Here is a 115343-nt window from a genome sequence, read left to right as displayed (position 1 = left end):
TCCACGCTGGACGTGTCGGAAGCTGTCAGACGGGCGAATGAGGTCGGGTTCGATGCCGTGCAGATGATTCAGGATGACAAGAACCGTTGGGCACTCTATATCAAGCCGGAAAACAAGGAGGGGTACAGCGTCTATCCCGACAAGGAGGATGTGAACCGTTTTTTCTCCACGCTCAAGCAGGCGATGGACAACATCGACAAGGTACGGATGGAGCTGGCGCACAAGTATTATGCACTGGCGGAGGTCAAACCCGACCTGAAAGTGGATTTGTTCGGCAGCGATACGCCGGAGATTGACCTGAACCGTATTCAGCGTGTTGCCATCTTCAAGACCAGGCAGGATGGAATCCAGTGTGTGGCAACCATCGACGGACAAAAGCTGCAGCCCCGCAGCGTCACTCCACAGCAGTGGCAACGGATGTGGGTGGCGGAAGACCGTGACGGCTACAAGCGGCATTTGGCGGCTACGCTGTTTGCCGATGTGCTGCAAAAGGGACAATCCGTCGGGGAACAGAAAGCGGAAGAGCAGGTACGGCAACAGAATGAGGTGGTGGCGGAAAATCGGTCGGAAGAGACGAATGATGAAAATATGTCTCCGAAACGGCAGTTTTGGGACAACCTCAAGGAAAAGCATCCCGACGCCCTGTATCTGATTCGTGCAGGAGAAGTCTATCGGCTTTATAATGAGGATGCGGCAAAGGGAGCTGATATATTGGGGATTACGATGAAGAAATATCCGGAACGTGGATTTTCGGCTTTCGCAGAGTTCCCAAGGACGCAACTGGACAGCTATCTGCCCAAACTTGTCCGTGCTGGTGAGCGTGTCGCCATCAGTGAGATAGAGCTACAGGATAAACGGCAGGACGAGCAGGAAACACATAGGGGTATTCATAGATAAGGAGTGACGATTATGACCAAGAATCAGGAATATGCACTGCAATACGCAGATTATGCGATGGCACAGATGCGAAGGTATGGCATCCCGGCTTCCGTCACATTGGCGCAAGGCATACTGGAAAGCAGCAACGGACAGAGCCGTCTGGCAAGGAACGAGAACAACCATTTCGGCATCAAGGCAACTTCCTCGTGGATTGCCGAAGGCGGCAAATACGGAATCTACACCGATGATAAGCCGAATGAAAAGTTCTGCAGCTATGACAGCGTGGGTGATTCATACGAGCATCATTCCCGCTTTTTGAAGGAGAACAGCCGCTATGCCGGTTGCTTCAAACTCTCCCCGGACGATTACAAGGGCTGGGCACAAAGCATTGAGAAAGCCGGTTACGCCACAGGCGGCAAGTATGCCGAGAACCTGCAGAAAATCATTGAGCAGAACGGCTTGCAGAAGTATGACAGACAGGTGATGCAGGAGATGACGGCACAAGGCCGGCAGTTCGGGGTGGAACACAATCCGCTCCAGACTTCCGAGAGTGCGGAACATGGAACGGGGTATTCGTTCCCGGTGGAACGGGAGGAATTTCTGTTCATTACCTCTCCGTTCGGAACACGGCAAGACCCGTTGGACAGCACAAAGCAACAGATGCACAAGGGCGTGGATATCCGTTGCAAAGCCGACGCGGTACTGGCTACGGAGAGCGGCGGCAAGGTCGTGGCGGTAAACCAGAACAAGAATACACCCGGCGGCAAGTCGCTGACGGTGGAATATGCTCGGACGGACGGCAGCAAGGTACAATGTACCTATATGCACCTCAAGGAGATTTCCGTCAAGGTCGGCGATACGGTACAGGCAGGCGGACGGCTTGGCACATCGGGCAATACGGGGACACGGACGACCGGGGAACATCTGCATTTCGGTGTGAAGAATATCTATGCCGACGGGACGAAACGGGATATAGACCCTGCGGCGTATCTGGCTGAAATCGCACAGAAAGGACATATCAAATTGCAAATGCTGCACAACGGAAATGACCTGCTCGTCAAATACAAGGCGGCGGAAGATACCGTGCCTGAAAAGAACCTTTCGCCAGACGGATGGATGAAAAAACTCCTTTCGTCGGAGGATAGCGGTGTGGGAATATCGGGATGCAACGACCCGATTGTGGAGATGGCGATGACCGCTTTCGCCTCCCTGATGCTTTTAGCCACACAGATTGATAACCGGGAGGAAGAGGAACAGAAGACGGCGATATCCGCCGCGATGGATCTTCGTACCATCGACCTGAAGCCGTTGTTGCCGAATATGAAGAACTGCGACCTGACTATCGGCGAGAACGGCAAGGCCATTCTGAAAGCGGACAACGGGGAACTGCATGTCTCGCGGGAGCTGACCGCTTCCGAGCTGAACCGGTTGTCTGCCACGTTGAACAACGGTACACTCACGGAAGAGGCCAAACAGATGCGTGTAACCGGTATGCTGAATACGGTTATCCTGTCGGAAGCGGCCTCACAGAATTTTGAGCAGGGGATGACCCGGCAACAGGGACAAACGGAAAACCTGCGAAGATAAAGGCATGGCGATATGATAAAATGCGTGATGATACAGCTATGCAAGTGTCTGGCGGGAGTTTCCCTCCTTGCGTTGCACCTCCGGTTCTGCTACCTGCTGTTGGGATGGATCGGGACGCTCGTTGTCGTGGGCGTGCAATTAGCCATCGCCGGATGGATGGTCTGGGCGATGATACGCGCACCCGACTGACCGCACTCTACAACAGTTCAACATCAATCAACCCATGTATCACTTGTCCGGATGATCCATGTATCATTAAAGACAAAAAACAGATGATTAAATGTAATGTTACGGTATGCGGCGTTATCGGCCGCGATGCGTCGGTTCGCAAGAATAAAGAAGAGAAAGAATTTCTGGTGTTTCCGCTCCGGGTACAGATTCCGGCGACGGGTGGCGGGCACACTATCGAGGTGGATGTCCGCAAGGAGGGCTGTCAGGAGGAAGCCGCCGGTTATCGGAACGGCTCCCGTGTAGAAGTGAGGGGTACGATGTATCTCAAACGCCGGGGCGACAAGCTATATTTCAACCTGTTCGCCGATGAAATCTGCAATGCCGCTACGGATGATGCGGATTGCGTCAAGGGCGAGCTGGTGTTTCGTGGTAAGGTCGGCCAGAACATCGAGGAAAAAAGGGATAAGAAAGACCAGCCTTATACGGTGTTCTCGGCGTTTAGCGCAGAGAAGGTCGATGACGGCTTCGAGTACCAGTGGGTGCGCTTCTTCTGTTTCGGTAAGGAGCGCGAAGCGTGGTTGCAGCCGGGTGTAAAGGTGGATGCCAAAGGTGAAATGAACCTGTCGGCACACAACGGGAAAATCAACCTTTCCTGCAAGATGGAGGAACTGACGCAATATGTGGCGGATTCGTCTAACTATAATCAATAAGGGTTATGGCCGGTTACAGAAAGAAGAATGCCGACGGACCGAACAGCGAGGACAAGGCTCTTGACCTGTTCGCCGAAATGATGATCGAGAAAATCGAGGGCATTCAAAAGGACTGGAAAAAGCCTTGGTTTACGGAGGGTACGCTACAGTGGCCCCGCAACCTTCACGGGCGCGAGTACAACGGGATGAATGCTTTTATGCTGCTTTTGCACTGCGAGAAAGAAGGGTACAAGATTCCCCGTTTCTGCACGTTCGATTGTGTTCAGAAGCTCAATAAGCCCGGAAAGGATGGAGAGGAACTGCCGCGTGTCTCCGTGCTTCGTGGTGAAAAATCCTTTCCGGTCATGCTCACCACGTTCACTTGTATCCATAAGGAGACTAAGGAGAAAATCAAGTATGACGATTACAAGAAACTCTCCGATGACGAAAAGGAACAATACAATGTCTATCCGAAGATGCAGGTGTTCCGGGTCTTCAATGTCGCGCAAACTAACTTGCAGGAAGCGAGACCGGAGCTGTGGCAAAAACTGGAGCGAGAAAATTCGCGTCCGGCAATCGAGGAGGGCGAGCATTTCAGTTTTGCCCCAGTCGATACGATGATAAGGGATAACCTGTGGATTTGTCCGATTACGCCGAAATATCAGAATGACGCCTACTATTCCATCACGAAGAACGAAATCATCGTACCCGAAAAGGAGCAGTTCAAATCGGGAGAATCGTTCTACGGGACACTGTTCCACGAGATGACGCACTCCACCGGAGCGGAAAACGTACTTGACAGGTTCAAGCCGACTACTTTCGGTTCTCCTGAATATGCCCGTGAGGAACTGGTGGCAGAGTTAGGCAGCGCACTGGTCGCACAGCGTTACGGCATGACCAAGCATATCAAGGAGGACAGTTGCGCGTATCTTAAAGGTTGGCTTGATGAGCTGAAGGAATCGCCACAGTTCATCAAGACAACGCTTCTGGACGTGAAAAGGGCAACCTCGATGATTACCCAGAAGGTGGATAAGATAGCGCAAGAACTGGAACAAAATGTCGGCGAGAAGCAGGAAAACGGAGCGGCAGCAAAGGAGAATACATTTTATTCTTCTGTTGCGTATCTCCAATTTTCGGATGACACGAGGCAGCTTGACGAACTTCGGGAGAAAGGCGATTACGAGGGATTGCTGACGCTTGCCAAGGAGTATTACGACGGCAATGGCATCAACGAACAGCATACTTATTTATCGGCCACGAACAACAAGGGTGACAGCCTTATTGCCGAGGATGAGAATTTCGCTGTCGTGTACAACGGGAGTGTCGGGGGAACCTACGAGGTGATGTTGAAATTCACGGAGCAGGAAATCCGAGACCATATCCGGCGTTACGGTGTCGATATCGCCGGAGATACAATAAAAGGGGTTGCCAGGGAGATGGCGGCGGAACAGTTCTCCGCTTTGGCGTATCAAAAGATTCCGGCCTTCGAGATGCCGAACGGTGAAGTGCTATATGTCGAATATAACAAGGAATCCGATACGCTTGATGTCGGGCAACCCACCAATGCCGGGCTGGTCGCGCAGCATCGTTTCCCTTACGACCACAATGTCGGGCTGGATGCCAATCTGCAAGCCGTGAACGAGAAGCTGAACGAGCTGGAAGAGTATCGGGCAGAACTACAAGAGGCAGAATACGGCAGCGGTATGCGCCGGTAAGGATGGAAAGAAAAAGATGCGGAACTGGTTGGCTCCGCATCTTTTTTGCAGTTTATTTCCCCAACAAACCGTCTATCATAGACTGTAAATTTGCTATGTCGCAATACTGGTTACATCCCCCTCGGTAGTCCTTTCCATTTTGAGCTGTCCGTATCAGAAACGAATCGAGTTCAATTCTTACGCCGCTGCCCATTCGTGACAGACCGGAAGAGTGGCTGATGTAAACGAACTTGCCGTTGCGCTCAATGAAGCAGGAGGTGTCATAATGCCCTTTTGAATTGGAAGCCACCTTTGCACCAACGGCTGCGGCATATTTGGAAATCTCACGCACCAATGCTGTCTGGAAACTGCGGTACTCTTTTGAAACATAGTCTCCTGCATCTGCAAGTATAGCGTCCTGCCATTTGGTATAAAAATTCTGTGCCATATTGATATTTATTATTATTCGTTCCGCAAATAACTTTTCCATTTCTCGCCGTCAATGGTCAGTTTGCCCATTTCCCAATCGTATTCCACTTCCGGTATATTGGTATAAGGGAAATGAACGGTGTAGCCTATCTGTCCGTAAGAGCAATGCAGAGGGGTAACGCAAATCTCCCAACCGAAGTAAGATTGCGGCGTGCAGTATTTTCGCCAGTTGAAACGACCTGCGGCAATATTGCCGCAAAGTCGTTTGAGTATGTCGTTTGTTGTCATTCTGTACCTCCTTTGCTGAGTATGGTGAGTTGTTCGGGACGGTCTGGAAACCAATAAGCATCACTGTCGATATATACGCATCTATAGCCATTCCAAGGTTTTCTGAAAGCTAATACTTCTTTGGGGCCAAATACCACCCCGTAGTCGTTTGTAAACGCCACCATATCGCCTACAGCCAAATCACTGTCTGTTTCCATGACTTCGGACAACCGGCTGAAAAACTCCATGCCCTCGGCTTCACGCTCTTTCTTCCAGCGCATAAACTCCTCTTTGTGGCTTCTTGATGAGCCAATAGGTAATAACTCCGATGCCAAAACCTCTGTCTCGGAAGAGCTTGTTGAGATTAAGATGATGCTGTCACTATCCACTTTTTCGGGAGTTGAGATAATTCGACATTCTATATCATTATCGGCAGTGTGCCAAAAAAGGAGGTTGCCTTGCTTGATGAAATCGTACTTGCTCATTGTCTTTTGATTTATTGTTTTTTTTATTTCCCTTTTCTTGAAGCCTTTTGACTTCGCCCAAAGGGGTTGTTTTCATGTGCGTCACAAACGGGGGGATGCAAGAACGATGAGCAAGGAACCTGCAATGAAATTTTATGAAATACCGTCATCTCCGATTACGGAAAGTTGTCGTCAAATTTTATTTCAGGTAGCGATAGCGGTACTTGGGCAATGTTCGTCCACCGTACCTTTGCACACGAAAACAGACCTGCGGCGTATGTCGGGGCTGTGAAGGGATTATACCCTTAAAACAGGAATATACCGGCTGTGAAACCGGTGGCGGAAGCTCTGCAGAGCATATTTATAAAAGTAACCGGGGAGCCTGTGCAAAAAAGAGAGCAACCACCCACTTTTGAGGCGGGTGGTTGCCAATGTTTCGGACAAACATCAGAAGTGGTAATCAACAACTCCTCCGATGTAGAGTATCGTTCCCGGTTCAAGCCTACAAACAAACTCCATAAACGTAAAGGACTGTTCGGCAAAAGACTGCAGCCATCGCCATCCAAATAGAAATGATAGGCGACATCCAACGGATTTTCCACTGCCTGTTTGAGATAATAGGTCGAACCCCATTCCAACATATTATCTGCCGTAAGAGCATTCGCTCTTTTTTTGATATTGGCGACATACTCCTCTTTCCATTGCTCTATTCCACCATTATAGCGCATGGTGTCATCGGATATAAGCTCGAACATTCCTTTGGGCAAGGCATGATTGACCAAATTGGCAATATCCTCTTTACGGTCTTCCTCGTCTATTTCTGAACAATAGTCATAGAAGCTCCCGTCTCCTTGCTGGAGTGTGTCCTCATTCAGATAGTTTTCTTTGTCTATCGGCTCCGTTGAAATTTGAAAAATCCTGCTGTGCATAATTGTAAATTTTAGATTGTCAAATATTTTCTTTTTTTCCTTTTCTTGAAACTCTTTTGGCTTCTCGTCGGGGAATGATTTTTATGCAGGACTGACAGCGGGAAAAGGACGGATAAGGCAAGTAAACAGTGTACGGGATGAAACGGAATACCCAACCGCCCAATGTAAGAGCACAGTCAGGCTCGTCCGACTATGCCCTGCAACGAGGTGGGGAGTGAAAGTCAATCTTCGATTTGTGGAAGGCTGCCGTGAAGAATATCCGGGAACCGTTAGTGAAAGCGATACTTGACGACCAGACGCACGCTGTACCTTTGCATATAAAATCTCTCCGAAGAGAATTGCCGACGTGAGATGAAAAGAGACCATAATTGAGAAACGCTATTATTCATAAGGGGAAAAGACTATTCGTGGTTGTTATAAATGCTTGATTAACATGAAAATACAATTCGCGCCATAAAATAATCCTTTCTTGAAATAAAAATCACAGAAAAAGAAACAAGATTAAAAAATAACCATTAACTTTGCACCAGTCAAGTTTCCAATCGAAGCGTCGAACGGAATTAAAAGGGAATCCCGGTGAAAATCCGGAGCTGTACTCGCAGCTGTAAGTCCTATTAAAGTTTATCGCACTCTTTGCCACTGGTGAAAGCTGGGAAGGCGCGATAAGCGGGATGAGCCAGAAGACCTGCTTGATGAGATAGATTTAGTGACCACGGGATAATTGGCATTAGATTAAAATGAACAGAGGCTCGTCCACAGGCACCTATATTCTTTTTGATAACCGATTTCTCATTCGTTGCAAATCTGTCGCAATAAAAACGAATGTGTGTTTAAACTTTTTGTTTAACTTTTAATAATTAAGTTATGAAAAAGAATTTTAGATTCTTGGCAATGGCTGTTGTAGCAATGGCCGCCGCAGTGTTCACGGGATGTTCATCCGACGATGACTTCCTTGCTCCGTATGAGGAGAGTGCGATTCAAACCCGCGCGATAAGTTCTACCAATGCGCTTATCGATTTTGATAACGTACCTTCCAGCGTAATGGCTTCTGACCAGTATGGAAACAATCTCTATTCTGCCACGGCCAACGGCAAGCAGGTAACGACCGGCTACATCACTCAAATCGGGCAAACCGGTACGTACATTCAGTTCCCGATTAACTATTTGGAACAAGAATGGGTAAGCGGACAGCCTTGGGAATATGAATTTTGGAATGGTGGTTTTGCCATCTCTAATTTCCATAATCTGACACAGGGGGATTATCAAAACCAATGTAGCGTGTACTGGCCCAACGGCGGTCATAGCGGTAAAAATTTTGCTGTAGCTTTCGGTTATAGCGATTCATACAATGATTCACAAGCAACCTATGACAAATGTGCGAAGATTTACCTGACCGATGCAACCGGCTACAGAGTCGTTACCACAAACACTCCTGTCAAGGGTACACCGAAATATGGTAAATTCAACAGCGTATGGGTTTGTAATACGACTTATACCTACTTAGTCATGAAGGATGGCAACTCGTTTACACAAGGCTCTTTGTCGGCACAAAAAGGATGGTTTAAGGTGGTATTTGTTGCGTTGGATGCGACGGGTAAACCTACAGGTAAGGAAGTAGAATACTATTTGGCAAACTTCGATTCCAGTAAAGATGCAGAATCAGGTTTGACCAATAAAATCCGTACCGGATGGAATCAAGTGGATTTAAGCGGTTTAGGTGACAGCGTATGTACTGTAGCTATCAATTTCGAAGGAAGCGATTCAAGCGCATACGGATTGAACACTCCTGCTTACGTTGCTATAGACGATATTGATGTAACCGTAAACGAATAACATGAATTTGGGGCAAATGCTTTTTAACGGCAAGTGCAAAGTATTTGCCCCTTTTTATTATATCCCAATGGAGATTGGAATCAAATACTTTCTTCAAGGGAATTTCAGCATTAAAATTATAAATATAATGAAGAAGTATTTGCTTTTATTCTCCTTGACGATATTTCTATTTGCATGCAACAAAGACGAAGAAATATCGCAGGACGTGATATTGCCTCCTGTCATTGAGTTGGATAGCGAGGACGGAATCTACGTTGTAAAGATAGGAAAAGAGGTCGTTATTGAGCCGACCTATCAGAATGTCGATTACGCCGTTTATTCATGGAAATGCAACGGTCGTATCATTTCCGACGAGCCTCAATTGAAATACATTTTCAACGAATGCGGTTCGTATTACGTTACCCTGCGTGTGGATACGAGGGATGCCAGCACAGAGGAAGAAATTCGTGTGGATGTCAATGAATTGGCTCCGCCCGTTATTTCATTGGTAACCCCCTCTATAGGGCTTAAAGTTGTCGCAGGACGTGAGTATATCCTTACACCCGACATTCAAAATGCAGAAGGAGCTACTTATTTGTGGACTCTTAACGGAAACGAAGTCGGAACGGAAAATACTTATACATTCAAGCAAGATGAGTTGGGAACTTATGAACTGACCTTAACCGTAACAAATGAAGACGGACAATCAAAGAAGACAGTTTCTATTGAGGTTGTCGATAAACTTCCGATTGAAATCGTAGTTCCGTCATCTTTATATTTTACCGAGAATAATACCAAATACGTAGAATTAGGACGTACTTTGTTTGTCCGCCCCTTTGTATCAATAAGTGCCGAGCCTTCTTATCAATGGAGTTTGGACGGGCAACCGATTGAGGGAGCCAATTCTTTGGTTTACGGTTTCAAACCCGCTAAAACCGGAGAACACACGCTTACCTTTACTGTGAAATACGACAATCAAGATACAAAAGCAGTGCTCACCCGTAATATTTCGGTCTCCGGTGTCGATGAAGTCAGTGTCAATATTCCGGTGAAATGTTGTGAAGCGGCCGGAAAAAGACCTTTTGCTGCCGGAAATTCCATTTACAGCAATAAAGTATATGAATTTGTTCCGGCTCCGGGACAATTTGTAAACGAAACGAATACAGCAGGTTTCAATGGGGAAAGCACGCACGAAGCAGCCTGTGCTTACGCACAAAAACGTCTTGATAATGAACAATATGTTTCTCTCGGAGGTTGGGGAGGATATATTGTAGTAGGATTCGACCACAGTATCGAAAACAAAGGCGGTTATGATTTTTCCATCAAAGGAAATGCCTTTGATTCGTCAAATGAACCGGGCATTGTATGGGTAATGCAAGATGTCAATGGAGACGGCTTGCCCAACGATGAATGGTATGAACTGAAGGGTTCTGAATATGGAAAACCCGAAACCATTCAGGACTATGCCGTAACTTATTTCCGTCCCGGTCCCAACATGGACACCCAATGGCAAGACAACAAGGGAAATAAAGGGGCGATTGACCGTCTCGGCAACTATCACCCGCAAGAGTTTTATTATCCTTTGTGGATTGAAGAGGATTCCTATACGTTATACGGCACATGCCTGAAAGCACGTACCGAACAAAGCCCGTCGACAGGCATGTGGTCCAATAATCCGTTCGGGTGGGGATATGCCGATAATATTGGTGATGATATGCCCAATAAAGACAATCCTAACGCGGGAGCACTTGGAAACTATTTTAAGATTTCCGATGCGCTCAATATCGACGGCACGTCTGCAAACCTTTCCCATATCGACTTTATCAAGGTGCAGACCGGAGTCAATGTAAAAGCCGGATGGTTAGGGGAAAATTCCACGGAAGTTTTCAAGTTCTGTGATGAAAACAACAATAACGACAAATAAAATTCATTATGAACAAAATATATCATTTCATCCTATTCTGTTTCGCTACGCTCTGCCTTGCTGCATGTAGTGATGACGACCCTGAAGTAAGCGGAATAGACGGCAAGGATCACTTCATCTCCGAGTTTGCTCTAACTGTAGATGGCATTACCTATCAAGCCATGATAGTCGGGGACAAGATTACAGTTGAGATACCTTATAATACCAGTCTGAAAGGGGCTACCGTAGAGTATGCCCTTTGCGAGGGAGCCTCTATTAACCCGAATCCATCGACCATAGAGGATTGGGAGAATGAATGGAAATTCGTAGTTACCTCCAAAATGCAGGATAGCAAAGTATATTCCTATACTTATCAATATACAGACATCGAACAGAGCGGCAGCGTAGTACTTGCCACGCAAGCCGAGGTTGATAATTTTGCAAAGACAGGAATAAACAAAATCGAAGGCAGCCTGACCATCGGAACGGCAGACGGAGAAGAAATCACCAATCTGGACGGACTTGCCAACCTGAAACAAATCAGTAACTCCCTTGTCATCAATCCGTCTTACAAAGGAACGGATTTGACCGGGTTGGATAATCTGGAACAACTCGGAAGTTTCAAATTAGGTTCGACAACTTCTGCCAGTAAAAACATAATGCTCAAAACGGTTAATCTGCCCTCTTTGCTTGGAGTGACCGGTGATTTTGTCGTTAACAGTTCTGTCATTGAAAAAATATCTATACCCAAAGTCGAGTTCATTGGTGAGGATATGTATATAACTTCCGATGCTTTACTTGATTTGGATGCAAATGCCGTTGAATCTGTCGGAGCTTCCTTAATTGTCAAAGGTTCGGTAGCACAAAAAGAATCAGCGACAACCGAAGCCATTGTTTTCTCAGCGCTCAAACAGGTCGGGAATGAACTTACAATCCAATATTTTCCCAAACTGCAAGGAATTTATCTACCGGCATTGGAAAGTGTGGCCGGTACTGCCTCATTCTCCGATATGTCCTCCATCGGAAGTCTTGCAATGACCGAATTACATTCGGTTGGAGGACTAACTATAAAAAATTGCAAAGAAATTTCCATTGTTGAACTTCCCGGTCTTATTTCCTGCGGAGAGACCAGTGTGGATGCGAATAAAGTCAATAAACTCAATATAGCTTCTTTGAAAGATGTACTCGGTGATATGACTTTAACTAATCTGCTCATAGAAGAACTGGATTTGTCCCAGATAAATTTTAACGGAAATACACTTACCCTACAATGTAAGCAACTAAATAAAATCGTAGGATCGGAAACATTTAACGGTAGCCTTTTTCTACTTCCTAAAGATTGTCGATTGACAGAATTTACGTTGGAAGGAATCTCAAATATACAGGGTGACTTCCAATGCATAGATTATTTTTATGTAAAAGAATTTGTTATGCCATTTATTCGTGTGGCAGGAGATATGACTATTGCATTGAATTCGGGAAGTGTTAATACGGCGGCGGAAATCGAATTTCCTAAATTGCAGGAAATTGGAGGGACCTTAACATTAGGGACAAATAGGAATGCAAATAATATTACCTTCCCGTTATTGAAAAAAATTCTCGGTTCATGTTCAGTTACGACTTACAAACTTAAGAATGATATTGAGTTTACCAATCTGGAAAGCATTGGAACGGATGGAGCTGATGCACAAATTAAGTTTGAGATTGAGGCTACTAATATTCTATGTCCCAAATTAAAAACGATAAATGGGAAGTTTGATATTGCAACATCTTCTTTTATGTTTGATATGGAAGTAGATAAAGTATCTTATCCTAACGTAGAATCAATATCCGAAAATCTTTCAATAACATGCCCGTATTCTGATTTTGGTTCTAATGGTATTTTGTCCATTGATTTTTCAGGTCTCAAATCAGCAAAAGGGATTAGTATAAGCGGGCAAGGAGATGTTACTGATTTCAGTTCTTTCAAATACCTGTTTGAAAACAATGTTCTAACAGGAGAATCTCAATGGTCTGTCAAAGAATGTGGTTACAACCCCACTTTCCAAGAGATGAAAGACGGGAAGTACAAGCTTGCCGAATAGATAACGAAACAATAAATTTTCTGCCAATCCTCGGTATGCTTACCGTAAGGTAAGCTGCCGGGGATTAACTATAAAAATAACGGTATGACCTATCACCAATTGAAATATCTGCTATGGAGCGTAGTTGTCGGAGTGACACTATCCTTGACATCCTGCATGAAGTGGGACTACGGCGATGCCGTGGAAGATTTCAACGCCACGGGAGCCGGACTGTTCATCACCAACGAGGGCAACTTCCAGTACGGCAATGCTACCTTGTCCTATTACGACCCGGCAACCAAACAGGTGCAGAACGAAATCTTCTTCCGTGCCAACGGCATGAAACTCGGCGACGTGGCACAGTCGATGACCATCTACGACAACAAGGGCTGGGTCGTGGTGAACAACTCCCACGTGATTTTCGCCATCGACCTGAACACCTTCAAGGAGGTAGGACGCATCGAGAACCTGACCTCACCGCGCTACATTCATTTCCTAAGCGACGAAAAAGCATACGTCACCCAATTGTGGGACAACCGCATCTTCATCATCAACCCGAAGAAATACGAAATTACCGGCTATATTCAAGTGCCGGACATGACGATGGAAAGCGGCTCGACGGAGCAAATGGTGCAGTACGGCAAATACGTCTATTGCAACTGCTGGAGTTACCAGAACCGCATCATCAAAATCGACACCGAAACCGATCAAGTAGTCGATGAACTGAAGGTCGGCATACAACCGACATCGCTGGTCATGGACAAGTACAACAAAATGTGGACGGTGACCGACGGCGGTTATGAGGGCAGCCCCTACGGTTACGAAGCCCCGTCGCTCTACCGCATCGATGCCGAGACCTTCACCGTGGAGAAGCAGTTCAAGTTCAAGTTGGGCGACTGGCCCTCGGAGGTGCAGCTCAATGGCGACAGGGACAAACTCTACTGGATCAACAAGGCCATTTGGAGCATGGACGTGACAGCCAGCCATGTGCCGGTACGTCCGTTCCTCGAATACAGCGGCACGATTTATTACGGACTGACGGTAAACCCCGCCAACGGAGAAGTGTACATCGCCGATGCCATCGATTACCAGCAGCAGGGCATGATATACCGCTACTCGCCCGAAGGGAAATTGATAGATGAATTTTATGTCGGGATTATCCCCGGTGCATTTTGTTGGAAATGAAGAATAAATTGCGGCATATATACCATATTATTTTCATCACGAAAAGACAGGAGATGACGATTCCAATGACAACCAAAGGAATGATTCTCGATCAGATGGTACAAATTTTCACAAGGAAAGGCTGTCATGTCTATGCCTGCAATGCTTTTCTCAATCATGTTCATATACTTGTAGAGATACCATCTCCCACGGACTTCGCAAAGATTATCAATAAAGTAAAAAGTTCTACAGGCGTTGTCTATCGAAAATATCCGGAATATGCGGATTTTTCAGGATGGGCAGCCGGATTTGATTCGTTTAGCGTGTCATTCAATGATCTGAATCGGGTAAAACACCACATTGAGAAACAAGAGACGGTTCATCAGGAACTTTCATTCGAGGACGAATACGACCAACTGCTTGAAGAAAACGGATTCAATGCCTATCAAGATTTTATGCGGGCATCATTCTCTGCATATGCTGCGGTAAATAACCATATTAAAAACAAAAGGAAATGACATATACAAAATATTTACTTTTCTCAATATTGGTTGTCTGTCCATCCGTGCTGTCTGCGCAGGGAATCACCCGGCGTATTCACCAGATAGACGAGGTGACCGTATGGGGCAAACGGCCGATGAAGGAAATCGGCGTGCAGAAGACGAAGTTCGATTCACTCGCACTGAAAGAAAATATCGCCCTCTCGATGGCGGACATCCTGACGTTCAACTCGTCCGTGTTTGTCAAGAGCTACGGCCGCGCCACGCTCTCGACCGTCGCCTTCCGAGGCACGTCGCCCAGCCATACGCAGGTGACGTGGAACGGGATGCGCATCAACAACCCCATGCTCGGCATGACCGACTTCTCCACCATTCCGTCCTACTTCATCGACCAGGCATCGCTGCTGCACGGTACTTCATCGGTGAACGAAACGGGCGGTGGACTGGGCGGTCTGGTCAAACTCGGCACGGCTCCTGAAGTCGCTGAAGGGTTCAACGCCCAGTACGTGCAGGGCATCGGCTCGTTCAAGACCTTCGATGAGTTCGCCCGCTTCACCTACGGAAGTGAGCGGTGGCACGTCTCCACCCGTGCGGTCTATTCTTCCTCGCCTAACGATTACAAGTACACCAACCACGACAAAAAGATAAACATCTACGACGAGGATAAGAACATCGTCGGACAGTATCACCCGAAAGAGCGCAACCGCTCCGGGGCGTTCAAGGACCTGCATTTGCTTCAGGAAGTGTATTACAATACCGGGAAAGGCGACCGTTTCGGGCTGAACGCCTGGTATATCAACTCCAACCGGGAACTTCCGATGTTGACGACCGACTATGGAGATGCAACCGACTTCGAGAACCGCCAGCGAGAACAGACGTTCCGCAGCGTCTTGTCCTGGGATCACATGAAAAGCAACTGGAAACTCGGCGTGAAAGGCGGTTACATACACACATGGATGGCCTACGACTACAAGCGTGAGGTCGCACCTGACAACTGGGCGTCGATGACCCGCTCCCGCAGCAAGGTAAACACGTTTTACGGTCAGGCGGAGGGAGAGTATTCTTTGGATAAAAAATGGTTTTTCACCGCCAATGTATCGGCACACCAGCATTTGGTACGGAGCGAGGACAAGAACATCATCTTGCAGGACGGTGGCAAGGCCATCGTGGGCTATGACAAGGGGCGCGTGGAACTCTCCGGCTCCGTATCCGCCAAGTGGCAGCCGATAGACCGCTTGGGTATGTCGGTGGTACTGCGGGAAGAGATGTATGGTTCCGATTGGATTCCACTCATTCCGGCTTTCTTCATTGACGGTATCATTTCCCCGAAAGGAAATGTGATGCTGAAAGCATCCATATCGCGTAACTACCGTTTCCCAACTCTGAACGACCTATACTTTTTGCCGGGAGGTAATCCCAACCTGAAAAACGAACAAGGTTTCAGTTATGATGCCGGGGTGAGTTTCGATGTCGGCAAGAAAGGCATTTACAAGTTGAGCGGCGGTGCGAACTGGTTCGACTCCTACATCGACGACTGGATTATCTGGCTGCCCACCACCAAGGGCTTCTTCTCGCCCCGCAACGTAAAGAAGGTCCACGCCTACGGCGTCGAGGTCAAAGCGAACTTCGCCGTGCAGCCGGCGAAAGATTGGCTCATCGACTTGAACGGGTCCTATTCGTGGACACCCTCCATCAATGAAGGTGAGAAGATGTCGCCTGCTGACCAGTCAGTGGGCAAGCAGTTACCCTACGTGCCGAAGCACTCCGCATCGCTGACCGGACGGTTGTCGTGGCGGACTTGGGCGTTCCTTTACAAATGGGCGTTCTACTCGGAACGTTACACCATGTCGAGCAACGACTATACGCTGACAGGACACCTGCCCGAATATTTCATGAGCAATGTCTCGTTGGAGAAAAACCTGTTTTTCAAACCGGTGGACATCCAGTTAAAATTCGCCGTCAACAACCTCTTCAACGAGGACTACCTTTCGGTACTCTCGCGCCCCATGCCCGGCATCAACTTCGAGTTCTTCATCGGCATTACCCCGAAGTTCGGGAAAAACAAGAAAAAGTCCGAAAATACAAATATGTAACGATATGAAAGCATTAAAGAATTTAAGCCTGCTGTTGCTACTTGTATTGGCATTCACAGGCTGCCACAATAAAAGTTCAAAACTCGCCGATTTCAACCGAACGGTCTATACACCTGAATACGCTTCGGGGTTTGACATAAAAGGTGCAGACGGCAAAAAGAGCGTATTGGTTACCGTCACGAACCCTTGGCAGGGCGCCGACAGCATCACTACGAACCTGTTCATTGCCCGTGATGACGAAGAGGTTCCGGCGGATTTCACCGGTCAGATGCTCAAGGGGGATGCCGAGCGCATCGTCTGCATGTCCTCGACCCATATCGCCATGCTCGACGCAATCGGCGAAACGGGACGCGTAGTCGGCGTGTCAGGCATCGACTACATCTCCAATCCCGACATTCAGGCACGGCGGGACAGCGTTGGAGATGTGGGCTACGAAGGGAACATCAATTACGAACTGCTGCTCTCGCTTGACCCCGACCTCGTGTTGCTTTACGGCGTGAACGGGGCAAGCTCGATGGAGGGTAAGCTCAAAGAGTTGGATATCCCGTTCATGTATGTCGGCGATTACCTCGAAGAGTCTCCGCTGGGCAAAGCCGAATGGCTGGTGGCACTTTCGGAGGTTATCGGAAAACGGGCGGAGGGCGAAAAAGTATTCGCGGAAATCCCCGTCAGATACAATGTCCTGAAAAAGAAAGTAGCGGACAATATCCTCGACGCTCCGTCAGTCATGCTCAACACGCCTTACGGCGACAGCTGGTTCATGCCCTCGACCGAAAGCTATGTCGCCCGGTTAATCAAAGATGCCGGAGGCGATTACATCTACAAGAAGAACACAGGAAACGCTTCCGCGCCCATCGACCTCGAAGAGGCGTATCTGCTGGCCTCGCAAGCCGATATGTGGCTGCATGTGGGGATGGCGAACACGCTTGATGAACTGAAAGCCGCATGCCCGAAGTTCATCGACACCCGCTGTTTCCGTGGTGGACAGGTCTATAACAACAACGCCCGCACCAATGCTGCTGGCGGCAACGACTACTATGAGTCGGCGGTCGTAAATCCCGACCTCGTGCTGCGAGACCTCGTGAAGATATTCCACCCCGAACTGGTCGAGGAAGATTTCGTCTATTACAAGCAACTGAAATAGATGCGCTCCCGTTCCGCCATATTGTTTGCCATGCTGGCCGCCCTCACCCTTTTCCTGTTTCTGCTGGATTTGGCGGTGGGGGCAGTCGCCGTACCGCTCGGCGATGTATGGGCGGCTTTGACGGGCGGCGACTGCCCGCGGGCGACGGCGAAAATTATACTGAATATCCGACTGATTAAGGCGGTGGTCGCGTTGCTGGCCGGAGCAGCTCTGTCGGTCAGCGGTCTTCAGATGCAAACCCTCTTCCGCAATCCTCTTGCCGGCCCCTACGTGCTCGGCATCAGTTCGGGCGCGAGCCTCGGCGTGGCACTCGTCGTGCTTGCAGGCTTCGGTTCGTCGATAGGCATTGCCGGGGCGGCTTGGCTCGGAGCGGCGCTCGTGCTGGTCGTCATCGCCGCCGTCGGCCACCGCATCAAGGACATCATGGTGATTCTGATTCTCGGCATGATGTTCTCGTCGGGAGTCGGCGCGATTGTACAGATATTGCAATATCTCAGCAAGGAAGAATCCCTGAAAGCCTTTGTCATTTGGACGATGGGGTCGCTCGGCGACGTGACCTTCGACCAGCTTGCGGTACTCGTCCCGTCGATTATCGCCGGACTGTTGTTGGCGGTGGTGACGATCAAGCCGCTCAACTTACTGCTGTTCGGCGAGGAGTATGCCGTGACGATGGGGCTGAACATCCGACGCTCGCGCGGGCTGCTGTTCCTCTCCACGACGCTGCTTGCTGGTACGGTGACCGCCTTTTGCGGTCCGATAGGCTTCATCGGACTGGCCATGCCCCACGTCACGAGAATGCTGTTCCGCAACAGCGACCATCGGGTACTCGTACCGGGAACCGTTCTTTCGGGTGCGGCGGTGCTGCTTCTTTGCGACCTCGTTTCTAAAATGTTCACCCTGCCGATCAACGCCATCACCGCATTGCTGGGAATCCCCATCGTGGTGTGGGTGGTCTTGCGCAATAAATCCGTCACCGCATGATAAAGTTACACGATTTTTCCATAGGCTACGGCGAGCGCACCTTGCTCTGCGAGGTGGAAACCACCATAGAAAAGGGCAGGCTGACTGCCCTTATCGGGCGCAACGGCACGGGCAAATCGACACTGCTTCGAGCCATCGCCGGACTGAACCGCCGTTATACCGGCCGAATCCTGCTCGACGGGCATAACGCCGCCGATATGCGAGCAGCAGAAATGGCCAGAACGCTGGCATTCGTCACGACCGAGCGCACACGCATCGCCAATCTCAAATGCAAGGATGTCGTGGCTATCGGCCGCGCACCCTATACCAACTGGATTGGAAAGATGCAGGAGGTCGACAAGGAGATCGTCATGCGGTCGCTCGCCTCGGTGGGCATGGAGGCTTATGCGGAGCGCACGATGGACAAGATGTCGGACGGCGAGTGCCAGCGCATCATGATCGCACGGGCGTTGGCGCAGGATACGCCGATTATCCTGCTCGACGAACCCACCTCGTTTCTCGATATGCCCAACCGCTACGAATTGTGTACACTGCTGGCACGGCTGGCGCATGAAGAAAACAAGTGCATCCTTTTTTCCACGCACGAGCTGGATATCGCCCTCTCGCTTGCCGATGCGATAGCCCTTATCGACCCACCCCAGTTGTCGTATATGCCGACCGAAGAGATGCGCCGGAGCGGCTGCATCGAGCGGCTGTTCCGAAATAATTGTGTGACGTTCGATGCCACGACAGGATTCATAAAAGTGGGACAATGACTAAGGAATATATCATAGAGAATTTCACAGCAAATATCAGCGTGGACGAATATATTTCACGCTTCCGGGACGAAAAACGTTTTGTCGAATTTTGCAAACAATGCCCCAACTACGGTAATAGTTGGGGATGCCCGCCGTTCGATTTCGATACCGGAGAATTTCTGCGCCAATATGAATATGCCCACCTGATGGCCACGAAAATAATTCCGGTCGAGAAAAATATTCCGATAGACAGAACGCAGGAATTGATTAAACCGGAACGGCTCAGGATAGAAAGGGAATTGCTGGAAATGGAGCACAGATACGGAGGTCAGGCATTCGCCTATGTAGGAAAATGCCTATACTGTCCCGATTCCGAATGCGCCCGCAAATGCAACCGTCCTTGCCTGCATCCGGACAAAGTACGTCCCTCGCTTGAAGCATTCGGGTTCGATATGACACGAACACTCTCGGAACTTTTCGGGATAGAGCTGCTTTGGGGAAAGGATGGTATTCTACCGGAATATCTTGTGATTGTAAGCGGATTATTTCATAATTCGGCAGAAAATATTATCAGTCATACGAAGCGTAATCAGGATTCAGGAAACCTATAATCTTATTACCCTCATTGATAACAAAAGTCCCTGCAATCCGAATTATAGATTGAGGGACTCGATGAAAGTGAATGTAAAAACTAAAAGAACAACTCTACTTTCGTATGCCTGTTGACTTCGACCGGTACATGGTCGGCTATGCCGCCTCTGCTTACCTTGACGATGCGTTCGATCGGTATGCCACGCTTTTTCAATTCTGCAACGATATAATCCGCTCTCGATGTACTTAATGAACCATTAAGCACAGGAGTTCCAGTCGAACTGTCGGCCGCACCGGTTACTCTCAAGGATAATCCGTATTTCTTGGCCACGCGAGCCAGTTCATCAAGGTTAAGCATTTGGGAAGCATCCGTCAGGTGCGCCGTATTGAGGTTAAAAAAGAAATAGACAGGCGACCCGATGCAATTCCCGGCTTGTATGAGTTCCGTCCTTTCAGAGACGATTATGCCCGGTTTCTCGGCATCATCTCCGTTGTTGCCATATCCAATACTTGCAGAATCAAGCGGCGAGATTCCATCCCAATGCCGGTTTTTCAATCTTGCCCGTAGTGAGTTCAATCCGCTGTAATTATTTCTGGGATAACCTTGACGGCGGTCGGTCTCATCGTCATTAACCAGATGACCGTACTTGTCAAGCAATCCTTCTATTTCCAGAATTTTCTTCAATTCTGCGACCGTCCGTCGGTTGCGGTCGTACCAGTCTTTATAACGCTTGTTTTCTCCGGATAAGATATTGGCATGATCCACGAGCCACTCATTCTGACGAATGTAAGATGTCGCATCAACCGCGCGTTTCCAACCGACCTTTCCGAGATGAAACGTGAAACCGGCGGTCAGCGATACCATGTGGTCGCCGAGGCGGTTCGGGCGTCCGTAACCATCGAAGTCCTGAAAGGTGGTCGTGCCGGAGAGTTCCAACATGGCACTTACTCGTTTGGAAATCCGATATTCTCCCTGTACGCCATACGAAACAGTAAAGGGATTATTCCCGTTAGAGGCATTGTGCAACAGGCCGACACCGGCAAAGGGAGCAAGATTCCAGCGTACCTGTTCTTGCCGGGCATATCTGCAGCCAAGGACATTCCACAGCAGATCCGCATGGATATGGTGGTAGTCCTGATTGGACAATGTTCCATCTTTGAACTGCACACCGCTGTAATTGATACGTGCGCCGACGGACGGAGTGAACCATTTTCCGACTGCGAAACTGTACGAGGGTTTCAAGCGTCCGAAGAGGTCTTCGCAGCCGAGAGGTGTGCCGAGAAAGGCGGACGTACCCCCGGCAATACTGACAAACCAGTTGCCAGTCAGGGATGCCGGAAGTACCACTCCGTCAAGATAGACGGGCTGTATCGGTTGCAGTTCCTCCGAGACATTATAGTACGGTGTATGTTGTACAGTATCCACCTGTACGGGTTGTATACTTGCCTGTGCCTGCAACGTGCAAAGCACGGCCAATATAAAAAAGATTTGTTTCGTCATATTCCAATGATATTATTCGTTATACTTTTTGATTTGTCATGAGACGTATGCCACTTACCGTTTGGGTTTCTTGCCAATGGCCGGACGCATCATGCGGCTCGCCATCCTCATGCTGCGGAGTGCCCATGCACGGTTGTCCTCGTCCTCATCGCGCCCCCATTTCAGGTCGCTGCCGCCACCTCCGCCGCCACGAGTTTCGGCAAAAGTGGTGGCATCATCGACCATACCGAGAAACAGCATCGTCGCGCAGTGCATCACGTCTGTACCTTGTTCCGCTATGGACTGGACGAGCGAGCCGTCGAACAGTTGCCGTTCCGCCACGTCCATCTGTGCCGATACGTTCCTATACTCGCCGACCACATTTTCCAGCAGGACATCCTTGAGCAACGTGTCCACTTTGGAATGTATATCATGGGAGTATTTGTAGGCTTCCTCCTTGAGTTCCCCGGTACGTTCCTCAATGGCATCCATGTTCTCTTTCAGCTCGGCAAGCTGCCGGTCAGCCGTCTGTAACTTCTCCTGCTTGTCTGCCAGTTGCCTGTTGATGCCTGCCAGCTCTTTCTCCAGACTTTTAACTTGTGCGGCTAATTGTTCCGCATCGCCCTTGTTCGCTTTCAAATCCTGTTCGGCTGCCGATAGCAGAGCCTCTTTTTCGGCTTTCGACTTCTCAAGGTTATCGACCATTGTCGTAAGCCCCTTGACCCTGCGCTCTGCCAGACGGATGTCCGATTGAAGGGTTGCCAGCACCTTTTGGTGGCGGTCTATATTTTCCTCGATGGTCGTACATTCTTCCGATAGCATACGGCGGTATTCTTCGGTAGTCCTGTGCCGTGCGCCTGTTTCGGATATGCTTGTTCCTCTCGACATTCCCCACCTTGTATTGACTTCGGCGAAAAAGTCGGTATGAAGCTGTTTCATCCTTGCGCTGTATTCAAACTTGTCCTTTCCGGCGAATATTTCCTTGTACGCAAAGCGGCCGTCTTTGATTGGCAACAAAGTACAATGCACATGAGGGTTCAATTCGTCAAGGTGTACGATGAATGCGGCGATGTTCTGCTCGCCATATTTGCCACTCACGAATGAATAGACGTCTTTCGCCCAGCGTTCAATATCGCTCATTCTTTTGATACGGGTATTGTTCGCACCTTCATCAAAATCCACGTTCTGCGTGCCGAACGCGAGTTCGTGCATCCGCTTACGGGAACCGCCGAAAATGAAGTTCACCACCGTGCGGTACTTCGGTTCTGCCAGTCCTTCGTTGGGGTCTTTGATTCCACGCCTCTCCAATATGTCCGCCATCCGTTCGGGAATGTTGCGGCTCGTGTCAATGGGACGTACCTTGCCTCCGGGCGCAATCTCGAAGTTCAGGTGTTTGCGTGTGGGGTCGTAATTCCCCTTATTCATAGCGTACTTTTCCGCCCTTTCACTGCGGTCACGCAAATGTTCGTTGCTTTGGGCTGCGGTGATGCCTTTCGACACCTGCATATCAAGTACCTGTTTTTGATCTGCCATACTCTTTTCGTGTTGTTTGGACAATCCGTCCTGTCCCAGCTTGCTGCTTGCCCGGACAGCCTACCGACGGTCGGAGACCTATCGGGGTATTAGGCTCCCCCTTCCCTTTGTTTCGTGGCAGACGGGCAAGCCCGTGTGCCTCCTATAACCGGCAGGATAACCGTTAAGGGATGGAGGTGGATTGTTCGCGTTATACAATCTGTTTTCGACTCCCGGTTCAATCCACCATCGCCTGTGCCTTTGCCAGAAGCGATAAAAAAGGTTTGCGAAGCGATTTGAGGCGTTCTTGGTCTTCGTCCATGTCGAAGTCCGTCACTGATGCCTCGGTGTCGAGAATCAGCCCGGCGAGGTCTTTGGCGGACTCGATGAAAGCAGCCCATTCTTCACCGAGGTCAAACCGGAAGAAATCCACAAGCGGCGAACTGTCATCGAATCTCGACTTGTGCAGGATTTTTTGCAGGGCGGCGTGGGCGATGCAGCACAAGGCTGTTTCACGATGTTCCGTGACCAAAGTGCCGGAATGTGCGGAGGTCGTGTTGGAATGGGTGTCCAAACAGAGTCCGGTGTCACGGTCGGCAATTTCAGTCTTTGCCAGACTTACGAGTTGTCCACATATTACGCCAGTTTCGGCAGCGGTCGTTTTGCCGATTACCCAATCGGACAATACCTCACGGAGCTGTCTGGCAAAGTCCGGCTGCTCCTGTGCATTGCGGGGCTGTGCTGCCTGACCGGATTGTACGGTCATGGTAATGACCACGCTTTTGGGAAGCTGGATGCGGGTCAGCAAACCGAATGCCTCCATTGCACTCAAAAAAGAACGGACGGTAGCCCTGTGCCAATGCCACTCCGATGCGAGGTCGGAAACGGTCAGGTGGCACTGGTTGGGTTGCAGCACGTAGGCCTTCTTTCTTAAAAACGGAGAAACGAAACCTGCCAGTGATTTGTCCAACAGGTCACAGTACGCTTCGGTGCGTGTTTTGCGTTCATCCCCTTTCTCCTTGAGATATTCGAATACCTCCCTGTCTGCCAATATGGAAACAGGTATCTTTTGGTTATTTTTCATTTTCATTCGGTTTTAATGATTCATATTGTGCGGATATATCAGTGTTGCCGCTGTCCGCTTCATGCGGCAGATTTGCGTGATGATTCTCGTGATAGGATTCTGACAACATTCCGGGATGCTTTGCCCATCCGGAAAGTGTGTCCGTATCCTTGCATTCGGACATGACCCGAACGGAGGGATAGAACAGGGCTGCCAGAAGAAGATAGGCAATGGTTATCGCCAAGGTGTACAGATGCGGCACAAAGCCGATGACCAGTGCGCCCGATGCGAGTGTGACAAATGCACGGGGGCGGTCAAGCAACCTGCGTAACCAGTTGTCCGTCCGTCGGAACGAAAACATTGCGGCACAGACACCGGTAGAGAGTAGGATTCCAAACTCACCCATATGTCCACAGGCATATACATAATGGAAAAGAAGCAGGCATATCAGCCATACTTGCACATACAGTTTACGGGCGTTGCCGCTTCGTGCCATTGCCATGTAAAAGGGTGTCATGAACCGCTTGTTGTTCTTGTACAATGACATTGATACCCCGAAAGGTATCGCGCAGAAAATGAGTAGCAGGATATTCAGTAACATAAGTAATAGGGCTTTTCGGGTATGGGAGTGGGACGCACAATGAGTTCCAACTGGACAATACCGTATGTCGCCAGCCGGATAAGGGTTTCGGCATCCTTGGGCGAAAAGTACATGGCCGCTTTCTTGATGCGCTGCTTGAATGTAATGTCTTGCTTTCGGTAGATGGCCAAAGCCTTGTCCAGTTCGTGTTCGGGAATAGTCCATGTCGTACCCTCGGCGTGTATGCCGTTCGTCTTGAAGGCACGCAGTACCAATGTACGGGAAACGAGGTAGTCGGTGCGGTCGGTTCTTGAGATGATATGCTCCTTGTAGAGATTGTCATCGGCAACCTCTATCCACGTCCGGTAGGCATTGATGCAATAGACCATCTGTCGGTATAAGGTGTTTCTCATATAAAATTCATCAGCACGTCGGACTTGTCTTTCTTGTATTTCAGGAACCCGCTTTTGGAGTGTAGTTCCAAGTCGAGGCATAAGTCCCCGTACATCTGCTCCAAAGAATCATAGATGGTGACAAGGATGCTGTTTACATTGCCCTCCGTATCCGTCTTGGCGTTCATCTTGAACATCTGTCCGAAAGCGGGATTCGAGTATGCACAAGTGCTGTGACCGAATTTTTCCGTCCGCATCGGAATATGGTGGTAGAGCGTGATCAACTCCATGTCGTCCTCGAACATATCCATTACTTCGTCCAGTTCGTAAGGGGTGCGCAACGGAAACGTAAGCAGCACATAGTCGCCGTAGAACTGCGGTTCTTCCATCGTCGTCACATCGAGCAACTGCGGAAGTTGCAGGGGGACGAATGCCATGAAGTCATTATAAAAATGTCGTAACATATTCATATCTTTTTCTGTTGTTATATTTTACAGCGTGTGTATGAATGCCTCCATCAGCATTCCGGGCAGCTCGTCCAAGCGGTTGTCTCCGGGGTGCAGCATCCTGCCCAACTCCCTGAAAGCGTCGGGTGTCTGCGAGGCAAGCATATCGAGTTGCTCTCTTTCTTCGGCTGAAAGCAACGCCAGGCAGAAACCGTCCAACGACGAATAAGGCTGGAGAAGCATCCAGATGTAGGCTTGTGCCTGTGCCGGTGTCTTGACTTTTTTATTGCAGATGTCGTCGATACAGGTTCGGATATTCTGAATCAGCCTGCGGTTGGTGCGCATGGCCAGATAAATCATGGCATTGCGATAGGTGATGTCGTTCCGTTCGGCGGCAAGGAATATCTGTGCACAGCATCGTTCCGTGTCATGAGTGATGTCGGAAAGATTCTCGCCGTCGAAATCAGGCAGACGTGAAAGGAATGCCCGGTACACGGCATCCTCCTTTTCGATAAAGGTCGTCAGGTCTGCCATACAATGAATACCGTAATCAATCGTTTCAGCAAGGGTAGTTCGATAAGTGGCAAGAATGTGTTGTCGGTTTCTCTGACTGACGGGCCGGTTATCCAATGAGGCAAAGAACGGTCGGATTGTTTCAGCCGCACGATGCAACTCTTTGTCTTCAAGATGCGGTGAGATTTGTTCTTTTACCCACAGTATATCCTTATAAGTGCGTGTTTGAGACAGCACCATCCGTGAAAATTCCATGCGGATGGAATCATGTATCTGTTCACACTCTTCTCTTACAGTGGAATGAAGCCGGCCAAGCGTATCACATTCGAGATGCAGGAATACGGAATCCCTCAATGTTTGCCATTGCTTGAGGTGTCCGGCCAATTCTTTAATGGAGAGTTTTTTCTGCCTGCGTATGTCGGACAGGTATTCCCTGTATGTTCCGGCAGGGTCATTCTTGGCTTTCGCCAATCGTTTGCCATTGCCGTTGTCGCATGACGCGCATAGGAATATGGCAATCGAAACGGCAATTATTTTGGCAAAGATTATCGGCTGTTTTAAGTTCGATTTTAATGTTTTCATACTATATCATTTCGTACTATTTAGTGCAAAACTATATATTATTTTTGATACTTCGCATCCGAAAAACCGTATTTTGTGCATTTTTTAATATCGTACTTAATAGTATGATTACCAATGAAAACAAGTGAAGATAAAACACGTGGAAATGTACGATTTTCGTTTTTTAATATAGTATGATTCATATACTCGAATAAAACTTGTATATTTGCACTTGTTATCATGAATATTGTATATTGATATGGCAAAAGTCGGTTATATATTCGAGGCTAATTCCTACGATGCGTTTGATGCGGATAAGGAATGGATGCGCCAATATGGGTGTGTACAGGTGGTTGAAGAATCGGTCGGACACGAGACGCTTAGGCCGAGATGGAAACAACTGATGTCGAATCTTGAAAGAGGAGACGAATTGGTGATGTCAAAATTCAGCAATGCCGTTCGTGGTTTACGGGAACTATCGGCATTGATTGAGCTATGCCGCATCAAGGTCGTGCGTATTATCTCCATTCACGATAAAATTGACACCGACAACAAATTGTTTCCGGACACGACACCGGCGGAAGTATTGGCCATGTTCGGGGCATTACCGGAGGAAGTGGCTGTTTTGCGGAAGTCGTCGGATAAAATTATACGCCTGCAGCAGAGTATCAGTATTCCGATTTCCAAAAAAAGTATGAGTAAAACTGAACGGGACAAAAAAATCGTGGATATGTATAACAATGGGTATTCAATCCGTGATATTTGGAAAGAAAGCGGTGTCCAAAGTAAAAGCACCGTGTACAGCATTCTCAATAAATACAAGGTTCAGCTTAACCGAACACCGGGACGAGTGCCGGGCATCCGGAAATAGAACTTATAAATCAATATGGATATTGAAAATCAATAGATTGCTTGCGTAATTCATCGTTTTTTCGTATCTTTAAGTTGGATATAACTATATAAAAACAAGACCTATGGGAGATATTATAATTTTATTGCTGGTGTTCTTGGTAGTGGGCAGGCTTTTGAGGGGCGTGTTCGGAGGATTCAGCAAAAGCAGTTTTCGGGATGACAAATAACTCCGGATTGTTGTAACTGGCAGATATTTGTTAATTTTGCACCGTATTCATAAAAATCAAGAACAATATGACAAAAGCGGAAATTGTCGCTCAGATCTCACGGCAGAGCGGAATAGAGAAAACGGTGGTGATGACTGTGATAGAATCATTCATGGAAAATGTAAAAGAGTCGATGGTTGCGGGAAACGAGGTGTTCTTGCGCGGGTTCGGTAGCTTTATCATCAAACGGAGAGCTGAAAAGACGGCCCGGAACATTTCGAAGAATACGACAATTAAAATTCCCGCTCACAATATCCCTGCATTCAAACCTGCCAAAGCATTTCTGAATGCGGTAAAAGAGAACAAGTAGAGTATAAAAGTACAGATGGTGCAACAACACCGTAATGAGTAAAACAAAAGCGACCCGAAGGCCGCTTTTGTCGTGATAAGGCAAGGATTATTTCTTGCCTTTTTTCGCTGGTTTGGCCGGCTTTTCAGGAGTTTCCTCCTTCTCGACGGGCGGATAGAACTTGACGGCGACCATCACGATACGGTTGTGTTTCACACCGCTTTGGTCGCTCCATTCTTCGGGCTTGAAATACCCCTCGACGGTCAGCATCGTACCCTTGGTCAGTTGGTCGAACGACCCGGTGTTCTCGTTTTTACGCCACGCCTCAAAATTCATAAAGGCGGAAACGCGTTTGGATTCCTCGCCATTATTCTCCAATCGGCTTACTGCCAGAGGGAAACGTGCTACACTTGCGTTGGTGAACTGACGGATTTCTGCATCCTTTCCTACGAAACCGGTTACTACGAAATTGTTTTCAATCTTTTTCATAATGAATTGTTTTTAGAAGTTATTAAATCAATTTTACGCTGCCTCAAAAAGTAGGTGCAGTTAAGGGGATGCACCAAGGCCGGACGCATCAATACTCTTTATTTTTGTCCGTAGGCAAAACCGGAAGGCTCGATAAAGGAAGATTGTACGGCTGCGCCATTGGTCAAGACTTCCAAAGTCGTTCCCGTCTGCATACTATCTTTGCATCGGAAAATGATGATGACTTCGGCGGAAAACTATTCTGAAAATGAGCGGAAAACCGTAGTTGCAGGGGAAGTGAAAGTGCAATCCGTCCACCGGCACAATGGTGCGCGTTTCGGCTGTAAGTCCGCAGAATCGGCAGGTATTTTCGTGTAATTCGGTCGGACTGAATTGAGGTGGCTACAAACAGAACACTGAACTGACAACAGGTTGCGGTACCGCAGAAGGGAATATCAACGAAGTGGCGACAAAAGGCGGAACGGGATATCGGGGTACTGCCATGTTCCCGTCCGGCAGAAAGAAAAGGGGACAAAAGGGAAAAAGGAAAGAACCCTGCTTTTCGGAAAAGCGGACGGAGCTTTTCACGAATGGCTGTTTTTTACAAAAGGATATGGCGCAGCCAAAAGAGAGAGATAGATGTAAAAAAGGGAATGCGGCGTGGCAGGAATGGAAGATTATCCCGTTCCTGCCTGCCTGTATCATCAAAATTCTGCCATGATTACCCGATGCTCGAAAATCTTTTTTTGATTACTGGGACGTCTTTGGCAAACCCATAGGTGATGCTTGCCATAGCCGAAGACGAAATAATCATCAAGGCGTGTTTTTTCTTGTAGGCGTTCCATGCCGGTACGCAGTTCCGCTTCATCGGTTGAGAAAAGAATCGTGTTGATGATACGGAAGTAGAGTTCTGTTACCTCGTCACAATAAGGACAAAAGCTATGCTCAATCGTTGCTTTCATGTTTCTTTGATTTTAATTCTACTTCTACTATGTCTTCTATTCGACCATACAGGACAGAGCGCAACGCTGTTTTGTCAATGGCGTAATACTCGGCGATATGTCCGTGCTGTTTTACGAAATATCGTTTGAGAACATCGGAGAAATCAAAGAAGTAGCCCATCAATGCGATACCTCTTTTGAAATGGATGCACTCTTTCACGTTTCGGGTAATCCAGTTCTTGTCTTCACGGCTCAACTTGTCTCCGTTATCAAGTTGTTCCCGTAACTGGTAAACCCTGCTGTCTTTCAGCTTCTCTAATTCGGGTACGTCCCATTGGACGAATTTCATTGCTATCTGCTGCATCGCTCTTGTATTTAATCGTAAATAATCACTTCATCACGATACTCGACCACCTCTTTGCCACTACTAAGACGCACCACTATTTTATTGCCGAAGTCGCCGACAACTGTTCCCTCAGAGTAGCCTTTATAGGGGGTAAGCAAGGTGCAGTGCGCACCTATAATTTCGCTATTTTCTTCGTATTCGTACATAAGTCATGTCATTTTACGGTTACAACTTGATATCCCATTTCCCCTGTGAGAAGATTCTGAAGCTCACGTATTCGTCTGTAAATTCGTAGGACAGAATTTTGATATAAGTTTTGTCTTTGGCTTCCAACGAAGCTATCAGTCTGTCGATTTCTTCTTCCGGATAAACCCAACGAGAGGTAAACTCCGCATCCACGCTATCGCTGTGTCTATTGACAAAGCCGTCGAAAGTGTCATCCAAGAATGCCTCTATCTTGTCGAGGTCTGCTTTGTTTTCCGTCCTTGCGTAGAAAATGTTTGTTGCATAGTTTGCCATAATCCTAAGTTTTAAGTTTTTTATTTTCCCTCTTTTAGCATTTCAGCTACTTTCGGGCTTGATTGAAAATTATGTCGCCTCAAAAGGTGTTATGGCTCTTTATGCAGGGTTTCACGACCAAATACGACCTCTGCAAAGCGGAGCGTGGAGATTTTGTCGGGAACCGTCAGGCTGTGACCTTGAATACAAGAAAGACATGACAAGTACCTTTGCGACACAATTCTCATCAGGCAGACCGAAAGTTGGGATGCGAGGATAGAATGCCTATGGCAGAAGTTACGATAAAAGGAACTTCCGTAAAATTGGGATGCAGCGAAAAAAGAAAATATCGGTGCGATTATCTTCTCTTTTGACTGTGAATATAAAAGTAAGGGGGAGAACTTCGGTAAAGGTTTAGTTTAGTCTATTAGCTTATATATATGCTAAACTAAAGTAAACTAAATATAGGCAGATATATTGGACTGCCTGTATAGGTGTTTTGAGGGAAATGGTTACCTTTGCAAAAAACAATGTTCCTTGAAAGAAACAGAGATTTGTCCTTTTTTCTTTTGGCTGTGGTTATTCATCCATAGATGACTGCAACAATCACTCTTGGCGAGAGGATGAAAATCGTGTGAAAAGACTTGGAAAAATACTCAAAGTACGAACAAGTGAAGAGAAAGAAAGGTAGTGCAAACAAAAAAACAAGAAAATAAGATAATTCGTGTTTCTGTTCCTAATTTGTTTCTTGATAAAAACACATCACAATATAAACTATTAATTTACAAGATATTATGATGTGAAATTTTGAGATATAACTAAATTTACCAGTTTAATTCACCAATTAGTGTCTTTACCCAAAAAAAGTAATATCTTTGAGTACACAAATTAATTCGTCGCACTATAGTCAATCTTTCGAAGCACTATAGTCAATCTTTCGAAGCACTATAGTCCAACGAAAGAAGCACTATAGTCAATGTTTCGTAGCACTATAGTGCGACGAATAAAATCATGCAATCGGAGATAATATTTACTGAATAACTAAAAACAAAATAAAACATGAGTGTTTATTATGATCTTTATGCCAGTGGCAACCCACAAAAAAAGGATGAGCAGCAGCCACTTCACGCACGAGTGATTCCATCAGGAACTCTTGATGCCAAAAAATTTATAGAGTTGGTGTCTAAAAGCAATGGCTTCAGCCAAGCCATCATTGAAGGATGCCTGCAAGCCGTTACTGATGAACTACAACATTGGCTAAAGCAAGGCTGGATTGTGGAAGTCGGAGAATTAGGCCATTTCTATTTATCACTGAAATGTGGCCGACCGGTTATGGAGAAGAAAGAAATCCGTTCTCCTTCCATTCACCTGAACAAAATAAATCTCCGTATCAACAAGAAATTCCGCGAAAGCATGGAACCGTTACAGTTGGAACGTATGGAATCCCCCTATCGTAACGATGGCAGTCCCGATGAAGACAATTGCCGTACCGTCCTTATACAACACTTGGAAGAACAAGGTTGCATCACCCGAACCGATTTTATGAGACTGGCCGGGATAAATCGGGACAAGGCAATCAGACTATTAAATAAATATATAGAAGAAGGAGTGATACGAAAGTATGGTGGCGGCAAGACGGTAGTGTATTTAAAGAAATAAAGCGACTACAAAAAATATCCGAGATCAAGCCATACAACATACATATCAGCTGCGAGTATCCTTATTACTAAGAGTATCAGGCAAGGAAGCTTCTTTATTCTTGTTCTCTTCATGATTCATCGCCATCGTTTTCTGTTGCTCTATAATACACCGCACCTGTTCGAAAGACACAGGTGCAAAGTTATTATTATCCACTCCAACATCATACTGTAGCGGAAACAGCACTGACAAACATCCGGCATCCCAACCAGTATTATTCTCACTCGTATGCACATGCCCAAACAGTTGCCATACATTCTTGTATGCACCTCCATAACACAAAAACGGGTAGTGATTCAAATAAATAGCCTGTTTATGTATCTTAATATATTTCTGCATCACGACCTCTACAAAACGATAGTTGAACTCCTTCGGTAAATGTTTCATATCGTGATTGCCAAGAATCAAAAAAATCTTCCCATTTAGCCAGTCAAGTACATTCTTCCATTCAGCAGCACCTCCAAAACTAAAGTCTCCCAAATGAAATACTATATCTCTCTTACCTATCACACGATTCCAATTCGCGATCAATGTTTCATTCATCTCCTCCACATCCGCAAACGGACGTTTACAAAAACTAATGATCTCCCCGTGATTGAAATGAGTATCTGATGTAAAATATGTATGTTCTGCTGTCAGGTTATAATTTATCATTTTCATCTTTTTACATATCACTGTTTCTTGATACATTTTCACTTAATTCTTTTAATCTCGAATAGATGTAAAAATAGACTTTTTTTATCTATTGCCAGCGTTTTTCAAAAGAATCTTTTAAAAGAGGTATATAAAATACCCTATCAACATAAGGGCATTTGCTCATGTAAAGAAAACAAAACATACAAATAGTTATATTTCAGCGACTTGCCTCAATATTAATTATTTTATTCACGCACTTCTTCAAAATTGCTTGCCCAGTAATTTCAGTTACCATATCTTTGCGTCGTGATCACAAAATAAGAACTAGAACTATTAACGATTAAAACTATTAAAGATTATGGCACTGAAATATGTAGTCAAGAAAACAACCTTTGGCTTTGATAAGGAAAAAGCCGAAAAATATGTAGCAAGACCGTTCAACGTAGTTACCGTTGATTTTAAAATGCTATGCGACCAGGTAACCAAAGTCGGATTCGTTCCGCGCGGTACAGTAAAATCCGTTCTCGACGGATTGATCGATTCACTGATAACATATATGGAAATCGGAGCTTCAGTGAGCCTTGGAGAATTCGGAACTTTCCGCCCTTCTTTCGGGTGTAAAAGTCAGGATGATGCCAAAGAGGTAACTACGGAGACTTTGAAAAACCGTAAAATCATTTTCACTCCGGGAAGTATGTTCAAAGGGATGATAAAAACTGTCAGTATTCAAAAACTGGAGTTGCCGGATACTGAAACTTCTACTCCGCCCAGTGGTGGTGGAAATGAAGGAGGGGACGAAGGTGGCGGTGAAACGCCAGACCCGGCAGCATAAACATTCTCTTGTTTATTAATATTTAAAAGAATCCGACTTGAGTACTGGCAAGCCGGATTTTTTAATATACCTGAAATTTGCTTTTTCCACAGAATTTCCCGAATATTGTACTCAAATACTAATCGAAAGGGCTTCATGAAAAGAGTCGATTCCGTTATTTCCCTGATATACTCACTATCGAAATCAGAAAAGAAACACTTCTCCTTGCAGGTCATCAAAGACAAGGAGGAGAAGGATTATCTTGTGATTTACGATATTATCACAAAGAGTAAGCAGCCTAATGGAAATGCGGTGAAGAAAGAATTTTATAAGCACAGGCCCAAAGGTTCTTTTGAAGTGTCCATCCAATATTTATATGAGAAACTGGTAGATACGCTACTCACTTTAAGAAAGAAGAAAGACATCTACTATGATCTGTTGAACGATCTATGCAAGGCGCGGATGCTTTATGAACGTTCCCTGTTTGAAGAGTGTTTCGAGATTCTATCCAACACAATAGAGCAAGCGCAATTCTACGAAAACAATGAGATACTGACAATTGCCCTGAAACTGGAATTGGAATATCTGCTACGGCTGAATTTCCCCAATATGACAGAGCAAGAACTTTTTCATAAACATTTTATTCAAAATGAATCTTTAAAGAAAATTCGGAAGATAACGGAGCAATCTTCTCTGCACAATTTATTGAAATATCGTCTCTCCCATATCGGAGCGATACGAACTTCGAAACAGAAACAGGATATGAATGACCTTATGGTCAACGAACTTTATATAGCCGCCTCTTCTGACGCGGAAGGGAATTTTGAATTGACAAGAAATCATAAACTTTTTCAGGCAAACTATTTAATGGGAGCGGGAGATTACAGAGCCGCCCTGAACTCATACAAAGAGCTGAATTCTCTGTTTGAGCAGAACCAACAGTTTTGGTCGAATCCACCCATTTATTATTTGTCAGTACTCGAAGGGGTACTCGGCAGCTTACGTTCAGTGGGCAACTACAACGAAATGCCGTATTTCCTGGAGAAATTAAAAAGGCTGATAGCTGAAGATTCATCACTTGAATTTAAAGTGAATGCCACCTGCCTGCTCTTTCAATACGAGCTGTTTCCATATTTGGATAAAGGAGATTTCTTAAATTGTACAGAGCTCATGAATCGTTATCAAGAGTCGCTCTACGACAAAGAAGCCTGGCTAAGTCCTATACGCAAAAGTGAACTATTGCTTTATACAACTCTTGTACATATTGGTAATCAGAATTATAAAGCGGCCAAGAAGTATATAAGTAACGCTATCGTCGATCATAATATTAAATACCTTCCACTGATGAGAACCATTCGCCTGGTTCGCCTCATCGCCTATTACGAAACACAGGAATATGAACTGATCCGGCATGAGTCAAGATCTATCACCCGAAGTCTCTCTTCACCGAAAGAGCAGACATTCAAGACCGAACGAACTATTCTATGGTTCCTGAACAAAAGGAACCTCCCTATCCTGCGCAAAGACCGGGAAGCCTTTTGGGAAAAGCTGTCTCCGGAAATTCAGGAGCTATATAATGATAAATACGAAAACCAGCTTTTACGCATCTTCGATTTCACTGCATGGATGGAATCGAAAATCCGGAAAGAAAATCTTTCCGAGGTGCTGGGAAGACGTACAAATGCTAAAGAAATTTAAAAGCTATAGTTATTTGAGGCTTTTTCTACAATAAAAAAACGTTTTTCAAAGTCACTCTTTCTCTTTGTAATTATATAAACAGACATTATATAACCGCATCATTATTCCTTATTATTAAAGGGATTTTCATCTCATTATATCATTTTGAAATTATATAAATTAATTATTAATGTCGAAAATCATGCATTACTATTTCTTTCATTTGCATTATCCTAATTTAAAGTACTATGGAAACTATATCTATTCATAAGCCTAAAATTGTAGTAATTGGAAGTTGCAACACAGATATGGTTGTAAAAGCCAACAGACTACCAGTGCCGGGAGAAACCATATTAGGAGGAACCTTCTATATGAATCCTGGTGGTAAAGGAGCCAACCAAGCCATTGCGGCATCTCGATTAGGGGCTGAAGTAACCTTCATCTCTAAAATCGGATACGATCTATTCGGACTACAAGCATTGGAAATATATAAGTCGGAAAGGATTAACACGGAATTTATTTTCACCGATCAAAAAAGTCCGTCGGGAGTAGCTCTTATTTCAGTAGATTCTTTCGGGGAGAACAGTATTATTGTTGCGCCCGGCGCAAGTCGTTCCCTTTCAATAGAGGATATCAATAAAGCTGAAGAAAAAATCAAGGAATCTGATATTATCTTAATGCAACTTGAAGTTCCGATAGAAACGGTAGAGTATGCAGCTACTATGGCCAATAAATATGGAAAGAAGGTAATACTCAATCCTGCACCTGCTTCTACGCTAAGCAATTCTTTTTTAAATAATGTACATACTATACTTCCCAACCGCATTGAAGCAGAAATGCTATCAGGCATTAAAGTGATGGATATTGAAAGCGCTCACCGTGCAGCTAAAGCCATCGGGGAAAAAGGGATAGAGAATGTTGTCATCACTTTAGGAAAAGATGGGGCATACGTGAAAGAAAAAGACCAATATACCATGATTCCTGCCAAAGAAGTAGAGACAATCGACACGACTGGTGCCGGAGATGTATTTTGTGGGGCATTCAGTGTTTATTTGTCCGAAGGACATTCATTGGCGGAGTCTGTTACATTTGCCAATGCAGCCGCTGCTCTTGCCGTTACCCGTATCGGTGCACAAAGTGCCATTCCATACAAAAGAGAAATAGTTCTATAAAATAAAGAGAAACCTAGGTTAATCACATAAATCTGATTCACATGAAAATAGTAGTTATTGGAAGTTCAAACATCGACATGGTTGCACAAGTCAACCATCTCCCGGCTCCCGGCGAAACAGTCGGAGATGCTAACTTCATACAGTCTCTCGGTGGCAAAGGAGCGAACCAAGCCGTAGCAGCAGCCAGGCTCGGAGGTTCAGTCACATTTGTCACTTCTTTAGGGAATGACATGTATGCAGATATTCTAAAAAAACACTTTAAGAAAGAAGGTATCACTACTGATTATATCATTGATGATATTAATCACCCCACAGGAACTGCACTCATTTTTGTGGCCAACAGTGGTGAAAACTGCATTGCAGTAGCTCCCGGAGCTAACTATTCTTTATTACCCGGATCAATTGCACATTTTTCTGAAGTAATTGACGCAGCGGACATTATCGTCATGCAAGCCGAAATTCCCTATGAAACGAACAAAAAAATAGCGCTGCTAGCAGAGCAAAAAGGCAAAAAGGTATTGTTTAATCCCGCACCTGCCTGTCTGATTGATGAGGAACTGATGAAAGCCATTGATATACTAGTCGTCAATGAGCTGGAAGCTGCATTCATTTCCGGTATTGATTATAGCGGAAATAATCTCGAAGAAATTTCTCAGGCATTGATGAAGGCAGGTGCACGTAATGTTGTTATCACATTGGGAAGTCAAGGCGTGTACATGAAGAACAACCAGGAAACAGTTCAGCTTCCCGGTTATAAAGTAAATGCTATTGATACAATTGCTGCCGGTGATACATTCTGTGGAGCACTGGCTGTTATTTGCGCCCAAAGAGGGATAGATCAGGAAGCACTCGGTTTCGCGAATGCCGCAGCGGCAATCGCAGTAACACGATCAGGTGCACAGCCTTCTATTCCGACTCTCGACGAAGTGAAACGCTTCATACTTGAAAAAGAATTAGCCTTATCATTCAACTCTTAAATTTGATGAATTATGAAAACCTCTTTAAAGAAACTATTCATTCCATTATTATCGGGATTGATAGCATGCAATTTCTGCAGTTGCGATAGCGATAATGAACATACCGCTGTTCCCGTAGCTCCTATCCTGAAGGAAATCAAATTTCCATCAGAAAATGATGTAATTCCCGGACAAGTCGCACAAATCAATGGCCTCGGGTTTGCCAAAGAAGATGTGGTCTATCTAAATGACGAAACAAATAAAAAAGAAAAAGTAGAAGTAACAGAAGTTACAGACAGCTACCTCAAGTTTATAGTTCCATTGGAAGCCGGCGGCAGTTACACCGTGACAATTGAACGAGCCGGCAAACTAACAACTCTAAACGGCACTTTCAAAGTACCTTTCGTAGTACCCATCATTGATGTCGTACTTCCCTCGGGCAATATACCGGCAAAAGGGAAAGTTGAAATCCAGGGAAAGGGATTTGAGAATGGAGATATCGCTACATTATATGCCTCTTTTTATCCGAATGGTGTCGAATATAACATACCATTAACTTTAAATGATGAGGGAGTAGAATTCACTCTGCCTGAAGGATTATATGGTGTCAATTCTATCATGATAATCAGAGGTGAGCGAAAAAGTAATATCGGCACAATCACCATCGAAACGAATGTGGGAGATAAGTTAGGCGGTGGTGTCGTATTTTGGGTAGATGCCGCAAAAGCACATGGATATATCGTGAATATGAGCAATGTGGGTACGGGTACAGATAAATTCGGACCGGAAGTGAATGCTTCAGATGCAGCAGGTACCAGCCAAAGCATGGGAAGTGGATATGCAAACACTCAAAACATCGTCAAAAAGTTCAATGCACTACAAAGTGCAAACAACTGGCCTGAATGGCAGGGAGTCAAGATAGCAGCCCAACTTTGCCTGGATAACAGAGTGACCGACGGAGATTTTGCATATACGGATTGGTTTCTTCCTTCCAGAGAAGAGCTTATAGAAGTATTCAAAGTAAAAAGTATGCTGGCCGGGAAGGGAGTCAATATTCCGGCTAATAATTACTGGACCTCAAGCGAAGCCGATGGAAATACCGGTTGGGCTGCCTATTATGTGAATTTCTACGAAGAAACCAATATTATTTCTGATCCATGCTCGAAAAGCGGATGGGCAATTGGCGTTCTTCCTATCCGAGCCTATTAAATAATAACTCAATAAAATAAGCGTTATGAAAAAACACATTATATTATTTATAGCCGTTTTCTTTGCAAGCATATTGCATGCACAAGTAATCAGCATTAAAGGGACTATTACTGATACCAATAATGAAACACTACCTGGTGTATCCATAACTATAAAAGGTACGCAAACAGGAACAGTGAGTGATATGAATGGAAACTATAGCATCAAAGCACAAAAGGGCAATATTCTGGAATTCTCATTTGTCGGTATGGTGAAACAATCCGTCACAATAGGGAAGCAAAATGTTATTAATATACAAATGGCAGCAGATGCCATCAACTTGGATGAAGTGGTAGCTATCGGATATGGTATTGCCAAGAAAAGTGATTTGACAGGAGCCGTTGCTTCTATTAAATCAGAGCACCTTACTAATTCCAAAGTAGGAACAGTGACCACTGCTCTGCAAGGACTCGCTGCCGGCGTACAGGTTACAACCGGTTCCGTAAAGCCCGGTGGAGATGCTTCAGTTGTCATCCGGGGAGTCGGTTCTCTTCGCGCAGGTAGCGAACCATTATACATCGTTGACGGTATTCCTGTTCAGGGAGGTTTGCAAGACCTATCTTCCGGTGATATTGAGTCTATCGAGATTCTAAAAGATGCCTCATCAGCTTCTATCTATGGTTCAAGAGGTTCTAACGGTGTAGTACTCGTTACTACAAAGAAAGGAACAAGCGGCAAAGCTAAAATCTCTTTAAATGCATCTTTTGGTACGCAAAAGATGCTCAACAAACAAGATTTGATGGATGCCCAGCAATATTATGAGCTAATCTCCATCGCACAGCCAAACTACAAATGGACATCAGAAGAATTGCGCTTATTAAGCCGTGGAGAATCTACCGACTGGCAAGATGCAGTTACACAAAACGGTCAATACCAAAACTATAATTTTTCTATTTCAGGCGGTAAGAATGATATGCAACATTTTCTGGGTGTAGACTGGTATGACCAAAAAGGTACTATCAAGAACTCATCTTTTAATAAGCTGACTGTCCGGTATAATATGGATGCCAAACTAAACAAATGGCTACGATATGGTGTACGGTTCAATGTCATCGAATCTAAACTTATGAATATCAATGAAGAGGCTGATTCCGGCTATGGAACTATGTTCAGTGCAATTAGTTCACAACCTACTGCTCCTATCTACACAGAAGACGGAGAATATTTCGATGGATTTCTTAATACAAGAGCAAACCCGGTAGCCATCGTTGACTTGCTTGACAAAGCAACACTTAAATCCAGATTTGTCGGCTCGGCTTATATCGAGATAGAACCCATAAAGAATCTGAAACTGCGTTCTGATAATGGTGGAGAGCTTGTTTTCTTCAAAGTGAACACATACGAAGACGGACGCATGGGACAGCACTATACCGCTGGTGGACATGCTAATGTAATGTCGAATAAAAAGAGATATTGGCAAACTGAAAACACAGCAACTTATTCATTTGACATTAATAAAATCCACCAGTTCTCTGCAATGGCAGGTTTCTCCGCATCACGGACAGATTATGAAGAGGTTACTGCCGATTCCAAAAAGCTTTCATCTATTCTCAAATATTACAACTTGCAAGGAGCAGAAGAACACGGGCCCAACTCTTCGTACGCAGTGCCTTCTTCTTTAGTTTCTTTCTACGGACGATTCAATTATAATTTCAATAATCGTTATTTAGCGACTTTGACGATGCGAGGCGACGGCTCTTCCCGTTTTGCTCCAGGACACAGATGGGGATTTTTCCCGTCACTTGCCTTGGCATGGAGAGTCTCTGAAGAGAGTTTTATTAAAGAGAATGCACCTGTCATCAGCAATCTTAAACTAAGGCTTAGTGCAGGTAAGCTTGGAAATCAAAATATCGGTGACTTTGCTTATTCTTCCATTATAGCTTTAGGTGGCTCTTCCGCCAATTATGTATTGGGTAACAATCTGGTGAGTGGTTCTGTACAAACATCCATATCCAACCCTGAATTAACTTGGGAAAAGGCTAACCAGTTAGACCTGGGTATTGATTTCGGACTTTTCAACAATAGAATTGCCGGTACAATTGAAACTTACTATAAACGCACAACAGACCTTTTATGGCAAGTTCCTCTCCCATTGGAATCGGGTTTTGGAAGCTCGTTGACCAACATTGGTAAAATTGATAATAAAGGTATCGAGTTTACATTGAGCACCGTTAATATCAGTACTAAAGATTTCTTATGGACTACTTCTTTCATGATCTCTTATAACGACAATAAAATAAAAGAGCTTTATGACGGAAAACAAGATGTCAACAAATCATTGTTTGTCGGTCGTTCCATCAACCAATATTACCTGTTGAAATCTGAAGGTATCTGGCAGATAAACGAAGCCGCAGAAGCAGCCAAATATAATGCCCAACCAGGTGACCGTAAAATCAGGGATGAAAAGAAAGATTACGTTATCAATGGGGAAGACCGTGTATTCTGCGGAGTATCGACTCCCAAATACTATGGTAGTTTCACCAACACTTTCTCTTATAAAGGATTCGACCTTACAGCATTCTTCACCTTTGCCGGTGGACATAAAATAAATAATACACTGAACCGCTACCTCAACTCATTCAATGTTTGGGGCAATATGAGTGAAAACTACTATAAATACTATTGGAGACAGGACAGACCCAATAATAAATATCCGGCTCCTCGCGTAGGCAGCGCATATGCTAACGGTGACGGTACGGATGCTAACCTTCAAAAAGGAGATTACCTCCGGTTGCGCAATCTTGAATTGGGTTACAACCTTCCAAAGAATATCATCAAAAGCATCAAAGCTTCGAACCTCAGAGTTTATTTCTCTGTACAGAATTTGTTTACTGCGACCGAGTTTACCGGATTTGACGTAGAATCAAGCGATAATACGAATCCATACCCGAACGCACGCAGCTTTATCGGTGGAATTTCTCTAAACTTTTAAAACGATACGATGATGAAAAAATACATTTCTATACTAGCATTCAGTTGCCTTACACTATGCAGCTGCGAAAACTTTCTGGATTTAACTCCTCAAAGTGTTCTCACACCTGACAATGCATATACCAAACCTGATGACTGGCAACAAACATTATATGCCGCCTACGGTTCTCTTCAAGAGGTATTCGTCGGTAAATATACCATTACCCTCAGTGAATTCGGAACGGATGAAGTGATTCCATTCGACATGGGATGGGCAGCTTATTCACAATTACACTATTATACTTTCTCCGCTTCTCATGAGTTCTTAGACAATCATTACAGACTGTGTTATGAAGGGATCAAACGTTGCAACGCTGTTATTGATATGCCATCAGATGCAGTAAGTTCCGATCTTCATGCTTCCATGATTATGCAAGCACGTTTTTTAAGAGCTATCTACTATTTTGATTTAGTAAAGATGTATGGTGGAGTACCTCTATGGACTAAATCCTCCATCGACAAAAGTGAGATTATGAGACCTCGTGCATCAGTAGATGAGGTATATACTCTCATTACTCAGGATATGGAAGCTGCGCTCGGCCTGCCATCCACCTGGTCGGATGCCAAAGATAAAGGCCGTGCCACCTCTTATGCAGCGCAAGCACTGCTGGCACGTATCTATCTGCAATGGGGCAAACCTGCAGAAGCGTTGAAATACTGTCGTATGCTGGAAGGCAAATTCAAACTATACGATAACCTCAAAGATATTTTTGCTCCAGCCAACAAAAATCTGGAGTATGAGAATATTTTCGAGATTCAGTTTAAGCATTCCGGTTCCTGGGGATTGGAAGGAAGTATACAACATTCCTACTGGGGACCTCGTAACGTGGGCGGCCCTACAAACTTCGGAGGATGGGGCGGCTTCGGACCGACTCAATATTTATATGATTCTTATGACGATGCCGACAAACGTAAAAAAGCCTTCTTCATCACAGAATATGCAGGTGTAACGCAGGCTCCACCTTCCTGCGGAAAATTCTGGGACCCGGAAACAGGTAACGTAATTGAAGACGACAATCTGAATTTTATTTTCATTCGCTATGCGGATGTACTTTTAATGAAAGCAGAAGCATTAAACAACACTAACGACACCAGCAACGAAAAATATGAGGCATTGAATGCTGTTCGTTCCAGAGCCGGGCTTACTTCTATTACAGCTGCCGACAACTTAAGCAAAGAACAGTTCGCCGACGTTTTACTGGAAGAAAGACTCCATGAGTTCTGTTGTGAACATATGCGTCGTTGGGATTTAATTCGGTTCGGCAAACTTGCAGAATGCATGAAAGACCACGCCGGAGTCACTATCCAACCTTATCATGTATTGTATCCAATTCCACAAGCTGCTATTGACGCAAACGATGCAATCACTGAAAACAACGAAGGATATTAACATAAATCATTAATTATATGAAAACATTTATCTTTATCGCAGGACTCATAATCAGTGTTTTCCTGTACTCATGCAAAGAAGAAGACCATGGCATACTTCCTCCTATCGAAGGAGGAGGCACTATAGAAGTTAAAGACGGTAGGGTTACGGTAAATCCAGCGGAATGTTTATATGCTCTCCGTAACCCCATGAAAGGGCTTCGAGAATTTTTCGGTCCGGGATATGATAAAGTAAGAGACGAATATCCTTACCCTTACGGTTCTATTATCAAAGAGTATATGCAATGGAATATGCTCGAAGATAATGCGAATGATGGGATTGATAAGATAATAGCTTATAGTAACCATAGATGGAAAGGAGTGGAAGACATGAACGTCAAGGTAATCCCGCGTATTTATATTGTATGGATGGAACCTTGGCACGGCGGATATGCCAAAAACACTTATACAGATAATCCGGATGACCTCAATGGATGGCACTGGCCCAGTGACATTCCGGGAGAAACCTATGATGAAGATAATCTCAATGCCCCTATTATAGGGGGCTATTGCCATCCGACTTTTCAGGAAAGAGTAAAGAAACTTGTAGAAAAGGCAGGACAAGCATGGGACAATGATCCACGTGTAGCTTATGTAGAAATGGGAATTATCGGTGAATTCGGAGAGCATCATGATCCGGATATCACTACCGTATGGGCTCCTCACGATCAACCAAACCATGTAGAGAATCGCACTTGGTTGCCGGGAATCGAAAAAGTATTAGGGGATGCCTTTACATCTGCTTTCAAGAATAAGAAAGTAATGGTTCGCTATGCTTATGAATTCAAGGACTACGAATTCGGTATCTACTGGGACTCATGGGCGATTGATGAAGAAAAGGTACGGGGATACGAGGAAATGAAGAAACTGGGCGACCGTTGGAAGACTCAACCGATAGGAGGAGAAATAACCTGGAACTGGGGAAGTCTCTATAAATTCGACTCTTTCGAGGAAGTAGTGGCTGATGAAAAGACCCGGGATTTGGTTGTCCAACAAATTCGTGATCTACATTGTAATCATTTGGGCGGCATCACATGGGCAGATTTTAATGACCCGACTTTTGAACCCAACGCAGAATTATTGCAAAAAGCAATGGGATATCGGTTTGTTCTGTCAAACTTCAACTATCCAACAAATATCAAACAGAATGAACCGTTCAAAATCTCGTTTGATGTAGTTAATACCGGCTCTTCACCATTTTACTATGACTGGCCTGTCGAAATAGCATTACTGAATGCTCAGACTCAAGAAGTAGTATGGAGTAAAACACTGCAAACACCCAAGACTTCACAATGGATGCCGGGAGACAACTGGGACAACTCTCAGAAAGTATATACCCAGCCAGCCGCCATTAACCATATCGAAGAAGAGTTGACTCTGGATAAGAAAATAGATACAGGAGACTATATCATTTCTATTGCAGTATTAGACCCTGCCGGTATGCTGCCTTCATTAAGGTTTGCCATTCAGAATTATTTCGAAGGCGGACGTCATCCGATGGGACACATTGGAATTAACACCGAGCCTATATATTTCGAGATTCCTGTCAGCAGTTTCAGTGATATGAGACAAGACAAGACTTTAAAATACAAACTTCAATAATAGATTATTCTAATGAAATCAATCATCAGAAATATATCGCTCCTGCTGCTATTTGGAAGTATTACTGCTTGTAGTGAGAAAAACGTTACTGTTTCTTATCAAGAGTATCCAAATGCATTCAGGAATCCGATGAAAGGATTCAGAGAATTCTTTGCTCCCGGCATTGACCGGGTAAGAGAAGAATACCCCTACCCTTATGGCTCTATTACCAAAGAATACATGCAATGGAATATGATAGAAGATGATCCAAACGACGGAGTGGACAAAATCATCGCTTACAGTAACCATCGCTGGAAAGGAGTGGAAGATATTAATGTTAAAGTAATCCCCCGGGTCTTTCTTGTATGGCTGGAACCCTGGCATGGCGGAAAGCCTAAAAATCCGGATAATCCGGATGATTTAGTCGGATGGCATTGGCCGAAAGGCATAGCGCAGGAGAAAGGTCCATATAAACAAAGACCGAACTCAGTAGCGGCCTACGTAGAAGAGAAAGACAAGAATACCCCCATCACCGGGGGGTACTTTGACCCTTCATTCCCCGAGCGTGTAGAGAAGTTAGTCGAAAAGCTCGGGCAAGCATGGGACAATGACCCACGAGTAGCCTATGTAGAAATGGGTATCATCGGCGAATGGGGTGAACATCATGACCCGGACTTGTCCACTTACTGGGCACCTCATGACGAGCCTGACCATGTAGTAAACCGTACCTGGATTCCAGGCATGGAGAAAATCCTGGGTGACGCCTTCGCCAAAGCTTTTAAAAACAAGAAGGTAATGGTACGCTATGCCTATGAGTTTAAAGACTACGAATTTGGAATTTACTGGGATTCCTGGTCGCAACCGCAGGAAATCGTCAGAGGATATGAAGAAATGAAGAAACTGGGTGATCGTTGGAAAACCCAGCCAATAGGAGGCGAAATAACCTGGAATTGGGGGGACTTGGCACGCTTCAAGTCTTTTGAAGAGGTGGTAGCTGATAAAGATACCAGAGAATATGTAATGGAGCAGATTCGTAATTTACATTGTAACCATTTAGGCGGCATTACCTGGGCTGATTTCAACGATCCTGAATTCCAAAAGAACGCAGAGATATTGCAAAAGGCAATGGGGTATCGGTTTGTCATAAACGAGTTTACTTATCCGAAAGAAATAAAAGGGCAAGAAAATCTTTCAGTATCTTTCAGTGTTGTAAATACCGGTTCATCTCCATTCTATTATAATTGGCCTGTAGAGATAGCTCTGTTAGATCCGGTAAGCCATCAAAAAGTGTGGGGAAAGATATTGGAAGATGTGAATATATCCGAATGGATGCCTGGGGACGACTGGTCGGTGAATGAAAACACATACCAGACCGCACCTGAAACCTATCATGTCCAAAAGAATATTCCTATAAACGCATCAATAGCTAAAGGAAAATATATCCTGGCACTAACAGTGCTCGACCCTGCCGGAATGCAACCGTCACTCCGGTTTGCAAATGAGAATTATTTCGAAGGTGGATATCATCCGATGGGATATATCGGTATCAATGAACCTATTGATGACGCTCGATTGGATCCAAATTCATTCTTTGACATCCAAAGCGATAAATCTTTAAAATATCAAATTAAATAACCTGATAATAAATAGTAAAATGAAAATCCGAAAATATATCACATCAGTAGCATTTCTGTCCGTTTGTATCTTTGGGTCCTGTACAGGGCCTAAAGATACAAAAGCTCCTATACCTGTTATATTTGATACAGATGTGGGTAATGATATTGATGATGTGCTAGCCATGCAAATGTTATTCAATTATGAAAAAGCCGGAGAAATTGATTTACTGGGTATTACTATCAGCAAGTCAAATCCTTATTCAATTGAATACATCGACGGATACTGCCGTCTCAACGGCAAAGGCAACATACCGTTAGGTTATGCTTACAACGGAGCCAATCCCGAAGATGGCGGTTATCTTCGTCAAACATTAGACACCATCATTGAAGGCAATAAAATACTGCATCCGCAAAGAAGTATCAAAAGCAACTTGCCTGAAGGATATAAACTATTACGTAAGTTGCTCGCTTCACAACAAGATAGCTCGGTAATATTCATAGCTGTAGGACCTGAAACCAATTTGGCGCGCTTACTAAAATCTGAAGCTGACGAGTATAGTGAATTAGATGGAAAATCTTTAGTAGCCCAGAAAGTAAAAATGCTCTCTGTCATGGGAGGACTTTATGGAAATGAGTTCGATTTTCCGGAATGGAATCTGATACAAGATTTGGATGCTGCCCAAACAGTATTTAAGGAATGGCCGACCGCAGTAGTAGCCAGTGGATGGGAATTAGGAAACAAACTGCTCTATCCACATCAAAGTATATTGAACGACTTTCCGGAAAGTTATAAGCATCCGCTTTGTGTCTCCTACAAGATTTATGATAAAATGCCTTATGACAGGCAAACTTGGGATCTCACTTCTGTATTGTATGCCATTGAACCGGAGGCTAATCATTTCGGACTCTCTCCGCAAGGGACAATTACTCTCGATAGCATCGGGCACAGTCTCTTTACTCCTTCCGAAAATGGAAAGCACAGATATCTGACTATTCAAGGTGAAAAGAATATTCAAACTACACTAGGGGCTATTGTCCGTCAAGTCACTGGAAAAGATAAGTAAATATATAACCTGAAAAAAGAATAAATATGTTTATAGTCAATAGTTATACATTAGCAATCATCTTTTGTTTGATTACAATGATTTGCTGGGGTTCCTGGGGAAATACCCAAAAACTGGCAAGCAAAAGTTGGAGGTATGAACTCTATTATTGGGATTACACTATTGGAATCCTGCTTTTCGCACTTCTTCTTGTATTTACACTAGGTAGCTTTGGAAATGCCGGAAGAGGGTTTATCGAAGACATACAACAAGTCAATACTGAGAATGTTGTCAGCGCATTGATAGGAGGAATAATCTTCAATGCTTCCAATATTCTGCTTTCGGCTTCTGTATCCATAGCAGGCATGGCTGTCGCTTTTCCTTTGGGTGTAGGCCTTGCCCTGGTATTAGGAGTATTTATCAATTATTTCAGTAGTCCGAAAGGAGATCCAGTTTGGTTGTTCACGGGTGTAGTGCTGATTGTAATTGCCATTATATGCAATGGAGTGGCAGCAGGTAAAAATCAGAAATCAGGAAGTAACAGTAGTAAAAAGGGAATAATTCTGGCAGCAATTGCCGGTATATTGATGTCTTTCTTCTACCGCTTTGTAGCTGCCGCTATGGATCTGAACAATTTTGAGTCTCCAACTCCGGGAATGGCGACTCCTTATACTGCTTTCTTTATCTTCGCTATTGGTATTTTCTTAAGTAACTTTGTATTCAACACGATTGTGATGAAGCGTCCGTTTGTTGGCGTACCAGTCAGCTATAAAGAATATTTTGCAGGAAAGCCGACGACTCACCTGGTAGGTATCCTTGGCGGATGCATTTGGGGATTGGGCACTGCATTGAGCTATATTGCTGCCGGCAAGGCGGGAGCAGCCATTTCATATGCACTTGGACAAGGGGCTCCCATGATTGCCGCTCTGTGGGGAGTCTTTATATGGAAAGAATTTACTGGAAGCTCTAAAGCCACGAATAGATTATTAGGAGTAATGTTCATCCTATTTATCATCGGACTATCATTTATCGTCTTATCAGGAGGAAATTAATTATGAATATAAAATCAATCATTGCTTTATTGACCATTCTTCTTTGCTGTCTATCCCCGGCATCAGGTAAAAGCATTGAAGCAACATCACCTGATGGCAGTAACCGGATAGTTATTGAAACTGAGAATCAGGTAGCATATTCTGTCTTCCGCCATGGAACAATGATATTGGACACAAGTCCTATATCGCTAACTGTAGGAGACAAAATTTGGGGAACTGACAAGAAATGCCTGAAAATTACACGCCATAGTATTTCCGAAAATGTGGACTTCATTGTTCCCCGCAAATATAAACAGGCATCCAATGAGTACAATCAAATTGAGCTAACTTATAAAGGATACAAAATAGAATTCAGAATCTATAATGAAGGAGTAGCTTACCGCTTTATGAGCACTTCCGATCACAAAAAGCCTGTACAGAATGAAATCGCATCCTTCTGTTTTAATCAGGATTATAATAGTTATACTTTGCTGACAGACCAGTTACAAAATTGGTTTGAGCAGGATTATACAATAAGTCCTATTAGTAAACTGCCACGTGACAGCTTTTCTGTTGCGCCGGTTATGATAGAAGTAGACAAGTACAAAGTATTACTTGCCGAAGCTAATCTTTATAATTATGCAGGTATGTACCTGCAACCCACCGGACATGCTTTTCAAGGAATATTTGCATTATATCCCGATCAGGAAGTTCCTGCCGACGGAGATAATAAGATTTATGCTTCCACCCGAAAAGATTATATCATTCCATATTGTGGCAAACGTGCTTTTCCATGGCGTGTGATAGGAATCTTTGATGATGCACCTTCTATCCTGAACAGCGAACTGATTTATCTCCTATCTGAGGAGAAAGCCAAAAATGCCGATTATTCCTGGATTAAGCCCGGAAAAGTTTTATGGGACTGGTGGAATGACCGTAATATCTATAACGTAAACTTTAAGAGTGGAATCAATACCGACACTTATCTTTACCTAATAGATTATGCCGCCAAACACCATATAGAATATATATTAATCGATGAAGGATGGTCGGCCCGAAATGACTTGCTGGTTCTTAATCCTGCTGTTGACATACCTTACATCTGTAAATATGCAGCTGAAAAAAATGTAGGCGTTCAATTATGGGCTAAATGGGTAAACGTTATGAGACAAATGGACGCGGCCTTCGAACAATTCAGTAAATGGGGAGTGAAAGGTGTCAAAATAGATTTTATGGATCGTAATGATGCAAAGATGGTCAATTTCTATGAGCAGGTTGCCATCAAGGCTACTCAACACAAACTTCTAGTGGATTTTCATGGTTCGTATCCTAACGAGGGAATGCGACGTAAATACCCGAACCTGATGACTCGTGAAGGTGTAATCGGATTGGAATATAATAAATGGAGCAAACGGGCTACTGTCACGCATGATGTAATCATCCCATATCTCCGTATGTGGGCAGGGCCAATGGATTATACTCCCGGAGCTATGCTTAATGCACATCCGGAAACATTTTATGAGAATCAGCATGAGCCGATGAGCCAGGGAACCCGAACTCATCAATTGGCAATGTATGTAGTGTATGAAAGCCCTCTACAAATGGTATCGGACAGCCCGACCAAATATGATGAAAATCCGGAGAGTTTCGAGTTCATTAAACAGATTCCTACTGTTTGGGATGAAACAATTCCTCTAAAAGGAGAAGTTGGCGAATACATCGCCATCGCACGACGTTATCAAAAGACATGGTATATTGGAGTCATGAATGGAGCGAAGCCGCGAAATATAGAAGTTGACCTGTCATTTATGGGAAAAGGGAGAAAATCAATCAAAGCTCATTATGATGGAACAAATGCAGACCAACAGGCCAAAGATTCACAAGTCAAACAATATACAATAAATGACACAGAAAAACTGTCAATTCAAATGAGCCGTGGTGGCGGATATATAGGTATTGTCAATATAGAATAGAAATTCAAACTATCGTTTGATTTAAAATTGTATTCTAAACTTAAAAGCCACAGTAAACAGATTTATTGTTCCTGTGGCTTTTATCTTATATCGTTTTCATCTTATAACGTTCCGTATCTAAACCGTTATATCCAGCAGTACTTCTCCTTTCGCATTCAGTACCTTAATCTTCAATTCGTCTTTCTTCTTTTCCAGAATCATCACTGTAGCACTGTCCATCTTATAACCGCCACCAATAATGACCGGATAATTATTCCCCAGTTCACCTTTCGGATGATAAGCGTATTTATGAATATGTGCATTCAGACTAATATTGAAAGGTGCTTTCTCTAATAATTTAGTCCATAGGTCAGCGCAGAGATTCACTCCATCATTACCATAAAGTGGAATATGGTGGATAAGAACACGTTTCTTTGCTTTCTTGAATTCTTTGGCAGAAAGTTCTTTTTTCAGAAAATCCACTTGTTCATTACGCAGTTGGGTAAAATCATTCAGACCGTAATATACCCAATGAGAGTCTAGCTTATCTTCTCCACAGTCAAGCATAACGATACGGGTATCTCCCCAGTTGAAAGAACCGTAGGTTTTGTCTCCTACATAATCGTAGTGGTCACGCAAGCCGATAGAGTAAGCATTTCGTATTTCGTGATTACCACGCATAAAGAAAGTTGGTATGCGGTCGCCACGAACACCTTCGGTCAGTTCGCTGATAAAAGTGGTAGCTTGTTCATGATCGACAGGGTCGTCCACACAGTCACCGTTGAAAACAACGAAGTCATAATCCACATTCTGTATTTGCTTGCATAAGGCACGGAAAGTTTTCGTGTGCTGATGCAAATCATTGAAAACAATGGCGGTGAAGGAATCTGTATCCGCTTCGGGAAGAGTAAATTCACTGAAATCCGATTGGGCAGTGTTTCCGAATACTTTCTTATATGCCTGATAAAGCAGCATTTCCTGTGAGCATACACGGTAATAGTATTTCTGACCGGGTTGCAGATCATTGATACGGATTTTATGTAGCTTGTTATTACAAACTACTTGTCCGTCGACAATGGTACGTGCACGTTTCAGTTGGGTAGTGTCCGTACCATATTCTACCCAGCAATATGCAGGGACGGTAGTTTCCCACATCACTGTAATGCCATTGCCTACCGGATTCTGTAAATAAGGTTTCGTGCGGAATATCTTGTCTGCTCTTTCGGCAGTACGCAGTTCTACAAGTATAGGGCGGTGGTCGGAAGCCACAGGCTCATTCAGTACCCGGGCAGATATAAGAGCGAAGCCGTTCGCATTTGATTTTAATGCTGTAATATAATCTATTGTTTCTTTGGGTTCGGGAGCCGGATAAGTATGCTGTTTAGGATTAGAGAGTATTTGGAAATCCTTTTGCAGTTCTTTTATAAAGTCGGATTCAGGCTCGGCATTCATATCTCCCGCTAGGAAAAGAGGCTTTTTATAAGGAGCGGTGAATGTTTTCACAATCTCCAATGACTTCATGCGGTCTTCTTCGGTCAGTGACATATGAGTACAGCAATAGATATAATCTTCAAACTCTGCCAGGATCAAGGCGCGGGCTTCTTCTCTTCCCGGCAAGGGGCTAGTTTGCAGACGTACCGGAATTTGTTTTGCCAATAGCCCGATACCGTATTTCCCACCATCAAAATCTATGGCCGGTGCAAAGCAGGCATGCATCTGTGTACGTTCGGCAATTTCACCCAGCACATATTTCTGTCCGCTTCGGTTTGTCATGCTGTCCACTTCCTGTATGGCTACGACATCAGGAGAAGCATTGTTTATCACATTTGCTACACGCTGGAAATTACAAACATCATCCATGCCATTCGCATTCTTGATGTTATAGGTCATCAGTCTCAATGTATGTTGAGCCTGTACCGGGAGAATAAGTAAAATAGCAGGAATCAGTAAAAGAATCTTTTTCATGTTTCTCATTTTGGGGGTTAATGTTAAGCGCATCAAAGGTAAGAAAAAAACAAAAAGCTACAAAGATATGTGTTGATACCTTTGTAGCTTTTATTCTGTAGCTTTTATTCTCCGGATAGCCTTTCTAAAAATCGGGGGATAGAAATAGGCTGTATTATTCAAGGTCGATTATAATCTCTTATGGTTTGTCAAGCATATTACGACCTCATTTTGTTTTCCATTTTCCGGTAATATCCCACATTTGAGGTTCTACGCTGCCAAAATGCCAAAAACCTATTTGGGGAATTTCCAGTTCATCAGCTAACTCGAGCAACGCTTCCGTACTCCTGACATCACTAGCATAAAACAAATGCCGTTGTCCGTCAGTGCTGTCATACAAGTACATATTTACTTTCTCATAACACAGCCAGGTAGGAGAAGGTAGTACACCACTTACGCTGTCAGGCACAGATTGGTAAATCTGCCTTCCTTTTATATTCCCGGTCACCGCATAATCATTTGAATAAGCGGGTAAGGCCATTACCAATTTATTCCGGGGAATGTGTTTCATCCAAAAGGACATGGTTTCCTTTGTCCACGGGAAATTGGAAGTAGGACCGACTCCCATGCAATCATCCCTATGTTTAAGTTCCGGATTACCTACTCCCGGCGCAAAATACATATCATAGCACATCACTCTGACTAAATCACAAGTTCTTGCCAGTACTTCCGGATCATGGAACATTTTCGCATTCTCATCCTGATACAAAGCCGGATAGAATCCTACACAATGACTTAATTTCTTTCCGGCGGCATGAAGTTTCCGTGAAGCAAGTTCCAGGAATCCTGTATATGTATCCTGAACATCAGGATTCAAATGCTCAAAATCCATATCTATTCCGTCATATCCGTTTGCATGGCAATCATCTACGTAACTATCCACCAGCGCTTTTATTTTCTCCGGTGTGTTGATATTCTCTTCATTTCCACCTACGGCATGATATACCTCAATATTGTTCTGATGGCACTCATCAATAAAAGACTTCGGGGGATTGCCGAAAACACTGATGGAATTTACGAGTTCTTTTACCGGCTCTATATCCTTAAAAGAACTTCCATCCTTATAAATGAACCATGGATATATCTTTTTCTCCGCGGTGGTAAGTGTTTCTTGCTTACAGGAAACACTTATCATTAATAGCATCGCACAATATACTACTGTGCTGATTATCTTTGAACACTTCATTATCGACCAGAATTATTCGTATATATAGTTCTTATATTCAAAAGAGTCATATTTGGCAGTATATATTCCCTGAGTCTCTTTATCTCCCTGCCATCCTCCGCCATTGGCAAAGGTTACAAATGAGAAGCCAAACTGGAACGCTTCAGGAGTATACCAGGTATCGTATATTTTCACTATATCGCCATCGATAATCCATGCTGCGCTATACATGCCATCTTTAAGTCTAAGGTCAATCGTCAAGGTATGTTTACCCGGATCAATAGGTACACCATAAACTCCCAGTGATTCCGTATAACAGCGTACCAACATCTGTCCAGGAACCGGTGGTATCTGACATGCGGCGCGATCATTTTCCGTACCGGGGAAGACGAACATGGAGAATGATCTTTCTTCGGCATTAGTAGCGGCAATATTACCTCCGGCTAACCATTTCTCACCAACTCCTACATTGGGAACATCTATCACCCAAGTATACTTTCCTGCTCCTACCGCCTCTGTATAAGTAAGATTAGTACCGTTTGGCAAATTCAATATTCCGTCTGCTATGGTTCCACCAGCATTCGTCCATCCGGTAGGTATAACTCCGTCTTCATCAAAATCCCATCGCGTCGTTGTTCCTTCCGGTTCAGGCGGAAGCTGACCTTCGATAATCGGTTTCATCGAATAATCATAGGGAGCATATTCCAGATAATCGAATAAGGCATAATTCTCCCGGGTAGCCGGATGGTCTCCCATCCCAACAAGATTCTCAACACTACACAAAGCACGGAAATATGCATCCTTCTCGCCAAAGTTCAGAAGTTGCTTCTTCATACTTTTTCCGTCGACCAGCCATTCTCCGAGATATTTATCATTCTCCAGTTTCAAATCCAGTACGAGCGTATGCCAAGCATTGCACTTAATAGGGAATTTATCAGTAAAGAAAGGATTCGCCTGACTGGAAACGAGACATAGCACTTCGTCCGATTTCACGTTATACGTGCTACGATCTGCAGCTGTACCTGAACAGATTTCAAAGTCCAGTTCATGTCCGTCATCAAAATACACGAATGCTCCGATACTCGCCTGGTCATTCATTCCCATTTCAGGAACATACACCCGCCATTCATAACGCCCGGAACCAAATTGTGTGGTCGTCTGTACTTTAAAACGATCGGCATTAGGCCATGCATACTCCTCTCCTGCCCGTGTGAATATCTTCAGCGCTTTTCCATTTTCGCAGTCGGGACAATCTACGATAGTGATCGGCTCTACTCCTGCCTGTAATCCTGTTTTTTCCCATCCCGTGAGATCTGAGAAGTCGTACATAGTGCCCTTATAGCCATCCTGAATAACAGTAATCGTCCGCAATTCTGCGCCTTTCGCTGCAATGGTGAGGGTCGCACTACGTTTCGGGCCGCTATTCTTGGTTGCGGAAATATTCAGTGTACTATTGCCTGTTCCTTCCAAAGGGGAAACAGTGAGCCAACTACCGCCACCCTGATCCACTGCAACTTTCCAGTTAGCTTCCGATGTTATATCCACAGTCTGAACTTCAGTCGGAGAGACCTCGAATGTCAAGGCATCCTTGGAAGCTGCGCATGGCACAACTTCTGTCTTCTCTTTGTAGCTATCGCCACATGATATCATAGAGGCGCTATATAATATACCTATTGCTAAATACAAATATCTTAGTTTCATAATGATTATTTTTTATATCTGTTTGATTCAGTTTTTCAAATTCGGATTAATGGACGAATCCACAAAAGGACGGGGCAGATACATTTTACTGTCACTCCACGTACCCGATACAGAGACTGCTTCTTTCCTAAATACTCCGGGAGCGACTTCAATCTCCGGATTTAATTTTCTGTATTCAAAATGATCCTTGATACGATTCATACGGAACATGTCTCTCGCTCTGGTAGCGATGTTTCCCCAATAATATCCGGCTATTTCCCAACCATGTTCATTATAGGCAGCTTCCGCCAACTCGTCATACGACATAGTTGTCTTATAGACATCTTTTTCCGCTACAACAGACCCGTTGGCACGGTTGCGTACCTCATTCAATAAATTAACCGCTTCTGTAATGCTACCTGTTTTCGAACGGCCTACTGCCTCGGCATACCAGCAGTACACTTCCGAAAGACGGATTAGCTGATGTGTCTTTTCTCCATCCTGGTTCATCGAAATCTTCGGATTCGTATAGTCGAACTCTTCGCCAGTGGTAGTTTCTACTTTCTTCATGAAACAGGGGGCAATTACAACACGTGGCGCTGTCGGATCGGGGTCTTCCCACCAGTCGCGCAATTGAGTTTCATTCTTCAATACAACTTTAGGGAAATAAGACGCATCCTTACGTGAGCCTTTAGGGAAATCATACCAGAATTTAATTTCTCCGTTCGTGTCACCCCAGCCACCGCCACCATAAGCATAGTCGGCCAGGAAGTCAGCCAAAGGAGCATTGGTTATCGCGCCTATTCCACGATTGTAATAAACACCAAGCAAAACTTCCGGATTGTTCTTGTTATACTTCATTGAATATACATCCTTGTAATCAGGCAACAGTTTATAATAATAAGTACCTTTCTTTGAATCATCGATAACTTCTTTTGCTTTTGCGGCAGCCAGTTGGTAGTATTCTGTTCCCTTGTTCAACGGCCATCCTGCCATTGCCATATATACATAAGCCAATGTTGCCTTTACTGCTCCCTGGCTAACGGCGATATTCACTCCGTTTCTTGCATAAGGATCTTTCGTGTAATTGGCAGGAACCATGGTTTCCGCTTTTTTCAGGTCGGACACAATCAAATCATAGATTTCGGGAATCGTAGCCAACGGCATATTGTAATTGATCTCATCCTTCACTACCATAGGCACTTCTCCCCAAGCCATTACAAAATATAAATAAGAATAGGCACGCCAGTAATGGGCTTGTCCAATGGCGGCATCTTTTTCTTCCTGGGTCACTTCCGGAGTCCGTCCTGCATTGTCGATGATGAAATTAGCAGCTTTTACCAACCGCCAACGGGCTCCCCACAATTCAGTCATCCATGTGTTATTATCTGAAACGCTATAAGTATCCACTTCACGCAGTCCTTGTTTGTTGGCCGCGGGATGTGTGGAAATATCGTCACCCATCACAGACTCAAAGCCAGCCCAGATGTTTGCATACATATCGCTCGCAACTTTGGAATACATACCATTCAGTGCCAAGTCCAAATCACCTTTTGAATTGAAGAAATTTGTTACTGCCAACTGTCCTTTGGGATCTTCCGTCAGCAAATCCTCGCAGGATACCATCCAAAGCGCCAGCAATGCCAGCCCGGTGATCTTGAATATTCTATATATTGTTTTCATATCCATCTATAATTAAAAGATTAAAAGTTAAGTTTCATACCAAAAGTAAATGTTCTCGGAACAGGATAAGATCCCATATCCACACCATTATAACCGTAGACACCTTCACTGTACACTTCCGGATCCATACCTGTATATTTCGTTAGTGTGAACAGGTTTTGAGCACTGACCGACAATTGGATATCGGCTATTTTCGTTATCTTTTTAGGAAGGTTATATGAAAGACTTATATTTTTCAGTTTCACGAACGACGCATCCTCAAGCCAGAAATCAGAATCCGGGTAATTTCTGTTATCCGAGTTTTTATGACTTGCATACACGGCATCGGCCTTATTTGCAACTTTATCCCAACTTTTGTAATAGGCATCGGATAAAGAGATGAAACGATATACGCCTGTCATGGAAGCCATTGCATAGCGGCTTACATTCAGTCTGTCCTGTCCTAACGCAGCATTGATAAAGAAATTGAGCGTCCAGTTTTTCCAGGTAAATGTATTGTTCCATCCGAAAGTCCACTTAGGTTCCGATTGTCCCATCGTAGTCAAATCATCTGCACCCGGATTGGTTGTCAAGCTTCCATCAGACTGGCGTTTGTAGAGGTTGGCACCCTTATCATTAAAGTTTTTCCATTCATAGAGATAGAAAGAACCGATCGGATAACCCACTTTCTTAATCTCGATAGGGCCACCACCAATGCTTGTATTATTTTCTCCGACAATAAAATCGCTGCCTGCCAAGTCGACTATCTTATTTTTCAGATACGATGCATTCAGTGAAGTTTCCCAGCCAAAAACATCTTTATCGGTCAAAGGAGTTGCGGTGATCGAAAATTCAACACCCGAATTTCTCACTTCACCCTGGTTCACCCAAAAAGAACCACCGCCATTATACTGCGGAGCAGGTTTACGAAGCAACAGATCTTTAGTATCTTTCCGGAACCATTCGGCTGTAAAATTCAGGCGACCGTCTAAAACTGTGGCATCCAAACCGATGTTATACTGATATGTACTTTCCCAAGTCACATCCGGCGTAGCCAAGTTACCAGTCCAATAACCCGTATGAACGGCATCGCTGCCATAACCATCATAATTGGTAGCAGCCAACATTCCCAGTGTACTGTAAGCACCGATACTTTGATTACCAACAATACCGAAACTACCTCTTAACTTTAATTGCTGGAAGATATCCTGTTTGCTCATAAAGTTTTCTTTGGCAATATCCCAGGCAACTGCTGCTGACGGGAAGTATCCCCACTTATTCTTTTTCTGGAACTTGGATGAACCGTCCGCGCGGAAAGTACCGGTCAGCATATATTTACCTTTATAGTTGTACATAACACGTCCGAGTCCTGACACAATAGCTTCTGAAGAATAACCATTGCTTCCATCGCGTGTCTTTGCATTCTGTGCATTCCAGTAACCGACGAACTCATTCGCCAGTTCGCTTCCGGTCAGAGTCAGATTTCTTCCTTCAGCACCGCTCGCCTCAAATACGGCTGTTGCGGTAAGATGATGATCGCCAAAACTTGTGTTATAAGTCACATTGTTGGTATTCTGCCAGAAGAGATTCATCCTGCTCGAATTTTCCATGCCGCTAAGCTGTCCGGGTTTGGACAATTCCGAAGTAAAGGAGTAACCGGGGACATGGGAATAATTGGCAGCACCCTGCACGGACAATGTCAGACCTTTCATAATTTTGAAAGTCAAATCCATATTACTATTCAAGGCATACACGTATGAATCACCGTAATTCGCAACGCGGGCACCGTAAGGGTTACCGTTTACCGAATTGTAGGGGTCCATATTATAGACGCCTGTCACCGGATCTTTCATTTCCATCGTAGGAGAATAGTTCAGAAAGTTCATGATGTCAATGCCGCCATTATGGTTATGGGTACGAGAAGCATTAATCTTTGTAGAAAGCGTCAACCACTTGGTGAGTTCGTTATCCAAGTTTATCCGCAACTGTGCACGTTGATACTTAGTGGTGATAGTCATAGCCGTCATATTCAACAGATTGGCCGAAATAAGATACTTATTTTTAGCTGTTCCGCCGGAAACGCCCAATTTGTAATCCTGACTAATGCCTGTCTGCAACATCAGATTTTGCCAATCAATGCCTTTGGAACCATTCTTATAGGCTTCCATCTCATCTTCTCCAAAGGAGATGCCATTATACTCCTTCAATGCAGTGGCATATTCATAAGCATTCAGCAAGTCATATTTCTTAAGGATATTCGATACGCCGATAGCTACATCTGCATAAATCCGGACTTTACCTTCCACACCCTTTTTAGTAGTTACCAGTACTACGCCATTAGCACCACGAGAACCGTAAATTGCTGTTGCCGAAGCATCTTTCAGGACTTCGATAGACTGAATATCAGCAGGATTCACGTCCAGCCCGCCGGACATGATACCATCAATAACATATAGCGGGTCATTGCTCGTATTAATAGAGGTAGTACCACGCACACGAACCTTAACGCTACCACCCGGTAGACCGTTTGCGCTCGTCACCGCGACACCCGCCGTACGTCCTTGCAGAATATCTTCCACTCGTTTCACTGGCTGGTCTTTGAATTGTTTGGAAGAAACTGAAGCCACGGCACCGGTGATATCCGATTTCTTCACCACACCATAACCAATGACAACGACCTCACTCAATTGATTCTGGTCCTCCTGCATTGTAATCTTCAGACTGGTATTCTCACCCAGCTTGACCTCCTTAGTCACATATCCGATATAAGAGAATAATAAGGTGGAACCAACAGGGGCACTAATCGAGAACTTACCGGAAATATCCGTAACCGTACCCGTGCGTACGTCTTTCAAAGTCACGTTGACACCAATGACGGGTTCGTTGGTATCAACATCTGTAACAGTACCCGAGTACATCTTTGCAACTTGTGCGTAAGTAGATGCAGCTGCCGCAAAAAGAAAGATTAGCAAACAGCCAAGCGTTTTTTTAAGTTTATTCATATACTTTTCATTTATTAGATAAGGAATATCGATGCACAAATATAGATGGATATGCTAAAAAAGACATCAATTAGTATACAAATAAAGTCCGCTATTATTCAAAACACGTCCTCTGATGCCTTTCTGAGACATCAGAGGATGCCAACCGGACAAAAGAAGACAGATTTTTATTGTGTAGTTACATAACTTCTCCTATATTTGCTTCATCAAATAGTCATACTATGCCGAAAAGACACCTCCTAAGAATATGCTTACCAGTCATCCTGATATTCCTCTTTGCTCTCTCTGCAAGGAGCGAAGAACAACATTATTACTTCAAGCAGATTTCTTTGGAACAAGGATTGTCGCAATCAAGGGTACAATGTATCCACAGGGATCACTTGGGAGTGATGTGGATAGGTACAAAATGGGGGCTTAATAGTTATGACCAGTCTGAACTGAGAAGTTATTTCCATGACCGGAACCAGCAAAATTCCTTGCCGGACAACTTTATCCGTTTCATCACAGAAGATCACTCCGGTAATTTATATGTGTCCACCAACAAAGGAATTGCCACATACAATAAGACAGAGAATCAATTTCATCCACTATTATATAATGGAGAACCATTTCAGACCTGGTCGTATTTCCCGACAAGCGACGGATTTATATTCGGTGGGGAAGAAACGCTATATAGGTATAACCTGAATGACAAGAGTATCAACGTTATTTTTCCTCATATAGAAGGAGATTCCCGAAAATGCATTAACCGTATCTTTCAGTGGCAGCCCGACTTGTTAATCATCAGTAGCCGGAAAGATGGTCTGTGGATGTACGACCTTGTCAAGAAGAAAATGTATCGCTGCCCATTTGTCAAAGAGCGCGAAATAAACACTATTTTCGTCGATTCTCACAACCGGCTATGGATTTCCTTCTACGGTAAAGGCATCGTATGTTACTCTAAAGAAGGAAAAAGGCTGTTCGAACTGTCCACTAGAAATTCAGGTTTGAACAATGATATTATCTTTGATTTTGTTGAAAAGGACAACCAATTTTGGATAGCTACCGATGGCGGGGGAATCAATATCCTGGATCTCCCTACCATGAAGTTCTCGTACCTTAAACATATTTCAGATGACGAACAATCCCTGCCCAGCAATTCCATCTATTGTCTCTACAAAGACCAAATGGATAACATATGGGGTGGCAGTATCCGCGGGGGGTTGTTCGGTATCAAGAAAGTGTTTATCAAAACTTATAAAGACGTGCCGTTGACCAATGTCCACGGAGTCACCGAACGAACCGTAGCCAGTATTTATGAAGATAAAGACACACTGCTTTGGATAGGTACCGACGGAGGTGGGATCAACTCTTTCAACCAAAAGACGAATACCTTCCATCATTATCCTTCGACATACGGGGAGAAGGTCACCTCTATCACCAACTTCTCCGAGAATGAACTGCTATTATCATGTTTCAACAAGGGAGTCTTTACTTTCAACAAGAAGACTGCCCAAATGCGCCCTTTCCCAATCATCAATGATTCTATCTCCAAAAGAGAATTTTCTTCAGGTGACTTGGTGAATTTATACGCCACCAAAGACCATATCTACATCTTAGGAGCCAGAGTATATATCTACAACAAGCATACCCGGCAAACATCTATGCTTTATGCCCCGAAAATAGATGTTGAGCGCAAAATAGCCATGCAGGCCATTTATTCCGATGATGACGACCTGTATCTGATGGGAACCAATAATCTGTTCAGACTAAACATGAAGAACGATGAACTTTCTTCATTGGTCAGTACCAAAGAAGGCGACGATTTCACTTCCGCCTGTAGGGATGGCAAAGGAAATTTCTGGATAGGAAGTAATTTCGGGTTACTATTTTATAACAGACAAACAGGAACAGCCGAAAAGATACAAACCAGTTTGTTCAATAGTGTGTCAAGCCTTGCCTACGATAAAAAAGGCAGGATTTGGATAGGAGCCCAAAATATGTTTTTCGCTTATATCATCGACGAGAAACGTTTTGTAATTCTTGATGAATCGGACGGAATGCCTTTCAATGAATTGATATTTACCCCGATCCCGGTTTTACGTACCAAAAACCTGTATATGGGCGGTACTATGGGGCTAGTGCGTATCAATACCGATATTGTTTTTGATAATAATTCATCTCCTGTCCTCAAGCTACTTGACGCGAATCTGAATGGGAAATCGACTTTGGAACAAATCAGAGACAAACGTATCTCGATTCCCTGGAATCATTCATCATTCAATATTAAGGTAATTGCCGACGAAAAGAGTTCCTTCCGAAAGCATCTTTTCCGGTATACTATTGCAGGAAAGAATGAAATGGTAATCGACAGTTATCTCCATACACTGGAACTGGGTACATTGGCACCGGGAGAATATACCATCAGCGTATCTTGTGATACACCCAACGGTGAATGGATTCAACCGGCAGAATTATTAACCATCACCGTCTCCCCGCCCTGGTGGAAATCCACGTGGTTTATCTGCCTATGTATTTTCCTGGCGTTATGCACTGGAGGGGGGATCTTTTATATTCTAATTAAAAAGAAAGAAAACCGCCTGAAACAGAAGATGCGTGAACATGAAAAAAAGACATATGAAGAGAAGATACGTTTTTTAATCAATATCAGCCACGAATTGCGTACTCCTTTGACTCTCATTTATGCTTCCCTGAAAAGAATCCTGAACGGAGAAGTCAAACCAAACGATATACCGGAATATCTACGCGGCGCATACAAGCAAGCCGATCAGATGAAGGATATTATCAATATTGTGCTTGATGCCCGGAGAATGGAAGTGGGACAAGAAGTACTGCGTATTTCCTCTCACCCTTTGCACGAATGGATAAAGGAAGTGGCAGGTACTTTTCAGACGGCATCCAAGGCAAAAGAAATTGAGATTTCATATAGCTTTGACGAGCGTATACAGTGCGTCACATATGATGACACCAAATGCAGGGTCGTACTTTCCAACCTGATTATGAATGCATTGAAATACAGTTCCAATAATACCCATATTATCATAAAGACAGTCCGCACGGATGAAAGCATTCAGGTATTTGTGCAAGACCAGGGTATCGGACTGGACAATGTGGATATAAATAAACTTTTCACCCGTTTCTATCAGGGTAAACATAACGAAGGGGGAAGCGGTATCGGTTTATCTTACGCTAAAATGTTGATCGACCTGCACGGAGGCAGAATCGGAGCTTTTAACAATAAAGACGGCGGAGCTACCTTCTTCTATGAACTGCCGGCCAATCTGCAGGAACAGGAGGTTTCATGCCCTCAACATTCTTATCTCAACGAACTTTTAAGTTCTCCCGAAGAAGAAGAAAAGATAGAATCCGATTCCTTCAGCCTGCAAGGGTATTCATTGCTGATTGTGGAAGATAAGCAGGATTTAAGAGAGTTTCTGAAAGATGCCCTTAAAGATAAATTTAAGAAGATCTACCAGGCAGAAGACGGTTTGGAAGCACTTAGGGTTATCAAACAGCAGCAGCCGGACATTATCGTAAGCGACGTCATGATGCCGCAAATGAATGGTTATCAATTATGTAAAGAGATTAAAGAGAATCTGAATATCAGTCATATTCCTGTTATCCTACTTACTGCACGAGCCGATTCCGAGAGTCAGATGTTGGGATATAAATTAGGGGCTGACGCCTATTTATCAAAGCCTTTTGAAATGGAAATGCTTCTTAGCGTCATCCGAAACCAGATAAAGAATCGGGAATATATTAAATCCAGATACAGGGGTAATCAGTTCGTTCTATCTCCGCAAGAAGCTACCTTCAGCAATGCAGACGAACAGTTTATGATTAAACTAAATGAGATGATCGATCAGAATTTATCCCAATCCAATTTGGACGTGAAATTCCTGACTTCCCAAATGGCTATGAGCCGGACTTCCTTATACAATAAAATCAAAGAATTGACCGGCATGGGAGCAAATGATTATATCAATCGCAGAAGAATCGACAAGGCGATCGTTCTTCTGGTTCAGTCTGATATAAGTATCACAGAAATATCGGAGCAGGTAGGTTTCACTTATCAGAGATATTTCAGCACCTTATTTAAAGAAATGAAAGGGGTAACTCCTTCTCAATTCAGGACCCAACACACTGCCAATCATCAACAACAGCCAGAATAACCGGAGATTTTAGTGCAAATATGAACATTTCCTGACTTGAAATGACTAAATCCGGATGAGAAGAGGAGAGTATTCAAGTACTTTTGCAACGAAAGTAATTTAGAAAAACTAAATACACCTCAAATTCAATCATCATGAGAAACTATTATTTATCACTGGCACTAACATGTATTTGCAGTATTTGCTTTGCACAGCAACAGGCAAACGACATTCCCACAGGAAATCCACCAAACAGAGAATGGGACTTCAACACTTTGGACGGATGGGAATATGGACATCAGGATAACAATCCGGATAATCAATGCGTATTGGAAAATGGCTACTTGCGGATTTACACCCGTGCCAATTCAACAGACCGGAAAAAGGTTCGTACAACTGACCGGATTTACACAACAGGAAGATATACTTGGCGTACACACATCCCTCAAATGGGAATAGGTGACCAATGCAGTGTAGGTTCGTGGATATATCATAACGACCAGCACGAACTGGATTTTGAAGTCGGATATGGAATAGATTCAATTCGCCGGACACTGAATGCCGCTCCAAACGAAATGATCGCCTATATGACATCACAGGCATATCCATTTTCTTCTGTACCTGTAACAATCAAGACCGGATGGCACCTGTTCGAAATCGACCTGACATTGAAGAATGGCAATTATTACATCACCTGGCTGATAGATAAAGAGCCCAAACATGAGCTTCAATTGGAATTCGGGAAAGAAATAGCATTCTACATTTTTTGCAGTGTCGAGAATCTGAAATTTATCGGTGACCGCCCGGCACAACAGGAGAATTCCGGGTTATTCGACTTTGTCAGATACGAGTACCATGATTAGTTGTTCACAAAAATGTCATAGTTCTTGAGTTTAGAATTCATCCTCACTACGAGTATTTCAACTGTACTCTTAAAGTTTTGTTTCTAACTTTTGGGGTACTGTTTAAAGACTCGTAATGAGGGTGTACATTAAATCACTCCACGCACCCTATCATCGAATGCGGAAAGCGCAGCTTTCGCACCTTCGCCCATAGAGATGATAATCTGTTTATAAGGGACAGTTGAAACATCTCCGGCTGCATAGATACCCGTCACATTCGTACGACAATGTGCATCAATCACAATTTCACCCGGACGATTGGTTTCCACCACTTCACGGAATACACTGCTATTCGCAGAAAGTCCGATTTGTACAAATACACCATCCAGTTCAACGAGACGTTCTTCTTCTGTTTTACGGTCTTTGATGCGCAGAGCAGTCAATTTATCACCGTTTCCTATCACTTCCGTAGTTTGAGAGCTTACAAAAACCTCTACGTTCGACAATGATTTAAGTCGTTCCTGAAGTACATTATCAGCTTTCAGTTCATCCATAAACTCAAAGACCGTTACTTTAGAGCAGATACCTGCCAAGTCTATGGCTGCTTCGATACCGGAATTTCCACCGCCGACTACCGCTACATGTTTTCCTTTATAAAACGGCCCGTCACAGTGAGGGCAGAAAGCAACGCCGCGGCCTATATATTCCGCTTCTCCCGGAACGTTCAGTTTGCGCCAGCTTGCACCGGTCGCAATAATCAAGGCCGGAGCCAGGAACTTTTCACCAACGGAGGTAGTGACCAGCTTTTGTTTTCCCATAACTTCCACTTTCTCCACTTTACGATGTTCAAGTAAATCTACGGGATAACGCAGTAAATGAGTTTTCAGATTGTCGGCAAGTTCGTTTCCTGTTGTTTCGGGTACAGAGATTAAGTTCTCGATACCGACTGTTTCTTTCACCTGTCCGCCAACACGCTCAGCTACAATAGCCACACGCAATCCTTTACGGGCAGAATAAATAGCTGCCGATACTCCTGCGGGACCTCCACCGGCTACAACCACATCATATTCCTTTACTTCCGCTTCTGCTTTGGTTTCATCAATGCCATATTGTTCTTCCAGTTTCGCAAGTAGTTCACCGAATTCGCCACGACCTACATGAAGCAGTTTTCCATCTGCAAAGACAGAAGGTACTCCCTGTATCTTCAATGCATCCACTTCATCTTGATAAAGCGCACCGTCTACCATCTCATGGGTGATGGAAGGATTCAGCGTAGTCATAGCATTGAGAGCCTGTACTATGTCGGGGCAGTTCGTACAAGTAAGTGAAACATAAGTTACCAAATGTATCGGGCCTTTCAATGCCTTCACACGGTTACAGACAGCCTCATCGGGAAAATTCTTTCCTTTGCCGTCCAGGTTCAGGATAGCCAGTAACAGTGAAGTAAACTCATGTCCGTTGGGAATACCACGGAAAGTGATTCCTGTACGGTTGCCATTCTTCAACAAAGTAAATTTCAGCCCGCTTCCTTCATTCACTACACAAGTGATGTGGTCGGAACAATCCGCTACATCTCCCAGCAGTTCTAACAATTCAGTTCTATTCTCATAACTAGATGATACCGATATATCAAAAGTAAAATTCGCCTCCAGTCCGGCAAATATACCCTTCAGTTGTTCTTTTAATGCAGATTCTAACATACCTGTTCTCCTTTCGTTTTTTGAAAAGAAAGGCCGGCAGCGTTTCCCGTTACCGACCTTCCATAATCATCATTATCAAAGATCTATCAAATCTTACCTACCAGGTCGATGCTTGGTTTCAGAGTAGATTCACCCTTCTTCCATTTGGCCGGACAAACTTCTCCGTCATGGCTGGCTACAAACTGTGCAGCTTCTACCTTACGAAGCAATTCGCTCGCATCACGGCCAATGTTGTTATCATTCAGTTCTACCACTTTAATCTTTCCTTCCGGGTTGACAACGAATGTGCCGCGGTAAGCCATACCTTCTTCTTCGATATATACACCCAGTGCACGGCTCAAAGCACCAGTCGGGTCTGCCAACATCGGGTATTGGATCTTACGGATACTTTCAGAAGCATCATGCCAAGCTTTGTGTACGAAGTGAGAGTCAGTGCTTACCGAGTAGATTTCTACACCCATTGATTTGAACTGATCGTACTTTTCAGCCATATCCACCAATTCAGTAGGACATACGAAAGTAAAGTCGGCAGGATAGAAGAAAAGAATTGCCCATTTACCTTTCAGGTCGTTGTTGGTTACAGTCTTGAAAGCTCCGTTGTGAAAAGCCTGAACGCTGAATTCAGGAAGTTGAGAATTTAAAATTGGTTCCATAATCTTTTTGCTTTTTATTATTATTAATTGATTTGACTTATAACATCAGAAACTTCGTTTTGTTTCTTGTTTCTGGTGCAAAGATAAAGGCAGAAGTCCCGCCTTGCAAAAAATGTCCAATCGAATAATTCTATGCGGTGATAGATGAAACTAATCATGCCGGCCAAATGTCCTATTTTTAAGATTTGTATCATAACCAATTTGTTTAAATTCCCACAATAAGAAAAATGATGCATAAAACTACGCATATATATTCTGTATTTACCTGCTTTTTTGCATATAAACAAGAGGAATATGCAGAAAACGAAAGCTTTTCGAATTATTTCCCGGTATGAAACAATGTGTTTCTCACCGAGAAACAAAGTGTTTCACACCGAGGAACACTTTGTTTCAAGATAAGGAACAATCCAAAGAACAAAAAGAAGGATTTTAAACGTCCATACAGAGCGTTATTCACCCCAGTTAGTGCACGAACAAAGAACTGTTGGATTTATCAAATTAGAAGGTTATTCTAAGTTTTTCTTTCAATATGCCAATTCAGATAGTCCAAATGAGAATCATTAACAATAAATAGTCCAATATAAGAACGTTTCCTCATTCATCTTCTTCAATTCCTGCGAGTTTTTCCCTTTGAGCCTATAACGGACTGCATATTTGGGAAAGCAGAATGATTTAATATACAATTTTTCATATCCGATCTCTTTCAATACTCCACAGATAATATTCAGTTGCATGAGAAAATTATCTATCCTCTTTCTTTTTATATTCAGAATAAGCCTCTCACTCAATCTCATTTTTTTATAACTTTGCGTGCATAAACAATTAACTTGAACGTATATACAATTATGAAACATCCTCTTGCCCAATTCCTATACTGTCCCGAATGTGGTTCCTCTCATTTCGAAGTCAACAACGAGAAGTCCAAAAAATGTGCCGACTGTGGTTTTGTCTATTACTTTAATCCCTCCGCTGCAACCGTGGCACTGATCTTGAATGAAAAGAACGAACTGCTCGTTTGCCGACGTGCCAAAGAGCCTGCCAAAGGGACTCTCGACCTGCCCGGCGGATTTATAGATATGAATGAAACGGGCGAAGAAGGTGTTGCCCGCGAAGTGCTGGAAGAAACGGGATTGAAAGTAAAAAAAGCCGTTTATCAGTTCACACTGCCTAATATTTACATCTATTCCGGTTTTCCTGTTCATACGCTCGATCTATTTTTTCTATGTACAGTAGAAGACATGAGCCACTTTTTCGCTATGGATGATGTAGCAGATTCTTTCTTCCTGCCTCTCGCTGAAATCAATCCGGAAGATTTCGGGCTGGATTCTATACGAAGGGGGCTTAAAAAGTTCTTATCAAGTAGATAATTCGTTAAAATATAACAAATTAGAGAAACATATTCCATTCTATTCTGTCTAATATTTTAATGAGCTTTAAATTAATAGCTATTAAAATACGTCATTGAAAGATATGTAGTACTTTTGCATAAATACCCGATTATGAAAAAAGAAATTACCAGACTCATTTGCGCGGCTATCTGTTGCGCACCCATTATAGGATTTGCCCAGACAGGTGATAAGTTCACTTCGGCTGACAACCTTTATAAAGAAGGGAAAGAACTTTTCCAGGAAAAGAATTATGCGGCTGCCTTGCCGGCGCTGAAAGCATTTGTTAAACAAAAGCCGACAGCCAGTCTGCTTCAGGAGGCAGAATATATGCTGGTCAGTTCGGCGTACGAGTTGAATGACAAGAACCGAATCGAATTGCTCCGCAAGTATCTCGACCGTTATCCTGATACGCCATTTGCCAATCGCATTTATTCGCTGCTGGCTTCCTGCTATTTCTATGAAGGAAAGTATAATGAAGCGTTGGCACTATTCAATTCTACCGACCTCGATTTGCTAGGCAATGAAGAACGCGATGACCGCACTTATCAGTTGGCTACTTGTTATCTGAAAACTGACAATCTAAAAGAAGCGGCTATTTGGTTTGAGACGTTGCGTGCCAACAGTCCCAAATATGCAAAAGATTGCGATTACTACATTTCTTATATCCGCTATACACAGAAACGCTATAACGAAGCGTTGAAAGGTTTCCTTCCACTGCAAGACAACCCGAAATACAAAGCCCTCGTACCTTATTATATCGCTGAAATCTATGCACAGCTCAAAAACTATGATAAGGCACAGATTGTAGCACAGAATTATCTGTCGGCTTATCCGAACAATGAGCATGCGGCAGAAATGTACCGTATTCTCGGAGATGCTTATTATCACTTCGAACAGTATCATAAAGCGGTAGAATCATTCAACGAATATTTAAAGAAGGAGCATTCGGCTCCCCGTCGGGATGCCCTTTATATGCTGGGACTCTCTTACTACCAAACGAAAGTGTATTCCAAAGCAGCCGAAGCACTGGGCAAAGTGACAACTACCAATGACGCCCTTACACAGAATGCTTATCTGCACATGGGACTCTCCTATCTGCAACTGGCAGAAAAGAACAAAGCCCGCATGGCTTTCGAACAAGCGGCAGCGTCCAATGCCAATATGCAAATCAAGGAACAGGCAGCTTATAATTATGCCCTTTGCCTGCATGAGACTTCTTTCTCCGCTTTTGGTGAATCGGTCACTGCTTTCGAAAAATTCCTGAACGAATTTCCGACTTCACCTTATGCCGAGAAAGTCAGCAGTTACCTGGTGGAAGTTTATATGAATACGCGCAGCTATGATGCTGCATTGAAATCAATTGACCGGATTGCCAAGCCGAGCGCACAGATATTGGAAGCCAAGCAGAAGATATTGTTCCAATTAGGAACACAGTCCTTTGCCAATGCAGATTTTGAACAGGCTCTGAAATATCTGAATCAGTCCATTGCCATCGGACAATACAATCGTCAGACGAAAGCGGATGCTTACTACTGGTGTGGAGAATCTTACTATCGTCTCAACCGGATGATGGAAGCCGCACGCGACTTCAACGCTTATCTGCAACTGACTACCCAGCCCAATAACGAGATGTATGCGCTTGCCAATTATAACTTAGGATATATCGCTTTCCACCGGAAAGACTATACACAGGCAAGCAATTATTTCCCAAAATATGTTCAACTGGAGAAAGGCGAAAACGCAACGGCTTTAGCCGATGCATACAACCGTATCGGTGACTGTCACTTGCATGTACGCAATTTCGAAGAAGCTAAGCATTATTATTCGCAAGCCGAACAGATGAATACTCCTTCCGGGGATTATTCTTTCTATCAACTGGCTCTTGTATCCGGTTTGCAGAAAGATTATTCCGGCAAGATTACTTTGCTGAACCGACTGGTAGGAAAGTATCCGGCTTCTCCTTATGCTGTGAATGCTATTTACGAAAAAGGACGGTCTTATGTATTGATGGATAATAACAGCCAGGCAATTTCTGCTTTCAAGGAATTGCTGAACAAATATCCCGAAAGCCCTGTCAGCCGGAAAGCGGCGGCTGAAATCGGTTTGCTGTATTATCAGAAGGGTGATTACAATCAAGCTATCGAAGCCTACAAACTGGTTATCGAGAAATATCCGGGTAGTGAAGAAGCCCGTTTGGCTATGCGCGATTTAAAGTCGATTTATGTAGATTCGAATCGCATAGATGAATTTGCGGCCTTGGCTAATGCCATGCCGGGACATATCCGTTTCGATGCCAACGAACAGGATTCACTGACATATGCCGCTGCGGAAAAGATTTATATGCGGGGACGGATGGAAGAGGCGAAGACAAGTCTCAACAAATACTTGCAGACTTTCCCGGAAGGGGCTTTCAGTCTGAATGCACATTATTATCTCTGCCTGATTGGAAACGAGCAAAAGAATTATGATATGATTCTCTTGCATTCCGGTAAGTTACTGGAATATCCGAACAATCCATTTGCGGAAGAAGCTCTTATTCTGCGTGCCGAAGTTCAGTTCAATCAACAACAGACGGCGGAAGCATTGGCTAGTTACAAGATGCTGAAAGAGAAAGCGACCAACGTAGAACGTCGTCAGCTTGCTGAAACGGGAATACTTCGTTGCGCCTTCCTGTTGAGGGATGATATTGAAACGATTCATGCTGCCACCGATTTGCTGGCAGAAGCCAAACTTAGTCCTGAACTGCGGAATGAAGCTCTTTATTATCGCGCTAAAGCCTATACCAAGCAGAAGGCGGATAAAAAAGCCATGGATGACTTCCGCGAATTGGCGAAAGATACCCGTAACTCATACGGTGCGGAAGCTAAATACCAGGTTGCACAATCTCTGTATGATGCGAAAGAATATGCTGCCGCAGAGAAAGAACTGCTCAACTACATAGAGCAAAGTACGCCGCACGCTTATTGGCTGGCACGTAGCTTTGTCCTCTTGTCCGATGTGTATGCCGCTACAGGTAAAGACCTTGACGCACGCCAGTATCTGTTGAGCCTTCAACAGAATTATCAAGGCAACGACGATATTCAAAGTATGATTGAAAGCAGACTTCGTAAATTGAAAGTTGAGAATTGAGAATTAAAAAATAGAAAAGTATGAAACGATCTCATTATATAATAGGAGGACTCGCATTGGCAATCTCAATGCCATCCTGCCTTCAAGCCCAGACTACCCAACCCAAAGATACGACTATGAATCGTACCGTTGTTGTGGAACAAGAATATAACCCGGATATTATGGATGCTTCGAAAGTAAACGTCCTGCCCAAAGTGGAAGAGCCGACAGTCAGCAAGAAAGAGGTGGAATATGCCACGACTTTCTTTCCGGCAACTTCTGTTCCGGCTGGTCTGATGAATCCTTATACCGGAAAAGAAATCCAGCCCGGAACGACTCCCGGATATGTGCGTGCCGGATATGGTAATTTAGGCAATCTGGATATTCTTGCCAATTATTTATTCCGCCTGTCGAAAAAAGATAAGCTGAATGTACGTTTCCAAATGGATGGTATGGATGGAAAGTTGACTCTTCCCTTCACGGATGGTGAGAAATGGAATGCTTTCTACTACCGCACACGTGCAAATGTGGATTATACACATCAATTCAACAAATTGGATTTGAATATTGCCGGAAACTTCGGTTTGAGTAACTTCAACTTCAAACCGGAAAGTGTGAACAGTAAACAGAAATTCACTTCCGGTGACTTTCATGCAGGTATCCATTTCATTGATGAGACTGCACCGCTGCGTTTCAATGCCGAAACAAATCTGTTGATGTATGAACGTCAGCATAATATGATAAATGAAAATGAAGCCAATACAGGCATCAAAGAAACAATCATACGTACCAAAGGCGATGTTACAGGAGCTATCGGCGACCAACAATCGGTGACTATTGCTTTAGAGATGAACAATCTTCTGTACAGTGGATATACAAAGAATATTTCTACCGGAGACGAATATTTCAAGAACTATACAACACTTCTCCTGAATCCATATTATGAACTGGATAATGATGACTGGAAATTGCATATCGGTGCTAATGTAGATTTATCTTTCGGATTCGATAAGTCGTTCCGTGTTTCACCGGATATCACTGCACAGTATATCTTCTCTGACAGTTATGTGCTTTATGCAAAAGCAACGGGTGGCAAACTACTGAATGATTTCCGCAGATTGGAAAGTATCTGTCCTTATGGCGAACTGCCGGATGTAAATTCCACTGCTACTTTGGTCTATGTACAACGTCCCTATGATACTTACGAGCAAATCAACGGTAGCATTGGCTTCAAAGCAAGTCCTTATTCGGGACTTTGGTTCAATGTCTTCGGCGGCTATCAGAATCTAAAGAATGACTTGTCGTATTTGGGATTTGAAGCTAACGATATTCAGCCGGAGTCTTACCTGAGTTTTGCTCAAGATAACACAAATAACTTTTACCTCGGTGGTGAAATCAGCTACGATTATAAAGACATCCTGGGAATATCAGCTAAATATACTTACCGTAATTGGGATAGTAAAGCAGACAAAAGGTTATTAGTGATGAAACCAGTTGGCGAAATGTCCTTCAATATACGTATCCATCCGATTTCTGCTCTAAATATAAATCTGGGTTATGATTATATCAACCGGAAAGAAGTAAAAGAGTACGCAAAGATGACTGCAATCAACGATTTGCATATCGGGGCAAGTTACAATGTATTCAAAGGAGTATCTGTTTATGCACAAGTACATAATCTGCTGAATAAAAAATATCAATATTATTTGGATTATCCTGCCCAAGGATTCAACTTCTTAGGGGGATTGAGTTTTCGCTTCTAAGATCAATTAGTTAAAAGAACAATTCTATGATTGTTTGAAATTAACCCATACAGTAAGCATGAAGAAAGAAATAATTTTTGTACTGCTGAACGAGTTCGCAGACTGGGAAGGAGCTTATATTGCATCCAGTCTGAATGCAGGCGTCAAGCCTGGAAGCCCCATTAATTATGCAGTAAAAACCTTATCTATAAGTAAAGAGCCCGTCGTATCCATCGGCGGGTTTAAAGTCCTGCCCGATTACGGTATAAATGATATGCCGGAAGATTATGCAGGATTGATACTAATCGGCGGTATGCGTTGGTTTTCACCCGAAGCAGAGCAAATAGTTCCTTTGGTCGAAAAAGCATTAAAAGAAAAGAAGTTAGTTGCCGGAATATGCAATGCTTCAGTCTTTCTCGGCTCGCACGGATTCCTCAATAATGTGGAACATACGAGCAACGGACTTGACTATATAAAGCAATATGCCGGAAATGGATATACCGGCGAAGCCAATTATATCAATAAACAAGCCGTAAGAGATGGCAATATTGTAACAGCCAACGGACTTGCGCCACTGGATTTCTGCCGTGAAATACTTTATGTATTAGAAGCAGATACTCCTGAAAATATAGAAGACAGTTACAATTTTTATCAGAACGGATTCCCGTCGAAGTAATTTGTGAAATAAGAAATTCCCCGTTTAGCATGAAAGTCAAAAAGAATCCGACATTCAGCTAAAACAGGGAATTTTTCAGTTTAAACCAAAAACTTACTTTTAAACTATTTTGTAATCTTCACTACAAATCCACCACCGGGAGCCATATGCAGCTTCAATTTCCTGTCGGCTGATACACGAACCACTTCCCGTTTATAGTCTTTGCCTACACGGTCTGCATTAATTCCGTCTTTGAAAATTTCGGCATTAAATTCACCTTTTCCCAAGAAAGACAAATCAATTTCAACATCACGTGCATTCCAGTCGGTTAATCCGCCAACATACCATACTCCGTCTTTCTCACGTGCCATCACAATATGTTCAGCCACTTTTCCGCTAATCGGAAGCGTTTGTTCCCAAACGGTAGGGATAGAAGCGATAAACTTCGTACATTCTTCTTCTTTCAGATAGTTGGTAGGCGCATCACACAACATATTGACAGGTGAATCAAAGACAATATATAATGCCAACTGGCGGCAACGTGTTCCCTGACTCATCGGTTCCGTATATACTGCGTGGAAGTTCTTCATAATTACGTTGTTCATCGCTCCTTGCGTATAATCCATTGGCCCGGCCACCATACGGATGAAAGGTGCGGTTACATCATAAACGACCTGATCGGTTCCCGGCTCTGCCCATTTCAGTTCTTCCAGTCCATGAACCCCTTCAAAGTTGATGGTATTCGGATAAGTACGTTGCAAACCGGTCGGTTTGAATGTTCCGTGAAGGTCTATCAGCAATTTATATTTCGCTCCGGTTTCTGCCGCCTTGCGGTTGAATTCAACAACGTGCTGGTCGTCACGATCCATAAAGTCAATCTTGAAACCCTTGATTCCCATGGCTGCATAATGCTTGCATACCCGGTCCATATCCTTTTCAAAAGCACGGTAGCCCGCCCACAGTATCAAGTCCACATTTTTACTCTTTGCATAACTGATGAGTTCTTCCAAATTGATTTCCGGAATCACCTGGAACAAATCAGCTTTACCGGGTACTGCCCAACCTTCATCCAATATCACATATTCGATGCCAAATTTGGAAGCAAAGTCAATATAGTATTTATAGGTCTCATTATTGATGCCGGCGCGGAAATCCACATTATAGATATTCCAGTCATTCCACCAGTCCCAAGCCACCTTACCAGGTTTAATCCAGGAAAAATCGGAGAATTGTGCCGGAGTAGCCAATTTATAGATCATGTCATTACATAACAGTTCCGCATCATTCTTCGAGACGATTACCACACGCCAAGGGAAAGCGGTATTTCCTTTGACTTTCGCAATATAAGGCTCACGGGATTTCACCACGCCTTTTAATCCGCGTACCTCATCCACCACCTCTTTCGGGTAAGCAGCAAATGTCCCTTCCAAAGAATATCCATTGTCTCCATGCTTCACATACATTCCCGGATAATCCAGCAAATCGGCTTCGGTAATACAGATTTTCTTCTGATTCTTTCCTTCTGCCAAAACAGGCAAAAAAGCAATCTGTTCTTTATCCCATGCAGACAAGGCTGTTTCCAAATATGTATTTTGAAAAGAACTGTAAAAAGGATCTTTCTTGCCCTCGTTCATTCTTCCTTTCGGAGAAGCGACAAAGACTTTCGAATCATTCGGAAAACAGAAAGTAGCCTGTTCACTTTCCACCATAAACGGCTTCTTCAGATTTGAAATGAAACGGTAGGCCGCACCATCTTCATAAGCTCTGAATGTCAAGCTATATCCACCCTTAAAATTAATTATCAGTTCATTGAATCGGTCTTCTATTATTTTCTTCTTATAGACAGGCGGATAAATGGTTTCATTCACCGAACGTCGGATAATCCCTTTAACTTTCGGATTCAGCCCGAAAGCTGTACCATCCGTCAGTTTCATGGAAATGGGAGACGGAGCTACCATCACATCGCCTTCGTGAAGAACGGAATACTCCACATTCTTATCATTCACGCTCACATTCACCTGCACCTTACCGGATACATCCTTCAGTTCGTACACTTTCTGTGCACAAACGGTCAAAGGTGCGATAGCCATTAGAACCGGCAAAAGTCTTCTCATCATACATTTCATAAATCAATACTTTTTGTATATAATACTATTTTTATTTACACTTTTAATCATAAGTACGTCCCGGTATAGGCAAAGGACGGGCTAACAGGAATAAATTCCTGCTAATAATATATAGAATAAAACCGTCCCTTTACAGGTCTAAATTCCGTCTTTTAAAAATCAATGGTTACTTGATAAGTATCTTTATTTTCAAAAAAAGCCTGTTGTACTTCATATTCGGGAAGCCACACATATTTCTTCTCCCCCTTATATTCAGCTTCCAACAGGAAGGTGAACCAACGATTGTAAGGCAGTTCGTCCGTGTGCAGCGGCTGTGCCGGACTGTCATAAAGATTAGGGACACCCGTAATCAGATATTCACCTTTCTTATCCGTTTCATAAGTGCGGTAAGGGGTAGCAATCAGGTCATTGAATTTAGCACGCGAACCATACAAATTCAATTTCACTCCTTTCTTCTTTTTACCTTTCACATTCACCGATACCAGGATATTTTCAGGAAACATCTGTTTGAAGAACCCATCGAAATCACGTCTCGGACGCTTTGATTTTGCCGTATAATTGATAATATTCACAGCATACTGACTCCACTTATAAGTTTTATAGTGGCTATTCATCACACAAGAGTCAGGAGCATATTCGATACCGTTCACCGGATTATTTTTTGCACGTATCCTGTCGGCATACAAGTCCGTAACCCCACGGTAATGTCCGAACTCGTGCGCCACTCCACGGTGGAAATAGTCGATACCAAACAAATCTTCATGTTCCGTCTTGCTGCGGCTGCGGCAAATTACCATATTCAGGTCGTCCGCCCCACCGCCGCAATACCATCCTTTTGCCGCTTCTTCATCATCAAAGTCGAGAATGGAGTCAATAATCAGCAGTACATCGTGGTTGGGGAAACCGGCACTCTTCTTGTAAATGTTTTCCAGTTGACGGGAAGAACAATCATAAATCACTTGCAGATCCGGTATATAGCGGAAATAATAATTGAAGCGTCCGTCTCCTGCCTTGTTCCAAAAGTCGTTCACCTGATTAAAGAAAGCATTCAGTTTTGCCTGATAGGCTTCTTTTCCTCCCCAATGCTCTACTCCTGCTTTATCAACAGCTACAAATACCCGATATTCGATAGTATCCAAAGGTTGCTGAACCAGGTTTCCTTCTACCGTCTTAGCCTCTGCCAAAGAGAGAAACGGTAGTATAGCGGGAAACATGAGCCATCTTTTCCAGTTGTTTTTCATATCTTTTTTCAGTTAAGTGTGTATTTAATCTCTTGCAGATCACGACTATTGCCACCAACCATAAACGTAAAATCCCCTTTCTCAACCACGTATTTCATTTGGTTATTGTAGAAGCCGAGTTGCTCGTCTTTCACATCAAAAGTGATTGTTTTGCTTTCGCCCGGTTTCAGCTTTATCTTATCGAAACCTTTCAGTTCTTTGATAGGACGGGTAATAGAAGCCACTTCATCGCGCACATACAACTGCGCCACCTCTTCCCCTTCATATTTTCCAGTGTTTGTGATTGTAACGGACACACGTGCATGGATATCCTTACCATTACCCGGAAGTAATGTCAAATCCGAATAGTTGAAAGTAGTATATGACAACCCATAGCCAAATGGATAAGCCGGTTCGGTAGGAATATCTATGTATTTGGCACACCATCCGCCCAATGCGGTGGGACGTCCCGTGCTCTTATACTGATAGTACAAGGGAATTTGTCCGTTATGCTGCGGGAAAGTCATCGGCAGTTTGCCCGAAGGGTTATAGTCACCCCATAATACGTTGCAGATAGCATTGCCCGCTTCGCTTCCCAGCCACCAGGTACACAAGATAGCAGGCGCATCCCGACGTACCTCATTGAAAATAACAGGTCGACCACACATCATCAATACCACCACAGGCTTACCGGTCTTTACCAACTCTGAAACCAACCTTTGCTGTTCATCAGCAATGGAAATGTTCCCTTTCGAGCGCATCTCACCGCTTTCCCAAGCCTGCTCACCCATAGCTATAATTACCACATCCGATTGACGGGCAGCAGCCAAAGTCTGGTCGAGATTCACAATCTTATTGGTTTTCAGATCGTAGCCATCGTTATAGTTAATATCCACTCCCCGTTTCTCCATCGCTTCATACAGCGTGACTACCTTGCCTACTTCCGCACAAGACCATGCACCACACATATCTTTCTGCGACTTGGACAATGCTCCTATCAATGCCACCTTCCTGACAGCACCGGATAACGGCAACACTGAGTTTTCATTCTTCAACAGAACCACCGAACGTTCGGAAACATAACAGGCTTCTTTGCGGGATTCCTGCGAGCCAATCACCGTACGCTCTCTTTCTTCGTCACAATAGCGGAAAGGGTCTTCAAACAGTCCCAGTTTATATTTTTGCTCCAAAATACGTCTGACAGCATCATCTACCAGTTTCATAGATACTTTGCCCTCTTTTACCAAAGATGCCAGATTCTTGGAATAACATTCACTTACCATCTCCATATCCAATCCGGCTTTTATTCCTTTATAGGCAGCTTCTTTCTCGTCTTTTGCATAACGATGGTTTATCATTTCCCCTACCGAACCCCAGTCGGAAACGACAAATCCCTTAAATCCCCACTGGTTCTTCAAAAGCTCTCTCAACAGAAAAGGGCTTCCGGTAGCCGGTTCGTTATTAAAGTCATTGAACGCACTCATAAAGGTGGCAGCCCCGGCTTCCACACCGGCTTTATAAGGAGTCATATAGAAATTGGCAAACTGTCCCATAGACATATCTACGCTATTATAATCTTTTCCCGCAATGGCTGCGCCATATCCGGCAAAATGCTTGATACAGGATAATATCGTATTTTCCTTTGATAAATCATCTCCCTGCAAACCATGTACACGCGCTTTGGCAACCAATGCCCCATAATAAGGATCTTCGCCGGCACCTTCCATCACGCGTCCCCAACGGGCATCCCAGCTAATATCCACCATCGGAGCAAACGTCCAATGCAGTCCGGCTGCCGCCGCTTCCTTCGCCGCACATCTCGAACCTCTTTCTATGGCATCCAGGTCGAAACTGGCAGCCTCGGCCAAAGGCAACGGAAACCCCGTTCTATATCCATGAATAACATCCAGTCCGAAAAGCAAAGGAATCTGCAAACGGGATTTCATAGCCGCTTCCTGATATTTCCGCGTATTGGCAGCACCGGATACATTCAATAAAGAACCTATCAACCCTTTACTAATGTCTTCCGTACGACTAACACGGGTATTATCGGGCCCTGTGGCAAAACCACCGGAGCATTGGCTCAACTGCCCTACTTTCTCTTCCAGAGTCATTTTTTTCATGAGTCCGGATATAAAGCGATTCATCTTACTTTCATCGGTTTGATTTTGCGCCACACTTCCTAACGCAAAAATCATCATACATGCGTATGTTATCAGTTTCTTCATGGTTTTATTTTAAGAGTTTATCAGTATTGATTTTAATGGCAATACTATAAGTTTTACTTTCTATCGCAAAGATAGCCGCTGACCGGATTCACATTGGCGAATTGCGTACAAAAGGACAATAATATCGTAAAGTACCTCTCTCTTTTTTGCTTTCCGTTATTCGTAAGAGATATTTTCCAGTACTTTTATTCCATCTTTTTGAGTACCCGTTTCAAACAGGTTCTTAAACGATTCGGCTGAAAGCGAAGTAGAGGGTTTAAAGTCTGAAGAATTCATGTACTCCAGCAAACCGGCATAAAATTGCAAACCTTCAGGCGTATCGCGTACCGCATCCAAATCAGACATGCAAAGCAGCAATTTACCACCTTCGACATTCAACTCTATTAATAATCCGAGTTTATGGTTGCGTTCCACATTATCAATCACTTGCACAATAGGACGATATTCCTTAGGCATACCATCGAGAATAAGCGGATAACTATGCTTTATTATCGGATACCACTGCCAGTTCGTATGGAACTCTGTCGGGAAATCACTGAACACCGGATGTTCCGGATTTGTCAGGATTCCCAATGTACCCGGTGAAGCAGGTTTCTTGATACGGTCACAGATACTTTTGAACATACGATAATTCCAATAATCGGTTTGAAACAACCCGCCTACCGTGACTTCCTTACAGTCTTCCTTACGGGGCATCAGCAACACTTTCTTTCCCTGTTTTAAGGTATTCAACACATCGTCTGTCAATCGACGTGCCACTACAACATCACCCGCATTCAATTCTTTCTTTGCAGGATATATCCACAACGGATAACTATTCTGATAAGAAGTTCCCGATATATTCAATACTAACTCAGCCTTGTATGCTTTTGCCACATCGGGGAATACCAAACGAACAGTTCCGGCAGTCAGTAACCCCAATCCCGTAGGAATAACCATTTTACCTTTACCAAGACTTTTCTTTCCATCTTTCAGCTCCCATGAAACGCTCTTTCCCTTCAATGAGCTTTCTCCATAATTAGCTATTTCAACAGTACCAGTGAATGATTCACCACCTGTCCAACAAAATTTGGCTGTCGTCAACAAAGGAACTACTTCACTACAGAACTCTCTCCATTTCTTCGGTTCAACCAGTCCTTTGCTATCCATAAACGCATCCAGGATACCCACATAAGCAGAACCCTGTCCCGGATAATCCTGCAAATCGAGCAACTGAAAACCCGCCATCCGCTTGGAACGGAGGTTCATCTCAATATCTGCCCGGTAGAGTTCTACAGACCACGCCCCTGACGCTTTAAAGAAATCATCAGCTTGCTTCAGCATGCCGGCTTTCTCCAAACGGTTACGGAAAACTTCAAAATTCCAGGGAGCTAACACACCCGTGTATTTTTTCATTTCCTCATAGTCCGGATAGGTTTGGAACTGTCCTGTTTCGTGTCCGATTACAGGAACAGGGGATTTCTCCAAAGCCTCATCAAAATTCATCACCGAGTTGGGGTAAGTATTATTGAGATAACCACCTTCTTCCGCATCGGCAAAAGAAAAAGAAGCACGGGCATGAGTAGAATATCCCTCGCCACTACCGACACGGCAAGTCACCAGGAAATCTTCTCCGGGAATATGCCCTTTTGAGCCCAGGAAGATATTCGAGCCATATGTATATAAATGTCTCGGTTCTATCGAACGGAAACGGTTCACAAAATCTTTCATCACATTGATATCTCCCCCCAATTCATTACCCAAGGCAAAAAGTACGAAAGAAGCATGATTGCTATATTCACGCATTATGTTTTCTCCATCTTTCATCAGGAAGTCCATCAATTCAACGGATTCTTTTTTAAAGCCGCCCCAAATCGGTAATTCCGGCTGTAAATAAACGCCTTCCAAATCCGCGGCTTCAAAACAGGCGGCAGGCGGACACCAGGAATGAAAACGGCAATGGTTCAATCCGTATTCTTTGCAGATTCTGAAGTAACGCCGCCATTGTTCCAAATCCATCGCCGTATAGCCCGTCAGAGGAAACACACAAGCATCATGTTTTCCTCGGAGAAATGTTTTAGCGCCGTTTATGGTGAAATGCGTTCCGTCCGCTTTAAAGTCACGCAGACCGAAATGAACAGACTTTTCGTCTGTACCTTCTATTTCAGCTTTCAGTTGATACAAGGCCGGTTGAAGGTTGCTCCACAATAAGGCTTTATCACCTAGTTGATAAGTAAATTCATATTCTTTGCGCCCCTCTTTCAAATCATATTCTATAGATTTTACTTTATGTTTCCTGGAAGAATTAAACGCAGTAGCAGACAGACTGATTCTCTTTCCACTGATACCGGTACTTTGAGAAAGAGTCAGCTTTACTTTCACGGAACGGTCTGCCACCACAGGAAATGTCTGAACAGATTCGATAAACAACGGATTCATGGCTTGTAGTTCCATCCGTCCGATAATACCGTTCCAGTTTGTTTGAGTAGACTCCGTACAGGCATGGGAACTTGAACGGATTTGCTGGGGAATACTATTTCCGTTGTCCACACGGATGGTCAGTTTATGTGAACCGGGAGTCAGGAAGCGAGTCAGGTCATATTCCTGTGGGGTAGATAAATAGTTACACTTACCCACTTCCTGACCATCAATCCACACAGTTGTCGGACGCGTGCGTTCCAAAAACAGCACGATATGTTTTCCATTCCAGCCGGCCGGTATTTCTATATTCCGGGCATACCATGCCGCACCTTCATATTTATAATATCTGGATAAATAAGTAGTCTCTGAATTGTTGGTATTCTCTATTCCTTTTCGATTTGAATCTGTTGTACCGGGTAAAGTCACAGTTTCTGTAAAATCCATGTTCCACAGTTTTTCCTGTTCTCCCTTGTCGTGAGGGTCCAATGCAAAACTCCACGTTCCGCTCAAATCAATCATTTTGCGCAAACCTGATGTCTGCGCCCATGATGTACACAAAAAAACAAATAATAATAAAAGAGTTCCAGCTAATCGCTTACGCATAACTTTATTCATAATATATGATTTAATGTCCTTAATTTATCTGTTTACAAAGATAGGACGGAGAACAAACCACAATGACAAATCCCGTACAAAAAAACAATAATATCGTAAAAGCATCATTTGTATATGAAGAACCCACATCAGAACTCCCCATTACAAATAGATAAGATTTTTCTTTCTACTCATACAAATTAAAATATTTATGATTTATCTGAATATCTTTCATCACTTAGATAATAATATCTGATCCAAAACAACTCCTTCATCTAGAGCTTTTATCGTCAATTGATGTTCTTTTTTTCTATAAACAGGGAATGTCAGCTTCCTGATGGCCTGATTACGCAATACATTTTCTTTCCACTCCTCACTACGCCCTACTGTCTCATAAGTAAGTACGACAGGCCGACCATTATCCAGCGAAACCGCAATCCGCAGTTGTTCCCCATTGACCGGATGAACGGGCAATAATCTAATCTCTACATGGATTGAATCCATCTCACAATCTCTAAAGCTAAACGACAAAGTTTGATCTTTTTCAACGCCAGCAGCTTTTCCTTCATACCCTAGTCCTTTATGAATTAAAGGATTACCTTGAGTATATTCCGCACCATTCCATTTATGAATCACCGAACATTCTGTTATCATCGGTTCAGAAACTGTTTCATGTTTTACACGTTCGAAAACCGGCAATTTACGTGGTTGGAAATCCATCATCCGGTTCCATCTTTCATTATTATAAATACGTGTTAAAGTAACGATACTGTCATAAGCCATATCACTCTCTTTCCACTCTGCCTTGCCGTGACGTGCCAACTGTGCCTTTAACAATTTATTATTCATTTGGACAGAAGCCTGAACCGGATACTTAATCAACTGATAATAAGCATCCCGTTTGTGTGTAGCCACCCGTTTTCCAACCATTTCTACCGTTTCAGATAATGCATTGTATCTCTTCAGTCGCGCACGAATGTAAGATTCACTCCACGGCAAGTCTTTCACAATCCTATAATGAGGCTTATCCTCTTCACGGGTATTTCCCAAGAATTCGGGTCTACGTATATAAGCCAAACGATTATGCTCTTCCATAACAGGTAATAACGAGTCTGCTAATTCACTTCCGAATTCACGTTCCAAGAACTTATATTGATGAACGTCCACACCTTCCTCCGCCACCGCATCTATATTCCAGGCCATATCCATGAAAAGCTCAATCAAATATTCGGCAGGTTTAATATCACCCACATTCAAAATCCACATTTTCCGAATGCCTTTATCATAAGCCATCTTCATTTGATGATAAACCAAAGCGGGACTAGTGCTACTCAGCCAAAGATAGTCATGCGGACGCCCCCAATAAGATACATGATAATAAATACCATTTCCTCCCCTACGAGCACGCTCTTCATCTGTAGGAAAATGCCGTATATAACCATAATTATCATCACACCACATTAAAGTTACATCATCCGGCACCTGCAAACCATCACGATAAATATCAAGTACCTCCTTATAGGGGATAAAAACCTGTGGAATTTGCATTATATCTTTACTTACATACTTTTCTAATAATCCGCGCTGTTCTTCAATGACACGTTTCAATACTGCTTTCTGTTCCGCTATTGTTTTCGCTCCCTGCATACTTCCATCGTGTACACCACGCATCCCTAAAGTATAAATATTGTTTTGACGAGCAACTTCTTTTATACGGTTCTCCCAAAATTTGTACACCTCGGTACTATTAGTGACATAATTATAATTGCCTTTACCTCTTTTCTCCCACTCACCAGCCGCATTACAAACCATAGGTTCACAATGAGAAGAACCAATAAAAATGCCATATTTTGCCGCCACCTCCCTATTACCTTCCGTCAGAAAGAAAGGTAAAGTGCATTCATGCATAGCAGGCCAGTAGGAGTTGGCACGTAAACGTAGGAGAAGTTCGAATATACGTTCATGAGTTCGAGGACCAATATGCCCCTTGATATCAGATGGTTCGTACGTTTTACTGCTCCATGGCATCAATCCCCAGTCTTCATCATTGATAAAGATACCACGATACTCAACGTCAGGTGCCTGCGTTATCATAAACCCGCAAGTCAATTCAAAAGATTCTTTCTTATCAGGCACAGCATCCGCCCACCATTCCCATGGAGAAACACCAATCAAACGTGATAATTCCATGACACCATAGGCCGTCCCGTGCATATCACTACCGGCAACAAGCAATTCTCTCTTTTTAGTAACAGCCAACAGAAAAGCCTGTTTCTTTCCTTTTAGAACAGATAAATCTATTCCCGATTTATCAAGTAGTTTACTTTGCCCCAGTGTGCCAACAATGATGTCACCGCGCCGGGGAGTCATTTTTAAAGAGGCAGAGAGTACCGCCCGGCAGTCACGTCTCAAAAGTTCCAATGCCGTTTTCACCACCTGTCCTTCCGATACTTCGCAAGCCACTTTCACAGTTTGCCCTGACTGTATGTTAAAACTCATGTTTTGAGCGGAGCACACTAACGATGCCATCCATAAAAATAAACCCACCAATTGTCTTCTCATTGTACCATTTTATATCAGTTAACTTAAGTTTAATCTATCGCCTGAAGCTCTAAAGCAAGACTTGAATATTCGCTTTTCAATAACTCTTTTAGTGCAATGCCCTCCTCCATCAGAAGTTTTCCACTAATCACTTTTCCGTTTAGCACACAAGGTTTCTCTTTATCCACTGGCGTCAAGTCCACTAGACGATAATTCTTAGAAGGATCCAATCCATTCATCCGTACCACCGGAATAACCATATTGATAAAGTGAGAAATCTTATAAGCATAGAACACCGCCTTATCCTTTTCCGAGGTGACATACATCAAAGAAGACACTCCTTTGTCATCATACGGAGAAACCAATCGGTATAAATCGCCGAACTGCACCGTCGGACGGATCTCTTTATAAGCAGCAATAGCCCGTTGAGCAAAAGTCTTATCCACATCGCTCATGTCTTTCGGTTGGATTTCCATCCCCAAACGACCAGACATTGCAACATCAAAACGGAATTTCAATGGAATACGGCGTCCGGTCTGATGATTCTTATCAGCACTTACATGCGATGCCATAGCGATAGCCGGGTAAAAGTTGGAAACACCCCATTGCATATAAATTCTTTGTAGAGCATCTGTATCGTCACTGGTCCAAAACTCGTCGAAATAGGGAAGTAAGCCATAGTTCACACGAGCACCACCGCCGGCGCAAAGCTGTATCACCAGCTTCGGATACTTGGCACGAATACGATCAAGCGCTTTCATCAGACCTCTGTGATATTCAATATAAAGATGAGACTGCTTATTCTTAGGCAAATAAAAAGATCCGTAATCCATCAGACTACTGTTATCATCCCATTTCATATAAGCAATTTCAGGATGCTTAGTCATCAAGTTATCAACTACTCCGAAGACAAAGTCCTGCACTTTGGGGTTTGTCAAATCCAAAACCACCTGTGTTTTTCCACGGCCGGTAGATAACGGACGATTATCAATCTTCATAATCCAGTCCGGATGTTTCTCGAACAATTCGCTTTTGGTATTCGCCATTTCAGGTTCGATCCAGATACCGAACTTAATCTGATGTTTCTTGGCCGATGCCAATAACCCTTCAATTCCTTCCGGTAGCTTTTCTTTGCAAACTTCCCAGTCTCCCAGACTACTATTTCCTGCATTACGAGGATATTTATTCCCAAACCAGCCGTCATCCATGACGAACAATTCGCCACCCATAGCAGAAAAAGCCTCCATCATTTCATCCATGCCTTTTTGGTTTACTTTAAAGTAAACACCTTCCCAGCTATTCAACAGAATATCATGCGGCTTATCGCCCTGATTCATCTTGTACTGACGTGCCCAATGATGGAAGGCACGACTCACCCCACCTTTGCCATTAGTACTATATGTCATAGCAAATTCAGGAGTTACGAATGTCTCTTTCGGTTCCAGTATGTATTGTGAACTTTCTTCATTCATACCGGCTATTATATTCAGTGCCGTGTTGCGAACATCCAGTTTCAACTTATAATTACCACTCCAGACCAGAACGCCCCCAAACACTTTTCCTGATTCTTCCTGCGGTCTGCCATCCAATGATAACATAAAAGACGGATTATCAGTTTCCGTATTCGCAAGTCCATCTTTGTTGGCAATCACTTTTTGCCCGTTCGTCAGTTTCTCTTCATCCATCGTATGTTCCGCACCCCACGAGCCATGAAAATGCGTCAGCCAGTTATCTCCCCGAAACATCGGAAGATAAGCGGAAGCAAACTGATAAAGGGTTACCGGTTTCTTACCGTTATTAATTATTTCCACCCAAGTGGTTATTACATCCGTGCCTTTATAAGCCTTATAATATTGCTTCACCCAAACAGGATAAATTTTATCTTTCAGAAGAACTTCGGTTATCTCTCCATCCTTGGAAGTGTATTGAGTAACCGCATCTACCGCCAAGTCAAGTGACATATTGCCATCCGGTTGAGTAATAGCAATCGCTTTCTCCCCTACCGTCTGGAGACCGAAAGCGGGATAGCTGTTCGCATTCAATACCAGTCCGGCATCATAGATACTTTGTATCTGCCCGGGAGCAATACTGACTCCATAATATTGCATATTTGATGGTTCACCTGCATTTGCTGTAATCAACAATGACGTTTTGGACGTCGAAATCAAATAATCTTTAGCAAATAAAGAACTTGATAATAACAAACCAATAGTGGCTATTAAGATCTGCTTCGTATTTATAATCATAGATTTGTTTTTATTATATTGATATTAAGTATTACCTTTTCCTGCCCATTAGATGTATTCAACCCAGTATAATATATACTTTTCATAAAATGCAATAATACATATCTGTCAGTGTCTGTTTCTTATTTGTAGTTTTCACTTCTATTTTATTCTTTCCAGGGGTCAATATCACATGTTTCCACTCCAAGATAGAATACCGGTCTGTTTCCACTTTACCACAACTCTTTCCGTTGACAAATAATTCTGCTTCAGGTTGATTGGAAAAGGCTATAATCGTTTGTTGTCGCTGCACACGTATTATGTTACGTTTACCTATTAAATAAATCATAGGATCCTCTTTATTCCAATTCGCTTTATAAAAATAAAAAGCATCTTTTCGCACTTTCCGATCAAATGTAACCAACCCTTTGTCATTAACTCCAGGACGATCACCCTCGGTGCGGTGCGCAGCACCAAAGTCAAACATATTCCACACAAAACTTCCCCAAACAAAAGGACGTTCGGTTATCGCTTTCCAGTTTTCTATATGATAATAAGTTTGCCAATTTTCCGGATGCCACCAACTTGTGGGATTTGTTTTCACTAGCGAATCTTGTTGATGATATATACTTGCGCCGGCACCATATTCACTAATAGCAATACGAATTTCAGGATATTCTTTATGCATCCAGTCCAGCCATTTTCCTAAATCTTGTGGGGTACCACCATACCATCCGTCATAGCGGTTCCAGGCAATAAGATCGGTCACAAAGTTTATTTTTCCTGATTGGTTACTGGCAGAAGTGGTGGGGCGAGTAGTATCTTCCTGATGTGCCAGTACATTCAACTCATTAATGTACTCCACCGGATTATCTCCATATTCTGTCAACTCATTAAACAATCCCCAAACACAAATAGAAGGATGATTATAATGCTGACGAATTAATTCTTTAAGCTGTTCTTTTCCATTGGCACGGAAAGACGGTGAATCAACGAAACCCTTATCTTCATACCCGCCAGGACCGATAAAAGGAATTTCAGCCCATACCACTATACCAAGCTTATCCATGAGGTCATAAAAATAAGTAGCTTGAGGATAATGAGCCAGTCGCACGGCATTCACTCCCATTTCCAGCATCAATGCCGCATCCTCTTCGTGATGCTCGGGATGCAAAGCATTACCTATCTCGCTCCTATCTTGATGACGGCATACTCCTCGAAGTGGCAAATGTTTTCCATTCAAGAAAAAACCCTCATCCGGATCTATTCGATAAAAACGAAGCCCCAAAGGCTGTATTACCTGATCTAGTATCTCTCCGTTATGCAAAAGAGAGACTTCTACCTGATACAGAAACGGATCTTGTCGTCCATTCCATAAATGTGGATTATTCAACTCTATCCTCATTTCTTTTTGTGAAACAGAATCAGGATAAAGTGTAACCTTTTCGTTTTTTTCTTTCACTACTTTACCTGCATTCGAGAGAATAATGTTAAGTTCCAGTTCCCGTAATTTGTCACTTCCGTTAGACAAATCAATAAGAGCACGTACACAAGCATATTCATGACTTACGCTATCTTGAATCAGTCGAACGCCCGGAGAAGCATAATCCAAAGGAGAAATACAAATCTCATCGGTAACTAATAAATGTACATCCCGATAAATTCCTCCATAAAAATTGAAGTCTCCGACCAAAGGCATTATATCCAACTGTTCACCATTATTCACTCGTACTAAAATAGAATTGTCCCTTCCATACTCTACTCTATCTGTGATTTCAAACACAAAAGCTCCATATCCTCCTCTATGTTCACCAATATGTTTACGGTTAATAAACACATTAGCTATACTATTCACTCCTTCAAAACGTAAAAAGAGACGTTTCCCTTTCCATTGTGACTGGACAAATAGCTTCTTCTCATAATTGCCAATTCCTCGCTTATAATCTATTTTACCAGATAAGGCATCCTGCGCATTCCAAGTATGAGGTAGATCCACTCGAACTTCCGTACCTTTTTGTACTTGATGAGAAAAACGGAATTTCCACTGATTATTTAGCAGGATATCCTGTCTTTCAGCAAAGACTATCGAACTATAACACAAAAAAGCAACAACAAATGCCCATAAACGATGTTTCATATTTACCAAGACTTAAATTACGGTTTCGAATAGCAATATCCATTAACAAAAACGAATGATTATCTTTAAAGAGCTACTTAAGGTAACTTTCTCAAAAATAATCATTCGTTTATTGAGACCTTACTTCTTAATTACTCTACATTTGTCACCATCTGGTTCTGTGTTATTCAATGTAAACTGATAAGGCCACTGATTGTCAGCCCCCGTATCATAGATTTCTTTGGGAGTAGCAGCCACTACCAGCCAAAGATGTTCCGTATTCTCGGGAACCTGAAGACTTGCAGATCCTATATCTTCTTTACTTGGCTCGCCATATACACGTGAACCATCTTTCAGCACAGCCAGAAATCCATATCTCCATTGAGCATTATTCGGTTTGTGAATATTATACTCTGAACTGTTTATTATACCTCTAAAATTAACTTTTACTGTAGTTCCAGCCTCCGGTACTGTTAATTTAATACCGTTATATCCATAGTTGCTCGGGCAACGTTCGGGTGAGATCCGATAAGTCACTCCCAATTGAACAAGCTGACAAGTATGCACATTAGCTCCTCTGGCAGCATATGCCATTTCAATACGCGGCAAATCCCAGGTAATGAAACGGGATGCAGCATCATACATTTCTTCATTGAGTTGTTCTTGATTAATGTGAGTCAAACGTTTATAGGTTTTAATAAAGTTGAGTTGGCCCGATTCTGTCTTATCGTCCAAAGTAGTCTCCTGAAATATTCTGCTCATGATTTCCACTCCATGCTTATTCGCCCAATACTCAAACATATACGGGTTATTGTATGCATTGTCATTATGCCCCAATGATCGATGCGTGCCACTGATATAATTCGTAAAATGATTAAATTCCTGATCAATCCATTCCGGAGAACGTCTAAGCAATGTCCATTGCGAGGTCATTTCAAATATCGGGCCAGGGAACCAAGCATCTTTAATACCTGAATCCCACAAAGCCAAATATTGGAAACTGTGAGACACCTCATGATATACCATATTAGGATTTCCCGAATGATGTGGACGAATAGCCAACTCACCTACCGGATAATTTCCTCCTCCTGTAGCACCACCCTCACTATCATTTATCACATACACAATGAGCTTGTATTTATTCGTCACGGATTCTTCCTTATTTCCAAAGTACAAATCATATTTCATGAAGTCATATACTTCCTCCGCCATTTTCAGCAAATCATCCGGATTGAACTTCCGCTCTGCATTTTGTGGATTGGTACCAAATGATTTTTCCCAAAAAAGAGCCACATTGTCGCTTTCTTTCATGTAGTGCTTATTAAATTTGCTGTTTTCGTTTTCAAAAAGTTCAGGTCCGCTTTGTCCGATCATAGTATGTTCCGGAATAAGTAACACCTTTTCTACTTGTGTAAATACAAACCTATAAGTATCATCATTTGCGTTATTAGTTATCACGACTTCACTTTTTTTCCCAGGGTCTTTAGCTGGATTGGCAGCTACCGTAAGAGTAATCTCTCCACTACCACTTTGCTCGCCCGAGGGATTAGCAGTCACCAAATCTCCACTTACCACTTCCACTTTCCACGTCACTTCCGGTGAAGCTGTAACCGTCAAGTGATAATCTTTACCAGTAAAAGGAGCATTTACAACAACCGGTCGGGTATAATTGCAAACCAAGCTCAAGGAAGTCACTTCAAAAGTAAGTGGCCTTTCTCTCTTTCCGCTATCGTCATCATCGTTACAAGCCGTCGCATTAACTGCTAATAACATTATAGGAAGAATCTTCCACATCCATTTTAAAATATTCATATTTGTTTCTTTTATGATTTGATCTTATAAAATTTATCACTTACCATATATCTTCAACTGTTGAAGGGCAACGCACGGGTAATCACCACTATTATTCCACTTCGTATAATCATAACCCAATATATCCTTTACATTATTGTTACTATAAGTCTTATCACGACTAGATATGAATGACAATCGTACCAAAGTCGCTCCACTCTCTTTCAAACTGTAAAGTGACAATTTGGACAAATCTTCTTCGCTGACACGACCAATCCAAGTTTTGTCTGCAAACGGCAGTTGGTTATCCTCATATTTCAATTCTCCAATCTTCTTCAAATCATCATTACTTGTTCCGGCATAAACAACAATTTCATTAGGAACAGCATTAGGCCAATTCCTCGGCAAATAGTTGAATGAGAATGCTTGGGAAAGAGGTTTATTTGAGAAATCAATATCGAGATACACGCCATATACCGGATCTATTTTAGGATCGTTTTTACCTCCGTTAGGTGACCAAATGGATTGCCAATAATTATTATATGCAAGTAGATTACCTACATTATTGCCTCCGTCAGTAGCACTTGCCTTTAGCATATTCGCTTCTAGATTTATATTTCTCAAGTCACTGATCGACTCCACTTTTGTTTCCATAATCACGTGAACATAGGTTATCTTTTCTTTGACTTCGAAAGGACTATTACCACATCCAATTGGAATAATCGGATACAAATAATCCTTATCTAAAGTCAAACCATCCCCTGACAATGTAGCAGTCACTAATTTCTCATTATCTTCCTGTGTAAATTCGGAAGATGATAAAACGCAGTTGCCTTTGGGTAATAATGTATAGGAAGTACCTTTATCCGCATTATATTTATCAACCGCAGCTTTCAAAGCAGTTTCGTTCTCTTCAAATTCCACCGTAAATTCCCACTGATTGATTACATCAAGAGAAAGATTAAAACCGTAAGATGCCTTTTTCTCTCCTTGGTCCAAAATAAGAATATGCTTGTACTCTTTCGACTCCATAGTAACAACAGGAGTTGCAATACGAGGTTTCATAAAGATTTCAGAGGCGGGGAAGCCATCTACATAAACACGAATACCCCAAACATATTCTTTATCCTCATCCAACTCTCCTACTTCTTTTTTAAATGTTATTTTTACATCTTTCGACAGATCCGAATCATCAAAATCAACAAAAGCAGGCATTACAATATAATCTTCAGGAATAGATATGTAGCTTGTACCATACAAAGAGTTATGTGCGTTCAGTTCCTCTTCTGTGAATGCAGAAAGAGTCACTTCACCCTCTTCTTTATTAATTGTCAATAAGGTAGTGATATCCTGATTGGCATTATAAAAGTCAAATTGTTTCACGCTCCTTGAGATATTCCGATCGTATATGTTCACTACCAACCAAATCAATTCAGCCTTTCTATCACCTACAGAAACTATTATAGGCAACATATACTCTTCACTTGTACTCAAATCTCCTGTTTTCTTATTGAATTTAATATCCAATAAGGCAGATGCCTCTCCATCAAAACTTATCGAATTTGGCAAAGTATAGCAATCAGTAGGGAGAAGTTTATACAGAGTGAGATTATCCTCATTATATTTATCCAGTTCTTCTTGGCCAAGTGAAGAAATAGAGACATTACCCTCTACCTTATTTATAGAAGTAGTATAAATAAGTTCTTCTTTGTTATATCTGTCCTCATTATAATGAATGTAAGCATATAATTCTTCTTTTTGCGCCATTTGATTCGGATCATACGACTGTGTAAACGCATATCTATAAATCTCGTCGTTAACACTGTTTCTAATAGTCACTGTAGCCACTCTGTTTTTTATATTAGTCGGGTTGCTTGATGCAACAATCAAAATCTCTCCGTCCCCACTTTGTTTAGTCACAGGTGTGGCTACTATCCAACTGCCACCTTCAAGCTTAGTTGTCCAAATTACATCCACAGAAGATTTTACAGCCAACTTATATGTCTGTCCCTCTATAGGTACCACAACATCGATAACATTATTACTGTTACATTCCAAATCCGTTGAAGAAAGTTCGAAGAATGACGAAGTTGTATCATCATCGTCACTACAACTTGCCATTGCTACAGATAATAGTAGCACGGGAATGATTCTCCATATATTTTTCATTAAAGCTTCCATATATTTTCGTTTTTATTCCTTCACAATTATTTACCATACAATCTAAATCCTGATATTGCGACCGAGTTCTGGTCTCCACTCATGGCTCCGGATTGTGTCAGGTTTTTAATTTGCGTACCATTAGCACTAGACAAGAAAGAGACACGAATTAAAGATATCTCTTGACGTCCTACCGAGAATTGAGGCATATCTACATTTTGTTCAGGGTCATCTGTCCAAACTCCACCTTTTTTAGGCAAATTATTTTTCGTTGCACTCAACTCACCCACTTTTCTCAAATTATCCACACTCGTTCCTACATAAAGAATAATCTGATTAGGTACAGCATTTGCATACTCTCTAGTCGAATAATCAATCTTAATTTGCTTCTCTATCATAGGAGTAACATCAGATACGTCAATATCTATATACACACCATATTTCGAATCATGCTTAGGGTCTGTATTGCTTGTCCAAATAGATTCATAATATGTTTTAATATCATTATCAAGCATATTTTTGAGTGGTTGACCAGGATGTATACTATTGGAACTCAACATATCATCAGCCAAAGAAATTAATTTCAATTCACCGGTAACCATCACATGAATGTAACAGATTGCTTCTCTTACATCAAACGGCATGCCCACCACCTTTTTCGGAATAATTGGAAGCAGGTAATCATCCATCATGAGATTATTATTATTCACCTCCACAAAAGAGGAAGCAAGTGCCTCGCCTGCAGGAAAAAGTATTGTTGATTCAAACGAACGATTTTCCTTAGGTAAAAGAAGATAATCAACTCCCATCGTTTCATTATATTGCCTTACAGCTTTTTCCAACTCATCTTCGTTGTTCTCTATTCTCAATTTGAGATCCCACTCGTTTTTCACGTCTAAATAGAAAGCAAGCTCAAAACTTTGTTTCTCTCTCTTACCCTCTTCCATTCTGATTACATGAACCCCCGTAGGATCCGTAATGATGCTAGGTACGATGATGTTCGGCTTGAAATAAATGATATTTTTGTTATCATTCACCGTTCCATTATCAGCTTCTAAACGAATGGGGAGCATATACTCACCGATCTTAGCCAGTTCACTCATATTTCCTTTGAATACCACATCTACATTTCTATATTCGACACCATCCTCAAAGGCTACTGTAGCAGGCATATCATAGTATTCCGGAGCTAAAAGTTTATAATCGCCATCTATAGTTGCATTATACTCGTCCATTTCAGCCTGAGTAAAAGGAACCAAATTGATAGTGCTGGTTCCATTCAACCCATGACCTCCTCTTCCAACAGTGATGGTCTGAACTTTGGCACTATTCACACTATAGAAGTCAAATTCATTAACCCCCTCTTTCAGATAATAGTAGACAGAGTCAAATTCCTCCGTATAGTTTTTATTACCATCTTCACAAGAGAGAGTGGTCACCACTACTCCGAGAAGAAATAAAATATATATATTTTTCATACTGTATATCTTTTTAATTAATTAATTGCCATAACCGGGAGCTTGAACCAATTGCGGATTAGAATTCACATCAACATAGTAAATTGGAAGTATATACTGCCTATTATTCCATTCATAAGGTTGATTCACCTTAATACGTTGCCTGAATTCGTCATACTCCAATCCTTTTTCTTCAGCTCTCAATCCTTCACGCTTTCCAGCAGCCAAATATTTACCTCCTTCTACCCAACGTCGTACGTCAAAGTAGCGCTGTCCTTCTGCATAGAACTCTACATAACGTTCGTTCTTAATCCATTCCATCAATGGCATATCTGTTAAATCCTCTTTAGTAATGGCCTTCAAACCGGCACGTTGGTGTACCGCATTAAGATTCTTAAGAGCTTCAGTCGCGTAAGTATCCGATTTACCATCCGAAGACAAATTGGCCTGACATTCTGCTAACATCAGATAAAGATCTGCCATACGAATCAATGGATAGGCAGGATTCGGAATTCCTCCACCACCGGATAAGTCCAGTTGCGTGTTAGGATCCAGGAACTTCTGGATAGCAAAGCCGGTTACCAAGTGATTACGGTTATACTTTGCCGGATTATATCCTTGTTTATCAGGATCTCTCGTATCTATTTGAATCGGTTGTCCATTGGCTAGACGAGAAGAATAATCGCCTTGATGGAATCCCAACCATGCATAAAATCGAGGTTCACGAGCTACACAAATATTAAAAAGTTCCGAACGGCCAGTAACACCCGCCGGGTCCAACCATTTACTTTCAGCAGGATATTCATTCTTTGATGCAGCGATTTTGGGCAAGGTCCCTTTATTGGTATAGAAATGTTCTACAGCATATAAATAAGGAGAAGTTGAGCTCCAACCTCCATATTCAGAACCATTGTTAAGTTTCATTATGTTGTTTGGTATACTTCCGAAGACAAAGTTGGTAGTTTTGTGTAACTCCCACAGAATTTCCAGATTGCCATCACTGCCTTTGGCTGTCATCATATAACGCAAAGTCAATACTTTATTCTGAAATGCCTTAACTTCAGTATCGGTCCCCTCTATATTAGGAATATAGGGCATCGGAAGTCCTTTCTGCTCCTGCAAACTTTCATCGCCAGCTCTTGTGCCAAATAAATAGTGTCCTGCATCCAAAGCTGCATTCAATGCTTCTTGAGCAGCTTCCTCTGCGCGTACCCATTTCTCACGATCGTATGTAGTACTCACCAACGCTGTACCGTATCCCGGAGTTTCCATGGCCTTTCCTAACTTTACGTTTTTCCACTCTGGGTAGGGGAACTTTCCATTCCATAAAGGAGAAGCTGCATAAAGTAATACTTTTGCTTTCAGTGCAAGAGCGATAGGGCGAGTAGCTCTACCCACTTCTGTGTTCGAACGAGTATTCCTCAACTTATCACCTGCAAGTACCTTTTCATCCAATAGTCGAACAATCCAATCCGTCACATAATCATAGTGCATACGACCCGGATATTCATTTTCACTAGCGGTCTGTGGAAGTAGTCTGTCGCTGATGGGACAAGGTCCATAACAACGCAGCACCTCAAAATGGTAATAAGCCATCAGGAAATAAGCCTCTGCTTCCCACTCCTCTTTTATCAAATCACTTACCGGTGCCTTTTTCAGTTCCTGTAGGAACAGATGAATTTGCCCGATATATCTGTAATAGTTACTCCATTTACCACCATCATTATTATTACCTGTAAATAGATTATGAGCTACTTTGAGTGAATTATAACCTTGCAAACTATACTCAAGCGGAACAGCATATTCATCTGCAGAGGCTTCTGTATTTTCAAAAGCTACAGGCGATTGTATTCCTGCATAACAAGAATGTAAGAACCCCAAAGTGCTGTTGAAATCTTGTGTTGCGTCATCCAAATCAGCTTGTTCTACCGGAACAATCTCAAGGAAATTACAGGAGGCTGTTAAGCAGCATAGCGAGATGAACAATGCCCCACTTAGTATTCTAATTGTATTTAATAGTTTCATATATGACAATTTTTAGAGGTTTAGAAATTTAATTGCAATCCTATATTGAATGTACGTTGCAACGGATATTTATACCACTCCAACTCTGGATCCCATTCTTTGAATGGACTGAAAACAGCCAGATTATCCCCGGTCACATAGATTCTACCGTATCTGCAGAAACGATATCCGATTTCCAACGTCTTGAAACGCAAAAAATTACCATTACGCATCCAGAATGTACTCGGTACAACGTTATTGTCTGAGTTTGCTTTTTGTAATCCAAGACGCGGATATGCTGCATTAGGGTTAGGGTTAGCTTCTGTCCAATAGTCCTTCGCTACAAATTTGAAAATGTTGTAATCAGACTCTCCGAACGGATGAATACCTGTTAACATAATCTTGCGCATAGCCGAACCGTTAAAGAACACTCCAAGATCAAATTTCTTATAGTTTATATTCAAACCAAATCCGTATTGTATACGTGGATTTCCACCATATTCCGAAATCATTCCCTGATCATCTGCATTGATTACACCATCACCGTTTAAATCACGGTATTTGATATCTCCCACTTGAGCGGTACTTCCCAGTTCTACCTTAGGACCGTATTTTATTTCATCTTCGGTCTGATATAATCCTTCTGCTATGTAACCCCATGTCGAGTTCAAAGGACGTCCGGTTTCTCTTTTCCATGGGTACGGTGTATAGGGTTCATCTCTATATACATATTTGTTCTCCACATACGTAAAGTTACCACGAAAGTCCATAGACAAATCCTTGTTAATGGAATGATGATAGTTGGTACTGAACTCCCAACCCCAGTTGTCTACCTTCCCGACATTACTCCAAGGTGTGGCACTATATCCCAATTGACTTGGCCATGTTTTTCTTTGCATCAGAATGTTCGAACGTTTTTCGTAGAAATAATCTGCCGTAATATTCCAATGACGGAAAAGTGTCATTTCTAAACCGACATCCAACTTCTTAGAACGTTCCCAGCCAGCATCCAATACGTAATAGCTTGAAATTTTCGGGCCACCAAATGTAGTTTGCCAATCATAACCGGTACTATATTTGATGTTGTCTAGTTCCACTTTATCCAAATAAAGAAAATGACCAAAGTCAGTGCCTGTTTCATCACTACCTACCAATCCATAAGATGCACGCAACTTCAAATTATCGATTTTGTCACGTAAGGGTTCAAAGAAAGCTTCATTGCTCACTACCCAGCCTAAAGAAGCAGCCGGAAAAAACTCGAACCGGTCACCTTTTGCCAAACGCTCTGTGCCGTTGTAACCAAAGTTGAATTCGAGTAAATAGCGCTGACCATAATCATATGTAAAACGACCGGAAAAACCTTGGTTACGATTAGGAAGCACATCCTTCTTAAAATCACGCTGCATATACATCAACATACCGCCTACATTATGTTTGCCAAATTGACGTGTATAGTTTATCTGGAACTGCATAAAAATAGTACGATCACCAGATCTGGTTATACCGGATTCAGCAATATATTGCTTGCCTGAAGTGCCTAAACGTTCTAATTCGTATGAGACAGGATTCTTGGGGTCGTAAGAATTTTCTTTCACTCGATAATAATAAGGTTCAATCGTTCTGTTATATTCAGAACTGGACCAGTTTTTAAAGTTCACCAATGCGTTTGCACTCAAACCTTTTGTAACAAAATCCAAGTTCTGCTTAATTTTCAATGTAGTATGTAGCATATTTGAGTCCACTTGTTTAAAAGTGGTGGCCATATATGCATAAGGATTTATTCTTGTGTAATTGGCTGTAAGAATGGAATTACCATACTTCACATGCTGATCGCCTTCCTGTGCAGGAAACACGGCCGGAAAGTTTATAGGGTTTGAAGATAACATCATTTTAAATAAATCATCGACCGAATTCTTAGGACCGCGATTATTACGAATCTGCGTATTCATGTTCAAATCGATTGTAGTTGTAGATGTCACTTTCACAGAGATATTATTTTGGAAGTTATACCCCATGTTATTGATATTATTGTTCCATGAATAATACTTGGGTGAATCCAACAAACCAGTATCGTGGTTCACATTTAAACTCATATAATAAGTTACTTTCTGACCACCACCAGATATATTGATATTCGCACGTTGATTAGTCGCAAAATCCTTGAATATCAAATCACCCCAATTCACATCCGGATAAACATATGGATTTAACCCATAACGAGTTCCTTCAATTTGCTGTCTGCTATATCTTCCTTGCCTAATTGACTTATTACGAGTAAGTTCAGCTTCATTATACATTTCCATCCAAGTGGCTCCATCTACAAACTCTGGAAAGTTCATTGGTTTATTGAATGAATTTTCCAAAGTGATGTTAATACGGGTTTTTGAATTCTCCTGTCCTTTCTTGGTAGTGATGAGCATCACACCATTCGCACCACGAGCACCATAAATGGCAGTTGCAGATGCGTCTTTTAAGATAGAAAAACTTTCGATGGTTTCGGCTGGAATATTGTCCAAATCCCCTGTAGCAATTTCCACATCGTCTAGCAAAATCAAGGGAGTAGCTCGTCCACCAAAAGTCGATACACCACGAATAAAGAATTCAGAAGCTGTTCCAGGTTCTCCGCTCTTGGTATTAACGATTACACCGGCCAATTTACCGGCCATAGAGCTAGTCAACGAAGAACTAGGAGCTTTAAGTTCCAATCCTTTCACGGTAGAAATAGCCCCCGTAACGCTTACTTTTTTCTGTGTTCCCGATCCGACAATCACTACTTCGTCCAGCATCTCATTATCGGAAGTCAACTTGATATCGATAATACCTGAAGTCTCTACAGGAACCTCCCGAGTTTTATAGCCAATAAAAGAAACGACTAAGATATCTTTGGTACTATTAACTGGAATAGAATAATTACCATCCAAATCTGATATTACACCTGTTTGAGTGCCTTTCAATGCAATATTGGCACCAATAATGGGACTGCCATCCAAAGCGTCCGTGACAGTGCCTGTTACTTGTCTTTTGCTTTGCTGTTGTTGAGCAGACACTGCCCCCTTAACTCCGGAGTCAGCTATCGCCGGTAGGCTCGTAGTGCCGGCAACTATAAAAGCTCCCAACGTTACAAAAGCAATCTTTCTTAAATAATACTTCATAAGCTTTTTCTTATAAAATTAGACATCAGTTAACTATATATATTTTAAATTTAAAATTCATCAATTATCACCCAAAAATCATTTTTTATTCACATACAGAAAGGGGTATTTACACAATGCTCATCAAAAGCGAATATTCCTTTCTACACTACAAAGAAATTAGTCAACAGTTCGCACTCCAATTTCAGCTACACTTATAAAATTCTTCTCCAACACACCATTGACCACAAATTTCAGATAACGTGACCGATAAACCTTATTTAACTTAATTTCCTGAGGCACAAGTGTCTGCCTAATGTTCTGAAAGACACCCTTTGAAGCCATTTCCCATTTCAGTCCATCTTCACTCAAATAAATTTCATAATTTTCAATGACTCCATCCACATTTCTATACATATCCTGACGTGGAGTGTAAATGATCTCGGACACAGGAATAGTAGTTCCCATATCAACAATAACCTCACCGGGTACAAATTCTTTCTTATTACCAGCATCATATGTATGGAAGTAACTCTCTACATTATCATCAATCATATTATCAACACCAGATTTAACAGGTGATATAATTTTCCAATTCTTCTTGCACTGATCAAAAATCACTGAAGTAATCTCTCCATTTTTTTTATCAGATGTAAAAACTGCTGCTCTTACAACTCCCTGTTTATCAAAAAGGAATGGCTCTTTATACTCATTTGAGGTAAATGACGGTTCGGTTCCGTCTGTTGTATATCGGATAGAAATTACAGGCCGGTCTGTTCTTATACTCACCATTCCATCCTTCTTTCTATAAATTTTTGGTGCTTCTAAATTATCAGGTTCTTTAAACAGACTTACTTCACTCACAGCCAATGCTACTGGGGCAAAAAAGCGTAAACGGATTCTGTCTGTATTCAAATCATTCTCAAGACGAATAATTCGACACGCCCCTATGCTGGTAGCCTCTGCTATTTCTTTCCAGCCACCATCTACCCAAGCATCGACTTTCATAGAGTCGATTCGTTGACCTAATTTTATGTTTTCACGCACTTTTATCAGATTAAAAACTTGTTTCTTTGGAAGTTCTATCATCAATGATGCATTTGTTACTGTATCGTCAGTCGCCCAATAAGAATACCGGTCATTGTCTGTAAGCTTTGCAGTACCATAATGCCTAGTTATATTCCCACGCACATTAGATGGCACCAAACGTGCTCCTTTAATAAAATTTTTGCTAAAAGTTTTATTCATTAATTCAGCGAAACCTTCCAAAGATTTGACATCTCTCCACTCCATTACTCCTTTTGGAGTTAAAGGAAGACACATATCAAATCCCTGCCCCAACCCAACACTCGCAAGATAGATATCAAATAATTTTTGAGGGCTTTTAGTAGTCAAGCTATCTGTAGTATGATAAGCAAAACGCCTTTTTAGCGAAAAGTCACACTCTGCCGGAATCCAATATTTCCCATGTCGTTGTCCCTCATTCAACATTTTAATCCGCTCACCGTCACTATTAGGGCGTGGTCTCATGTTCCAGTTTCCTTCAGGGAATAATGTTGCCCAACAAGTTTTTTTATATCTTCCGGCATATCCATCCTCATTTCCTACCCAACGGATATCAGGTCCGGGGTCATTAAAAATGACAGCGTTGGGTTGGAGTTCTCTGACAATCGCATAAATATTATCCCAGTCGTAATATTCGATGAATCCGCCACGATATTCATTAGCACCTCCGTAATATCCCGAACCACCGGCACCTGGAGCACCATCAAACCAAAGAGTAAACAGTTCTCCATAATTGGTACACAATTCTGTTAGTTGTTCCTTATACATTTTCAGATATTCGGGCGTTCCGAAACATGCAGCATTTCTATCCCACGGCGATAAGTAAAGTCCGAGTTTAAGCCCATGCTTACGACAAGCCTTCGCCCATTCGCCAACCCAATCTCCTTTGCCATCTTTCCAAGGTGATTTAGAAATATTATAATCAGTGGTTTTCGTTGGCCACATACAGAACCCACCATGATGCTTTGCATTGATGAGAAATCCTTTCGAACCTATTTTTTTTGCAAGAAGAACTATTTTTTCTGCGTCAAAATCTACAGGATTCACTAGTTCCGGAGACTCATTACCCCATCCCCAATGAATATCAAGTGCATTGTTCTGATTGAATTCAATCATATTATACATTTCCATTTCATGCCAAGCTAGTTGACGATCTGTAGGCAATGCTCCATACGGTTGCGGTGGATCCATTTTAGTGGAGATACAAGAAGCTAACATAGCCATACATAACAACATAAAAGATAATCTACAACTCATAATTCTTTTAGACTAAATTAATATTTCCATTTCAGTTATTCAAAACATTTTTGCTACAATAGTATAATACGTACCTGACTCATCTATGATATTCTTGATCGCAATATATTTTTCACCATATATCTTTAAATTATGACTTATTTATTGATGAATACGAAAAGTATAAGCGAAGTCACATGGCCTATTTGATACTTCCTGCAAACTTTTAGGAATAGTAATAGTCGTTATTCCATTTTTATGATTCCACTTTAAGGGCCTTTCAACCCCTAGCATATAAATTTCAGAGTGCTTTGCAGGCTTCACCGATACTAATTGTAATTTTCTGCCCGGCCATTCTGTTGATATAGCATAAATCGTTTTATTATCTTTACTGCGCGTATAATGTATGTTTTCTTCGACTGGCGTAGAATATGCCCGGGTATAGTAAATGCCCTCACCATTAATTTTAAGCCATCTGCCAATATCTTTCAAACGCTTCTCTTGAATCTCAGGTAAAGCTCCTTGTGCATCCAGATTAACAATCAACAATAAGTTTCCGCCTTTAGAAACGATATCAACAAACATATCAATAAATTCTTTTGAGCTGATGATATTTTCGTCAGTATCCTGCCAATTAAAACCATATGACTGGCTAATACCCCGACATTCCTCCCATGCATGTCGGATCCTATTATCATCAGACATGTCTCCGTATTCACTAGTAAAGAAATCCCCTCTGCGGGACCGTAACCGTTTCCCGTTCTCCAGTCCATAACGGTCATTAACAGCTACCTCTTTCCGCGTTTCAGCCTGATTATAAAAATAGGCGGAAATGTCATAGCTACCTAATAACTCCACGGGAGCATTCCATTCACCGTCATACCAAAGAATGTCAGGATCATATTTATCTATAAATTCAACTGCTTGAGGAATGATGTAGTCCTTGGCAAAGTCTGTCACCGCTATTTTTCCTGAAGTTCTTCCCTCCTGTATTGGATTATATGGTTCATAATGCCCTCCCCATTTCCTAATTTTCAACATTCCATCCTGATCAATAACGGGATACTCCCATTCGTCCGTGCTAAAATAGAATCCAAATTTCAGGCCATTCTTTTTGCAACAGTCAACTATCGGGGCAATCAGGTCTTTCCCCAACATATTACCTACATCTCTGTGCGTAAAAGATGAGGGCCATAGGCAAAATCCACTATGGTGTTTGCTAAACGGAATCACATATTTCATTCCTGCCTCAACCGCTATATCAATAATTTTCTCCGGTTGATAGTTCTCTGCCCTGAAAAGAGGAATCAGATCATCTCTTTCAAAACCCTTTCCCCAGTTTTTCTCGTGATATTTCATAAAACTAGAGTGATTATAAAGGTGAAATTCATACCAATCGGGATACATAGCTCCTTTAGTTTTTTCCGCCCATCCACTTACCGACCAAAGTCCCCAATCAATAAACATTCCGAATTTACTATCTTCAAACCATTCAGGTGCCACATGTTGATCAATAGACATTCTCGTAGGTTTCCATTTACCGCTGCAGTTAACGCGCATTACTTTATCATAAACACCCTTTGCATTCCGCATCATTTCTTTCGAAAATTTATCTTTAAGATCAGATAATGAATATCTGTAGCGATAAGAAACTGGATCATATCCATCCGGTCTTCTATATTCCGCTGGAGCTAATGGGATATCAGTGTCAAATACATTTTGCTGGCAATAAATATCCCCCATCAGAAATAAAAACACTAAACTGAGAATAATCTTGTTCATCATAGATATTAGCATTGTTATATAGATTAATCAGGTTAATACTCTAAAGACAAAAGAAATATAACTCTTAGTTATAAAAGCCAATCAGATTATCTTCTGCCCACTAAGGTAGACGTATACCAGTAAAGTCAAGGCAAATTGCGTACAAAAGAACAACAATATAGTAAAACGTGAGATCTTTTCACTTACTGCTCTGTATTTCACCAATTATTATCCTAGATCATGTACCATTTTATTGCTCATATTTTATTTCTACAAACAAATCTCTTTTCACTATCAGGTCACTTTCATCTAAATAGAATAAATATCAAGTACTTTATTATCATATTTTTCAATCCGATACCACACTTTTCCCATCTCAAATAATAACCTCCATAACCAGATACTTCAATCATTCCATTACAAAGTATCTGGATGAAATGAAGTCTTACTGATCTTTATCCGATATGGCCATTCAGCGACTTGCTCCATTTTCTGATGATATTTCGTATGTTTATCTGGTGCTCCTGTCACGACAAGCCACAAGAACTGGGTATCGTCAGGAACTATAAAATTAACAGTTTGATTCACGCTATTTACAGCTCTATTCATCTTACTATAAATTCTCTTTCCATTCTTCTGCATGGCAACAAAGCCGTAACGCCACCCTGCATACGCCTTATTTTCCGAATAAAAACCTTCATTTCCAGCCATTCCCTCAAAAGTCAAGTCTATGACTGTCCCTCCTTTAGGAACCTTCAATCTAATTGCATTATAACCATAACTTTGTGGACAATATTCTTTTGTTATTTGATACCATCCGTTCCCCATTTTCTTTAATTTACAACGATGCTCATTAGCATAAGAACTACAAACTGATTTTATGCGGGGAAGATCCCAAGTTACAAAACGAGTTGCCGCATCATAGATTTCTTCATTAAACAAATCTTGAGAAGTCTTCGTTATTCGCATATAAGTGGACACTGGGTCCTCTTCTTTTAAAGCTTCACTCCACATTCTGCCTATCACCGGCAATCCATGCTTATAAGACCAGTACTCCATAAACTGCGGAGCACAATATTGGTTCGTTTTATGAAACAATGTATAATGTGTCTGTTTCATGTAATTATTCAAATGATAATTCTCAATAGTCACCCAGTCTGGATGTACCTGCCATAGCATCCATTGAGAAGTATACTCATAGAGTGTCGTCCCCGGAAATCCTTTGCCACCATCTGCCTCAACCATAAACTGAAAAGAATGCCCTAACTCGTGAGCAAGTGTACAGTAAGGATACCCGTTTATTCTGCACGGACGAAACCAGGTCATTCCGACATTGTCATGAGCACCACCATAGACTGTCTTCTCATTGTCATCATACATCCATATAATCATCTTATACTTATCAGTATAAGATTTCCCTTTCTGCACAAATTTCAATTTGTCTACAAAATAACGATAGTACCGTTCGCCCTCACTCAATATCTCATTCGGATAAAATCGTTTACTCTCATCCATGTTTACAGCAGGTTCCCTGCCAAAAGACCTCTCCCAGAAAATAACCAGATTATCAGACTCTGCCATACAATCATAGCCAAATCTACCATCAGGAACATCAAAACCGTGCTTTTTAAGATCATCTTCCGGAATAAAAATAATTTTATTTCCCAACTTAGCCTGCAACATTTGTATATTAAGGGCCAACATCAATCCACAAAACAAATAGATAAAATTTCGCTTACTACAGCACATATTACTTTACTTTTAAAATGTTACATTAACCGTATAAGTATCATTACCTGTTTCCAAATGCTTTCTCTGTAGTTCCACATCAGGAAGCCATACATATTTCTTTTGTCCCACCTCATCTATTATTTCTACTAGAAAACTAAACCAATAAGAATATGGGAATAAATCTTGTGGTTCTTTGGGAGGAATATTGGCATCTGTCATATCGGGATGATACAACTTATACAAATCAGTTATCTCAATTATGCCTCGTTTACTGGTAGTGTATGTTCTGTAAGCTTTCGGATATACATCCCGCTTATTATATTTACCACCGGCACGAGTTCCATAAAAATTCACTGTACAATTAGATAACGGTTTCCCCATTTTACCCACTTTAATCACTAGTTTACGAGGAAAGACTTTGTCTGACAAGTCTTTATCCAGTGGTCTCATTTTTGCTGTATAATTGAATAAAGCCGAACAATAATCACTCCAGACGCGATATCCAGTCCCCATATTACATTTAGGAGGAGTTAATTTCTCATGACTTATCGGATTATCTTCTGCAGCAATCATATATTGATATAAATCTGTAGCACCACGCACATGTCCATACTCGTGCCCTAGATTACTATATGTCCCCTGATCGGGATATAGCGCATCTGTAAAAATGTTATGAGCTTCACGAACATAACACATCACCACCGACTGCCCACTGGCTCCACCGCCACCACAAGATAGTCCTTCATTCTTTGCGCCCAACGCCAGAAACAACACAAAGTCATATTTCGACAAATCAAGCCGACCGAAAGCCTTTCTCTGAAACTCTCCGTATCTGTCTTTATCTCCCTGAATATCATACACACACAATTCGTCAGCAGGAACAAACCGGAAATAATAGTTAAACTTATTGGGACTTTCATTCCAAAAGCGGGTTGTATTATGAAACATCTGCTGCAAATTCTTTTTAAAAGATGCTTCTCCGCCATAACGTTCCAAATCGATTTTATCCACCCATACTTGCGCACGATACTCAATCGTATCTTTCACCTCCACACAAAAAGTATGAGTCGCCCAAACCAGACAACTGCATGCTATTAATATACACTTTAGAATACCCATAGATTTTCTTTTAGATTTATACCGTATTATAATTCAGTTGATACCCTGATAAAATACGTTTTACCAGAATATCATCCGCTATTGCCAAACTCCAGTAAGGTTAACTTATGTTTTTATCCTTTTCGAAACAAAAGTATGCAATAGAACACTTTAACAAGGCTAATTATGTACAAAAGAGCAACAATATCGTAAAAAGAAAAATTGAATATTTAATTTTATACTAAATTTATCCGGAAGTCACAAAAAAGAGGATATTCCAAAGAATCCCCTCTTATAATAGACTCCTGAATTATTATAAAATATCAGGTCGCTTTTTATATATACCACAGAATGCCCTGTCCCATATTTCTACAGAATAGAATAGTTGCCTGCAAAATTTGCTTGCCTACAATATATTTGGCTGTCTTACTTCCGCTCCCCACATTCGCTGACACTTATACGGAAGCAGAAACATCTTTCAAAAGAGTGACGGTATCCTTTCGATATAGTGACGGTATACCAACTAGATAGTGACGGTATTCCATACATATACCGTCACTATACCAATTCCTACTTTATATAGACTACAGAACGTCCTGAACCATACTTTTTCAATACACCATCTTTGATAAAAGCATTGATATCCTGCAATGCCTGTATCTTCGTTTTTCCTACAAGCATAGCATAATCCTGACGGTTGATGCACGGATGGCCTTCCAAGAACTTTTCCAACCGTTGCAAACATCTCTCCCTATCCAAGGGATTCTTTACACGAAAAGGAGAATGATAGCGTTGTAATTCGATCTCACTCTCAATATCCTTTTTAAACTGCCGGTTGACACGGAAATTAATATCTTTCAGAGATACGGACGGTGAATGTAAGTCTTTTGAATCCATCACTTTCTTGTCAACACTCAATGAAAGAGAGAAATAACCGATATCGCCCAGTTCTACCGAAAATCCTTTCAAAAGCAAATGACACAGTTCTTTTGATATAGCTTCTATAACGCCGACCACTTGCGCATGGGGCATATGCTGCAATGCGGTCACTTGTTCCACAAATTCTTCGGCTGTATAACTGCCCTTCAAAACGACACGTGCATGCAAAGGCTGTTCTTCCCCGCTTTTAGCAAGATCGGGAGTTTCATAAAGATCATAATTTACGCTCATTCTCAATTAGTTTTTCAATAGGAAAGATTAATTTCCTCTCTCCTATGGATTAATTTTCTAAAACACATTCTAGTTTTCGTTTGACTTAAGTCAGGCGATAGTTCAACTTAAGTCATTCTTTCGTCTGACTTAAGTCAAACGAAAACTGATATACTAACGAGACAAATGTACATAGAATATACAGATACTAATCTATGCAAAGCGAGATTTAATTTCAACCAATGAATTATCCCAAAAACCACAGCCATATTCACCAATAATTATCCAAGATTTGAACGATTTTTTTGTTCACTTTCAAAAGTTTTATTCCACACCTAAAAAGACAGCCTATCATTTGCTTTTGCTACTAATTCTTCCTAATATTGTCCTATACTAATGAAAACTAATACACATAAAATGAATCCCCCATGAAAAAAATCGTTCTTTTGATAACCATACAAATCCTGTGCATGCATTCATTCATCGTGAATGCGCAGCGTATCTTCTCCACCTCCTATACAATGGATGATGGACTGGCAGCCAACAGAGTATACAGCATTTTGCAAGATTCATGCGGATTCATGTGGTTCGGTACCGATGATGGATTAAGCAGATTCGACGGTATTGCATTCAAGAACTACTATCTATCAGAATATATCAACGCAACAACCAGCAACAGTGTCAAGAAAATATTTATCGACCGCAGGGGCAGAATGTGGATAGGATTGGATACCGGAATTGTCATTTACGACTCGAAAACAGACACCTTCCAACCTTTCCATGCCAAAACTGAAACTGGAGAAATGATACAAACCTACGTCACCGATATGATAGAGGACAGTGACGGAGAAGTATGGATTGCAACGAGTGGAGAAGGGCTTTACCGTTTTTCTCCATCCGATAAAGTCAGGCTTAGAGTATACCGGAATATTCCCGGAAAAACTAATAGCATCTCCCAAAACATTATCATGACATTGCAGCAAGACAGTAAACAAAACATTTGGATAGGAACCTATTCGGAAGGATTATGCTGCTTTGACAAACAGAAAAACACGTTCGTCACTTACAAAAAGAACAATCACCCTAATAGTTTATCAGATAATTCCATTCAGAAAGTGTTTGAAGACTCACACGGCAATTTATGGATAGGAACTTTTCAGAACGGGCTCGACCTGTTCAATCCAGTGACTAAAACTTTCACCAACTACCGGGACAGAAGTCCGAACAACCTATTATATCATATCCACGACATTAAAGAATACAGACCTGGCGAGTTGTTCATTTCATCCGACAACGGTATGGGAATTTTTAAAGCAGACAAAGGAGAAATTATACAATCCGACAATCCGAATCTGAAAATAAGAACCGGAGCCAATAAGTTTATATATACCATCTATATGGATAAGGAAGAAAGCCTCTGGCTGGGCTCCTATTTCGATGGAATCAAATTCTATTCGGCATTTCAGAATAATTTCAAATATTATAGCTGTTCATCATCGTCCACGCCACAATCAGGAAAAGTAATCAATGTCATCAAAGAAGACAAAGATGATAAATACTGGATAGGTACGGATGACAATGGTATTTTCCGATTTGATGCCAAAACTCAAGAAATTACCCCCTTCCGGGATGCAGCCAGCATAGGCACGACTTACTATTGTATACACGATCTGCTGGTAGACGGAGATAAACTATATGCCGCCACTTATGGAAGAGGTTTGGAGGTGATTGATTTAAAAACAGGAAAAGTGGAAAGTTTTCTCAATAATCCAGAAGATTCAACATCTATCCCCTCCTCACGGGTATTCACTCTATATAAGGCCAGTAATGGATGTATTTACGTGGGCACCTCTGCAGGATTCTGTTACTATAACCCCGAAAAAAACAATTTCATCAGAATCGGTTCTTTTACAGGCAAAATATCGGATATCATTGAAGATTACTTCGGAAGAATATGGATAGGAACAAGCATCAGTGGATTATATTCATACAATGTCAGAACCCAAAAGATAACATCTTATCAACGTTCGGACCATCCGAATTCACTAACAAAGAATGTAATCACCACATTAGCTATCGACAGCAAAAAACAGCTATGGGTGGGAACGTATGGCCAAGGGCTTTGCAGATATAATGATGAAACGGACGATTTCACCAGATATGATCACCTGAAATTGCCAAATAAAATCATCAATTCAATTATCCCCAAAGGAGACTTACTATGGATAAGTACCAATAAAGGGCTTGTTGTATACAACCCGGACACGAAACATATAAAAACCTATTCGAAATCAAACGGACTATACAATGAACAATTCACACCATGTTCAGGCTTTGAATCTTCTGACGGTAGACTATTTTTGGGTTCGACAGACGGTTTCTGTTATTTCTTCCCGCAAGACTTAAGAGAAAACACATACAATCCACCTGTCGTCCTCACCAATATGACCATTTTCGGAAAAGACATACAGGCTGACACGCCCAATTCACCTATTCACCAGTCCATAGGATATACAGATGAGATTGTGTTGAAATATAACCAGTCCATGATCGGATTCGATTTTGCCGCACTAAGTTACATTGCTCCCAAAGAGAATGATTATCAATATATGCTGGAAGGTCTGGACAGCGAATGGCAGTTCACTAAAGGAAGTAACAACCATCTTTCCTATGCAAACTTACCCGTCGGTGAATATGTATTAAGGATCAAGGGAACGAACAGCGATAAACTATGGAGCAGTAATGAAGTACAGCTAAAAATCAAGGTGCTGCCTCCATTCTTCCGGTCGCAACTGGCTTATCTGATCTATGCCCTCGTCCTGTTGATTGCGATTATGTTAACCGTATGGTATTACGTAAAACGCACGGAGAAACGTCAGAAAGAACGTATCAAGAGACTGAACGATGAAAAAGAAAAAGAGCTCTATAACTCCAAAATAGATTTCTTCACTAACATTGCTCATGAAATTCGAACTCCATTGAGCCTTATTATCGGCCCATTGGAATACCTGATGAAAACTTCAAGTATCAACAATGTGTATGGGGAATACCTAAGTATTATTGAACAGAATTACAAACGCTTGTATGCGCTTGTCACCCAATTGCTGGATTTCCGCAAAGTAGATACGGGATCTTATAAACTATCGTATGACTGTTACCGGATTAAAGAAGTAATCAGTAAGGTCACCTGTATTTTCGAGTTATCGGCCAGACAAAAGAAAGTGACGATTGACACTTCTTCCATCCCGGAAGAACTGAGCATCGTCATAGATGAAGAAGCTTTTACCAAGATTATCAGCAATCTACTAAGCAATGCCTTGAAATATGCCAAAAGCACGATTCGTATTACAACTATAGAAAAGGATTCCGAGATAGTAGTCACCGTGACCGATGACGGCATAGGCATCACCGACCCGGAGAAAACGAAAATATTCGATGCCTTCTATCAGGTCAGGAACAACAGCGAAATCAATAAATTGGGAATCGGAATCGGACTCCATATGACCCGCTCGCTCGTCCAACTGATGAACGGGAAGATTGAAGCCAACGACAGGGAAGATGGTGAAAGCGGTGTTGCCATTTCGGTTTATTTCCCGAAACAGGCGGCTGTCACCACCTCACCTCAAACGGCCAAACGGGTGGAAGATACGATTATCCCCGAAAACAGTGCCGAAAGAATGGAAGAGAGCGAGTTGGAAGTAGCACTTCCCGACGAACCGCTGAAGAAGCAATATGCCGTTATGGTGGTTGACGATAATCCGGAGATTTTGGATTTCCTTTCCAAAATTCTGTCCGAAGAATATTTTGTCATCTCTGCATCCAGCGGTGAAGAAGCGCTGCCTATTCTCGAAAAGAATACCATCGACGTCATTATCAGTGACGTGATGATGGAAGAAATGGATGGTTTCGAGCTTTGCGGGAAAATCAAGAGCAATATCAACATATCCCATGTTCCCGTTATCTTACTGACTGCCAAGACGGATACGGAAAGCAAAATCAAGGGATTGGAAGCCGGGGCGGATGCGTATATAGAGAAGCCGTTCTCGCCGTTCCATCTGAAAGCGCAATTACGGAATTTGCTCAAGAAGAGGGAGAGCCAGCAGAAAACGTATGCTTCCAGTCCATTATCAGAGTTGCGCTCTACGGTTCACAATAAACTGGATGAAGAATTTATGAACAAGTGTTCCGAAATCATTCTGAACAATATCGAAGATTCCGAGTTTTCGGTAAATACACTGGCACAGGAGCTAGGCATGAGCCGCACTTCCGTATTCACAAAAATCAAAGGTATCATCGGAATGACGCCCAATGATTTTATCAAAATTACCCGGTTGAAGAAAGCCTGCCGAATGATGGTGGAAGGGGAATACAGAGTGACGGAGATAGGATTCCTTGTCGGATTCAGTTCTTCTTCCTACTTTGCCAAATGTTTCCAAAAGCAATTTGGTATGTTGCCGACGGAATTTCTCAAGAAAACGAAAGAAGATCCTTCATCCATCAAGGAGTAGGCTTACGGAGTAAGCAATCATAAACAACGCATTTTTCTCAAAACCAACTATGAAGATTTATCAACGGGAATCTTCATAGTTATAGACGCAAATTCTAAGAATTTATTAAATTCTCCTTATAATATAAGGTAGGGAGAATCTTTTTTTCTACTTTTGTCCCCGAATATTGTGGTACAAGCCATTATAAAAGAAAGAATTATGCAGAAAAACCTTGTCATTGTCGAGTCTCCGGCAAAAGCAAAAACGATTGAGAAGTTTCTTGGGAAAGATTTCAAAGTCCTTTCAAGTTACGGACACATACGCGACCTGAAGAAAAAAGACTTCAGCATCGACGTGGAGAAGAATTTTAAACCCAACTACGAAATCCCGACAGACAAAAAGGCTTTGGTCAGCACACTGAAAGCAGAAGCAAAGGCGGCAGAAACCGTATGGCTCGCATCCGATGAGGACCGCGAGGGAGAGGCGATCGCCTGGCATCTGTATGAGGTCTTAAAACTAAAACCGGAAAACACAAAACGAATCGTATTCCATGAAATTACGAAGAGCGCTATCCTGAAAGCTATCGAACAGCCACGCGATATTGACATCAATCTCGTGAATGCACAGCAGGCACGACGTATCCTGGACCGCATCGTAGGTTTCGAACTTTCTCCCGTACTTTGGAGAAAAGTGAAGCCGGCCCTTTCGGCAGGACGTGTACAGTCGGTTGCTGTCCGCCTGATTGTTGAGCGTGAGCGCGAAATCCACGCTTTCAAGTCGGAAGCGGCTTATCGCGTGACCGCCGTATTCCTCGTGCCCGACACGGACGGAAAACTGGTGGAAATGAAAGCTGAACTGGCTCGCCGTATCAAAACGAAAAAAGAAGCAAAGGCTTTCCTCGAAGCTTGCCAGGGAGCAAACTTTGCTATCGAAGATATTACTACCCGCCCGATAAAGAAAACGCCGCCCGCACCGTTCACTACGTCTACATTGCAACAGGAAGCTGCCCGCAAACTGGGATATACCGTTGCTCAGACCATGATGCTGGCACAGCGCCTGTATGAATCGGGATTCATCACTTATATGCGTACGGACTCTGTCAACCTGTCGGAATTTGCAACGATAGGAAGCAAGGACGCCATCATCAAGATGATGGGCGAACGTTATGTGCATCCCCGCCACTTCGAGACAAAAACCAAAGGGGCACAGGAAGCGCATGAGGCCATCCGTCCTACTTATATGGAAAATCAATCCGTAGAGGGTTCGGCACAGGAGAAGAAGTTGTACGACCTGATATGGAAACGTACTATCGCTTCGCAAATGGCGGACGCGGAACTGGAAAAGACAACTGCGACAATTACAATAAGCGGCAGCAGCGACGTGTTTACTGCTATCGGTGAGGTGATTAAATTTGACGGATTCCTGCATGTTTACCGTGAGTCTCACGACGACGACAATGAGCAGGAAGATGAAAGCAATTTGCTGCCTCCGTTGAAGAAAGGTCAGAAACTGGAACACGGCCCTATCATCGCGACCGAGCGTTTCACTCAACGTCCGGCACGCTATACGGAAGCCAGCCTTGTACGCAAGCTGGAAGAACTGGGTATCGGACGTCCGTCTACATACGCTCCTACTATTTCTACGATTCAGCAACGCGAATATGTGGAAAAGGGAAATAAGGAAGGAGAAGAACGCAACTTTAATGTGATGACTCTAAGAGACAATCAGATTAAGGATGAAAATCATTCCGAAATTACCGGCACGGAGAAATCAAAACTGTTCCCGACGGATATAGGTACGGTAGTCAATGACTTCCTGACTGAATACTTCCCGGACATTTTGGATTTCAACTTTACGGCAAGCGTAGAAAAGGACTTTGACGAAATTGCCGAGGGCGGAGTGCAATGGACTTCTATCATGAAAACCTTCTATGATAAATTCCATCCGTCTGTAGAAAGCACATTGGCTATAAAGACAGAACATAAGGTAGGAGAGCGTATGCTGGGAAAAGACCCTGAAAGCGGCAAACCTATTTCGGTCAAGATCGGACGTTTTGGCCCCATGGTACAAATCGGTACGGCGGAAGATGAGGAAAAACCACGTTTTGCACAAATGAAGAAAGGGCAATCCATGGAAACCATCACGCTGGAAGAGGCTTTGGAACTGTTCAAGCTACCTCGCACGCTCGGCGAATATGAAGGAAAGACTGTCAGCGTAGGTGTCGGCCGCTTTGGTCCTTACGTGCTGCACAACAAGGTGTATGTGTCACTTCCGAAGACATTAGACCCGATGGAAGTTACGTTGCAAGAAGCAGAGCAACTGATTTTGGAGAAACGTCAGAAGGAACTGGAACGCCACATCAAAAAGTTTGAGGAAGAACCGGAACTCGAAATCCTGAATGGACGCTACGGCCCTTATATGACTTACAAAGGTTCCAATTATAAGATACCTAAAGACATCGTTCCGCAGGATTTGACTCTTCAGAACTGCCTTGATTTAATCAAAGTGCAAGACGAAAAGGGAGCTACTGCTGCACCAAAAAAGAAGTTTGCTAAAAAGAAGTAAATACTTATTTGGTTAATGCCAAACTTCTCCATATATTTGCCCATTAATTTCTTTATTTTCAGACATGAAACAAACAATATCTGTAAAGACATTAATGGGCATCTTTTTAGTACCATTAATATGTAGCTGTGTTGACAACCAGCGTGATTTATTCGAAGAACCGGGGAAACTTTCAAAAGACGAGTATTTTGATTTCGACATGAATCAGAGTCTGACGATAGACGTCGACTATGGTTTTAAGAATGACTATGCCGTTCTTTTCGAGATTTACGACCAGATTCCTGTTGAAGTGAACAGCGAAACCGGTGCTTCAGTGAAAAAGAGTATAGAACCTATTTACCGGGCTACTACCGATAAGTATGGTAAGTTCAATGAAGAAG

General features: G+C 42.8%; 82 protein-coding genes, 1 pseudogene and 1 riboswitch (2 of these 84 running past the window's edge). Of the genes and pseudogenes, 41 read left to right on the top strand and 42 right to left on the bottom strand.

Going from position 1 to position 115343, the window contains the following annotated elements:
• The 4 genes from HC965_RS11015 to HC965_RS11000 all read left to right on the top strand — a co-directional run.
• On the top strand, positions 1 to 897 hold the 3' portion of the coding sequence (locus HC965_RS11015) for a zincin-like metallopeptidase domain-containing protein (RefSeq protein WP_004320548.1). Its footprint begins 1365 nt before the window's first position; 897 of the gene's 2262 nt are visible here — the last part of the coding sequence; its start codon lies beyond the left edge, outside the window; the stop codon is at positions 895 to 897.
• A 12-nt stretch (positions 898 to 909) separates the two neighbouring features.
• On the top strand, positions 910 to 2466 hold the full coding sequence (locus tag HC965_RS11010) for a glucosaminidase domain-containing protein (RefSeq protein WP_004320549.1): 1557 nt from the start codon (positions 910 to 912) through the stop codon (positions 2464 to 2466).
• Between the two features lie 272 nt (positions 2467 to 2738).
• Positions 2739 to 3347 (top strand): hypothetical protein, encoded by a 609-nt coding sequence (locus tag HC965_RS11005; protein ID WP_004320554.1) that lies wholly within the window; start codon positions 2739 to 2741, stop codon positions 3345 to 3347.
• Positions 3348 to 3352: 5 nt separating this feature from the next.
• Positions 3353 to 5041, top strand: coding sequence for a zincin-like metallopeptidase domain-containing protein (locus HC965_RS11000; RefSeq protein WP_005680013.1), 1689 nt, complete (start codon positions 3353 to 3355; stop codon positions 5039 to 5041).
• Positions 5042 to 5093: 52 nt separating this feature from the next.
• On the opposite strand, the gene HC965_RS10995 is transcribed toward HC965_RS11000, so the two are convergent.
• From HC965_RS10995 to HC965_RS26670, 5 genes and pseudogenes are all read right to left on the bottom strand, one after another.
• On the bottom strand, positions 5094 to 5468 hold the full coding sequence (locus HC965_RS10995) for a hypothetical protein (RefSeq protein ID WP_004320558.1): 375 nt from the start codon (positions 5466 to 5468) through the stop codon (positions 5094 to 5096).
• A 14-nt stretch (positions 5469 to 5482) separates the two neighbouring features.
• Complete coding sequence (locus tag HC965_RS10990; RefSeq protein ID WP_004320560.1) at positions 5483 to 5737, bottom strand: hypothetical protein; 255 nt, start codon at positions 5735 to 5737, stop codon at positions 5483 to 5485.
• A complete protein-coding gene (locus HC965_RS10985; RefSeq protein ID WP_004320562.1) occupies positions 5734 to 6201 on the bottom strand; it encodes a hypothetical protein in 468 nt (155 codons plus the stop codon). The genes HC965_RS10990 and HC965_RS10985 overlap by 4 nt, the downstream gene beginning before the upstream one ends.
• Positions 6202 to 6627: 426 nt before the next feature.
• Positions 6628 to 7109 (bottom strand): annotated as a pseudogene (locus tag HC965_RS10975) (hypothetical protein).
• A gap of 81 nt (positions 7110 to 7190) precedes the next feature.
• Entirely contained in the window at positions 7191 to 7475 is a 285-nt protein-coding gene (locus HC965_RS26670) for a hypothetical protein (RefSeq protein WP_153834750.1), read from the bottom strand.
• 149 nt (positions 7476 to 7624) lie between these two features.
• A riboswitch (cobalamin riboswitch) is annotated at positions 7625 to 7817 on the top strand.
• Positions 7818 to 7973: 156 nt separating this feature from the next.
• Here HC965_RS26670 and HC965_RS10970 point away from each other — a divergent pair.
• The 10 genes from HC965_RS10970 to HC965_RS10925 all read left to right on the top strand — a co-directional run bounded on the left by HC965_RS10970 (position 7974) and on the right by HC965_RS10925 (position 20117).
• Entirely contained in the window at positions 7974 to 8942 is a 969-nt protein-coding gene (locus HC965_RS10970; protein WP_004320565.1) for a DUF4465 domain-containing protein, read from the top strand.
• Between the two features lies 1 nt (position 8943).
• Positions 8944 to 10845 carry a PKD-like domain-containing protein gene (locus HC965_RS10965; RefSeq protein WP_004320567.1) on the top strand — a complete coding sequence of 634 codons (1902 nt, stop codon included), beginning with the start codon at positions 8944 to 8946 and terminating at the stop codon, positions 10843 to 10845.
• An 8-nt stretch (positions 10846 to 10853) separates the two neighbouring features.
• Entirely contained in the window at positions 10854 to 12908 is a 2055-nt protein-coding gene (locus HC965_RS10960) for a DUF4971 domain-containing protein (RefSeq protein WP_004320569.1), read from the top strand.
• Between the two features lie 84 nt (positions 12909 to 12992).
• Positions 12993 to 14072 carry a glutaminyl-peptide cyclotransferase gene (locus tag HC965_RS10955; RefSeq protein WP_004320571.1) on the top strand — a complete coding sequence of 360 codons (1080 nt, stop codon included), beginning with the start codon at positions 12993 to 12995 and terminating at the stop codon, positions 14070 to 14072.
• Positions 14069 to 14569, top strand: coding sequence for a transposase (locus tag HC965_RS10950; protein WP_004320573.1), 501 nt, complete (start codon positions 14069 to 14071; stop codon positions 14567 to 14569). Before HC965_RS10955 ends, HC965_RS10950 begins: the two co-directional genes overlap by 4 nt.
• Positions 14566 to 16644: a TonB-dependent receptor gene (locus tag HC965_RS10945; RefSeq protein WP_004320575.1), complete on the top strand. Its 2079-nt coding sequence runs from the start codon at positions 14566 to 14568 to the stop codon at positions 16642 to 16644. Before HC965_RS10950 ends, HC965_RS10945 begins: the two co-directional genes overlap by 4 nt.
• Positions 16645 to 16648: 4 nt before the next feature.
• Entirely contained in the window at positions 16649 to 17788 is a 1140-nt protein-coding gene (locus HC965_RS10940) for an ABC transporter substrate-binding protein (protein ID WP_004320576.1), read from the top strand.
• Positions 17789 to 18769 (top strand): iron ABC transporter permease, encoded by a 981-nt coding sequence (locus HC965_RS10935; RefSeq protein WP_004320577.1) that lies wholly within the window; start codon positions 17789 to 17791, stop codon positions 18767 to 18769.
• Positions 18766 to 19524 (top strand): ABC transporter ATP-binding protein, encoded by a 759-nt coding sequence (locus HC965_RS10930; RefSeq protein WP_004320578.1) that lies wholly within the window; start codon positions 18766 to 18768, stop codon positions 19522 to 19524. Before HC965_RS10935 ends, HC965_RS10930 begins: the two co-directional genes overlap by 4 nt.
• Positions 19521 to 20117: a DUF2284 domain-containing protein gene (locus HC965_RS10925; RefSeq protein ID WP_008765501.1), complete on the top strand. Its 597-nt coding sequence runs from the start codon at positions 19521 to 19523 to the stop codon at positions 20115 to 20117. The genes HC965_RS10930 and HC965_RS10925 overlap by 4 nt, the downstream gene beginning before the upstream one ends.
• Before the next feature lie 80 nt (positions 20118 to 20197).
• Here the strand turns inward: HC965_RS10925 and HC965_RS10920 are convergent, their stop codons facing one another.
• From HC965_RS10920 to HC965_RS10890, 7 genes are all read right to left on the bottom strand, one after another.
• Entirely contained in the window at positions 20198 to 21598 is a 1401-nt protein-coding gene (locus HC965_RS10920) for an OmpA family protein (protein WP_005680020.1), read from the bottom strand.
• A 54-nt stretch (positions 21599 to 21652) separates the two neighbouring features.
• Positions 21653 to 23110 (bottom strand): MobV family relaxase, encoded by a 1458-nt coding sequence (gene mobV, locus HC965_RS10915; RefSeq protein WP_007482776.1) that lies wholly within the window; start codon positions 23108 to 23110, stop codon positions 21653 to 21655.
• Positions 23111 to 23327: 217 nt separating this feature from the next.
• Positions 23328 to 24173: a hypothetical protein gene (locus HC965_RS10910; RefSeq protein ID WP_005680022.1), complete on the bottom strand. Its 846-nt coding sequence runs from the start codon at positions 24171 to 24173 to the stop codon at positions 23328 to 23330.
• The gene (locus HC965_RS10905) at positions 24163 to 24753 is read right to left on the bottom strand and encodes a hypothetical protein (RefSeq protein WP_005680023.1); all 591 of its coding nucleotides are present in this window, start codon (positions 24751 to 24753) and stop codon (positions 24163 to 24165) included. The genes HC965_RS10910 and HC965_RS10905 overlap by 11 nt, the downstream gene beginning before the upstream one ends.
• Positions 24744 to 25145, bottom strand: coding sequence for a hypothetical protein (locus HC965_RS10900; protein ID WP_005680024.1), 402 nt, complete (start codon positions 25143 to 25145; stop codon positions 24744 to 24746). The genes HC965_RS10905 and HC965_RS10900 overlap by 10 nt, the downstream gene beginning before the upstream one ends.
• A complete protein-coding gene (locus HC965_RS10895; RefSeq protein ID WP_005680025.1) occupies positions 25142 to 25588 on the bottom strand; it encodes a hypothetical protein in 447 nt (148 codons plus the stop codon). The genes HC965_RS10900 and HC965_RS10895 overlap by 4 nt, the downstream gene beginning before the upstream one ends.
• 27 nt (positions 25589 to 25615) lie before the next feature.
• The gene (locus HC965_RS10890; protein ID WP_005680026.1) at positions 25616 to 26665 is read right to left on the bottom strand and encodes a hypothetical protein; all 1050 of its coding nucleotides are present in this window, start codon (positions 26663 to 26665) and stop codon (positions 25616 to 25618) included.
• Between the two features lie 238 nt (positions 26666 to 26903).
• Between HC965_RS10890 and HC965_RS10885 the strand changes: the two genes are divergently transcribed.
• Both HC965_RS10885 and HC965_RS10880 read left to right on the top strand, forming a co-directional pair.
• Positions 26904 to 27515 (top strand): recombinase family protein, encoded by a 612-nt coding sequence (locus tag HC965_RS10885; RefSeq protein ID WP_005680028.1) that lies wholly within the window; start codon positions 26904 to 26906, stop codon positions 27513 to 27515.
• Between the two features lie 263 nt (positions 27516 to 27778).
• A complete protein-coding gene (locus HC965_RS10880; protein WP_255204174.1) occupies positions 27779 to 28072 on the top strand; it encodes an HU family DNA-binding protein in 294 nt (97 codons plus the stop codon).
• Positions 28073 to 28159: 87 nt separating this feature from the next.
• On the opposite strand, the gene HC965_RS10875 is transcribed toward HC965_RS10880, so the two are convergent.
• Positions 28160 to 28540: a single-stranded DNA-binding protein gene (locus HC965_RS10875; RefSeq protein ID WP_005680031.1), complete on the bottom strand. Its 381-nt coding sequence runs from the start codon at positions 28538 to 28540 to the stop codon at positions 28160 to 28162.
• A gap of 213 nt (positions 28541 to 28753) precedes the next feature.
• Here HC965_RS10875 and HC965_RS10870 point away from each other — a divergent pair, with 213 nt between their 5' ends.
• On the top strand, positions 28754 to 28897 hold the full coding sequence (locus HC965_RS10870; protein WP_018452196.1) for a hypothetical protein: 144 nt from the start codon (positions 28754 to 28756) through the stop codon (positions 28895 to 28897).
• An 85-nt stretch (positions 28898 to 28982) separates the two neighbouring features.
• The gene (locus HC965_RS26665; RefSeq protein WP_008782444.1) at positions 28983 to 29240 is read left to right on the top strand and encodes a hypothetical protein; all 258 of its coding nucleotides are present in this window, start codon (positions 28983 to 28985) and stop codon (positions 29238 to 29240) included.
• Here HC965_RS26665 and HC965_RS10860 read toward each other — a convergent pair.
• Genes HC965_RS10860 through HC965_RS10845 form a run of 4 tightly spaced genes read right to left on the bottom strand, consistent with a single transcriptional unit; the run spans position 29224 to position 30325 of the window.
• Positions 29224 to 29481, bottom strand: a complete 258-nt coding sequence (locus HC965_RS10860) for a hypothetical protein (protein ID WP_005680032.1) — start codon at positions 29479 to 29481, stop codon at positions 29224 to 29226. The genes HC965_RS26665 and HC965_RS10860 overlap by 17 nt on opposite strands.
• Entirely contained in the window at positions 29465 to 29824 is a 360-nt protein-coding gene (locus HC965_RS10855; RefSeq protein WP_005680034.1) for a hypothetical protein, read from the bottom strand. Before HC965_RS10855 ends, HC965_RS10860 begins: the two co-directional genes overlap by 17 nt.
• Before the next feature lie 11 nt (positions 29825 to 29835).
• On the bottom strand, positions 29836 to 30012 hold the full coding sequence (locus tag HC965_RS10850; RefSeq protein ID WP_005680036.1) for a hypothetical protein: 177 nt from the start codon (positions 30010 to 30012) through the stop codon (positions 29836 to 29838).
• Positions 30013 to 30031: 19 nt separating this feature from the next.
• Positions 30032 to 30325 (bottom strand): hypothetical protein, encoded by a 294-nt coding sequence (locus tag HC965_RS10845; RefSeq protein ID WP_005680037.1) that lies wholly within the window; start codon positions 30323 to 30325, stop codon positions 30032 to 30034.
• 71 nt (positions 30326 to 30396) lie between these two features.
• On the opposite strand from HC965_RS10845, the gene HC965_RS26765 reads away from it, so the two are divergent.
• Entirely contained in the window at positions 30397 to 30525 is a 129-nt protein-coding gene (locus tag HC965_RS26765) for a hypothetical protein (protein ID WP_004301204.1), read from the top strand.
• A gap of 838 nt (positions 30526 to 31363) precedes the next feature.
• Entirely contained in the window at positions 31364 to 31963 is a 600-nt protein-coding gene (locus tag HC965_RS10835) for a DNA-binding protein (RefSeq protein WP_191031517.1), read from the top strand.
• Between the two features lie 45 nt (positions 31964 to 32008).
• On the opposite strand, the gene HC965_RS10830 is transcribed toward HC965_RS10835, so the two are convergent.
• Positions 32009 to 32653, bottom strand: coding sequence for a metallophosphoesterase (locus HC965_RS10830; RefSeq protein WP_370539975.1), 645 nt, complete (start codon positions 32651 to 32653; stop codon positions 32009 to 32011).
• A gap of 343 nt (positions 32654 to 32996) precedes the next feature.
• On the opposite strand from HC965_RS10830, the gene HC965_RS10825 reads away from it, so the two are divergent.
• The 12 genes from HC965_RS10825 to HC965_RS10770 all read left to right on the top strand — a co-directional run bounded on the left by HC965_RS10825 (position 32997) and on the right by HC965_RS10770 (position 50144).
• Positions 32997 to 33470 (top strand): DNA-binding protein, encoded by a 474-nt coding sequence (locus HC965_RS10825; RefSeq protein ID WP_191031516.1) that lies wholly within the window; start codon positions 32997 to 32999, stop codon positions 33468 to 33470.
• A 135-nt stretch (positions 33471 to 33605) separates the two neighbouring features.
• Positions 33606 to 35147: a hypothetical protein gene (locus tag HC965_RS10820; RefSeq protein WP_191031515.1), complete on the top strand. Its 1542-nt coding sequence runs from the start codon at positions 33606 to 33608 to the stop codon at positions 35145 to 35147.
• Between the two features lie 227 nt (positions 35148 to 35374).
• The gene (gene rbsK / locus HC965_RS10815; RefSeq protein ID WP_191031514.1) at positions 35375 to 36298 is read left to right on the top strand and encodes a ribokinase; all 924 of its coding nucleotides are present in this window, start codon (positions 35375 to 35377) and stop codon (positions 36296 to 36298) included.
• 41 nt (positions 36299 to 36339) lie between these two features.
• Positions 36340 to 37275: a ribokinase gene (gene rbsK / locus HC965_RS10810; protein WP_191031513.1), complete on the top strand. Its 936-nt coding sequence runs from the start codon at positions 36340 to 36342 to the stop codon at positions 37273 to 37275.
• 12 nt (positions 37276 to 37287) lie between these two features.
• Positions 37288 to 38463, top strand: a complete 1176-nt coding sequence (locus tag HC965_RS10805; protein WP_191031512.1) for a DUF1566 domain-containing protein — start codon at positions 37288 to 37290, stop codon at positions 38461 to 38463.
• A gap of 25 nt (positions 38464 to 38488) precedes the next feature.
• A complete protein-coding gene (locus HC965_RS10800; RefSeq protein WP_191031511.1) occupies positions 38489 to 41434 on the top strand; it encodes a TonB-dependent receptor in 2946 nt (981 codons plus the stop codon).
• Between the two features lie 12 nt (positions 41435 to 41446).
• Positions 41447 to 42862 carry a RagB/SusD family nutrient uptake outer membrane protein gene (locus tag HC965_RS10795; protein ID WP_191031510.1) on the top strand — a complete coding sequence of 472 codons (1416 nt, stop codon included), beginning with the start codon at positions 41447 to 41449 and terminating at the stop codon, positions 42860 to 42862.
• 17 nt (positions 42863 to 42879) lie between these two features.
• Positions 42880 to 44502, top strand: coding sequence for a DUF4832 domain-containing protein (locus tag HC965_RS10790; protein WP_191031509.1), 1623 nt, complete (start codon positions 42880 to 42882; stop codon positions 44500 to 44502).
• Positions 44503 to 44514: 12 nt separating this feature from the next.
• The gene (locus tag HC965_RS10785) at positions 44515 to 46116 is read left to right on the top strand and encodes a DUF4832 domain-containing protein (RefSeq protein WP_191031508.1); all 1602 of its coding nucleotides are present in this window, start codon (positions 44515 to 44517) and stop codon (positions 46114 to 46116) included.
• Between the two features lie 19 nt (positions 46117 to 46135).
• The gene (locus tag HC965_RS10780) at positions 46136 to 47161 is read left to right on the top strand and encodes a nucleoside hydrolase (protein WP_191031507.1); all 1026 of its coding nucleotides are present in this window, start codon (positions 46136 to 46138) and stop codon (positions 47159 to 47161) included.
• Between the two features lie 26 nt (positions 47162 to 47187).
• On the top strand, positions 47188 to 48192 hold the full coding sequence (locus tag HC965_RS10775) for a GRP family sugar transporter (RefSeq protein WP_191031506.1): 1005 nt from the start codon (positions 47188 to 47190) through the stop codon (positions 48190 to 48192).
• Positions 48193 to 48194: 2 nt separating this feature from the next.
• Positions 48195 to 50144 (top strand): glycoside hydrolase family 97 protein, encoded by a 1950-nt coding sequence (locus HC965_RS10770; RefSeq protein WP_191031505.1) that lies wholly within the window; start codon positions 48195 to 48197, stop codon positions 50142 to 50144.
• 117 nt (positions 50145 to 50261) lie between these two features.
• Here the strand turns inward: HC965_RS10770 and HC965_RS10765 are convergent, their stop codons facing one another.
• The 5 genes from HC965_RS10765 to HC965_RS10745 all read right to left on the bottom strand — a co-directional run bounded on the left by HC965_RS10765 (position 50262) and on the right by HC965_RS10745 (position 59636).
• A complete protein-coding gene (locus tag HC965_RS10765; protein WP_191031504.1) occupies positions 50262 to 52088 on the bottom strand; it encodes an endonuclease/exonuclease/phosphatase family protein in 1827 nt (608 codons plus the stop codon).
• A 205-nt stretch (positions 52089 to 52293) separates the two neighbouring features.
• Positions 52294 to 53271: a glycosyl hydrolase family 18 protein gene (locus HC965_RS10760; RefSeq protein WP_191031503.1), complete on the bottom strand. Its 978-nt coding sequence runs from the start codon at positions 53269 to 53271 to the stop codon at positions 52294 to 52296.
• Positions 53272 to 53325: 54 nt separating this feature from the next.
• Positions 53326 to 54993, bottom strand: a complete 1668-nt coding sequence (locus HC965_RS10755; RefSeq protein ID WP_191031502.1) for a BACON domain-containing protein — start codon at positions 54991 to 54993, stop codon at positions 53326 to 53328.
• A 27-nt stretch (positions 54994 to 55020) separates the two neighbouring features.
• Positions 55021 to 56655, bottom strand: coding sequence for a RagB/SusD family nutrient uptake outer membrane protein (locus HC965_RS10750; protein ID WP_191031501.1), 1635 nt, complete (start codon positions 56653 to 56655; stop codon positions 55021 to 55023).
• A gap of 20 nt (positions 56656 to 56675) precedes the next feature.
• The gene (locus HC965_RS10745) at positions 56676 to 59636 is read right to left on the bottom strand and encodes a TonB-dependent receptor (protein ID WP_191031500.1); all 2961 of its coding nucleotides are present in this window, start codon (positions 59634 to 59636) and stop codon (positions 56676 to 56678) included.
• 221 nt (positions 59637 to 59857) lie between these two features.
• Between HC965_RS10745 and HC965_RS10740 the strand changes: the two genes are divergently transcribed.
• Together HC965_RS10740 and HC965_RS10735 are read left to right on the top strand one after the other, a co-directional pair.
• On the top strand, positions 59858 to 63808 hold the full coding sequence (locus tag HC965_RS10740) for a two-component regulator propeller domain-containing protein (protein WP_191031499.1): 3951 nt from the start codon (positions 59858 to 59860) through the stop codon (positions 63806 to 63808).
• Between the two features lie 134 nt (positions 63809 to 63942).
• A complete protein-coding gene (locus HC965_RS10735; protein ID WP_191031498.1) occupies positions 63943 to 64650 on the top strand; it encodes a hypothetical protein in 708 nt (235 codons plus the stop codon).
• Positions 64651 to 64778: 128 nt separating this feature from the next.
• On the opposite strand, the gene ahpF is transcribed toward HC965_RS10735, so the two are convergent.
• Both ahpF and ahpC read right to left on the bottom strand, forming a co-directional pair.
• Positions 64779 to 66329 carry an alkyl hydroperoxide reductase subunit F gene (ahpF, locus tag HC965_RS10730; RefSeq protein ID WP_191031497.1) on the bottom strand — a complete coding sequence of 517 codons (1551 nt, stop codon included), beginning with the start codon at positions 66327 to 66329 and terminating at the stop codon, positions 64779 to 64781.
• Positions 66330 to 66415: 86 nt separating this feature from the next.
• Positions 66416 to 66982, bottom strand: a complete 567-nt coding sequence (gene ahpC / locus HC965_RS10725; RefSeq protein ID WP_022136546.1) for an alkyl hydroperoxide reductase subunit C — start codon at positions 66980 to 66982, stop codon at positions 66416 to 66418.
• A gap of 845 nt (positions 66983 to 67827) precedes the next feature.
• Here ahpC and HC965_RS10720 point away from each other — a divergent pair.
• The 4 genes from HC965_RS10720 to HC965_RS10705 all read left to right on the top strand — a co-directional run bounded on the left by HC965_RS10720 (position 67828) and on the right by HC965_RS10705 (position 73896).
• Complete coding sequence (locus HC965_RS10720; RefSeq protein ID WP_191031496.1) at positions 67828 to 68349, top strand: NUDIX domain-containing protein; 522 nt, start codon at positions 67828 to 67830, stop codon at positions 68347 to 68349.
• Between the two features lie 132 nt (positions 68350 to 68481).
• Positions 68482 to 71499: a tetratricopeptide repeat protein gene (locus HC965_RS10715; RefSeq protein WP_191031495.1), complete on the top strand. Its 3018-nt coding sequence runs from the start codon at positions 68482 to 68484 to the stop codon at positions 71497 to 71499.
• A 20-nt stretch (positions 71500 to 71519) separates the two neighbouring features.
• A complete protein-coding gene (locus tag HC965_RS10710; protein WP_191031494.1) occupies positions 71520 to 73241 on the top strand; it encodes a TonB-dependent receptor in 1722 nt (573 codons plus the stop codon).
• A gap of 58 nt (positions 73242 to 73299) precedes the next feature.
• A complete protein-coding gene (locus tag HC965_RS10705) occupies positions 73300 to 73896 on the top strand; it encodes a type 1 glutamine amidotransferase family protein (RefSeq protein WP_191031493.1) in 597 nt (198 codons plus the stop codon).
• A 104-nt stretch (positions 73897 to 74000) separates the two neighbouring features.
• Here the strand turns inward: HC965_RS10705 and HC965_RS10700 are convergent, their stop codons facing one another.
• The 17 genes from HC965_RS10700 to HC965_RS10620 form a co-directional block, all read right to left on the bottom strand.
• A complete protein-coding gene (locus HC965_RS10700; protein WP_191031492.1) occupies positions 74001 to 76001 on the bottom strand; it encodes a glycoside hydrolase family 97 protein in 2001 nt (666 codons plus the stop codon).
• A 152-nt stretch (positions 76002 to 76153) separates the two neighbouring features.
• Complete coding sequence (locus HC965_RS10695; protein WP_191031491.1) at positions 76154 to 77242, bottom strand: hypothetical protein; 1089 nt, start codon at positions 77240 to 77242, stop codon at positions 76154 to 76156.
• A gap of 8 nt (positions 77243 to 77250) precedes the next feature.
• On the bottom strand, positions 77251 to 79449 hold the full coding sequence (locus tag HC965_RS10690) for a glycoside hydrolase family 3 N-terminal domain-containing protein (protein WP_191031490.1): 2199 nt from the start codon (positions 79447 to 79449) through the stop codon (positions 77251 to 77253).
• A gap of 156 nt (positions 79450 to 79605) precedes the next feature.
• Complete coding sequence (locus HC965_RS10685) at positions 79606 to 82464, bottom strand: sugar-binding domain-containing protein (RefSeq protein ID WP_191031489.1); 2859 nt, start codon at positions 82462 to 82464, stop codon at positions 79606 to 79608.
• Positions 82465 to 82677: 213 nt separating this feature from the next.
• Positions 82678 to 85005: a glycosyl hydrolase 115 family protein gene (locus HC965_RS10680; RefSeq protein ID WP_191031488.1), complete on the bottom strand. Its 2328-nt coding sequence runs from the start codon at positions 85003 to 85005 to the stop codon at positions 82678 to 82680.
• 29 nt (positions 85006 to 85034) lie between these two features.
• Positions 85035 to 87230, bottom strand: a complete 2196-nt coding sequence (locus HC965_RS10675) for an alpha-galactosidase (RefSeq protein WP_191031487.1) — start codon at positions 87228 to 87230, stop codon at positions 85035 to 85037.
• A gap of 82 nt (positions 87231 to 87312) precedes the next feature.
• Complete coding sequence (locus HC965_RS10670) at positions 87313 to 89346, bottom strand: glycoside hydrolase family 2 TIM barrel-domain containing protein (protein WP_191031486.1); 2034 nt, start codon at positions 89344 to 89346, stop codon at positions 87313 to 87315.
• A 120-nt stretch (positions 89347 to 89466) separates the two neighbouring features.
• Positions 89467 to 91137 carry a DUF6055 domain-containing protein gene (locus tag HC965_RS10665; protein WP_191031485.1) on the bottom strand — a complete coding sequence of 557 codons (1671 nt, stop codon included), beginning with the start codon at positions 91135 to 91137 and terminating at the stop codon, positions 89467 to 89469.
• A gap of 36 nt (positions 91138 to 91173) precedes the next feature.
• Complete coding sequence (locus tag HC965_RS10660; protein WP_191031484.1) at positions 91174 to 93297, bottom strand: DUF1735 domain-containing protein; 2124 nt, start codon at positions 93295 to 93297, stop codon at positions 91174 to 91176.
• Between the two features lie 26 nt (positions 93298 to 93323).
• The gene (locus HC965_RS10655; protein WP_191031483.1) at positions 93324 to 94754 is read right to left on the bottom strand and encodes a DUF1735 domain-containing protein; all 1431 of its coding nucleotides are present in this window, start codon (positions 94752 to 94754) and stop codon (positions 93324 to 93326) included.
• A 21-nt stretch (positions 94755 to 94775) separates the two neighbouring features.
• Positions 94776 to 96758 carry a RagB/SusD family nutrient uptake outer membrane protein gene (locus HC965_RS10650; RefSeq protein ID WP_004323099.1) on the bottom strand — a complete coding sequence of 661 codons (1983 nt, stop codon included), beginning with the start codon at positions 96756 to 96758 and terminating at the stop codon, positions 94776 to 94778.
• A gap of 20 nt (positions 96759 to 96778) precedes the next feature.
• Positions 96779 to 99889: a TonB-dependent receptor gene (locus tag HC965_RS10645; RefSeq protein WP_191031482.1), complete on the bottom strand. Its 3111-nt coding sequence runs from the start codon at positions 99887 to 99889 to the stop codon at positions 96779 to 96781.
• Positions 99890 to 100048: 159 nt separating this feature from the next.
• The gene (locus HC965_RS10640) at positions 100049 to 102190 is read right to left on the bottom strand and encodes an alpha-L-fucosidase (RefSeq protein WP_191031481.1); all 2142 of its coding nucleotides are present in this window, start codon (positions 102188 to 102190) and stop codon (positions 100049 to 100051) included.
• A gap of 141 nt (positions 102191 to 102331) precedes the next feature.
• Complete coding sequence (locus tag HC965_RS10635; RefSeq protein ID WP_191031480.1) at positions 102332 to 103954, bottom strand: alpha-L-fucosidase; 1623 nt, start codon at positions 103952 to 103954, stop codon at positions 102332 to 102334.
• 396 nt (positions 103955 to 104350) lie between these two features.
• Positions 104351 to 105682, bottom strand: a complete 1332-nt coding sequence (locus HC965_RS10630) for a DUF6055 domain-containing protein (RefSeq protein ID WP_191031479.1) — start codon at positions 105680 to 105682, stop codon at positions 104351 to 104353.
• A 12-nt stretch (positions 105683 to 105694) separates the two neighbouring features.
• Complete coding sequence (locus HC965_RS10625) at positions 105695 to 106783, bottom strand: hypothetical protein (RefSeq protein WP_191031478.1); 1089 nt, start codon at positions 106781 to 106783, stop codon at positions 105695 to 105697.
• Between the two features lie 549 nt (positions 106784 to 107332).
• Positions 107333 to 107932, bottom strand: a complete 600-nt coding sequence (locus HC965_RS10620) for a DNA-binding protein (RefSeq protein ID WP_191031477.1) — start codon at positions 107930 to 107932, stop codon at positions 107333 to 107335.
• A gap of 407 nt (positions 107933 to 108339) precedes the next feature.
• Here HC965_RS10620 and HC965_RS10615 point away from each other — a divergent pair, with 407 nt between their 5' ends.
• The 3 genes from HC965_RS10615 to HC965_RS10605 all read left to right on the top strand — a co-directional run.
• Complete coding sequence (locus HC965_RS10615; RefSeq protein WP_223854820.1) at positions 108340 to 112419, top strand: hybrid sensor histidine kinase/response regulator transcription factor; 4080 nt, start codon at positions 108340 to 108342, stop codon at positions 112417 to 112419.
• 198 nt (positions 112420 to 112617) lie between these two features.
• A complete protein-coding gene (gene topA, locus HC965_RS10610) occupies positions 112618 to 114963 on the top strand; it encodes a type I DNA topoisomerase (RefSeq protein WP_191031476.1) in 2346 nt (781 codons plus the stop codon).
• A 64-nt stretch (positions 114964 to 115027) separates the two neighbouring features.
• Positions 115028 to 115343, top strand: the start of a protein-coding gene (locus HC965_RS10605) for an LruC domain-containing protein (protein WP_191031475.1). It continues 1694 nt past the right edge of the window; 316 of the gene's 2010 nt are visible here — the first part of the coding sequence; it begins with the start codon at positions 115028 to 115030; its stop codon lies off the right edge, out of view.

The sequence above is a fragment of the Bacteroides sp. GM023 genome, from assembly GCF_014750685.1.
Lineage (GTDB): Bacteria > Bacteroidota > Bacteroidia > Bacteroidales > Bacteroidaceae > Bacteroides.
This window is presented reverse-complemented; position numbering and strand designations above follow the sequence as displayed.

Coding starts and splice junctions, on each gene's coding strand:
- HC965_RS11010 (WP_004320549.1), top strand. CDS start 910: ATGACCAAGAATCAGGAATATGCACTGCAATACGCAGATTATGCGATG.
- HC965_RS11005 (WP_004320554.1), top strand. CDS start 2,739: ATGATTAAATGTAATGTTACGGTATGCGGCGTTATCGGCCGCGATGCG.
- HC965_RS11000 (WP_005680013.1), top strand. CDS start 3,353: ATGGCCGGTTACAGAAAGAAGAATGCCGACGGACCGAACAGCGAGGAC.
- HC965_RS10995 (WP_004320558.1), bottom strand. CDS start 5,468: ATGGCACAGAATTTTTATACCAAATGGCAGGACGCTATACTTGCAGAT.
- HC965_RS10990 (WP_004320560.1), bottom strand. CDS start 5,737: ATGACAACAAACGACATACTCAAACGACTTTGCGGCAATATTGCCGCA.
- HC965_RS10985 (WP_004320562.1), bottom strand. CDS start 6,201: ATGAGCAAGTACGATTTCATCAAGCAAGGCAACCTCCTTTTTTGGCAC.
- HC965_RS26670 (WP_153834750.1), bottom strand. CDS start 7,475: ATGGTCTCTTTTCATCTCACGTCGGCAATTCTCTTCGGAGAGATTTTA.
- HC965_RS10970 (WP_004320565.1), top strand. CDS start 7,974: ATGAAAAAGAATTTTAGATTCTTGGCAATGGCTGTTGTAGCAATGGCC.
- HC965_RS10965 (WP_004320567.1), top strand. CDS start 8,944: ATGAATTTGGGGCAAATGCTTTTTAACGGCAAGTGCAAAGTATTTGCC.
- HC965_RS10960 (WP_004320569.1), top strand. CDS start 10,854: ATGAACAAAATATATCATTTCATCCTATTCTGTTTCGCTACGCTCTGC.
- HC965_RS10955 (WP_004320571.1), top strand. CDS start 12,993: ATGACCTATCACCAATTGAAATATCTGCTATGGAGCGTAGTTGTCGGA.
- HC965_RS10950 (WP_004320573.1), top strand. CDS start 14,069: ATGAAGAATAAATTGCGGCATATATACCATATTATTTTCATCACGAAA.
- HC965_RS10945 (WP_004320575.1), top strand. CDS start 14,566: ATGACATATACAAAATATTTACTTTTCTCAATATTGGTTGTCTGTCCA.
- HC965_RS10940 (WP_004320576.1), top strand. CDS start 16,649: ATGAAAGCATTAAAGAATTTAAGCCTGCTGTTGCTACTTGTATTGGCA.
- HC965_RS10935 (WP_004320577.1), top strand. CDS start 17,789: ATGCGCTCCCGTTCCGCCATATTGTTTGCCATGCTGGCCGCCCTCACC.
- HC965_RS10930 (WP_004320578.1), top strand. CDS start 18,766: ATGATAAAGTTACACGATTTTTCCATAGGCTACGGCGAGCGCACCTTG.
- HC965_RS10925 (WP_008765501.1), top strand. CDS start 19,521: ATGACTAAGGAATATATCATAGAGAATTTCACAGCAAATATCAGCGTG.
- HC965_RS10920 (WP_005680020.1), bottom strand. CDS start 21,598: ATGACGAAACAAATCTTTTTTATATTGGCCGTGCTTTGCACGTTGCAG.
- mobV (WP_007482776.1), bottom strand. CDS start 23,110: ATGGCAGATCAAAAACAGGTACTTGATATGCAGGTGTCGAAAGGCATC.
- HC965_RS10910 (WP_005680022.1), bottom strand. CDS start 24,173: ATGAAAAATAACCAAAAGATACCTGTTTCCATATTGGCAGACAGGGAG.
- HC965_RS10905 (WP_005680023.1), bottom strand. CDS start 24,753: ATGTTACTGAATATCCTGCTACTCATTTTCTGCGCGATACCTTTCGGG.
- HC965_RS10900 (WP_005680024.1), bottom strand. CDS start 25,145: ATGAGAAACACCTTATACCGACAGATGGTCTATTGCATCAATGCCTAC.
- HC965_RS10895 (WP_005680025.1), bottom strand. CDS start 25,588: ATGTTACGACATTTTTATAATGACTTCATGGCATTCGTCCCCCTGCAA.
- HC965_RS10890 (WP_005680026.1), bottom strand. CDS start 26,665: ATGAAAACATTAAAATCGAACTTAAAACAGCCGATAATCTTTGCCAAA.
- HC965_RS10885 (WP_005680028.1), top strand. CDS start 26,904: ATGGCAAAAGTCGGTTATATATTCGAGGCTAATTCCTACGATGCGTTT.
- HC965_RS10875 (WP_005680031.1), bottom strand. CDS start 28,540: ATGAAAAAGATTGAAAACAATTTCGTAGTAACCGGTTTCGTAGGAAAG.
- HC965_RS10870 (WP_018452196.1), top strand. CDS start 28,754: ATGATGATGACTTCGGCGGAAAACTATTCTGAAAATGAGCGGAAAACC.
- HC965_RS10860 (WP_005680032.1), bottom strand. CDS start 29,481: ATGAAAGCAACGATTGAGCATAGCTTTTGTCCTTATTGTGACGAGGTA.
- HC965_RS10855 (WP_005680034.1), bottom strand. CDS start 29,824: ATGCAGCAGATAGCAATGAAATTCGTCCAATGGGACGTACCCGAATTA.
- HC965_RS10850 (WP_005680036.1), bottom strand. CDS start 30,012: ATGTACGAATACGAAGAAAATAGCGAAATTATAGGTGCGCACTGCACC.
- HC965_RS10845 (WP_005680037.1), bottom strand. CDS start 30,325: ATGGCAAACTATGCAACAAACATTTTCTACGCAAGGACGGAAAACAAA.
- HC965_RS26765 (WP_004301204.1), top strand. CDS start 30,397: ATGTCGCCTCAAAAGGTGTTATGGCTCTTTATGCAGGGTTTCACGACC.
- HC965_RS10835 (WP_191031517.1), top strand. CDS start 31,364: ATGAGTGTTTATTATGATCTTTATGCCAGTGGCAACCCACAAAAAAAG.
- HC965_RS10825 (WP_191031516.1), top strand. CDS start 32,997: ATGGCACTGAAATATGTAGTCAAGAAAACAACCTTTGGCTTTGATAAG.
- HC965_RS10820 (WP_191031515.1), top strand. CDS start 33,606: ATGAAAAGAGTCGATTCCGTTATTTCCCTGATATACTCACTATCGAAA.
- rbsK (WP_191031514.1), top strand. CDS start 35,375: ATGGAAACTATATCTATTCATAAGCCTAAAATTGTAGTAATTGGAAGT.
- rbsK (WP_191031513.1), top strand. CDS start 36,340: ATGAAAATAGTAGTTATTGGAAGTTCAAACATCGACATGGTTGCACAA.
- HC965_RS10805 (WP_191031512.1), top strand. CDS start 37,288: ATGAAAACCTCTTTAAAGAAACTATTCATTCCATTATTATCGGGATTG.
- HC965_RS10800 (WP_191031511.1), top strand. CDS start 38,489: ATGAAAAAACACATTATATTATTTATAGCCGTTTTCTTTGCAAGCATA.
- HC965_RS10795 (WP_191031510.1), top strand. CDS start 41,447: ATGAAAAAATACATTTCTATACTAGCATTCAGTTGCCTTACACTATGC.
- HC965_RS10790 (WP_191031509.1), top strand. CDS start 42,880: ATGAAAACATTTATCTTTATCGCAGGACTCATAATCAGTGTTTTCCTG.
- HC965_RS10785 (WP_191031508.1), top strand. CDS start 44,515: ATGAAATCAATCATCAGAAATATATCGCTCCTGCTGCTATTTGGAAGT.
- HC965_RS10780 (WP_191031507.1), top strand. CDS start 46,136: ATGAAAATCCGAAAATATATCACATCAGTAGCATTTCTGTCCGTTTGT.
- HC965_RS10775 (WP_191031506.1), top strand. CDS start 47,188: ATGTTTATAGTCAATAGTTATACATTAGCAATCATCTTTTGTTTGATT.
- HC965_RS10770 (WP_191031505.1), top strand. CDS start 48,195: ATGAATATAAAATCAATCATTGCTTTATTGACCATTCTTCTTTGCTGT.
- HC965_RS10765 (WP_191031504.1), bottom strand. CDS start 52,088: ATGAAAAAGATTCTTTTACTGATTCCTGCTATTTTACTTATTCTCCCG.
- HC965_RS10760 (WP_191031503.1), bottom strand. CDS start 53,271: ATGCTATTAATGATAAGTGTTTCCTGTAAGCAAGAAACACTTACCACC.
- HC965_RS10755 (WP_191031502.1), bottom strand. CDS start 54,993: ATGAAACTAAGATATTTGTATTTAGCAATAGGTATATTATATAGCGCC.
- HC965_RS10750 (WP_191031501.1), bottom strand. CDS start 56,655: ATGAAAACAATATATAGAATATTCAAGATCACCGGGCTGGCATTGCTG.
- HC965_RS10745 (WP_191031500.1), bottom strand. CDS start 59,636: ATGAATAAACTTAAAAAAACGCTTGGCTGTTTGCTAATCTTTCTTTTT.
- HC965_RS10740 (WP_191031499.1), top strand. CDS start 59,858: ATGCCGAAAAGACACCTCCTAAGAATATGCTTACCAGTCATCCTGATA.
- HC965_RS10735 (WP_191031498.1), top strand. CDS start 63,943: ATGAGAAACTATTATTTATCACTGGCACTAACATGTATTTGCAGTATT.
- ahpF (WP_191031497.1), bottom strand. CDS start 66,329: ATGTTAGAATCTGCATTAAAAGAACAACTGAAGGGTATATTTGCCGGA.
- ahpC (WP_022136546.1), bottom strand. CDS start 66,982: ATGGAACCAATTTTAAATTCTCAACTTCCTGAATTCAGCGTTCAGGCT.
- HC965_RS10720 (WP_191031496.1), top strand. CDS start 67,828: ATGAAACATCCTCTTGCCCAATTCCTATACTGTCCCGAATGTGGTTCC.
- HC965_RS10715 (WP_191031495.1), top strand. CDS start 68,482: ATGAAAAAAGAAATTACCAGACTCATTTGCGCGGCTATCTGTTGCGCA.
- HC965_RS10710 (WP_191031494.1), top strand. CDS start 71,520: ATGAAACGATCTCATTATATAATAGGAGGACTCGCATTGGCAATCTCA.
- HC965_RS10705 (WP_191031493.1), top strand. CDS start 73,300: ATGAAGAAAGAAATAATTTTTGTACTGCTGAACGAGTTCGCAGACTGG.
- HC965_RS10700 (WP_191031492.1), bottom strand. CDS start 76,001: ATGAAATGTATGATGAGAAGACTTTTGCCGGTTCTAATGGCTATCGCA.
- HC965_RS10695 (WP_191031491.1), bottom strand. CDS start 77,242: ATGAAAAACAACTGGAAAAGATGGCTCATGTTTCCCGCTATACTACCG.
- HC965_RS10690 (WP_191031490.1), bottom strand. CDS start 79,449: ATGAAGAAACTGATAACATACGCATGTATGATGATTTTTGCGTTAGGA.
- HC965_RS10685 (WP_191031489.1), bottom strand. CDS start 82,464: ATGAATAAAGTTATGCGTAAGCGATTAGCTGGAACTCTTTTATTATTA.
- HC965_RS10680 (WP_191031488.1), bottom strand. CDS start 85,005: ATGAGAAGACAATTGGTGGGTTTATTTTTATGGATGGCATCGTTAGTG.
- HC965_RS10675 (WP_191031487.1), bottom strand. CDS start 87,230: ATGATTATAAATACGAAGCAGATCTTAATAGCCACTATTGGTTTGTTA.
- HC965_RS10670 (WP_191031486.1), bottom strand. CDS start 89,346: ATGAAACATCGTTTATGGGCATTTGTTGTTGCTTTTTTGTGTTATAGT.
- HC965_RS10665 (WP_191031485.1), bottom strand. CDS start 91,137: ATGAATATTTTAAAATGGATGTGGAAGATTCTTCCTATAATGTTATTA.
- HC965_RS10660 (WP_191031484.1), bottom strand. CDS start 93,297: ATGGAAGCTTTAATGAAAAATATATGGAGAATCATTCCCGTGCTACTA.
- HC965_RS10655 (WP_191031483.1), bottom strand. CDS start 94,754: ATGAAAAATATATATATTTTATTTCTTCTCGGAGTAGTGGTGACCACT.
- HC965_RS10650 (WP_004323099.1), bottom strand. CDS start 96,758: ATGAAACTATTAAATACAATTAGAATACTAAGTGGGGCATTGTTCATC.
- HC965_RS10645 (WP_191031482.1), bottom strand. CDS start 99,889: ATGAAGTATTATTTAAGAAAGATTGCTTTTGTAACGTTGGGAGCTTTT.
- HC965_RS10640 (WP_191031481.1), bottom strand. CDS start 102,190: ATGAGTTGTAGATTATCTTTTATGTTGTTATGTATGGCTATGTTAGCT.
- HC965_RS10635 (WP_191031480.1), bottom strand. CDS start 103,954: ATGATGAACAAGATTATTCTCAGTTTAGTGTTTTTATTTCTGATGGGG.
- HC965_RS10630 (WP_191031479.1), bottom strand. CDS start 105,682: ATGTGCTGTAGTAAGCGAAATTTTATCTATTTGTTTTGTGGATTGATG.
- HC965_RS10625 (WP_191031478.1), bottom strand. CDS start 106,783: ATGGGTATTCTAAAGTGTATATTAATAGCATGCAGTTGTCTGGTTTGG.
- HC965_RS10620 (WP_191031477.1), bottom strand. CDS start 107,932: ATGAGCGTAAATTATGATCTTTATGAAACTCCCGATCTTGCTAAAAGC.
- HC965_RS10615 (WP_223854820.1), top strand. CDS start 108,340: ATGAAAAAAATCGTTCTTTTGATAACCATACAAATCCTGTGCATGCAT.
- topA (WP_191031476.1), top strand. CDS start 112,618: ATGCAGAAAAACCTTGTCATTGTCGAGTCTCCGGCAAAAGCAAAAACG.